General features: G+C 55.9%; 108 protein-coding genes and 6 tRNA genes (1 of these 114 only partly in view). 67 read left to right on the top strand and 47 right to left on the bottom strand.

The genetic code is table 11. The features are described 5' to 3' along the window. Both mngB and mngA read right to left on the bottom strand, forming a co-directional pair. Positions 1-539, bottom strand: the 5' end (the start) of a protein-coding gene (gene mngB / locus AC0TNG_RS21135; protein ID WP_473713065.1) for a mannosylglycerate hydrolase. It extends 2,092 nt beyond the left edge of the window; the window shows 539 of its 2,631 coding nt (coding positions 1-539); it begins with the start codon at positions 537-539; its stop codon lies beyond the left edge, outside the window. 23 nt (positions 540-562) lie between these two features. Then, positions 563-2,479, bottom strand: coding sequence for a PTS 2-O-a-mannosyl-D-glycerate transporter subunit IIABC (gene mngA, locus AC0TNG_RS21130; RefSeq protein WP_473713064.1), 1,917 nt, complete (start codon positions 2,477-2,479; stop codon positions 563-565). A gap of 170 nt (positions 2,480-2,649) precedes the next feature. Between mngA and AC0TNG_RS21125 the strand changes: the two genes are divergently transcribed. Further along, positions 2,650-3,366 (top strand): GntR family transcriptional regulator, encoded by a 717-nt coding sequence (locus tag AC0TNG_RS21125; protein WP_024908798.1) that lies wholly within the window; start codon positions 2,650-2,652, stop codon positions 3,364-3,366. A gap of 83 nt (positions 3,367-3,449) precedes the next feature. Here AC0TNG_RS21125 and sucD read toward each other — a convergent pair whose 3' ends face one another. The 8 genes from sucD to sdhC all read right to left on the bottom strand — a co-directional run bounded on the left by sucD (position 3,450) and on the right by sdhC (position 13,122). Then, positions 3,450-4,319 carry a succinate--CoA ligase subunit alpha gene (gene sucD, locus AC0TNG_RS21120; RefSeq protein ID WP_014169173.1) on the bottom strand — a complete coding sequence of 290 codons (870 nt, stop codon included), beginning with the start codon at positions 4,317-4,319 and terminating at the stop codon, positions 3,450-3,452. Beyond that, positions 4,319-5,485 (bottom strand): ADP-forming succinate--CoA ligase subunit beta, encoded by a 1,167-nt coding sequence (gene sucC, locus AC0TNG_RS21115; protein ID WP_006809579.1) that lies wholly within the window; start codon positions 5,483-5,485, stop codon positions 4,319-4,321. The genes sucD and sucC overlap by 1 nt, the downstream gene beginning before the upstream one ends. A 117-nt stretch (positions 5,486-5,602) precedes the next feature. Next, positions 5,603-6,823, bottom strand: coding sequence for a 2-oxoglutarate dehydrogenase complex dihydrolipoyllysine-residue succinyltransferase (odhB, locus tag AC0TNG_RS21110; protein ID WP_008501093.1), 1,221 nt, complete (start codon positions 6,821-6,823; stop codon positions 5,603-5,605). A 14-nt stretch (positions 6,824-6,837) separates the two neighbouring features. Next, complete coding sequence (gene sucA / locus AC0TNG_RS21105; RefSeq protein WP_032649515.1) at positions 6,838-9,645, bottom strand: 2-oxoglutarate dehydrogenase E1 component; 2,808 nt, start codon at positions 9,643-9,645, stop codon at positions 6,838-6,840. Between the two features lie 233 nt (positions 9,646-9,878). After that, the gene (gene sdhB, locus AC0TNG_RS21100; RefSeq protein WP_008501090.1) at positions 9,879-10,595 is read right to left on the bottom strand and encodes a succinate dehydrogenase iron-sulfur subunit SdhB; all 717 of its coding nucleotides are present in this window, start codon (positions 10,593-10,595) and stop codon (positions 9,879-9,881) included. Between the two features lie 15 nt (positions 10,596-10,610). After that, on the bottom strand, positions 10,611-12,377 hold the full coding sequence (sdhA, locus tag AC0TNG_RS21095; RefSeq protein WP_024908800.1) for a succinate dehydrogenase flavoprotein subunit: 1,767 nt from the start codon (positions 12,375-12,377) through the stop codon (positions 10,611-10,613). Next, positions 12,377-12,724: a succinate dehydrogenase membrane anchor subunit gene (gene sdhD, locus AC0TNG_RS21090; RefSeq protein WP_008501088.1), complete on the bottom strand. Its 348-nt coding sequence runs from the start codon at positions 12,722-12,724 to the stop codon at positions 12,377-12,379. Before sdhD ends, sdhA begins: the two co-directional genes overlap by 1 nt. Then, complete coding sequence (gene sdhC / locus AC0TNG_RS21085) at positions 12,718-13,122, bottom strand: succinate dehydrogenase cytochrome b556 subunit (protein ID WP_020684965.1); 405 nt, start codon at positions 13,120-13,122, stop codon at positions 12,718-12,720. The genes sdhD and sdhC overlap by 7 nt, the downstream gene beginning before the upstream one ends. A gap of 639 nt (positions 13,123-13,761) precedes the next feature. Between sdhC and AC0TNG_RS21080 the strand changes: the two genes are divergently transcribed. Further along, entirely contained in the window at positions 13,762-15,045 is a 1,284-nt protein-coding gene (locus tag AC0TNG_RS21080; RefSeq protein ID WP_023334930.1) for a citrate synthase, read from the top strand. Between the two features lie 97 nt (positions 15,046-15,142). Here the strand turns inward: AC0TNG_RS21080 and nei are convergent, their stop codons facing one another. The 7 genes from nei to AC0TNG_RS21045 all read right to left on the bottom strand — a co-directional run bounded on the left by nei (position 15,143) and on the right by AC0TNG_RS21045 (position 20,995). Continuing rightward, positions 15,143-15,934, bottom strand: a complete 792-nt coding sequence (nei, locus tag AC0TNG_RS21075; protein ID WP_473713063.1) for an endonuclease VIII — start codon at positions 15,932-15,934, stop codon at positions 15,143-15,145. Positions 15,935-15,952: 18 nt separating this feature from the next. Continuing rightward, positions 15,953-16,693 carry a 5-oxoprolinase subunit PxpA gene (pxpA, locus tag AC0TNG_RS21070; RefSeq protein WP_473713062.1) on the bottom strand — a complete coding sequence of 247 codons (741 nt, stop codon included), beginning with the start codon at positions 16,691-16,693 and terminating at the stop codon, positions 15,953-15,955. Further along, positions 16,680-17,612: a 5-oxoprolinase subunit PxpC gene (gene pxpC, locus AC0TNG_RS21065; protein WP_024908804.1), complete on the bottom strand. Its 933-nt coding sequence runs from the start codon at positions 17,610-17,612 to the stop codon at positions 16,680-16,682. Before pxpC ends, pxpA begins: the two co-directional genes overlap by 14 nt. Then, positions 17,606-18,262, bottom strand: coding sequence for a 5-oxoprolinase subunit PxpB (gene pxpB / locus AC0TNG_RS21060; RefSeq protein WP_473713061.1), 657 nt, complete (start codon positions 18,260-18,262; stop codon positions 17,606-17,608). Before pxpB ends, pxpC begins: the two co-directional genes overlap by 7 nt. A gap of 14 nt (positions 18,263-18,276) precedes the next feature. Continuing rightward, a complete protein-coding gene (locus AC0TNG_RS21055) occupies positions 18,277-19,020 on the bottom strand; it encodes a type 2 GTP cyclohydrolase I (protein WP_024908806.1) in 744 nt (247 codons plus the stop codon). A 10-nt stretch (positions 19,021-19,030) separates the two neighbouring features. Further along, a complete protein-coding gene (phrB, locus tag AC0TNG_RS21050; protein ID WP_473713060.1) occupies positions 19,031-20,443 on the bottom strand; it encodes a deoxyribodipyrimidine photo-lyase in 1,413 nt (470 codons plus the stop codon). A 345-nt stretch (positions 20,444-20,788) separates the two neighbouring features. Next, positions 20,789-20,995 carry a YbfA family protein gene (locus AC0TNG_RS21045; protein ID WP_013097552.1) on the bottom strand — a complete coding sequence of 69 codons (207 nt, stop codon included), beginning with the start codon at positions 20,993-20,995 and terminating at the stop codon, positions 20,789-20,791. 309 nt (positions 20,996-21,304) lie between these two features. Here AC0TNG_RS21045 and kdpF point away from each other — a divergent pair, with 309 nt between their 5' ends. The 9 genes from kdpF (at position 21,305) to potE (ending at position 33,236) form a co-directional block, all read left to right on the top strand. Next, positions 21,305-21,394, top strand: coding sequence for a K(+)-transporting ATPase subunit F (gene kdpF, locus AC0TNG_RS21040; RefSeq protein ID WP_014069365.1), 90 nt, complete (start codon positions 21,305-21,307; stop codon positions 21,392-21,394). Beyond that, positions 21,394-23,073, top strand: coding sequence for a potassium-transporting ATPase subunit KdpA (gene kdpA, locus AC0TNG_RS21035; RefSeq protein WP_090417779.1), 1,680 nt, complete (start codon positions 21,394-21,396; stop codon positions 23,071-23,073). Before kdpF ends, kdpA begins: the two co-directional genes overlap by 1 nt. Before the next feature lie 18 nt (positions 23,074-23,091). After that, a complete protein-coding gene (kdpB, locus tag AC0TNG_RS21030) occupies positions 23,092-25,140 on the top strand; it encodes a potassium-transporting ATPase subunit KdpB (protein WP_024908809.1) in 2,049 nt (682 codons plus the stop codon). Between the two features lie 12 nt (positions 25,141-25,152). Beyond that, positions 25,153-25,728 (top strand): potassium-transporting ATPase subunit KdpC, encoded by a 576-nt coding sequence (gene kdpC / locus AC0TNG_RS21025; protein WP_473713059.1) that lies wholly within the window; start codon positions 25,153-25,155, stop codon positions 25,726-25,728. Then, the gene (kdpD, locus tag AC0TNG_RS21020) at positions 25,729-28,416 is read left to right on the top strand and encodes a two-component system sensor histidine kinase KdpD (RefSeq protein ID WP_032649527.1); all 2,688 of its coding nucleotides are present in this window, start codon (positions 25,729-25,731) and stop codon (positions 28,414-28,416) included. It abuts the gene before it with no gap. Continuing rightward, positions 28,413-29,090: a two-component system response regulator KdpE gene (gene kdpE, locus AC0TNG_RS21015; protein WP_024908812.1), complete on the top strand. Its 678-nt coding sequence runs from the start codon at positions 28,413-28,415 to the stop codon at positions 29,088-29,090. Before kdpD ends, kdpE begins: the two co-directional genes overlap by 4 nt. A gap of 278 nt (positions 29,091-29,368) precedes the next feature. Beyond that, positions 29,369-29,473: a leader peptide SpeFL gene (gene speFL / locus AC0TNG_RS21010; protein ID WP_003858645.1), complete on the top strand. Its 105-nt coding sequence runs from the start codon at positions 29,369-29,371 to the stop codon at positions 29,471-29,473. 254 nt (positions 29,474-29,727) lie between these two features. Next, complete coding sequence (speF, locus tag AC0TNG_RS21005; RefSeq protein ID WP_417927094.1) at positions 29,728-31,926, top strand: ornithine decarboxylase SpeF; 2,199 nt, start codon at positions 29,728-29,730, stop codon at positions 31,924-31,926. Continuing rightward, positions 31,923-33,236, top strand: a complete 1,314-nt coding sequence (gene potE, locus AC0TNG_RS21000) for a putrescine-ornithine antiporter (protein WP_248163596.1) — start codon at positions 31,923-31,925, stop codon at positions 33,234-33,236. The genes speF and potE overlap by 4 nt, the downstream gene beginning before the upstream one ends. Before the next feature lie 105 nt (positions 33,237-33,341). On the opposite strand, the gene pgm is transcribed toward potE, so the two are convergent. Then, entirely contained in the window at positions 33,342-34,982 is a 1,641-nt protein-coding gene (gene pgm, locus AC0TNG_RS20995) for a phosphoglucomutase (alpha-D-glucose-1,6-bisphosphate-dependent) (RefSeq protein WP_032649535.1), read from the bottom strand. Between the two features lie 24 nt (positions 34,983-35,006). Then, positions 35,007-35,555, bottom strand: a complete 549-nt coding sequence (seqA, locus tag AC0TNG_RS20990) for a replication initiation negative regulator SeqA (protein ID WP_008501070.1) — start codon at positions 35,553-35,555, stop codon at positions 35,007-35,009. A gap of 183 nt (positions 35,556-35,738) precedes the next feature. Between seqA and ybfF the strand changes: the two genes are divergently transcribed. The 4 genes from ybfF to fur all read left to right on the top strand — a co-directional run bounded on the left by ybfF (position 35,739) and on the right by fur (position 38,350). Then, entirely contained in the window at positions 35,739-36,512 is a 774-nt protein-coding gene (ybfF, locus tag AC0TNG_RS20985) for an esterase (protein WP_024908815.1), read from the top strand. 128 nt (positions 36,513-36,640) lie between these two features. Next, complete coding sequence (ybfE, locus tag AC0TNG_RS20980; RefSeq protein WP_024908816.1) at positions 36,641-36,928, top strand: LexA regulated protein; 288 nt, start codon at positions 36,641-36,643, stop codon at positions 36,926-36,928. Between the two features lie 155 nt (positions 36,929-37,083). Beyond that, entirely contained in the window at positions 37,084-37,614 is a 531-nt protein-coding gene (gene fldA / locus AC0TNG_RS20975) for a flavodoxin FldA (RefSeq protein WP_008501067.1), read from the top strand. Between the two features lie 289 nt (positions 37,615-37,903). After that, positions 37,904-38,350 (top strand): ferric iron uptake transcriptional regulator, encoded by a 447-nt coding sequence (fur, locus tag AC0TNG_RS20970; RefSeq protein ID WP_023310771.1) that lies wholly within the window; start codon positions 37,904-37,906, stop codon positions 38,348-38,350. A 96-nt stretch (positions 38,351-38,446) separates the two neighbouring features. Here the strand turns inward: fur and chiQ are convergent, their stop codons facing one another. From chiQ to nagE, 4 genes are all read right to left on the bottom strand, one after another. Further along, positions 38,447-38,776 (bottom strand): ChiQ/YbfN family lipoprotein, encoded by a 330-nt coding sequence (gene chiQ, locus AC0TNG_RS20965; protein WP_024908817.1) that lies wholly within the window; start codon positions 38,774-38,776, stop codon positions 38,447-38,449. Positions 38,777-38,823: 47 nt separating this feature from the next. Next, positions 38,824-40,221: a chitoporin ChiP gene (gene chiP, locus AC0TNG_RS20960; protein WP_032649540.1), complete on the bottom strand. Its 1,398-nt coding sequence runs from the start codon at positions 40,219-40,221 to the stop codon at positions 38,824-38,826. A 446-nt stretch (positions 40,222-40,667) separates the two neighbouring features. After that, complete coding sequence (gene glnS, locus AC0TNG_RS20955) at positions 40,668-42,335, bottom strand: glutamine--tRNA ligase (protein ID WP_032649541.1); 1,668 nt, start codon at positions 42,333-42,335, stop codon at positions 40,668-40,670. Between the two features lie 169 nt (positions 42,336-42,504). Beyond that, on the bottom strand, positions 42,505-44,526 hold the full coding sequence (nagE, locus tag AC0TNG_RS20950) for an N-acetylglucosamine-specific PTS transporter subunit IIBC (protein ID WP_024907027.1): 2,022 nt from the start codon (positions 44,524-44,526) through the stop codon (positions 42,505-42,507). A gap of 329 nt (positions 44,527-44,855) precedes the next feature. Here nagE and nagB point away from each other — a divergent pair, with 329 nt between their 5' ends. The 11 genes from nagB (at position 44,856) to AC0TNG_RS20895 (ending at position 51,617) form a co-directional block, all read left to right on the top strand. Continuing rightward, a complete protein-coding gene (gene nagB / locus AC0TNG_RS20945) occupies positions 44,856-45,656 on the top strand; it encodes a glucosamine-6-phosphate deaminase (RefSeq protein ID WP_248272875.1) in 801 nt (266 codons plus the stop codon). Positions 45,657-45,711: 55 nt separating this feature from the next. Further along, the gene (gene nagA, locus AC0TNG_RS20940; RefSeq protein ID WP_048991079.1) at positions 45,712-46,860 is read left to right on the top strand and encodes an N-acetylglucosamine-6-phosphate deacetylase; all 1,149 of its coding nucleotides are present in this window, start codon (positions 45,712-45,714) and stop codon (positions 46,858-46,860) included. An 8-nt stretch (positions 46,861-46,868) separates the two neighbouring features. Beyond that, positions 46,869-48,089, top strand: coding sequence for a DNA-binding transcriptional regulator NagC (gene nagC, locus AC0TNG_RS20935; protein WP_024907025.1), 1,221 nt, complete (start codon positions 46,869-46,871; stop codon positions 48,087-48,089). 45 nt (positions 48,090-48,134) lie between these two features. After that, complete coding sequence (nagD, locus tag AC0TNG_RS20930; protein WP_023310763.1) at positions 48,135-48,887, top strand: ribonucleotide monophosphatase NagD; 753 nt, start codon at positions 48,135-48,137, stop codon at positions 48,885-48,887. Between the two features lie 249 nt (positions 48,888-49,136). Beyond that, positions 49,137-50,801 carry an asparagine synthase B gene (gene asnB / locus AC0TNG_RS20925; protein WP_014069343.1) on the top strand — a complete coding sequence of 555 codons (1,665 nt, stop codon included), beginning with the start codon at positions 49,137-49,139 and terminating at the stop codon, positions 50,799-50,801. Positions 50,802-51,027: 226 nt separating this feature from the next. Further along, positions 51,028-51,104: transfer RNA gene (locus AC0TNG_RS20920), tRNA-Met, on the top strand. 8 nt (positions 51,105-51,112) lie between these two features. Further along, a tRNA-Leu gene (locus AC0TNG_RS20915) sits at positions 51,113-51,197 on the top strand. A 23-nt stretch (positions 51,198-51,220) separates the two neighbouring features. Next, a tRNA-Gln gene (locus AC0TNG_RS20910) sits at positions 51,221-51,295 on the top strand. 17 nt (positions 51,296-51,312) lie between these two features. Further along, positions 51,313-51,389, top strand: a tRNA-Met gene (locus AC0TNG_RS20905). Between the two features lie 41 nt (positions 51,390-51,430). Then, positions 51,431-51,505: transfer RNA gene (locus AC0TNG_RS20900), tRNA-Gln, on the top strand. A gap of 37 nt (positions 51,506-51,542) precedes the next feature. Then, positions 51,543-51,617 (top strand) — tRNA-Gln (locus tag AC0TNG_RS20895). A 106-nt stretch (positions 51,618-51,723) separates the two neighbouring features. Here AC0TNG_RS20895 and ubiF read toward each other — a convergent pair. Then, the gene (gene ubiF, locus AC0TNG_RS20890) at positions 51,724-52,899 is read right to left on the bottom strand and encodes a 3-demethoxyubiquinol 3-hydroxylase (protein ID WP_473713058.1); all 1,176 of its coding nucleotides are present in this window, start codon (positions 52,897-52,899) and stop codon (positions 51,724-51,726) included. Between the two features lie 135 nt (positions 52,900-53,034). Between ubiF and miaB the strand changes: the two genes are divergently transcribed. The 10 genes from miaB to rihA all read left to right on the top strand — a co-directional run bounded on the left by miaB (position 53,035) and on the right by rihA (position 63,261). Further along, positions 53,035-54,459 carry a tRNA (N6-isopentenyl adenosine(37)-C2)-methylthiotransferase MiaB gene (gene miaB, locus AC0TNG_RS20885; protein ID WP_024907023.1) on the top strand — a complete coding sequence of 475 codons (1,425 nt, stop codon included), beginning with the start codon at positions 53,035-53,037 and terminating at the stop codon, positions 54,457-54,459. A gap of 163 nt (positions 54,460-54,622) precedes the next feature. Continuing rightward, entirely contained in the window at positions 54,623-55,669 is a 1,047-nt protein-coding gene (locus tag AC0TNG_RS20880) for a PhoH family protein (protein WP_023310759.1), read from the top strand. Beyond that, a complete protein-coding gene (ybeY, locus tag AC0TNG_RS20875) occupies positions 55,666-56,133 on the top strand; it encodes an rRNA maturation RNase YbeY (RefSeq protein WP_008501052.1) in 468 nt (155 codons plus the stop codon). Before AC0TNG_RS20880 ends, ybeY begins: the two co-directional genes overlap by 4 nt. Positions 56,134-56,222: 89 nt before the next feature. Continuing rightward, the gene (gene corC / locus AC0TNG_RS20870; protein WP_021242574.1) at positions 56,223-57,101 is read left to right on the top strand and encodes a CNNM family magnesium/cobalt transport protein CorC; all 879 of its coding nucleotides are present in this window, start codon (positions 56,223-56,225) and stop codon (positions 57,099-57,101) included. A gap of 5 nt (positions 57,102-57,106) precedes the next feature. Next, on the top strand, positions 57,107-58,645 hold the full coding sequence (lnt, locus tag AC0TNG_RS20865) for an apolipoprotein N-acyltransferase (protein WP_473713057.1): 1,539 nt from the start codon (positions 57,107-57,109) through the stop codon (positions 58,643-58,645). A gap of 353 nt (positions 58,646-58,998) precedes the next feature. Next, entirely contained in the window at positions 58,999-59,904 is a 906-nt protein-coding gene (locus AC0TNG_RS20860; protein ID WP_008501049.1) for an amino acid ABC transporter substrate-binding protein, read from the top strand. 155 nt (positions 59,905-60,059) lie between these two features. Beyond that, on the top strand, positions 60,060-60,800 hold the full coding sequence (gltJ, locus tag AC0TNG_RS20855) for a glutamate/aspartate ABC transporter permease GltJ (RefSeq protein WP_008501048.1): 741 nt from the start codon (positions 60,060-60,062) through the stop codon (positions 60,798-60,800). After that, positions 60,800-61,474: a glutamate/aspartate ABC transporter permease GltK gene (gltK, locus tag AC0TNG_RS20850; RefSeq protein ID WP_032649550.1), complete on the top strand. Its 675-nt coding sequence runs from the start codon at positions 60,800-60,802 to the stop codon at positions 61,472-61,474. Before gltJ ends, gltK begins: the two co-directional genes overlap by 1 nt. Next, positions 61,474-62,199: an amino acid ABC transporter ATP-binding protein gene (locus tag AC0TNG_RS20845; protein WP_014883001.1), complete on the top strand. Its 726-nt coding sequence runs from the start codon at positions 61,474-61,476 to the stop codon at positions 62,197-62,199. Before gltK ends, AC0TNG_RS20845 begins: the two co-directional genes overlap by 1 nt. A 120-nt stretch (positions 62,200-62,319) precedes the next feature. After that, positions 62,320-63,261, top strand: a complete 942-nt coding sequence (gene rihA / locus AC0TNG_RS20840) for a pyrimidine-specific ribonucleoside hydrolase RihA (RefSeq protein WP_473713056.1) — start codon at positions 62,320-62,322, stop codon at positions 63,259-63,261. A gap of 147 nt (positions 63,262-63,408) precedes the next feature. Here the strand turns inward: rihA and AC0TNG_RS20835 are convergent, their stop codons facing one another. Continuing rightward, complete coding sequence (locus AC0TNG_RS20835) at positions 63,409-63,891, bottom strand: zinc ribbon-containing protein (protein ID WP_023617134.1); 483 nt, start codon at positions 63,889-63,891, stop codon at positions 63,409-63,411. Between the two features lie 214 nt (positions 63,892-64,105). Between AC0TNG_RS20835 and leuS the strand changes: the two genes are divergently transcribed. The 14 genes from leuS to lipA all read left to right on the top strand — a co-directional run bounded on the left by leuS (position 64,106) and on the right by lipA (position 79,069). After that, complete coding sequence (gene leuS, locus AC0TNG_RS20830) at positions 64,106-66,688, top strand: leucine--tRNA ligase (RefSeq protein ID WP_208763618.1); 2,583 nt, start codon at positions 64,106-64,108, stop codon at positions 66,686-66,688. Positions 66,689-66,702: 14 nt separating this feature from the next. Beyond that, positions 66,703-67,272 carry an LPS assembly lipoprotein LptE gene (lptE, locus tag AC0TNG_RS20825; protein ID WP_407859583.1) on the top strand — a complete coding sequence of 190 codons (570 nt, stop codon included), beginning with the start codon at positions 66,703-66,705 and terminating at the stop codon, positions 67,270-67,272. Then, positions 67,272-68,303 carry a DNA polymerase III subunit delta gene (gene holA, locus AC0TNG_RS20820; protein WP_024907018.1) on the top strand — a complete coding sequence of 344 codons (1,032 nt, stop codon included), beginning with the start codon at positions 67,272-67,274 and terminating at the stop codon, positions 68,301-68,303. Before lptE ends, holA begins: the two co-directional genes overlap by 1 nt. Further along, positions 68,296-68,961: a nicotinate-nucleotide adenylyltransferase gene (gene nadD / locus AC0TNG_RS20815; protein ID WP_473713055.1), complete on the top strand. Its 666-nt coding sequence runs from the start codon at positions 68,296-68,298 to the stop codon at positions 68,959-68,961. Before holA ends, nadD begins: the two co-directional genes overlap by 8 nt. A 269-nt stretch (positions 68,962-69,230) precedes the next feature. Continuing rightward, complete coding sequence (rsfS, locus tag AC0TNG_RS20810) at positions 69,231-69,548, top strand: ribosome silencing factor (RefSeq protein ID WP_023334893.1); 318 nt, start codon at positions 69,231-69,233, stop codon at positions 69,546-69,548. Between the two features lie 3 nt (positions 69,549-69,551). After that, positions 69,552-70,019, top strand: a complete 468-nt coding sequence (gene rlmH / locus AC0TNG_RS20805; RefSeq protein WP_003858701.1) for a 23S rRNA (pseudouridine(1915)-N(3))-methyltransferase RlmH — start codon at positions 69,552-69,554, stop codon at positions 70,017-70,019. Between the two features lie 28 nt (positions 70,020-70,047). Further along, the gene (gene mrdA / locus AC0TNG_RS20800) at positions 70,048-71,949 is read left to right on the top strand and encodes a peptidoglycan DD-transpeptidase MrdA (RefSeq protein ID WP_032649564.1); all 1,902 of its coding nucleotides are present in this window, start codon (positions 70,048-70,050) and stop codon (positions 71,947-71,949) included. 2 nt (positions 71,950-71,951) lie between these two features. Then, the gene (gene mrdB, locus AC0TNG_RS20795; protein WP_008501037.1) at positions 71,952-73,064 is read left to right on the top strand and encodes a peptidoglycan glycosyltransferase MrdB; all 1,113 of its coding nucleotides are present in this window, start codon (positions 71,952-71,954) and stop codon (positions 73,062-73,064) included. Positions 73,065-73,080: 16 nt separating this feature from the next. Further along, positions 73,081-74,193, top strand: coding sequence for an endolytic peptidoglycan transglycosylase RlpA (gene rlpA, locus AC0TNG_RS20790; RefSeq protein ID WP_473713054.1), 1,113 nt, complete (start codon positions 73,081-73,083; stop codon positions 74,191-74,193). A 139-nt stretch (positions 74,194-74,332) separates the two neighbouring features. Further along, complete coding sequence (gene dacA, locus AC0TNG_RS20785) at positions 74,333-75,544, top strand: D-alanyl-D-alanine carboxypeptidase DacA (protein WP_014069323.1); 1,212 nt, start codon at positions 74,333-74,335, stop codon at positions 75,542-75,544. A gap of 106 nt (positions 75,545-75,650) precedes the next feature. Continuing rightward, a complete protein-coding gene (gene ybeD / locus AC0TNG_RS20780; RefSeq protein ID WP_003858718.1) occupies positions 75,651-75,914 on the top strand; it encodes a DUF493 family protein YbeD in 264 nt (87 codons plus the stop codon). 95 nt (positions 75,915-76,009) lie between these two features. Continuing rightward, positions 76,010-76,651 carry a lipoyl(octanoyl) transferase LipB gene (gene lipB, locus AC0TNG_RS20775; RefSeq protein ID WP_024907014.1) on the top strand — a complete coding sequence of 214 codons (642 nt, stop codon included), beginning with the start codon at positions 76,010-76,012 and terminating at the stop codon, positions 76,649-76,651. Positions 76,652-76,942: 291 nt separating this feature from the next. Further along, positions 76,943-77,896, top strand: coding sequence for a YbeF family transcriptional regulator (locus AC0TNG_RS20770; RefSeq protein ID WP_473713053.1), 954 nt, complete (start codon positions 76,943-76,945; stop codon positions 77,894-77,896). Positions 77,897-78,103: 207 nt separating this feature from the next. Then, positions 78,104-79,069: a lipoyl synthase gene (gene lipA, locus AC0TNG_RS20765; protein WP_024907012.1), complete on the top strand. Its 966-nt coding sequence runs from the start codon at positions 78,104-78,106 to the stop codon at positions 79,067-79,069. Positions 79,070-79,150: 81 nt separating this feature from the next. On the opposite strand, the gene tatE is transcribed toward lipA, so the two are convergent. Continuing rightward, positions 79,151-79,354, bottom strand: coding sequence for a twin-arginine translocase subunit TatE (gene tatE / locus AC0TNG_RS20760; protein ID WP_023310742.1), 204 nt, complete (start codon positions 79,352-79,354; stop codon positions 79,151-79,153). A gap of 125 nt (positions 79,355-79,479) precedes the next feature. Beyond that, the gene (locus AC0TNG_RS20755) at positions 79,480-80,268 is read right to left on the bottom strand and encodes a deaminated glutathione amidase (protein WP_473713052.1); all 789 of its coding nucleotides are present in this window, start codon (positions 80,266-80,268) and stop codon (positions 79,480-79,482) included. Positions 80,269-80,335: 67 nt separating this feature from the next. Here AC0TNG_RS20755 and crcB point away from each other — a divergent pair, with 67 nt between their 5' ends. Beyond that, positions 80,336-80,719 carry a fluoride efflux transporter CrcB gene (crcB, locus tag AC0TNG_RS20750; RefSeq protein ID WP_024907010.1) on the top strand — a complete coding sequence of 128 codons (384 nt, stop codon included), beginning with the start codon at positions 80,336-80,338 and terminating at the stop codon, positions 80,717-80,719. 219 nt (positions 80,720-80,938) lie between these two features. Here crcB and cspE read toward each other — a convergent pair whose 3' ends face one another. Both cspE and pagP read right to left on the bottom strand, forming a co-directional pair. Then, positions 80,939-81,148 (bottom strand): transcription antiterminator/RNA stability regulator CspE, encoded by a 210-nt coding sequence (cspE, locus tag AC0TNG_RS20745; protein WP_002439184.1) that lies wholly within the window; start codon positions 81,146-81,148, stop codon positions 80,939-80,941. A gap of 190 nt (positions 81,149-81,338) precedes the next feature. Next, positions 81,339-81,956, bottom strand: a complete 618-nt coding sequence (pagP, locus tag AC0TNG_RS20740; protein ID WP_080350496.1) for a lipid IV(A) palmitoyltransferase PagP — start codon at positions 81,954-81,956, stop codon at positions 81,339-81,341. A gap of 393 nt (positions 81,957-82,349) precedes the next feature. Between pagP and dcuC the strand changes: the two genes are divergently transcribed. Further along, complete coding sequence (gene dcuC, locus AC0TNG_RS20735; protein WP_032649567.1) at positions 82,350-83,717, top strand: anaerobic C4-dicarboxylate transporter DcuC; 1,368 nt, start codon at positions 82,350-82,352, stop codon at positions 83,715-83,717. A 94-nt stretch (positions 83,718-83,811) separates the two neighbouring features. Next, positions 83,812-84,621, top strand: coding sequence for a ribonuclease I (gene rna / locus AC0TNG_RS20730; protein WP_024907007.1), 810 nt, complete (start codon positions 83,812-83,814; stop codon positions 84,619-84,621). Here rna and AC0TNG_RS20725 read toward each other — a convergent pair. Continuing rightward, complete coding sequence (locus tag AC0TNG_RS20725; RefSeq protein ID WP_023310735.1) at positions 84,615-85,232, bottom strand: flavin reductase family protein; 618 nt, start codon at positions 85,230-85,232, stop codon at positions 84,615-84,617. The two genes, rna and AC0TNG_RS20725, sit on opposite strands and share 7 nt — an antisense overlap. Before the next feature lie 246 nt (positions 85,233-85,478). On the opposite strand from AC0TNG_RS20725, the gene rnk reads away from it, so the two are divergent. Both rnk and yldA read left to right on the top strand, forming a co-directional pair. After that, complete coding sequence (gene rnk, locus AC0TNG_RS20720) at positions 85,479-85,889, top strand: nucleoside diphosphate kinase regulator (RefSeq protein WP_024907006.1); 411 nt, start codon at positions 85,479-85,481, stop codon at positions 85,887-85,889. 139 nt (positions 85,890-86,028) lie between these two features. Then, a complete protein-coding gene (gene yldA, locus AC0TNG_RS20715; RefSeq protein WP_008501020.1) occupies positions 86,029-86,118 on the top strand; it encodes a small membrane protein YldA in 90 nt (29 codons plus the stop codon). Positions 86,119-86,128: 10 nt separating this feature from the next. Here the strand turns inward: yldA and AC0TNG_RS20710 are convergent, their stop codons facing one another. Further along, on the bottom strand, positions 86,129-87,367 hold the full coding sequence (locus tag AC0TNG_RS20710; protein WP_473713051.1) for a zinc-dependent alcohol dehydrogenase: 1,239 nt from the start codon (positions 87,365-87,367) through the stop codon (positions 86,129-86,131). A 180-nt stretch (positions 87,368-87,547) separates the two neighbouring features. Between AC0TNG_RS20710 and uspG the strand changes: the two genes are divergently transcribed. Then, positions 87,548-87,976, top strand: coding sequence for a universal stress protein UspG (gene uspG, locus AC0TNG_RS20705; protein WP_023310731.1), 429 nt, complete (start codon positions 87,548-87,550; stop codon positions 87,974-87,976). A 60-nt stretch (positions 87,977-88,036) separates the two neighbouring features. Here the strand turns inward: uspG and ahpF are convergent, their stop codons facing one another. Beyond that, a complete protein-coding gene (gene ahpF, locus AC0TNG_RS20700; RefSeq protein WP_148769596.1) occupies positions 88,037-89,602 on the bottom strand; it encodes an alkyl hydroperoxide reductase subunit F in 1,566 nt (521 codons plus the stop codon). A gap of 186 nt (positions 89,603-89,788) precedes the next feature. Further along, positions 89,789-90,352 (bottom strand): alkyl hydroperoxide reductase subunit C, encoded by a 564-nt coding sequence (gene ahpC, locus AC0TNG_RS20695; protein ID WP_008501015.1) that lies wholly within the window; start codon positions 90,350-90,352, stop codon positions 89,789-89,791. A gap of 622 nt (positions 90,353-90,974) precedes the next feature. Here ahpC and citR point away from each other — a divergent pair. The 3 genes from citR (at position 90,975) to AC0TNG_RS20680 (ending at position 93,883) form a co-directional block, all read left to right on the top strand. Next, on the top strand, positions 90,975-91,874 hold the full coding sequence (gene citR / locus AC0TNG_RS20690; protein ID WP_473713050.1) for a DNA-binding transcriptional repressor CitR: 900 nt from the start codon (positions 90,975-90,977) through the stop codon (positions 91,872-91,874). A 174-nt stretch (positions 91,875-92,048) separates the two neighbouring features. Further along, positions 92,049-93,272: a phosphoadenosine phosphosulfate reductase gene (locus tag AC0TNG_RS20685; RefSeq protein ID WP_473713049.1), complete on the top strand. Its 1,224-nt coding sequence runs from the start codon at positions 92,049-92,051 to the stop codon at positions 93,270-93,272. Further along, on the top strand, positions 93,257-93,883 hold the full coding sequence (locus AC0TNG_RS20680; protein ID WP_208763611.1) for an IbrB-like domain-containing protein: 627 nt from the start codon (positions 93,257-93,259) through the stop codon (positions 93,881-93,883). The genes AC0TNG_RS20685 and AC0TNG_RS20680 overlap by 16 nt, the downstream gene beginning before the upstream one ends. On the opposite strand, the gene AC0TNG_RS20675 is transcribed toward AC0TNG_RS20680, so the two are convergent. Then, positions 93,884-95,044: a pyridoxal phosphate-dependent aminotransferase gene (locus AC0TNG_RS20675; RefSeq protein ID WP_473713048.1), complete on the bottom strand. Its 1,161-nt coding sequence runs from the start codon at positions 95,042-95,044 to the stop codon at positions 93,884-93,886. It lies immediately after the preceding gene. Positions 95,045-95,167: 123 nt separating this feature from the next. On the opposite strand from AC0TNG_RS20675, the gene AC0TNG_RS20670 reads away from it, so the two are divergent. The 3 genes from AC0TNG_RS20670 to AC0TNG_RS20660 are packed head-to-tail and all read left to right on the top strand — an operon-like array spanning position 95,168 to position 97,007. After that, positions 95,168-95,782: a methylthioribulose 1-phosphate dehydratase gene (locus AC0TNG_RS20670; protein ID WP_473713047.1), complete on the top strand. Its 615-nt coding sequence runs from the start codon at positions 95,168-95,170 to the stop codon at positions 95,780-95,782. Beyond that, positions 95,779-96,468: an acireductone synthase gene (mtnC, locus tag AC0TNG_RS20665; RefSeq protein WP_024906997.1), complete on the top strand. Its 690-nt coding sequence runs from the start codon at positions 95,779-95,781 to the stop codon at positions 96,466-96,468. The genes AC0TNG_RS20670 and mtnC overlap by 4 nt, the downstream gene beginning before the upstream one ends. Then, positions 96,465-97,007 carry an acireductone dioxygenase gene (locus AC0TNG_RS20660; protein ID WP_248163585.1) on the top strand — a complete coding sequence of 181 codons (543 nt, stop codon included), beginning with the start codon at positions 96,465-96,467 and terminating at the stop codon, positions 97,005-97,007. The genes mtnC and AC0TNG_RS20660 overlap by 4 nt, the downstream gene beginning before the upstream one ends. Before the next feature lie 67 nt (positions 97,008-97,074). Here AC0TNG_RS20660 and AC0TNG_RS20655 read toward each other — a convergent pair whose 3' ends face one another. Together AC0TNG_RS20655 and mtnA are read right to left on the bottom strand one after the other, a co-directional pair. Beyond that, entirely contained in the window at positions 97,075-97,545 is a 471-nt protein-coding gene (locus AC0TNG_RS20655; RefSeq protein ID WP_473713046.1) for an SRPBCC family protein, read from the bottom strand. 42 nt (positions 97,546-97,587) lie between these two features. Then, positions 97,588-98,604 (bottom strand): S-methyl-5-thioribose-1-phosphate isomerase, encoded by a 1,017-nt coding sequence (gene mtnA, locus AC0TNG_RS20650; RefSeq protein ID WP_473713045.1) that lies wholly within the window; start codon positions 98,602-98,604, stop codon positions 97,588-97,590. 103 nt (positions 98,605-98,707) lie between these two features. Here mtnA and mtnK point away from each other — a divergent pair, with 103 nt between their 5' ends. Beyond that, positions 98,708-99,907 (top strand): S-methyl-5-thioribose kinase, encoded by a 1,200-nt coding sequence (mtnK, locus tag AC0TNG_RS20645; protein ID WP_473713044.1) that lies wholly within the window; start codon positions 98,708-98,710, stop codon positions 99,905-99,907. 87 nt (positions 99,908-99,994) lie between these two features. Here the strand turns inward: mtnK and AC0TNG_RS20640 are convergent, their stop codons facing one another. The 4 genes from AC0TNG_RS20640 to AC0TNG_RS20625 all read right to left on the bottom strand — a co-directional run bounded on the left by AC0TNG_RS20640 (position 99,995) and on the right by AC0TNG_RS20625 (position 104,904). After that, the gene (locus tag AC0TNG_RS20640; RefSeq protein WP_473713043.1) at positions 99,995-101,236 is read right to left on the bottom strand and encodes an LVIVD repeat-containing protein; all 1,242 of its coding nucleotides are present in this window, start codon (positions 101,234-101,236) and stop codon (positions 99,995-99,997) included. A gap of 89 nt (positions 101,237-101,325) precedes the next feature. Beyond that, a complete protein-coding gene (locus AC0TNG_RS20635) occupies positions 101,326-102,390 on the bottom strand; it encodes a sugar ABC transporter substrate-binding protein (protein ID WP_290094585.1) in 1,065 nt (354 codons plus the stop codon). A gap of 19 nt (positions 102,391-102,409) precedes the next feature. Beyond that, the gene (locus AC0TNG_RS20630) at positions 102,410-103,405 is read right to left on the bottom strand and encodes an ABC transporter permease (RefSeq protein ID WP_048993139.1); all 996 of its coding nucleotides are present in this window, start codon (positions 103,403-103,405) and stop codon (positions 102,410-102,412) included. After that, a complete protein-coding gene (locus tag AC0TNG_RS20625) occupies positions 103,402-104,904 on the bottom strand; it encodes a sugar ABC transporter ATP-binding protein (RefSeq protein WP_473713040.1) in 1,503 nt (500 codons plus the stop codon). The genes AC0TNG_RS20630 and AC0TNG_RS20625 overlap by 4 nt, the downstream gene beginning before the upstream one ends. 159 nt (positions 104,905-105,063) lie before the next feature. Here AC0TNG_RS20625 and AC0TNG_RS20620 point away from each other — a divergent pair, with 159 nt between their 5' ends. From AC0TNG_RS20620 to AC0TNG_RS20605, 4 genes are all read left to right on the top strand, one after another. Beyond that, entirely contained in the window at positions 105,064-106,152 is a 1,089-nt protein-coding gene (locus AC0TNG_RS20620; protein WP_473713039.1) for an oxidoreductase, read from the top strand. A 57-nt stretch (positions 106,153-106,209) separates the two neighbouring features. Then, a complete protein-coding gene (locus AC0TNG_RS20615; RefSeq protein WP_024906989.1) occupies positions 106,210-106,953 on the top strand; it encodes an SDR family NAD(P)-dependent oxidoreductase in 744 nt (247 codons plus the stop codon). A gap of 183 nt (positions 106,954-107,136) precedes the next feature. After that, the gene (locus AC0TNG_RS20610) at positions 107,137-107,439 is read left to right on the top strand and encodes a type II toxin-antitoxin system RelE family toxin (protein ID WP_267217083.1); all 303 of its coding nucleotides are present in this window, start codon (positions 107,137-107,139) and stop codon (positions 107,437-107,439) included. Then, positions 107,414-107,818, top strand: a complete 405-nt coding sequence (locus tag AC0TNG_RS20605) for a helix-turn-helix domain-containing protein (RefSeq protein ID WP_023305666.1) — start codon at positions 107,414-107,416, stop codon at positions 107,816-107,818. The genes AC0TNG_RS20610 and AC0TNG_RS20605 overlap by 26 nt, the downstream gene beginning before the upstream one ends. Here AC0TNG_RS20605 and AC0TNG_RS20600 read toward each other — a convergent pair. From AC0TNG_RS20600 to entC, 7 genes are all read right to left on the bottom strand, one after another. Next, complete coding sequence (locus AC0TNG_RS20600; RefSeq protein WP_006809671.1) at positions 107,815-108,012, bottom strand: YbdD/YjiX family protein; 198 nt, start codon at positions 108,010-108,012, stop codon at positions 107,815-107,817. The genes AC0TNG_RS20605 and AC0TNG_RS20600 overlap by 4 nt on opposite strands. 60 nt (positions 108,013-108,072) lie before the next feature. Beyond that, positions 108,073-110,178 (bottom strand): pyruvate/proton symporter CstA, encoded by a 2,106-nt coding sequence (cstA, locus tag AC0TNG_RS20595; RefSeq protein WP_032649600.1) that lies wholly within the window; start codon positions 110,176-110,178, stop codon positions 108,073-108,075. 149 nt (positions 110,179-110,327) lie between these two features. Then, the gene (entH, locus tag AC0TNG_RS20590) at positions 110,328-110,741 is read right to left on the bottom strand and encodes a proofreading thioesterase EntH (RefSeq protein ID WP_417927079.1); all 414 of its coding nucleotides are present in this window, start codon (positions 110,739-110,741) and stop codon (positions 110,328-110,330) included. Position 110,742: 1 nt separating this feature from the next. Beyond that, on the bottom strand, positions 110,743-111,489 hold the full coding sequence (gene entA / locus AC0TNG_RS20585) for a 2,3-dihydro-2,3-dihydroxybenzoate dehydrogenase EntA (protein WP_473713185.1): 747 nt from the start codon (positions 111,487-111,489) through the stop codon (positions 110,743-110,745). Positions 111,490-111,494: 5 nt separating this feature from the next. Further along, positions 111,495-112,349 carry an isochorismatase gene (locus AC0TNG_RS20580; RefSeq protein ID WP_473713036.1) on the bottom strand — a complete coding sequence of 285 codons (855 nt, stop codon included), beginning with the start codon at positions 112,347-112,349 and terminating at the stop codon, positions 111,495-111,497. Positions 112,350-112,359: 10 nt separating this feature from the next. Next, positions 112,360-113,970, bottom strand: coding sequence for a (2,3-dihydroxybenzoyl)adenylate synthase EntE (gene entE, locus AC0TNG_RS20575; RefSeq protein ID WP_290094584.1), 1,611 nt, complete (start codon positions 113,968-113,970; stop codon positions 112,360-112,362). Between the two features lie 9 nt (positions 113,971-113,979). Further along, the gene (gene entC, locus AC0TNG_RS20570) at positions 113,980-115,155 is read right to left on the bottom strand and encodes an isochorismate synthase EntC (RefSeq protein WP_473713034.1); all 1,176 of its coding nucleotides are present in this window, start codon (positions 115,153-115,155) and stop codon (positions 113,980-113,982) included. Positions 115,156-115,343 lie beyond the last annotated feature (188 nt).

The raw sequence follows: 115,343 nt of genomic DNA, 5'->3' as shown, positions 1-115,343 counted from the left end.
AGTGGCAGCACCTGTGCCGTCACTTCACTCCCGTCCTGGCTCTGCCAGAGAAATTCGGTTTTATCGGTCCCGTGGCGTTCAGAACAACCGCGCCAGAACATCGTGCGTGTAATGCCAAACCCGTTATAGATATGCGGAAGCTGGCCGGACATGCCAAACGAATCCGGCAGATAGCCGATCTTCATCGGCTCGCCGAAGGCCATACAATCCCGGATGCCGTACATCAGGTTGCGGACAATCGACTCGCCGCTCACGATCGTGGTATCGGTCTGGGTATACCAGGGGCCGATAATCAGCTTTCCACGCTCGACAAGCGCCTTCACGCGAGAGCGGTTTTCGGGCACAACGGCAAAATAATCCTCCAGAACAGCCGTCTGTCCATCGAGGACATAATATTTATACTCGTCATCCTGCTCCAGACGGGTCAGGATCTCTTCCATATTATTGACCAGAAGAATACGCGACTCTTCGGTGGTGAAATACCACTCACGGTCCCAGTGCATATGCGGCGTGATATGAACGCGAGATACAGCTTTCATCTTCGTTTCCTGTTTGTGCGTTTTTACGATAAGGCGTCTTCAGTGACGTAGTTGCCCTTTTTTACCGCCTGGCGTCGCCAGAGCAGCAGAACCAGAGTGGAGATAGCGGTACCCACCAGCGCCGCACCAAACCAGCCCGCCGCAGCAACCACACCACCCAACCCGGCATCGTGAAGTAAAAAAAGAGAGAAAATCCCGGCCCCCGGCGTAGACAACCCGATCCCCATCGCACCGACAGCCGCGCCTGTCACCATGGATCCGAGTACAAATGAGCCAATAACGCGAAGCGGATCTTCTATCGCCATCGGAATCGCCCCTTCGGTAATGCCCGCGAGGCCGAGCAACCAGGTCGATTTGCCGGTTTCAATTTCAAACGACTTAAACAGCTTCGGTGCCAGCATCGTTGACGCCGTGACGGTGAAGGCTGAGACCATTTTGACGGAGGCAAAGATCGCATAGGGACCGTATACCCCGTTCGCCATCGCCCCCAGGCAGAACGCGTAAGAGGCTTTGTTGACCGGGCCACCCAAATCGAATGAGCACATAAACCCGAGGATTGCCCCCAGAAGCAGCGCATTCGCGCCGGACAGACCGTTAAGCCAGACGGTGAGCGTGTTATTGAGCCAGGCCACCGGTTCGCCAATCACAAACAGCATCAGGCTGCCCGCGCCCAGCACGCCAATCACCGGATAGAGATAAAAAGTCAGAAAGCCGTTGTAGCGGCTACTGAGCCGGATGTGGTTTTTCACCCAGCGCATCAGATAGCCCGCGATCAGCCCGCCGACGATAGCGCCAAGAAAACCGGAGCCGATCATGTTGGCAGCCAGACCGGCCGCAAAGCCCGGCGTCAGCGCAGGTTTATCCGCCAGCGAGTAGGCGGTGTAGGCCGACAGGACAGGCACCATCAAAATGCCAAGCATGCCGCCGCCAAGCTTGCGGTACATCCACAACCACGAGTTTTCCTGGTCAAACAGGTGCTGCAGGCCAAGGATTTGCGCCAGCAGTACCGATACGGCCAGCACCGTACCGCCGGCGACAATCAGCGGCACCGCAAAGGAGATGCCGCTCAGAAGCGCCTGCTTGAGTTCAGTTTTAACGCTCTTTTTCGTTTCGGTATCGACCTGCGCATGACGCGCATCGGTGGAGGGCTTTAGCGCCAGCGCGCGCTCAATCAGCGCTTCAGCATGGCGCAGGGGTTCCGCGACGGGTACGGAAATGGCGGGGATCCCCTGAAAGCGCTCGCTCTCTTTGATCGCCACTTCTGCGGCAAAAATGCACGCTTTCGCCTCCTGCAACTGCTGGGCAGTAATGCGCCCTTCAATGCCGTTCGCCCCCTGCTTTTCGACCACCACGTTGACGCCGAGCTTACGTCCCGCTTTTTCCAGGTACTCAGCTGCCATATAGGTATGGGCAATCCCGGCCGGACAGGCGGTAACACAGATGACGGTTGGTGCATTCACCAGTGTGGCAACCTCGTCTTCCTGCGAGATACCGTTTAGCGCATCAAGCAGATCCTCCGCCGTCGCTGCAGCCATAACGCGTTCCCGGAGGGCATCATCAGCCAGGCGAGACGTCAGCGCCGTCAGCACCTGGATATGCGTGGATCCCGCTTCAGCAGGCGGAATGGCAAGCAGGACGATTAGCTCAACGTTTTCAGGGCCGTCCACCCCCTCCCACTCCAGCGGTTCGCTTAGCGTAGCAACTGCAAAAGCCGCTTCGTTCACCACGCTCGATTTACCATGGGGGACAGCGAGCCCTTCACCCAGTGCGGTTGGCCCCTGCGATTCGCGACGGTAGACCTCCGCCAGAAATGCATCGCCATCTGTGATTTTGCCCAGCGCCACCAGTCGCATCGCAAGCTGGCGAATGGCCTCATCACGGCTGGCATAGTGCGCCTGCACGCAGACAGCGCTGGTGTGGGTCAGAGTCGTCAGGTTCATAAGATCCTCACACGTAAATTGTTATTGTCTGACGGCAATTGTGACAGGCAACACAATACATTTATGTGATCACTTTCACTAACAACGCATATTTGTATTTAATTTGTATTATTTACAAATTTTAAGGTGAAGGCATAATTCCGTGAAAAGGTATTAGAAAGGCAGGTTCTATGGGTAACAAACCGATGTACCGGCAGATAGCCGATACGCTTCGCGAGAAAGTCAATGCGGGTGAGTTAAAACCCGGCGATGCGTTACCGACCGAATCCAGCCTGCAGGAGGCGTTCAACGTCAGTCGTGTAACGGTGAGACAGGCACTGAAGCTGCTTACGGAAGAGCAGATAGTCGAGAGCATTCAGGGCAGCGGTACTTACGTAAAAGAAGAGCGCGTTAACTACGACATTTACCAGCTCACTGGCTTTTACGAAAAACTGGCGGACCGGAACGTCGATACCCACAGCGAGGTGAGCATTTTCGAAGTGCTGAAAGCCGATGCAAAACTTGCCGAAAAGCTGAATCTCTCTCCTGACGATAAAGTCTGGCACGTCAAACGCGTCCGCTTTATCAAACAAAAACCGGTGAATCTGGAAGAAACGTGGATGCCGCTGGCGATGTTCCCCGACCTCACCTGGGAAGTGATGGAGAATTCGAAATACCACTACGTTGAGCAGATCAAAAAGCTGGTTATCGATCGCAGCGAGCAGGAGTTGGTGCCAGTCATGCCGTCAGAGGAAGCGATTGCCGCGCTGTCGCTCGATCCGGCAAAGCCGATCCTGGAAAAAGTCTCCCGCGGGTTTCTCAAGGACGGACGGGTATTTGAATACAGCCGCAACGTGTTCAATACCGACGATTACAAGTTCACGCTTGTCGCCAGACGCAGGCAATAAAAAAGGCCGCTTTACAGCGGCCAACCATGTCGAAACGGACATTTTTATACTTCAACGCCCCCCTTTCGGGGAGCAGAGAGGACTTACTTAATGATGGATTTCAGTGCTTCGCCGATATCCGCCAGGCTGCGAACGGTTTTCACGCCTGCGGCTTCCAGCGCTGCGAATTTCTCATCAGCCGTACCTTTACCACCGGCGATGATCGCGCCTGCGTGACCCATACGCTTGCCTTTCGGCGCAGTCACACCCGCGATGTAACCCACAACTGGCTTGGTCACGTGTTCTTTGATGTAAGCAGCCGCTTCTTCTTCCGCGCTACCACCGATCTCACCGATCATCACGATCGCTTCGGTCTGTGGATCTTCCTGGAACATCTTCAGGATGTCGATGAAGTTAGAGCCCGGGATCGGGTCACCGCCGATGCCCACACAGGTGGACTGGCCGAAACCGTAGTCGGTGGTCTGCTTAACCGCTTCATAGGTCAGGGTACCGGAACGGGACACGATGCCCACTTTACCCGGCTTGTGAATGTGGCCCGGCATGATGCCGATTTTGCATTCGCCCGGGGTGATAACGCCTGGGCAGTTCGGGCCGATCATACGCACGCCAGCTTCATCCAGCTTCACTTTCACGGTCAGCATATCCAGCGTCGGGATGCCTTCTGTGATGGTGATGATCAGTTTGATGCCTGCGTCGATCGCTTCCAGAATAGAGTCTTTGCAGAACGGAGCCGGAACGTAGATCACGGTCGCGGTTGCGCCCGTCGCTTCTACGGCTTCACGCACGGTGTTGAACACCGGCAGGCCCAGGTGGGTGGTGCCGCCTTTACCTGGCGTTACGCCGCCAACCATCTGCGTGCCGTAAGCAATCGCCTGTTCGGAGTGGAAAGTCCCCTGGCTACCGGTGAAGCCCTGGCAGATAACCTTGGTATCTTTATTAATTAAAACTGACATTATTTCCCCTCCACTGCGGCAACAACCTGCTGAGCTGCATCCGTCAGACTTTTCGCTGCAATAATATTCAGGCCGCTGTCAGCCAGTTTTTTCGCGCCGAGTTCAGCGTTGTTACCTTCCAGACGTACAACAACCGGAACGTTAACACCCACTTCTTCTACCGCACCGATGATACCGTCGGCGATCAGGTCGCAACGGACGATACCGCCGAAGATGTTAACCAGAACGGCCTTCACGTTGTCGTCGGAGAGAATGATCTTGAACGCTTCGGTAACGCGCTCTTTGGTTGCGCCACCGCCCACGTCGAGGAAGTTTGCTGGCTCACCGCCGTGCAGCTTAACGATGTCCATGGTGCCCATCGCCAGGCCCGCACCGTTAACCATGCAGCCGATGTTGCCGTCCAGCGCCACGTAGTTCAGCTCCCACTGTGCAGCCTGCGCTTCACGCGGATCTTCCTGAGACTGATCGCGCATTTCGCGCAGATCCGGCTGGCGGAACAGCGCGTTGCCGTCAGCGCCCAGCTTGCCGTCGAGGCAGATCAGGTCGCCCTGGGTGGTGATCACCAGCGGGTTAATCTCGATCAGCGCCAGATCGCGCTCCAGGAAGATGGTTGCCAGACCCATGAAGATCTTGGTGAACTGCTGAACCAGTTTACCTTCCAGACCCAGTTTGAACGCCAGCTCGCGACCCTGGTAAGGCATTGGGCCCGCCAGCGGATCGATAGCCACTTTGTGGATCAGGTGCGGGGTCTCTTCCGCCACTTTTTCGATTTCCACGCCGCCTTCGGTAGACGCCATGAACACCACGCGACGGGAGCTACGGTCAACAACCGCGCCCAGGTACAGTTCTTTCGCGATGTCGGTCGCCGCTTCAACCAGGATCTGGTTAACCGGCTGGCCGTTCGCGTCTGTCTGGTAGGTCACCAGACGCTTGCCGAGCCAATGTTCAGCAAACGCACGAATCTCTTCTTTACTCTTAACAACCTTCACACCGCCCGCTTTACCACGGCCACCAGCGTGAACCTGACACTTAACTACCCACGGGCCGGAACCGATTTTAGATGCAGCTTCTTCTGCTTCACGCGGGGTAGTACAGGCATAACCCACCGGAGCCGGTAAGCCATACCGGGCAAACAGCTGTTTGGCCTGATATTCATGTAAGTTCATGTGTTCTATCCATCCTTCAGGGTAATCGTTATCTTCAAACCTGTAGACCGGCGCAGTCTGTGTGCCGGATGGCGCTACGCTTATCCGGCCTACAGGGCAGGTGATGCTAAATAGTCACTAGACGTCCAGCAGCAGACGCGTTGGATCTTCCAGCAGCTCTTTAATCGCTACCAGGAAGCCCACGGACTCGCGGCCGTCGATCAGGCGGTGGTCGTAAGAGAGCGCCAGATACATCATCGGCAGGATCTCAACTTTACCGTCTACCGCCATCGGGCGATCTTTAATGGCATGCATACCCAGGATCGCGCTCTGCGGCGGGTTAATGATCGGGGTAGACATCAGCGAGCCGAATACGCCGCCGTTGGTAATGGTGAAGTTACCGCCGGTCAGATCGTCTACGGTCAGCTTGCCGTCGCGGCCTTTAACAGCCAGCTCTTTAATGTTTTTCTCGATATCAGCCATACCCAGGGTATCCACATCACGCAGAACCGGCGTTACCAGGCCACGTGGGGTAGAAACCGCCATGCTGACGTCGAAATAGTTGTGGTAAACCACGTCATCGCCATCGATAGACGCGTTCACTTCCGGGTAGCGTTTCAGCGCTTCAACTACCGCTTTCACGTAGAAGGACATAAAGCCCAGACGGATACCGTGACGTTTTTCAAACGCGTCACCGTACTGCTTACGCAGGTCCATGATTGGCTTCATGTTCACTTCGTTGAAGGTGGTCAGCATCGCGGTGGAGTTTTTCGCTTCCAGCAGACGCTCGGCCACGCGCTTACGCAGGCGAGTCATCGGCACGCGTTTTTCGCTGCGGGCGCCCAGAGCAGGCTGAGCTGCTGGTGCTGCCGCAGGGGCTTTCGCTTCTGCCTGAGCAGGCGCTTTCGCCAGGTGTTTGTCGATGTCTTCGCGGGTCAGACGACCACCCACACCGGTGCCTTTGATGGCTGCCGGGTCAAGGCTGTGTTCAGCCAGCAGGCGACGGATCGCCGGGCTGAGGGCGTCGTTAGACTGTTCTTCCAGCGAAGCCTGCTGGCGCTGAGCCGGCGTAGAGGCTTTCTCTTCAGACTTCGCGCTGGACTCTTTGCCCGCGCTATTACCTTCACGCAGGCGACCCAGGATCTGACGAGAGGTGACGGTGGTACCTTCATCTTCCAGCACCGCGTCCAGAACGCCATCCGCCGAAGCCGGTACTTCCAGTACCACTTTGTCAGTTTCGATTTCTACCAGCACTTCATCGCGCTTAACGGCATCGCCTGGTTTTTTGTGCCAGGTAGCGACGGTCGCATCTGCTACGGATTCAGGCAGGTCGGGAACAAGAATATCTACGCTACTCATTTTGTATCCTTTAATTAATCGACGTTCAGCGCGTCATTGACCAGATCTTGTTGCTGCTTCTGGTGAACGGACATATACCCTACCGCCGGAGAGGCGGAGGCCGGGCGACCTGCGTAACGCAGGGCTGACCCAAATGGAATCACTTCACGGAAATGATGCTGGCTGCAGTACCATGCGCCCTGGTTGAGCGGCTCTTCCTGGCACCAGACAAAATCATGTACGTGAGCATATTGTTTCAGCACTTCCTGCATCGCCTGATGCGGGAACGGATAAAGCTGTTCGATACGCACAATGGCGACATCTTTCTGATCGTTCTTGCGGCGCTGTTCCAGCAGGTCGTAATAAACCTTACCAGAACACATCACCACGCGCTTCACGCCCTGCGGATCCAGCTCGTCAATTTCGCCAATGGCCGGCTGGAAGGTACCGTTCGCCAGTTCTTCCAGGCTGGACACCGCCAGCGGATGACGCAGCAGGGATTTCGGCGACATCACCACCAGCGGACGACGCATACCGCGCAGCGCCTGACGACGCAGCATGTGGTACACCTGAGCCGGGGTGGACGGCACGCAGACCTGCATGTTCTGCTCGGCGCAGAGCTGCAGATAACGTTCCAGACGCGCGGAGGAGTGCTCCGGACCCTGTCCTTCATAACCGTGCGGCAGCAGCATTACCAGGCCACACATACGGCCCCACTTCTGCTCGCCGGAGGAGATGAACTGGTCGATAACCACCTGCGCGCCGTTGGCGAAGTCACCAAACTGCGCTTCCCAGATGGTCAGGGTGCGTGGTTCAGCGGTGGCGTAGCCATATTCGAAGGCCAGTACCGCTTCTTCAGACAGCACGGAGTCCCAGACCTTGAACTGGCCCTGACCGTTGTGCACGTGCTGCAGCGGGGTGTAGGTTGAACCGTTGGACTGGTTGTGAACAACCGCGTGACGGTGGAAGAAGGTCCCACGGCCCGCATCTTCACCGGACAGACGAACAGGAATGCCTTCGTCAACCAGCGTTGCGTAAGCCAGCGTTTCCGCGCCGCCCCAGTCGAACAGCTTCTCGCCTGCCGCCATGGACTGACGGTCAGCGTAGATTTTCTGCACGCGAGACTGCATCTCGATAGCGTCCGGTACGGTGCTGATGCGTTTAGCCAGCTCCTGCAGGCGCTTCATCTCAACCTTGTTCGGGTAGCTCTCATCCCACTCGTGGTTGAGGTACGGAGACCAGGTAAAGGAGTGCATGTTCATCGGACGCAGCTCTTTCACCACGCATTCGCCCGCATCCAGCGCGTCGCGGTAGAGGTTGACCATTTCGGTCGCATCTTCCAGCGTCGCCACTTTGTCGCTCTCCAGCTTGTCAGCATAGATTTTGCGCGGGGTCGGGTGTTTTTTGATTTTCTGGTACATCAGCGGCTGGGTTGCACTTGGCTCATCCGCTTCGTTGTGGCCGTGACGGCGGTAGCAGAAGAGGTCAATGAACACATCGCGTTTAAAGGTATTACGGAAGTCCAGCGCCAGACGGGTAACGAAAGCAACGGCTTCCGGGTCATCCGCGTTAACGTGGAAGATCGGCGCCTGTACCATCTTACCGATGTCGGTGCAGTACGGGGTAGAACGCGCATCCAGCGGGTTAGAGGTGGTGAAGCCCACCTGGTTGTTGATCACGATGCGAACGGTACCGCCCACTTCGTAACCACGCGCTTTCGACATGTTCAGGGTTTCCTGAACCACGCCCTGCCCTGTTACCGCCGCATCACCGTGGATGGTGATTGGCAGCACTTTATTGCTGCTTGGCTCGTCCAGACGATCCAGACGCGCACGTACGGAACCGATAACCACCGGGCTGACGATTTCCAGGTGTGACGGGTTAAACGCCAGCGCCAGGTGAACCAGACCGCCTTCGGTTTCGATATCAGACGAGAAGCCCATGTGGTACTTCACGTCGCCGGTGCCGAGGTGTTCTTTATGTTTGCCCGCGAATTCGTCGAACAGGTCCTGTGGTTTTTTACCCAGCACGTTGACCAGTACGTTCAGACGACCGCGGTGCGCCATACCCAGTACCACTTCACGGGTACCGCTCTTGCCTGCGTGACGAATCAGCTCTTTCAGCATCGGCACCAGCGCGTCGCCGCCTTCCAGCGAGAAGCGTTTTGCGCCCGGGAATTTCGCGCCCAGATAACGCTCAAGCCCTTCCGCTGCGGTCAGTTCGTTCAGGAAGCGTTTTTTCTCGTCAGCCGAGAAGGTCGCGTGGCCCGCTACGGATTCGATGCGCTGCTGGATCCAGCGTTTCTCTTCAGTAGAGGTAATGTGCATGTATTCCGCGCCGATGGAGCCGCAGTAGGTTTGCTTGAGCGCGTCAATCAGATCGCCCAGCTTCATCGTGTCTTTGCCGATGGCAAAGGAACCTACGTTAAAGCTTTCCTGGAAATCGGCCTCGGTCAGATCGTGATACGCCGGATCGAGATCGGCCACACGGTCTTGTTTCCACAGTCCCAGCGGATCGAGATTCGCATGCTGGTGACCGCGGAAGCGATAAGCGTTGATAAGCTGCAGGACTTTAACCTGCTTCGCATTGGTGTCAGGGTCGGAAATCGCAGAAGAGTAACGTGAGGCATCCTTCGCCAGACGACGGAAATAATCACGTGTTTTGGAATGGAATTGATCCGGTTTGACCCCTGTGCCAGGCAACTGCTGGAACATGGAACGCCAGTTTGCGTCCACTGAGTCAGGATCGGTTAAGAAGTCTTCATAGAGCTGTTCTATCCAGCTCTGGTTCGCACCAGAGAGGTAAGAAGAGTCCAGCCAGGCTTTCATTGCGCCGTTCTGCATCGTGATCCCTTAAGCATTTTTATGCTTACTTTCGCCGTAGAAACTACCACGCACACCGCGTGTACGTGCCGGGGTTCACCTGCGAGCTCTTTTCATTTGGCCCGCGAAGGAACCTTTAGAAACTGTCTGGACTTCAGGGTAGTACAGGGCAGTTTTTAAAGGTTTCTGCAATCTGTTCCCTCTCCCTTTGGGAGAGGGTCAGGGTGAGGGGAACAGCGCTCCCCTCTCACTACTTACGCACTGCGCTGCAGCAGCATCGACTTAATATGGCCGATGGCGCGCGTCGGGTTCAGCCCCTTCGGACACACACTGACGCAGTTCATGATGCTATGGCAGCGGAATACGCTGAAAGCGTCACTCAGTCCTTCCAGACGGCTGTCGGTTTCGGTGTCGCGGCTATCGATCAGGAAGCGATAGGCAGCCAGCAGACCGGCCGGGCCGATAAACTTGTCCGGGTTCCACCAGAACGACGGGCAGGACGTTGAACAGCATGCGCAGAGAATACACTCGTACAACCCATCGAGTTTTTCACGCTGCTCTGGAGACTGTAAGTGCTCGCGAGCGGGTGGATTTTGCCCATTATTCAATAAGTAAGGCTTAATCTTCTCATATTGTGCATAGAATTGCCCCATGTCTACCACCAAATCACGCACAACCGGCAGGCCTGGCAGAGGACGGATAACAATTTTCTGACCAGGACGCTGCAACGCTGAAATTGGCGTGATGCAGGCCAGGCCATTTTTGCCGTTCATGTTCACCCCGTCAGAACCACAAACCCCTTCACGGCAGGAGCGGCGGAACGACAGCGTTGGATCTTTTTCTTTCAGCTGGATTAACGCATCCAGCAGCATCATGTCGCGACCTTCTTCCGCTTCCAGGGTGTAGTCCTGCATGCGCGGAGCGTCATCAACATCCGGGTTATAACGATAAACTGAGAATTCGAGTTTCATTATCCTGTCTCCGCATTAGTAAGTACGAATCTTCGGCGGGAACGCCGGACGCAGTTTCGGTTCCATATTGACGCTACGACGCGTCATGGTTTCCGACTCTGGCAGATACAGGGAATGGCACAGCCAGTTTTCGTCATCACGCTCCGGGAAGTCGAAGCGGCTATGCGCGCCACGGCTTTCGGTACGGAAGTTTGCCGACATCGCCGTCGCGAACGCGGTTTCCATCAGGTTATCCAGCTCCAGGCACTCAACGCGCTGGGTGTTGAACTCGCTGGAGGTGTCGTCCAGACGGGCATTTTTGAGACGCTCGCGGATAGCTTTCAGCTGCTCAAGGCCTTTGGCCATCGCATCGCCTTCACGGAATACCGAGAAGTTGTGCTGCATGCATTCCTGCAACGCTTTACGGATTTCCACCGGATCTTCGCCGTTACGGTTACCGTTCCAGCGGTTGAGGCGCTCAAGAGAGGCATCAATTTCGTCATCGGTCGCGTCACGAAGCGCGCCCTGCTCGGCAATAGATTCCTGCAGATGCAGACCCACCGCGCGACCAAACACTACCAGGTCCAGCAGGGAGTTACCGCCCAGACGGTTTGCGCCGTGTACGGATACGCAGGCAATTTCGCCTACCGCGAACAGGCCAGGAATAACCACGTCTTCGCCCTGCTCGTTCACGGTCAGCGCCTGACCGGTCACTTTGGTTGGAATACCGCCCATCATGTAGTGGCAGGTTGGGATAACCGGAATCGGCTCTTTCACCGGGTCGACGTGTGCAAAGGTGCGGGAGAGTTCCAGGATGCCCGGCAGACGGGATTCCAGCACTTCTTTACCCAGATGGTCGAGTTTCAGCTTCGCGTGTGGACCCCATGGGCCATCACAGCCGCGGCCTTCACGAATTTCGATCATGATGGAACGCGCCACCACGTCACGACCCGCCAGGTCTTTCGCATTCGGGGCATAACGCTCCATAAAGCGCTCGCCGTGTTTGTTCAGCAGGTAACCACCTTCACCGCGGCAACCTTCTGTTACCAGAACGCCCGCACCGGCGATACCGGTTGGGTGGAACTGCCACATCTCCATATCCTGCACCGGCACGCCCGCGCGGATAGCCATACCGACACCGTCACCGGTGTTGATGTGGGCGTTAGTGGTGGACTGATAGATACGGCCTGCGCCGCCGGTCGCCAGCACGGTAGCGCGGGCTTTGAAGTAAACCACTTCGCCGGTTTCGATGCACAGCGCGGTACAACCAACAATTGCGCCATCGGCGTTTTTCACCAGATCCAGCGCATACCACTCGGAGAAGATGGTGGTGTGGTTTTTCAGGTTCTGCTGATACAGGGTGTGCAGCAGCGCATGACCGGTACGGTCAGCCGCCGCCGCGGTACGTGCCGCCTGCTCGCCGCCGAAGTTTTTCGACTGGCCGCCAAACGGACGCTGATAGATAGTGCCATTTTCCAGACGGGAGAACGGCAGCCCCATATGGTCCAGCTCCAGAATCGCTTCCGGGCCGGTTTTACACATATATTCGATGGCATCCTGGTCGCCGATGTAGTCGGAACCTTTTACCGTGTCATACATGTGCCATTCCCAGTTGTCTTCATGGGAGTTACCCAGCGCAACGGTGATACCGCCCTGCGCAGACACGGTGTGGGAACGGGTCGGGAATACTTTAGAGAGCAGCGCACAGGTCTGGCCGCTCTGGGAAATTTGCAGTGCGGCACGCATACCTGCGCCACCGGCACCAATCACAACAGCATCAAATTCTCTGACTGGCAGTTTCATTACACACCCCACACCACAACGAATCCATAAATAACGTAAACCACCAGTGCAACCACAATGGCCAGTTGCAGCGGGAGGCGAATCGCCAGCGGTTTAACGTAATCGGTCAACACCTGCCACATACCAATCCAGGCATGAATAAGGATGGAGAACAGAGCCAGCAGGGTGAACACTTTGGTGAAGGCGGATCCGAAGAACCCACTCCAGATTTCCCACGTCAGCGTGCCGCTGGTCGCGAAGAAACCGATCATATAGATGATGTAAAGGGTGAGAACGATGGCGGTAGCACGGACCAGGATGAAGTCATGTACGCCGTTGCGTCCTAATGCGGAGGCGTTGCTTACCATACGAGAACTCCTGCGAGAAGTGAAAGCACGACTGTAATCACAAATGAAATGTTAGCGGAGCGTTTCCCGGCTTCGAAAGTCTCTTCCAGATAGCCAAAGTCCATCAGCATATGGCGAACACCCACGACGACGTGGTACGCCAGCGCGGTCAGAATGCCCCACATGATGAATTTCACGAAGAAGCTGTTCATGATGGCAGAGGCCTGGAGGAATCCTTCAGGGGAAGAGAGGCTGGTGCCCAGTAACCACAGCAAAATACCGACCGCCACAAACGTAATCACACCAGAAACACGGTGCAGAATGGACGCTATTGCTGTTACAGGGAACCGGATCGTTTTGAGATCCAGATTGACAGGTCTTTGTTTTTTCACATTTCTTATCATGAATAACGCCCACATGCTGTTCTTATTGTTTCCTTCCTCCGGACTGCGATGCGGGTCAAGCAGCGTTCCTTTTCTATAACTGCGCGTCATGCAAAACATTGCTTCCAGATGCTAAAACGACACGTTACAACGCTGGGTGGCTCGGGATTGCAGGGTGTTCCGGAGACCTGGCGGCAGTATAGGCTGTTCACAAAATCATTACAATTAACCTACATACAGTTTGTCGGGTTTTCTCTGGAACAGTGATCAGGGTCACGATAACAACATCTTTTTAATTTTTAATCATCTGATTTGACAAATGTTAAACAATATTGTTACAAACGTCATCAGAAAAGGCATATAATGCGCAAAAGTTATGAGGTCTCACTTTCACCTGACAAATAGTTATGTAACAGTGTGATGGTATTGACCGAAGTTATCAGGACAGTTATTAGTGATATACAGGTTTGAATAATTCGGACTGCAAAAACGCTGATTTGCTGTTGTTTCACTGATATTTCATTCGTTTACCTGCAAGGCGCCATAGCTCTGTACCCTGGTTTGTCCTCGTGAGCTGAGCGGTAAGCCAAATAACAATCTGGTAACGGTGATTTACAGCTGAAAGCAAATCCGGTGAAGCGCAGTCTTAAGCATAAGGCGCTAAGGAGACCGTAAATGGCTGATACAAAGGCAACGCTCACCCTAAATGGTGACACTGCTATTGAACTGGATGTGCTAAAAGGCACGCTCGGTCAGGATGTTATTGATATCCGTACGCTGGGTTCTAAAGGTGTGTTCACCTTTGACCCTGGATTTACCTCTACCGCATCTTGCGAATCCAAAATCACCTACATTGACGGTGACGAAGGTATCCTGCTCCATCGCGGCTTCCCCATCGATCAGTTAGCCACCGAATCCAACTATCTGGAAGTGTGCTACATCCTGCTGAACGGCGAAAAACCGACGCAGGCCCAGTACGATGAATTCAAAACCACCGTGACCCGTCACACCATGATCCATGAGCAGATTACCCGTCTGTTCCATGCGTTCCGTCGTGACTCTCACCCAATGGCGGTGATGTGCGGGATTACCGGTGCGCTGGCGGCGTTCTACCACGACTCCCTTGACGTGAATAACCCGCGTCACCGTGATATCGCGGCGTTCCGCCTGCTGTCCAAAATGCCTACCATGGCGGCGATGTGCTACAAATATTCCATCGGCCAGCCGTTTGTGTATCCGCGCAACGACCTCTCCTACGCGGGTAACTTCCTGCGCATGATGTTCTCCACGCCGTGCGAAGAGTACGAAGTGAACCCGGTACTGGAACGTGCGATGGACCGTATTCTGATCCTGCACGCTGACCACGAACAGAACGCCTCTACCTCTACCGTCCGTACCGCGGGCTCTTCAGGCGCGAACCCGTTCGCCTGTATCGCTGCGGGTATCGCCTCCCTGTGGGGACCGGCGCACGGCGGCGCGAACGAAGCGGCACTGAAGATGCTGGAAGAGATCAGCACCGTTGAGCACATTCCTGAGTTCGTGCGTCGTGCGAAAGACAAGAATGACTCCTTCCGCCTGATGGGCTTCGGTCACCGTGTTTACAAAAACTACGACCCGCGCGCCACCGTCATGCGTGAGACCTGCCACGAAGTGCTGAAAGAGCTGGGCACCAAAGATGACCTGCTGGAAGTGGCGATGGAGCTGGAACACATCGCGCTGAACGACCCGTACTTCATCGAGAAGAAACTGTACCCGAACGTCGATTTCTACTCTGGCATTATTCTGAAAGCGATGGGCATTCCGTCTTCCATGTTCACCGTCATCTTCGCCATGGCCCGTACCGTAGGCTGGATTGCGCACTGGAACGAAATGCACAGCGAAGGCATGAAAATCGCCCGTCCTCGTCAGCTGTATACCGGCTACGAGCAGCGTGATTTTAAGTCTGATATTAAGCGCTAACAGACGTTGGGTGCGGCCTGATGCCCTCACCCCGGCCCTCTCCCACAGGGAGAGGGAGAAAACATTAAAAACGGCAACTTTCGTTGCCGTTTTGCTTTTATTTCTGGCAGTGCGGGCACCAGTAAAAGGGTCTCGAAGAGAGCATAATCTTGTCGATAATCCCGCCGCATCGCTCGCACATTTTCCCCTCCCGATGAAACACCTTGAACCGGAACAGCGCCCCGTGATGCTTGTTCTCATCCACCACGCCGCGCGTGTTGTACGACAGCCGCGGAATATCCAGCAGCGCGTGGGATAACGCCTCCAGCTGTTCATCATTCAGCTGAGACGCTTTATGCTGCGGTGCCATCCCCACTTCCCACAGAATTTCCACACGCAGATAGTTACCTAGCCCTGCCAGGAACGCCTGATCGAGCAATAACCCGGAAAATTGCCGGTTGCGGAATTTGGGGGATAACAAGCGGGTTTTAACATCGCTCGCCGTCAGGCGCATGTCCAGCACGTCCGGCCCGACCCGCTGCAGAAACGGGTGCGTCAGCAGCTGCTCCGGCGTTAACATTTCGATATCCGACGCGCTGTAAAGCAGGATCGCTTTATCCGCCGTTTGCAGCCTGACGCGCAGCACGCGGGTGGTTTGCGGCTGCTCGTCCGCCTCCACCACGCGCCAGACGCCGTAAAGCTGGTTATGGCTATATAACGTCAGGTTATGGGAAAAATGCGTGAGCAACGCTTTGCCGCGCGTTTCAATATGGGTCACCGTCTGCCCCACCAGCTGTGATTCAAACGGTTTTAGCTGAGGAAAAGCAAACCAGACATGCGTCAACGGTTTGCCCTTTATCGCCGCCTCCAGGCTATCCGCCGCGCGGCGGATCTCCGGACCTTCTGGCATGTTATTGTCCTTTCATGATTATTCTGCGCTGACCAGAATGCCCTCTTCAGAGAACGCCGCCCGCAAGCGGCGCGCGAACTGGAGCGCATGCTCGCCGTCGCCGTGTAAACATACCGTATCAGCCTGAACGTTTGCCTGTGTGCCATCCACGGCGGTCACCCGCCCGGCGCGCACCATCTCCAGCGTCTGCGCCAGCGCTTTAGCTTCGTCGGTAATCAGCGCCCCGGCCTGTGTACGTGGAACCAGGCTGCCGTCCGGCAGGTATCCCCGGTCGGCAAACACTTCCTGACGGGTGGTCAGGCCCAGCCGCTGTCCGGCACGAATAAGCTCGCTACCCGCAAGGCCTACCAGAATCAGCTGCGGATTACAGTCCCGCACCGCGCGGGCAATCGCCTCCGCCAGCGCCGGAGCTTTTGCCGCCTGGTTGTAGAGCATACCGTGCGGCTTCACGTGGCGCAGCACGCCGTTCTCAGCGCGCACCAGCGCCTCCAGCGCGCCGATCTGGTAGAGCACCTGAGCGTAGACCGTCTCCGGCGGCAGATCCATCGCCGTGCGGCCAAAGTTTTCCCGGTCAGGGAAGCTCGGATGAGCGCCAATCGCGACGCCGTTTTTGATGGCATTACGCACGCTCTCCAGCATGGTTTGCGCATCGCCCGCGTGAAAGCCACAGGCGATGTTGACCGAGGTGACCAGCGTCATCAGCGCCGCATCGGCGCTGCTGCCCTCGCCCAGATCGGCATTCAAATCAATCTTTACCATCAAGCCTCCACGCCAGCTGTTCGAGATAACGCTGCTGATCCTGCCGCGCCTTCAGCGCCTCTTCCAGTGAACACTGCACGAAGTGAATCGGCTGCCCGAGAGGAATTTGTGCCAGATGGTAGCGATCGGCTTCAATGATGCAGGCAATTCGCGGGTAACCGCCGGTCGTCTGCGCGTCGTTCATTAACACGATCGGTTGCCCGTTGCCTGGAACCTGAATAACCCCAGGCAGTAAACCGTGGGAGAGCAGTTCCCGGTCAGTCGTGCGGGTCAGCGGCTGCCCCTGCAGGCGGTAGCCCATGCGGTTACTCTGCGGGCTAAGCTTCCACGGCGAGCGCCAGAAGGACTCTTTGGAAGCCTCGTCAAACTCATGATATTCCGGCCCCGGTAAGGCGCGGATCTGGTTTCCCCACAGCAGCTGTTTTACGCCCTGCGCGGTCGAGAAATGGCGTGCCGAGGGCTTGATTGCCAGCCGGTCGCCGTCGCGCAGCAAACGTCCTTCATGACCGCCGATCCCGGCTTTCTGATCGGTGCTGGATGAGCCCAGCACCTCAGGCACGTCGATGCCGCCCGCCACCGCGAGATAGCTACGCACACCGTGCAAAGGACGCTTTAAGGTCAGACGCTGTCCGGCTTTCGCCCGCAGCCGCCAGCCGGTCCAGACCGCTTTGCCATCCAGCGTCGCATCACACCCCGCGCCGGTTAAGGCAAACCAGGTCTCCTGACTAAACTCAATGACGCACTGGCCGAGCGTAATTTCGAGCGCGGCCGTATTGCCGGGGTTGCCCACCAGCACGTTAGCAATCTCCAGCGCAGGCCTGTCCAGCGCGCCACAATAGCTCACGCCAGACTGGCGCATACCAAAGCGGCCCGCATCCTGTACGGAGGTATAAAGCCCGGCGCGAATAAGCGTTAACATACCCCCTCCTTCTGCGGGATAAAGCGAAGGGTATCGCCGGGACGCAGGAGTATTGGCGTCTCCAGCCCCGGGTCAAATAACGGTGTGGCGGTATGCCCAATAAGCTGCCAGCCGCCGGGCGATGTCAGCGGATAAACGCCGGTCTGCTCGCCGCCGATAGCCACCGTCCCCGCCGGTACGCTCAGGCGCGGTTCGGCACGACGTGGCGTATGCAGCTGAGGGGCTAATCCCCCCAGATACGGGAATCCGGGCTGAAACCCCAGGAACCAGACCACGTAGTCAACCGAGCTGTGCAGCTCAACAACCTGCTTTGCTGTTAAACCACAGTGGTCCGCCACCACGTCGAGATCCGGTCCCCCCGTGCCGCCATACACGACCGGGATCTTGATGGCACGCGATTCCGGCTCCAGCGCCTCACTCTCTTCCCACCAGCGCTGCAAACGTTCGATGGCATCCAGCGCCAGCGTATGCGGGCTACGCAGCACCACCGTGATGTTATTCATCCCCGGAATGGCTTCAACCACTTCCGGCAGATCGACCAGACGCTGGGTTAGCCGCCAGATACGTTTTTGCGTGGCAAGGGTCACCGGCGGCTCGAGCTCCAGAACCACTGCCGTTTCTCCCAGAAGATAACAACGCGCTCGCTGCACTCAGGCACCTCTCATCAGGCCGGGTTAGGGATATCAATAAAGGTCACATCCAGATCTGTGTTTTCCGTCAGCCACTCGCTGAGGGCGCGAATGCCGCCGCGCTCGGTGGCATGATGGCCTGCCGCGTAAAAATGCAGCCCCTGCTCACGCGCCGAATGAATAGTCTGCTCGGACACCTCGCCGGTGATAAAAGCATCGACGCCAAAACGCGCGGCGCTGTCGATAAAGCCCTGCCCGCCACCGGTACACCAGGCCACACGCTTCACCGTATCCGGGCCGGTATCACCGCTCCATAGCGGACGACGCCCCAGGCGCGCTTCAATCCACGAGGCCAGCTCCAGCCCCGGAACCGGCATCGCCAGTTCGCCCCACGGCACCAGCGGCTCAATCTCGCCCATCACGGTAATGCCCAGTAGCTGCGCCAGCTGGACGTTGTTGCCGAGCTCCGGGTGCGCATCCAGCGGCAGGTGGTAACCGTACAGGTTAATGTCATTTGCCAGCAGCGTTTTCAGGCGGTTGCGCTTCATGCCGCGAATAATCGGCGATTCGTTTTTCCAGAAGTAACCGTGATGGACAATCACCGCATCAGCGTTCTGACGGACCGCCTCGTCCAGCAGCGCCTGGCTTGCCGTGACGCCGGTGATAATTTTTTGCACCGTTTCACGTCCTTCGACCTGGAGCCCGTTCGGGCCGTAATCGCTGAAGGAGGCACTATTCAGTTTTTCGTTAATCAGGCGTTCCAGTTCGCTGTTTTTCATCATCACTCTCTTATGCTTTGCGGGCCGCTTCGTACGCAGCCAGCGTGGCGACACGCGCCTGTTTATGATCGACAATCGGACGGGGATAATTCAGTTTTACACGCTGTTTATCCGCCCATGCCCACGGTTCGTGGATCGCTTTAGCCGGTATCTCTTTAAGTTCAGGGACCCAGCGGCGGATAAACTCGCCGTCCTCATCAAATTTTTGTCCCTGAGTGGTTGGATTAAAAATCCGGAAATAGGGAGCCGCATCGGTGCCCGTTGAGGCTGCCCACTGCCAGCCGCCGTTATTCGCGGCAAGATCGCCATCGATCAGCTGAGAGATAAAATAGCGCTCTCCGATGCGCCAGTCGATAAGCAGATCCTTCACCAGAAAGCTGGCGGTGATCATTCGCAGGCGGTTGTGCATCCACCCCGTCTCATTGAGCTGACGCATCGCGGCATCGACTATCGGATAGCCCGTCAGCCCTTTTTGCCAGGCCTGTAAAAGTGCCTCGTCGTGCTGCCATTTTACGTTGTCGGTCCAGGGAATGAACGGACGATGCTTACAGAGATCGGGATGATACGTCATCAGATGGCGATAAAACTCACGCCAGATCAGTTCATTCAGCCAGACGGACCCAGCGCCGCCCTCCAGCGCCTGCGGCTGCTCCGCCAGCAGACGATGTAAACACTGGCGAGGAGAGATCGCGCCCAGCGCCAGACAGGCCGACAGGCGGCTGGTGCCCTCGATGGCGGGAAAATCCCGACGCGCGTCGTAGTTGGCCGCATCCTGTTTGCAGAACTGGCGCAGTTGGGCGATGGCCGCTTTCTCATCGGCGGGGAACAGCGCTTTATCAAACGGCTGCTGAGGATAATCGAACGTCAGTTCAGGCAGGTCCTTTATGGCTTCGCCCCTCGCGGCAGGCGCAGCAACGCACTCCGGCAACGCCTCTTTCAGACGTTTGATAAAGGCATTTTTAAACGGTGTGAAAACTTTATACATCTCACTGTTGCCGGTCATCACGCTGCCCGGCGCCAGCATCACGCTGTCATCAAATCCTTCACAGACCACATCCTGCAGCTCCTTCTCCAGCTGACGGTCGCGCTGCTGCTCGTTGAATTCGTACTGATAGTTGTAAAAAAGATGCGTAACGTTGTGCTGCTTACAGGTCTCCTGCACCGTCCGCAGCTGTGCGGCAAAATCACTCACCTCTTTATAGAGAAGCGGTATGCCTTTTCCAGCAAGCGAATGCTGCAGTTCGGCCAGATACGCACGCAGCAAGGCCGCCTGGCGTGGCGCCATATCATGCTGCCGCCACTGCCCGGGCGTAGCCACAAACAGAGCCAGTACGTTAGCGTCTTTGGCGCGGCAGGCCGCCGCGAGGGCGATATTGTCATGTACGCGCAGATCCGCGCGAAACCAAACCAGATGGGTGGGCATAAAACTCCAGGCTATTGTCCATTATGTCCGTAAGGGCATGCTGTAAAAGGAAAAAGCATGCATTGAACTACTTTGCCATGAAGTGTAGACGGGATGAAATAAAAAAGGCCGTGCGAGATGGCGGAAAGGGACGCTGCATAGTAGTTGGCCCTGGCGTAAAACGTAATCCACCGAAAAGGTTTTTAAGAATATATTTAGGGAGTTGCAGTTTGATTACTTAAGGACCCGAGATATTCTTTTAAGCCTCTGACGAGGGCTTGAAAACCACCCAACGGACCGCGAATCCCGAGGGACAAAAAAACCGCCACATTACTGTTGGCGGTTTTTTTATTGCTGTGTGTAGTCTTAGTAGAAGTCGCAGGTCGCTTTCTCGGCCTGATCCATCCATACCGGCTTCTCGCTGGTTTTTGCCCAGACGCGGTGCAGATAGCTATAAAAACGTGCACGATCTTTCCAGAACAGCATCACCGGCAGAGCCAGCACGCCAGCCACTACGGCGAAAGCGCGGCGCATGAACACGATATGAGCCGGATACTCTTTATAAAGATCCATATTTTTCTCCCCTATAGTTGGCCGGAAACGTCATCCGGAAAATTCAAAATCTGTGACCTGGCTAAAATAATATCGCTTTGTTTGTAATTTTACTACTCATCCGACCACTTATTTTCGTCCGTTTAGCAAAAATTTACACTCACACCGTAATTTAGTTACAAAAAAGTTAACGATTTACTTACCAATAGTTAAATTGTGGGCTTTGCCATTTTTATACTTTTTTTACACCCGCCCTTCTCATTTTTGCGAAATCTTTGCGCCATAAATCCTACCGTTAGCACAACAACAAAAGTCACCCGGAGGTGGATTGTGAGTGCAGGTCTTATTGCCGGCATCGTGCTGGTGTTCCTGTTATTGGGTTATCTGGTTTATGCCCTGATTAATGCGGAGGCATTCTGATGGCTGCTCAGGCGTTTTTGCTTATTGCCAGTTTCTTAGTGGTGTTGTTCGTCCTGGCAAGGCCGCTGGGCTCGGGGCTGGCACGGCTAATCAATAACGTTCCCCTGCCCGGCACGGGAAGCGTTGAAAAAGGGATCTGGCGCGTACTGGGAATAGACGATCGGGAAATGAACTGGCGTGACTATCTGATCGCCATTCTGCTGCTGAATATCGTTGGTCTCATTGCGCTTTTTGCCATGCTGATGTTGCAGGGCATTCTGCCGCTGAATCCGCAACAGTTACCGGGCCTGTCCTGGCATCTTGCGCTGAACACGGCTGTCAGTTTTGTCACCAACACCAACTGGCAGTCCTATTCCGGTGAAACCACGCTCAGCTACTTCAGCCAGATGGTCGGGTTAACCGTGCAGAACTTCCTCTCTGCCGCGAGCGGTATTGCGGTGATCTTCGCGCTGACGCGTGCGTTTGCGCGCCAGAAAGTGAGCACGCTGGGTAACGCGTGGGTGGATCTGACGCGCATTACGCTGTGGATCCTGCTGCCGATTGCGCTGCTGATCGCGCTGTTCTTTATTCAGCAGGGCACCCTGCAAAACCTGATGCCTTACACGCCTTATACCTCGCTGGAAGGCGCAAAACAGCTCCTGCCGATGGGGCCGGTGGCGTCGCAGGAAGCCATCAAAATGCTCGGGACGAACGGCGGGGGCTTCTTCAACGCCAACTCCTCGCATCCGTTTGAAAACCCTACCGCTCTGACCAATTTTGTGCAGATGCTGGCGATTTTCCTGATCCCCGCCGCGCTCTGCTTTGCCTTTGGAGACGTAGTCAACGATCGCCGTCAGGGGCGCACCCTGCTCTGGACCATGTCGCTTATCTTCGTGGTCTGTGTTGCGCTGGTGATGTGGGCCGAATGGCAGGGTAATCCGCACTTCCTGACACTGGGTGCCGACAGCGCAATCAACATGGAAGGTAAAGAGAGCCGCTTTGGCATTCTTGCCAGCAGCCTGTATGCGGTGGTCACCACGGCTGCCTCGTGCGGGGCGGTCAACGCCATGCACGATTCCTTTACGGCGCTGGGTGGCATGATCCCGATGTGGCTGATGCAGATTGGCGAGGTGGTGTTTGGCGGCGTAGGCTCTGGTCTGTACGGCATGCTGCTGTTCGTGCTGCTGGCGGTGTTTATTGCCGGTCTGATGATTGGCCGCACCCCGGAATATCTGGGTAAAAAAATCGACGTCCGCGAGATGAAATTAACCGCGCTGGCGATTCTGGTCACCCCGGCGCTTGTGCTGCTCGGCACCGCGCTGGCCCTGATGACCGAGGCCGGACGCAGCGGCATCTTTAACCCTGGCATTCACGGTTTTAGTGAAGTGCTGTATGCCGTCTCCTCTGCCGCCAACAACAACGGCAGCGCCTTTGCAGGCTTAAGCGCCAACTCACCGTTCTGGAACTGCCTGCTGGCGTTCTGCATGTTCGTGGGTCGCTTCGGGATCATCGTGCCGGTTATGGCGATAGCCGGATCGCTGGTGAACAAAAAAATCCAACCGACCACCACCGGGACGTTACCGACCCACGGCGCGCTGTTTATCGGCCTGCTGACGGGCACCGTGTTACTGGTCGGCGCCCTGACCTTTATCCCCGCCCTCGCGTTAGGCCCGGTCGCGGAATACCTCTCTTTACGCTGATTTTGCGGAGAAATTGTCATGAGTCGTAAACAACTGGCCCTGTTCGAACCGTCATTAGTTCGTCAGGCGCTCATGGATGCGGTGAAAAAGCTGAGCCCGCGCGTGCAGTGGCACAACCCGGTGATGTTTATTGTCTGGGCGGGAAGCGTCCTGACCACCGGCCTGGCGATTGCCATGGGAACGGGCCACATGCCGGGGAATGCGATGTTTACCGGTGCCATCAGCCTGTGGCTGTGGTTTACCGTGCTGTTCGCCAATTTTGCGGAAGCGCTGGCGGAAGGCCGGAGTAAAGCCCAGGCCAACAGCCTGAAAGGGGTGAAAAAAACCGCCTTCGCGCGCAAGCTACGTGAACCGAAATACGGCGCGCAGATGGACCACGTTCCGGCGGATGAACTGCGTAAAGGCGATGTGGTGCTGGTGGAAGCCGGTGACATCATCCCTTGCGACGGCGAAGTCATTGAAGGGGGAGCATCGGTGGATGAAAGCGCCATCACCGGCGAATCCGCGCCGGTGATCCGTGAGTCCGGCGGCGATTTCGCCTCCGTGACGGGCGGGACGCGCATTCTTTCCGACTGGCTGGTGATACAGTGCAGCGTTAACCCGGGTGAAACCTTCCTCGACCGGATGATCGCCATGGTGGAAGGCGCCCAGCGCCGTAAAACGCCGAACGAGATTGCCCTGACCATCCTGCTGGTGGCCCTGACCATCGTCTTCCTGCTGGCAACCGCGACGCTGTGGCCATTCTCTGCCTATGGCGGTACCGCGGTCACCGTCACGGTACTGGTGGCGCTGCTGGTTTGTCTGATCCCAACCACCATTGGCGGCCTGCTGTCGGCCATCGGCGTGGCCGGCATGAGCCGTATGCTCGGTGCCAACGTTATCGCCACCAGCGGGCGTGCGGTGGAAGCCGCCGGTGACGTGGACGTCTTGCTGCTGGATAAAACCGGGACCATCACCCTCGGCAACCGTCAGGCGTCAGATTTCTTACCCGCCCCGGGCGTGGATGAAAAAACGCTGGCAGATGCCGCGCAGCTCTCATCCCTTGCCGATGAAACCCCGGAAGGCCGCAGTATCGTGATCCTCGCCAAGCAGCGCTTTAACCTGCGCCAGCGCGACGTTCAGAGCCTGCACGCCACGTTCGTGCCCTTCACGGCGCAAACCCGCATGAGCGGCATTAACATTCAGGATCGCATGATCCGTAAAGGCTCGGTTGACGCCATCCGCCGCCACATCGAGGCTAACAACGGTCACTTCCCGCCGGAAGTGGACAGCCTGGTCGAAAGCGTGGCCCGTCAGGGGGCGACGCCGCTGGTGGTGGCCGAAGGGGCCCATGTGCTGGGGGTAATTGCGCTGAAGGATATCGTCAAAGGCGGCATCAAGGAGCGCTTTGCCCAGCTGCGTAAGATGGGGATCAAAACGGTAATGATCACCGGGGATAACCGTCTTACCGCCGCGGCGATTGCCGCCGAAGCGGGCGTGGATGATTTCCTTTCCGAAGCCACACCGGAAGCCAAGCTGGCACTGATTCGTCAGTATCAGGCGGAAGGCCGTCTGGTGGCGATGACGGGTGACGGGACCAACGATGCCCCTGCCCTGGCGCAGGCCGACGTGGCGGTGGCAATGAACTCCGGTACCCAGGCGGCAAAAGAGGCGGGCAATATGGTCGACCTCGACTCTAACCCGACCAAGCTGATCGAAGTGGTACACATCGGCAAGCAGATGCTGATGACGCGCGGGTCGCTGACCACGTTCAGTATCGCCAACGACGTGGCGAAGTATTTCGCCATCATTCCGGCCGCGTTTGCCGCGACCTATCCGCAGTTAAACGCCCTGAACGTGATGCACCTGCACTCTCCGGCCTCGGCCATTCTGAGCGCAGTCATCTTTAACGCCCTGATTATTGTCTTCCTGATCCCGCTGGCGCTGAAGGGCGTGAGCTACAAGCCGCTCACGGCGGCCGCCATGCTGCGCCGTAACCTGTGGATTTACGGCCTGGGCGGGCTGGTGGTGCCCTTCGTCGGTATCAAGGTTATCGACCTGCTGTTGACGCTGTTCGGCCTGGTTTAAAAGGTGAATCAAATGACCATGTTACGCCCCGCTATACTTCTGTTTATTCTGCTGTCTCTCATTACCGGCGGGCTGTACCCGCTGGTGACCACCGCGCTGGGCCAGTGGTGGTTTAAGGATCAGGCTAACGGCTCGCTGATACTGCAAAACGGTGAAAACCGCGGTTCTCACCTGATTGGTCAGAACTTTACGGATGCCCGCTACTTCCAGGGACGCCCTTCCGCCACTGCCGAAAGCCCGTATAATCCGATGGCATCCGGCGGCAGCAACCTGGCGGGCAGCAACCCGGAGCTGGACAAAGCCGTCGCTGAGCGCGTGGCAGCCCTGCGCGCCGCGAATCCACAGGCCAGCCGTGACGTTCCCGTGGAGCTGGTGACCGCCTCGGCCAGCGGGCTGGACTACAGCCTGACGCCGGCAGCCGTGGCATGGCAGATCCCGCGCGTCGCCGCCGCCCGCCAGCTGACCGTCGAACAGGTGAGCCAGCTGGTTGCAGAGCACACGCAAAAGCCGCTGGTCAGCTTCATCGGCATGCCCGTGGTAAATATTGTTGAGCTGAATCTGGCGCTGGACGCGCTAAGGAAAAACTAAATGACCGACGAGCCCATGCGCCCGGATCCGGACAGGCTGCTTGAACAGACGGCTGAAGCCCATCGTGGCAAACTGAAAATTTTCTTCGGCGCCTGCGCGGGCGTCGGGAAAACCTTCGCCATGCTGACGGAAGCCCAGCGGCTTCGGGCGCAGGGGCTCGATATTTTGATCGGCGTGGTTGAAACCCACGGACGTAAAGAGACGGCATCGCTGCTGAAGGGGCTGGCTACCCAGCCGCCCCGCCGCATCAGCCATCGCGGTCGGTTAGTCACCGAATTCGATCTCGATGCCGCCCTAGCCCGCCGTCCCGCCCTTATCCTGATGGACGAACTGGCGCACAGCAATGCGCCTGGCTCACGCCACCCAAAACGCTGGCAGGATGTTGAAGAGCTACTTGAAGCCGGCATCGATGTGTTCACCACGGTTAACGTTCAGCATCTTGAAAGTCTGAACGACGTGGTCAGCGGCGTGACCGGCATTCAGGTGCGCGAGACGGTGCCCGACCCCTTCTTTGATTCCGCGGACGAGGTGGTGCTGGTCGACCTGCCCCCCGATGATTTGCGCCAGCGCCTGCACGAAGGCAAAGTGTATATCGCCGGCCAGGCCGAGCGCGCCATCGAACATTTCTTCCGTAAAGGCAACCTGATAGCCCTGCGCGAGCTGGCCCTGCGCCGAACCGCCGACCGGGTGGACGATCAGATGCGCGCCTGGCGCGACCTGCAGGGTCAGGAACGCGTCTGGCACACGCGGGATGCTATCCTGCTGTGCGTCGGCCACGGCAGCGGCAACGAAAAACTTGTCCGCACCGCCGCGCGCCTGGCGGCCAAATTTGGCAGCGTCTGGCATGCAGTGTATGTCGAAACGCCGCAGCTGCACGCGCTGCCCGAAAACCAGCGTCGCGCGATCCTGAGTTCGCTGCGCCTGGCACAGGAGCTGGGTGCCGAAACCGCGACGCTTTCCGATCCGCAGGAAGATAAAGCCATTCTGCGCTACGCGCGCGAGCACAACCTGGGGAAAATCGTCATTGGCCGTCGCCAGCATCGCCGCTGGTTTAGCCGCGAATCCTTTGCCGACAAGCTGGCTCGTCGTGCGCCGGATCTGGATCTGGTGATCGTGGCGCTGGATGACAAACCTACCCCCTTACCGAATCGCGCGCCGGACAGCCGCACCTTCAGCGATAAATGGCGCATTCAGCTTCGCGGCTGTCTTGTCGCCGTCGTGCTCTGCGCCCTGATTACCGTCATTGCCAGCCAGTGGCTGATTGCGTTTGATGCCGCCAACCTGGTGATGATCTACCTTCTTGGCGTGGTGGTGGTGGCGCTCTTTTACGGGCGCTGGCCGTCGGTACTGGCGACGGTTGTCAACGTCATCAGCTTCGATCTGTTCTTTATTGCTCCCCGCGGGACGCTCGCCGTCTCGGACGTGCAGTACATCCTTACCTTCGCCGTGATGCTCACCGTCGGGCTGGTGATCGGGAATCTGACGGCGGGCGTACGCTACCAGGCGCGCATCGCCCGCTATCGCGAACAGCGTACCCGCCATCTCTATGAGATGTCGAAATCGCTGGCGGTGGGCCGTACGCCGCTGGATATCGTGCAGACCAGCGAGCAGTTTATTCGCTCGACGTTTCATGCCAGCAACCTGATTTTACTCCCGGACGAACACGGTAAGCTGCGCCCGCTGACCTCGGCCACCGGCATGACGCCCTGGGACGAAGCCATCGCGCGCTGGAGCTTTGACAAAGGCTTACCGGCAGGCGCAGGCACCGACACCCTCCCCGGCGTGCCCTATCAAATTCTGCCGCTGCGCAGTGCCGATAAAAATCAGGGGCTGGTCATCGTAGAGCCTTCCAACCTGCGCCAGCTGATGATCCCCGAACAGCAGCGACTGCTGGAGACGTTCACGCTGCTGGTTGCCAGCGCGCTGGAACGACTGGCTCTCACCGCCAGCGAGGAACAGGCCCGTCTGGCGAGCGAGCGGGAAAGCATTCGTAACTCGCTGCTGGCGGCGCTCTCGCACGATCTGCGTACCCCGCTCACCGTCCTGTTTGGTCAGTCAGAAATCCTGACGCTGGACCTGGCGGCGGAAGGCTCTAAACACGCCCTTCAGGCCAGCGAGATCCGCCAGCATGTGCTGAATACCACGCGCCTGGTGAATAACCTGCTCGATATGGCGCGTATCCAGTCAGGCGGTTTTAACCTCAAAAAAGAGTGGCTCACGCTGGAAGAGGTGGTGGGCAGCGCCCTGAAAATGCTCGAACCCGGCCTGGGTGGGCGACATATCGCGCTGAACATGCCCGAGCCTCTGACGTTAATTCACGTCGACGGTCCGCTGTTTGAGCGGGTGCTGATCAACCTGCTGGAGAACGCCGGCAAATATGCGGGCTCCAGCGCCCGGATTGGGGTGGATGCGACGGTGGACGATGGTACGCTTCGTCTTGACGTCTGGGATACTGGCCCCGGCATCCCAGCCGGGCAGGAGCTGGCTATTTTCGAAAAATTCGCACGCGGCAATAAGGAGTCGGCCATTCCAGGCGTCGGGCTGGGGCTGGCGATTTGCCAGGCGATCATTGACGTCCATGGCGGGACCATTTCCGCAGAGAATCGTCCGGAAGGCGGCGCGCGGTTTTGTGTTACACTTCCTCTGGAAACCCCGCCAGAACTTAATGAATTACCAGAGGATTTGTGATCAACGTTCTGATTGTTGAAGATGAGATCGCCATTAGCCGTTTTCTGCGCGCTGCGCTGGAAGGAGACGGTCTGCGCGTTCATGATGCGGGTACGCTTCAGCGGGGTTTAATTGAAGCCGCTACCCGCAAGCCGGACCTGGTGATCCTCGATCTTGGCCTACCGGACGGTGACGGCATCGATTTTATCCGGGAAGTCCGTCAGTGGAGCCAGATGCCGATCCTCGTGCTCTCCGCCCGTACTGAAGAGACGGATAAAATCGCGGCGCTGGATGCCGGGGCGGATGACTATCTGATTAAACCTTTTGGGATCGGCGAACTACAGGCCCGCCTTCGCGTGGCCCTGCGTCGCCACAGCGCAACCACGCCTGCTGACCCAACCTACACGTTTGGGGATATCCGGGTTGACCTGGCCGCGCGGCGCATTGTGCGCGGCGATGAGGAGATTCACCTCACGCCGATAGAATTTCGCCTGCTCGCCGTACTGCTCAACAACCACGGTAAGGTTCTCACCCAACGCCAGCTGTTAAGTCAGGTGTGGGGACCCAACGCTGTGGAACATAGTCATTATTTACGCATATATATGGGACATCTTCGTCAGAAACTCGAAGTCGACCCCGCTCGCCCTCGCCATCTATTAACTGAAACCGGTATCGGTTATCGGTTTATGCTTTGAATAACTATTCATTTTATTTCTAAATAAAACTAAATCCCTCAGAAAATATTTCACAAATAACCCATACGTTATTTTTACGGGTTATTTTTGCTCATTTAAAACATTGATAACACAACCCATTAACGCAGCATCAACAAATCAGAATTTTGATCTGCGATATTCATCTAAAACGAATATTTATTTCTGATTTGATCGATTATCGGTGATCTACCTCACGGTTAATCGCCTTTTCCTGGATAAAATGACCATGCTTTCAATTACTGAAAGGAAAATGAATCATGGAAAACAACAATCGCTTAATGCCCCATATAAGGCGGACAACACATATCATGATGTTTGCCCACCGAAACTGCTTTGACTTTCATCTCTTTAATGCCCGGTAGTCCTTCGACTTCTGGCGCACTCGCTTACAGGTCATCCTGAAACATCTTATTTTACAGGCTTTTGCCTGTGAACCCGTGCGCTCATTCATCTTGATTCAGACTCATCCGCACCGGGCGGACTGAATTTCAATCATCAAAAAAGCAATTCACTGATTTAAATCAGCGGCCACCCTTTGCTTTTTTTCCGGAAAATTATCGATTTCTTTCTTGCAAGAAATCGAGGGACGCTTATTACCTAAAATAAAGAGAGAAAGATGAAAAGTTTAAAAATCGCAGCCAGCCGTGCCTGTCCGGATTGCTTTACCACCCAGCGTGAACTGGTGGATGTCCGCGCTTCTGATTATATTGATGTTGCCGCCATTGTTCTGGCGGTAACGGATATTGCCAGCGGTATCCTGGACGAAATAGAAGCCACCGGTTTTGGCATTCCTGTTTTTGTCGCGACGCATAAAGAAGAGATCATTCCGGCAGACTATTTATCGCGCATTCATGGCGTATTTGAGTATTCAGACACCAGCAACGACTTTTATGGACGCCAGCTGGAAGCAGCGGCCCTGAAGTACGAAACCCAGCTGCGTCCGCCGTTTTTCCGCGCCCTGGTCGACTATGTGAAGCAGGGTAACAGCGCGTTTGACTGTCCTGGGCATCAGGGCGGTCAGTTCTTCCGCCGTCATCCTGCCGGTAATCAGTTTGTCGATTTCTTTGGTGAGACGCTTTTCCGCTCCGATCTGTGTAACGCCGACGTCGCAATGGGCGATCTGCTGATTCACGAGGGCGCGCCGTGCATTGCGCAGCAACATGCGGCGAAGGTCTTTAATGCCGATAAGACCTACTTCGTGCTGAACGGCACCTCGTCATCCAACAAAGTGGTGCTTAACGCCCTGCTTACCCCGGGCGACCTGGTGCTGTTCGACCGTAACAACCACAAATCTAACCATCACGGTGCCCTCCTCCAGGCTGGCGCAACGCCGGTCTATCTCGAAACCGCGCGTAACCCGTACGGCTTCATTGGTGGCATTGACGCCCACTGCTTTGAAGAAAGCTATCTGCGCGAGCTGGTAGCAGAGGTGGCGCCGGGCCGTGCACGCGATGCGCGTCCGTTCCGTCTGGCGGTGATCCAACTGGGTACCTACGATGGCACCATCTATAACGCCCGTCAGGTGGTGGATAAGATTGGGCACCTGTGTGATTACATCCTGTTTGACTCGGCCTGGGTGGGTTACGAGCAGTTTATTCCGATGATGGCCGACTGCTCGCCGCTGCTGCTGGAGCTGAACGAAAACGATCCGGGGATCCTGGTCACCCAGTCCGTGCATAAACAGCAGGCAGGCTTCTCCCAGACCTCGCAAATTCACAAGAAAGACAGCCACATCAAAGGCCAGCAGCGCTATGTCCCGCATAAGCGGCTGAATAATGCCTTTATGATGCACGCCTCCACCAGCCCGTTCTATCCGCTGTTCGCTGCGCTGGACATTAACGCCCGTATGCATGAAGGCCAGAGCGGCCGCAACATGTGGATGGACTGCGTGGTGAACGGTATCGAAGCGCGCAAGCTGATCCTGGAGAACTGCCAGTATCTGCGTCCCTTCGTGCCGGAGACGGTGGATGGTCGTCCGTGGGAAAGCTGGGACACGGCGGAGATTGCAACCGATCTGCGCTTCTTCCACTTCGTACCGGGTGAAAACTGGCACGCTTTTGAAGGCTACGCAGAGCATCAGTATTTTATCGACCCATGCAAGCTCCTGCTGACCACGCCGGGCATTAACGCCCGCACCGGGGAGTATGACGACTTCGGCGTGCCCGCCACTATCCTCGCCAACTTCCTGCGTGAAAACGGCATCGTGCCGGAAAAATGCGATCTCAACTCGATCCTGTTCCTGCTCACGCCTGCGGAAGATATGGGCAAACTGCAGCAGCTGGTGGCGCAGCTGGTGCGCTTCGAAAAACTGCTCGAGAGCGATGCTCCGCTGAAAGAGGTCCTGCCTTCTCTCTACAAACAGCATCCGGAACGTTACGCGGATTACACCCTGCGCCAGATCTGCCAGGAGATGCATGACCTGTACGCCCGCCACAACGTGAAACAGCTGCAGAAAGAGATGTTCCGCAAGTCTCACTTCCCACGCGTGATGATGAACCCGCAGGACGCGAACTACGCCTATCTGCGCGGTGAAGTTGAGCTGGTCTCCCTGCGCGACGCGGAAGGCCGCATCGCCGCCGAAGGCGCCCTTCCTTATCCGCCGGGGGTACTGTGTGTTGTCCCAGGGGAAGTCTGGGGCGGTTCCGTGCTGCGCTACTTTGCCGCCCTGGAAGAAGGCATCAACCTTCTTCCGGGCTTCGCGCCGGAGCTGCAGGGTGTGTACGTCGAGGAGTGTGAGGGCCGCAAACAGGTTCGCTGCAATGTCATCAAACAACCCACCGCTCAGCCCACGCTGCTGAAAGGAGAGAAATTATGAGTAAGTCCAATAAGATGGGCGTGGTGCAGCTGACCATCCTCACCATGGTGAACATGATGGGCTCCGGGATTATCATGCTGCCCACCAAGCTTGCAGAGGTGGGTACCATCTCTATCATCTCCTGGCTGGTGACGGCAGTCGGTTCAATGGCGCTGGCGTGGGCGTTCGCCAAGTGCGGGATGTTCAGCCGTAAGTCAGGCGGGATGGGGGGCTATGCCGAATACGCCTTTGGCAAGTCGGGCAACTTTATGGCCAACTACACCTACGGCGTGTCGCTGCTGATCGCCAACGTGGCGATTGCCATCTCCGCCGTAGGTTACGGTACGGAGCTGTTTGGCGCGACGCTCAGCCCGGTACAAATTGGGCTGGCGACCATCGGGGTTCTGTGGATCTGCACCGTAGCTAACTTTGGCGGCGCGCGTATCACCGGACAGCTCTCCAGCATCACCGTCTGGGGTGTGATTATCCCGGTTGTCGGCCTGTGCATCATCGGCTGGTTCTGGTTCAGCCCGACGCTGTACGCCAACTCCTGGAACCCGCACCATGTGCCGTTCTTTACCGCTGTGGGCTCTTCTATCGCTATGACGCTCTGGGCTTTCCTGGGGCTGGAATCCGCCTGCGCGAACGCGGAAGTGGTGGACAATCCTGAAAAGAACGTGCCGATTGCGGTCCTTGGCGGAACGCTGGGCGCGGCGGTGATCTATATCGTCTCGACTAACGTCATTGCGGGCATCGTACCGAATATGGATCTGGCTAACTCCACGGCGCCGTTCGGGCTGGCCTTCGCGCAGATGTTCACTCCGGAAGTCGGGAAAGTGATCATGGGTCTGATGGTGATGTCCTGCTGCGGTTCACTCCTTGGGTGGCAGTTCACCATCGCACAGGTGTTTAAATCCTCCGCTGATGAAGGTTACTTCCCAAAAATCTTCTCCCGCGTGACCAAAGCGGATGCGCCGGTGCAGGGCATGCTGGCGATTGTTATCTTCCAGAGCGGATTGTCGCTGATGACCATTAGCCCGTCGCTGAACAGCCAGTTCAACGTGCTGGTCAACCTGGCGGTCGTGACAAATATCATTCCGTATATTCTGTCGATGGCGGCGCTGGTGATTATTCAGAAAGTCGCGAAGGTGGATCCACGCAAGGCGCGTGCGGCGAATATCGTGGCGCTGATTGGCGCGATTTACAGCTTCTACGCGCTCTACTCATCCGGTGAGGAAGCGATGCTGTATGGCGCGATGGTGACCTTTATGGGCTGGACGCTGTACGGTCTGGTGTCACCACGGTTTGAATTGAAGAATAAGCACAGTTAGGTAAAAGCAAAACGGCAACCCAAGGGTTGCCGTTTTTATTGTTTTCTCCCTCTCCCTGTGGGAGAGGGCCGGGGTGAGGGCATCAGCCCGGCACACAAACCGCACTTACGCGTTTTTCAGCACTTCGCTGACAATCTCTACCGCTTCTTTCTCAATCTGCTGACGGTGCTCAGCGCCGAGGAAGCTTTCGCAATAGATTTTATACGCATCTTCCGTACCGGATGGACGCGCGGCGAACCAGCCGTTTTCGGTCATCACTTTCAGCCCACCAATGGAGGCACCGTTGCCCGGTGCCGCCGTCAGACGCGCGGTGATCGGGTCACCTGCCAGGGTGCTTGCGCTGACCATCTCCGGAGAGAGTTTGGACAGGGCCGCTTTCTGAGCTGACGTCGCGCTAGCCTGAATACGGTTATAGCTTGGTGCACCAAAGCGTGCCGCCAGATCATTGTAATGTTCCTGCGGGTTTTTACCGGTGACCGCGGTGATCTCCGCCGCCAGCAGGCACATGATGATGCCGTCTTTATCGGTTGACCATGGCGTGCCGTCGAAACGCAGGAAAGAGGCCCCCGCGCTCTCTTCTCCACCGAAACCAAAGCTGCCGTCGTGCAGACCGTCAACGAACCATTTGAAGCCCACCGGCACTTCCACCAGCTTGCGGCCCAGCGCCTCGACCACCCGGTCGATCATCGCCGAGGAAACCAGCGTTTTACCGACGGCCACCTCTTTGCCCCACTGCGGACGGTGCTGGAACAGGTAGTTAATCGCAACCGCCAGATAGTGGTTCGGGTTCATCAGCCCGGCAGGGGTGACGATACCGTGACGGTCATAATCCGGGTCGTTAGCAAACGCCAGATCGAATTTATCACGCAGCGCCAGCAGGCCCGCCATTGCGCACTCGGAAGAGCAGTCCATACGGATCGCGCCGTCTTTATCCAGGTGCATAAAACGGAAGGTCTGATCGACGTGATCGTTCACGATGGTCAGATCCAGCTTGTAGTGCTCGGCGATACGCTTCCAGTATTCGATACCAGAGCCGCCCAACGGATCCACGCCCAGCTTCAGGCCGGCTTTCTGAATGGCCGCCATATCGACGATATCCGCCAGCCCTTCCACGAACGGCTGAACCAGATCCTGCTCTTTTACGTGGCCGGACGCCATGGCCGCATCCAGAGAAATGCGCTTCACGCCTTTCAGGCCGTCAGCCAGCAAGGCGTTCGCACGATCTTCGACCACTTTGGTGACGTTGGTGTCCGCCGGGCCACCGTTAGGCGGGTTGTATTTGATGCCACCGTCTTCCGGCGGGTTGTGGGATGGCGTGATAACGATACCGTCAGCCAGCGCGCCACCTTTTTTGTTGTGTACCAGGATGGCGTTAGAGACCGCAGGCGTTGGGGTGAAGCCATTGTTCTCCTGAACAATGACATCGACGCCGTTTGCAGCCAGCACTTCCACAACAGAGATGAACGCCGGTTCAGACAGGGCATGGGTATCTTTCCCCACGTAGCACGGACCGGTAACGCCGTTTTTAGCGCGCTCTTCCGCAATGGCCTGAGCAATGGCCAGAATGTGCGGTTCGTTAAAGCTGTGGCGCGCCGCGCTGCCGCGGTGACCAGATGTACCAAACTTCACTGCGTGTTCTGCGTTGCCCACGACCGGCTTCAGCACGTAATACTGCGCGGTCAGCTGAGCGACGTTAATCAAATCGCTTTGTTGTGCAGGTTGGCCTGCACGGCTGTGATTTGCCATTACCGGGTCCTTCTGATGCAAGGGTTAAATTGTACCGCAAACCTTTTCAATCAATTCCGCCGGGAACTGCATGGACTGCATGATGTGTTCAATCATGCTGCACTTGCGGCCCGTATTGGTATTGGTTATCACCCAGTATGGGGTGCCAGGAACATGTTTGGGTTTGGTTTGATTGCCATTTTGCAGCAGCGTCTGCTCGTCGCCCGCGAAATAGACGCGAGTACGACCGTGCAGCGACTCGGTCGCTTCAGCAAACGCTTTGTTATCCAGTGAATAAAGTGTAGACAGCACCAGCATAAAGCGGTTAACCGCCTTTTTCTGTTCCGCGTATTCATCGGAGAGCAGCAGCTCGCGCATCGCGCGCACTTTATCTTTTGCCGGCGTCACGGCAGGTTTTGCTTGTGCAACAACGCTCGGCTGAGACACGACATCTTTGGTGACTGGGGTAGCAGGCTGTGAAGCGGCGGAAATTTTAAGCATGCGCCGTAAAATGTCGGACGCGCTCTCCCCGATATGCCGCGTCTGGCTGGCAATATACTGATAGAGTTCGTCATCAACTTCGATTGTTTTCATCTTAATCCAGTGCGATATCTTATCTGAATACAAGTCATTGGGATTATAAGGTCAAATCCCAACAGCGGATAGCGTCAAACCAGGTTGGCGGCAAAAGTCAGATTAAACTGGAACCTTGCAGCCGGGCGGCAGAATGGTCAACATGATACCCTAACCTGACATACGTAAAAAAAGAACTTTGCCATGAAATTGAATACCCGAGCGCAAACTGCACAATCGCCGAACAATAATTCTCCCATCGTACTGGTTCACGGGCTTTTTGGCAGCCTGGATAACCTGGGCGTGCTGGCACGCGATCTGGTTACCGACCACGATATTTTACAGGTCGATATGCGCAATCACGGTCTTTCCGGGCGTTCCGACGAGATGACCTACGCGGCGATGGCGCAGGATCTGCTGGATACGCTGGACGCACATAGCCTGCAGAAGGTAACGCTGATCGGGCATTCAATGGGTGGTAAAGCGGTGATGGCCCTGACGGCACTGGCCCCGGACCGTATTAGCGGCCTGGTGGTAATTGACGTCGCGCCCGTGGATTATGACGTCCGTCGTCACGACGAGATTTTTGCCGCCATTAATGCGGTCACAGAAGCGGGTGTCGCGACACGCCAACAGGCGGCTGCCGTCATGCGTGAGCATCTTGATGAAGAAGGCGTCGTGCAGTTCCTGCTGAAGTCGTTTGTTGACGGGCAATGGCGTTTTAACGTGCCGGTGCTCTGGGACCAGTACAACAACATCGTGGGCTGGAAAACCGTCCCCGCCTGGCCGCACCCTACCCTCTTTATTCGCGGCGGAAACTCACCTTACGTAACCGACGCGTACCGCGACACGCTGCTGGCCCAATTCCCGCAGGCTCGCGCCCACGTTATTGCCGGTGCCGGGCACTGGGTGCATGCGGAAAAACCTGACGCCGTGCTGCGCGCCATTCGCCGCTATCTTGCTGATACTGCAAATTGATTAAAAAGAGAGCGACTGGAAGGCTGCAGGCGTCCAGTCGTTGGCGTGCCGTTTTTGGTGATGTATGATGGCGCGCTTATCGCCCGGGCATTAGCAGGGCGGCGTGTTTCCCCCGAAGTCTCAGAATCATGGCCAAAGAACAAACGGACCGTACGACACTAGATCTGTTCGCGAATGAGCGTCGCCCGGGACGACCCAAGACGAATCCGCTTTCGCGCGATGAACAGCTGCGTATCAATAAACGCAACCAGCTTAAACGCGATAAAAATCGTGGGCTTAAGCGTGTCGAACTGAAGCTTAACGCCGACGCCGTCGATGCGCTGAACGAGCTGGCCGACGCGCGAAATATCAGCCGCAGTGAACTCATTGAAGAGATGTTGATCGCGCAGCTTGAAACGTTACGCGGCCAGGCATAAGTCTGAAAATCCCCTTTATCGCCCTTTTCATGTAGCACAGAGTGCAGTCCTGCGCGATAGCTGTTTCCGCAGGGTTGCCAGTTCTGCTATTATTGCCCTTATCCGTGGCCGAATTGCGCCACCATACTATTAAGTTTCAAGAGGTTATTTTACTCATGGCAATCATCGGCATTTTCTTTGGCAGTGATACCGGCAATACCGAAAATATCGCAAAAAACATTCAAAAACAGCTCGGTAAAGACGTTGCTGATGTGCATGACATCGCCAAGAGCAGCAAAGAAGATCTGGAAGGCTATGACATTTTGCTGCTGGGTATCCCAACCTGGTACTACGGTGAAGCCCAGTGCGACTGGGATGATTTCTTCCCGACGCTGGAAGAAGTCGACTTCAACGGTAAGCTGGTCGCCCTGTTTGGCTGTGGCGATCAGGAAGACTACGCCGAATACTTCTGTGACGCGCTGGGCACCATCCGCGACATCATTGAGCCGAATGGCGCGGTTATTGTAGGCCACTGGCCGACCGCCGGTTACCACTTCGAAGCGTCTAAAGGCCTGGCCGATGACGATCACTTCGTGGGTCTGGCCATCGACGAAGACCGTCAGCCAGAACTGACCGCCGAGCGTGTTGAGAAGTGGGTGAAGCAGATCCGTGAAGAACTGCACCTGGACGATATTCTGAACGCCTGATTATTTCGCGGCGCAACTGCGGTTGCGCCCATGCCCCAGGTCAAACCGATTAAATTAATCGCTACAATCTTTTAACTTTTTCGCCCAGACCTGTACAATGTCTCCCTGATAAATGTGGTTTTCCATTGAGCAAGTTTGTTGGTGATACCCCATTTTTATAAGCATATTTTGCCTGAGACTTGCAGTTTTCATTTAGCCATGGCAGTTCTATAATGAGACGCATTATCCCAGGTGCATTTTCTGTCACTTCCTACAGAAGTGAATCGTTTAGCAACAGGACAGATTCCGCATGACTGACAACAATACCGCATTAAAGAAGGCTGGCCTGAAAGTTACGCTTCCTCGGTTAAAAATCCTTGAAGTGCTTCAGGGTCCAGACAATCACCATGTCAGTGCGGAAGACCTTTATAAACGTCTTATCGACATGGGTGAAGAGATTGGGCTGGCTACCGTCTATCGCGTGCTGAACCAGTTTGATGACGCGGGCATTGTTACCCGTCATAATTTCGAAGGCGGTAAATCTGTTTTCGAACTGACCCAGCAGCAGCACCACGATCACCTGATCTGCCTCGATTGCGGCAAGGTCATTGAATTCAGCGATGATTCCATCGAATCACGCCAGCGTGAAATCGCCGCGCGTCATGGCATCCGCCTGACCAACCACAGCCTGTACCTTTACGGTCATTGCGCTGAAGGCGATTGCCGCGAAGACGACCACGCGCACGACGCGAAATAAACAAGTGTTCATACTCTGAGCCAGCCGTAAGGTTGGCTTTTTTTTGCCTAAAAAAATGCCCGGTAGCGCAGCGCCACCGGGCATGATAACAGCGAGTTACTTACTGTTATTGCTTCGAATTTCTTTCCAAATCTGGTCGCAACGCTTCGCCACTTCCTGATCGTTACCGGTTTTACGCGCCTGGATACAGGCCTGGTAATCCATTACGCGGACATTTTCCTGCGTCGCGAACTGCTCATGCGCTTTCTCTTTCTTCAGCACGTTTAGCACGCTCTGGCAGGCTTCAATTTTCTCCGGCGATCCTTCCGCAGTATTAATGCAGGCGCTATACGCCTCCTTCAGGCGGGAGTCCTCTTTTGGTGCCTGAGTCTGAGCACACGCCACCAGCCCTGATGCCAGCAACGCGACGACTACGATTTTTTTCATCATATACGGTCTCCATACCGGCGGGACTCAGCCCGCCGGTGCGTTTATCAGAAGATGGTGAATGGGGCGATAACCATGAATTTCACGTCACGTTCATCCTGGAAAATGTTGCCGTAACCGCCCGCATAGCTCGGGATATCGGAGTGATTGTCATACTGGGTGAAGTGCAGTTTGAACATCGTGCCTTTCGCGCGGCCATCCTGCAGGGTATAGATTGCATCCAGGCTGTAGGAAGACTCTTTCAGGCGATAGTTGGGATCGTAGTATGCGTCCGGTGTTGCCATATCGGCAGGTTTTGCGTCCCAGGCGTAAGCGTAAGAAGCGCCCACCGCCCAGCCAGGCAGGTTCCAGTTTTTCAGGTCGTACATTGCACCGAAGAAGACCGCTTTCTCGCCGTCGGCGTTGAAGTCTGAGCGGTTATCCCACCAGATATCAAGACGGCCGTTGGAGGAGGCGTAGGTCGGAGTCATACGCTGCAGGAAGTAGCCCTGCTGCCCTTCCGCCTTCACCCATGTGCCTTCCAGACGCAAATCAACCTGACCAACCTTGTAGCCGAAGGTGAGTGCCTGCAGCCACGCGGTGCCGTCATAAATGTCATTGACCCCACCGTTACTGACTTTATCGCGCGTACCGTAGAACTGGTAGCTAGTACTCAGCGGGCTACCCGCGACATCAAACTTATAGCTGGCCTTAGCAAAGTACTGATCGATATAGCCTTGTGCCTGACCAAATGCCGCTTCAAGCACCAGATCGTTTTTGAAGTCGTATTTCGCGCCCAGCGAGTGCAGGTAATCGACTTTGGTTTTTTTATCGTTCTGGTAGAACTTGTCCATCTCGATGTGCCAAGGCGCTTTGTACTCGTTGGTCCACATATAGGAGAAGCTCAACGCACCCGCATCACCGTAGTCAAAGTTAGCTCCCGCTTCCGCACCCTGATAGGTACCCGGCATAAAGCTCCAGTGCGGCGCTAACAGAGTCTGGCCAGTTGGCTGAATATAACCGCCGCGCGCCCATACCGGACCGTATTTAAATTTCGCCGCGGCTTTGTAAAGGCTTATACCGCTCTTATCCCCGGACCAGTCTTCATCATAGGCTTTGTTGCTGGAGGAGAAGGCGATTTCGTTCGGGTGGCCGCTGTCGCCGTTTTCCGCCATTTCAATCGCGGTAAACGCAGCAATATCCAGACCGAACATATCCGCGGCATAGCCTGACTGGAAGTCCAGGTTGGCGTTCCAGGTGGAGTGAGAAAGGTTGGTTTTGTATTTATCTTCAGTGACGTCTTTACGGTCACGCTCACGCTGCCAGTAATAAATACCGCCCGTGAGGGTAGAATCTTCGATGAAACCCGCTGCTTTTGCCTCTGGCGCAATCACAAGTCCCGACATTGCTGTCACACCGGCAATAGCCAGCGCCAGCGCACTACGTTTGCCACTGAACGTACGCATAGATTATTCCTCTTTGACGAATTAAAACGCCTGAAACGGCGTAAATAAAAAAGACCAAATGGTCAGGGGTAGTTTTAAATACCCTCGAATTAACTACCGTCTTTAGGTTATTTTTCGCGACGCGAATTATCAATGCTTTTTAGCGGACAAAAGTCAGGATTATGACGAAGTGCACATAATTGGTAGTGCTTTGTAACATTTACGGGAAGGCGAGGAATGACGGGGAATTATCAGGTATTTCAGTGGGTAGACGTGGTATCTCTTTCCTTTTATGTAACATTTTTGATTTTCGCAATGGCACAAACTTTTTTTTAAAAAATAAGTAGCACCTCATTGACCTGATATTTTCATGACGCCTCTTTAGGCCCTGGCTTAATACCCTGATCGTTATATAAAAAAACGCCGCACAGTGCGGCGTTTGTCTCTCATTGACCAGAGCAGCAATATTATTCGCCGATCTTCGTCCAGGTATCACGCAGACCTACAGTACGGTTAAATACTGGTTTTTCCGCGGTGCTGTAACGGCTGTCCAGGCAGAAGTAACCTTCACGTTCGAACTGGAACGCTTTGCCCGCTTCAGCAGCTTTCAGAGAAGGTTCCGCATAACCCTGCTTGATCACCAGCGATTCCGGGTTGATGGTCGCCAGGAAGTCTTCCGCCGCACCCGGGTTAGGCACGCTGAACAGACGATCGTACAGACGAATTTCTACCGGCAGCGCGTGGGATGCGCTCACCCAGTGGATAACGCCCTTCACTTTACGGCCGTCAGCAGGATCTTTGCTCAGCGTTTCAGCGTCATAAGAACAGAAGATGGTGGTGATATTCCCTTCCGCATCTTTTTCAACGCGCTCGGCTTTGATGACGTAAGCATTACGCAGACGCACTTCTTTACCCAGCACCAGACGCTTGTACTGCTTGTTGGCTTCTTCGCGGAAGTCAGCGCGGTCAATCCAGATCTCGCCGCTGAACGGCACGTCACGGCTTCCCATTTCCGGTTTGTTCGGATGGTTAGGCATGGAGACCAGCTCGCTTTCACCCTGCGGATAGTTTTCGATGACCAGTTTCACCGGGTCGATAACCGCCATCGCGCGCGGGGCGTTTTCGTTGAGATCTTCACGAATGCAGGATTCCAGGGAAGCCATCTCAATGGTGTTATCCTGCTTGGTCACGCCGATACGTTTGCAGAACTCACGAATAGACGCGGCAGTGTAACCACGACGACGCAAACCAGAAATGGTAGGCATACGCGGGTCATCCCAGCCCTCAACGTGCTTGTCGGTCACCAGCAGGTTCAGCTTACGCTTGGACATCACGGTGTATTCCAGATTCAGACGAGAGAACTCGTACTGGCGCGGGTGCACAGGAATGGTGATGTTATCCAGCACCCAGTCGTACAGACGACGGTTATCCTGGAACTCCAGCGTACACAGCGAGTGAGTGATGCCTTCCAGCGCATCGCTGATGCAGTGGGTAAAGTCGTACATCGGGTAGATGCACCACTTGTTACCGGTCTGGTGGTGTTCTGCGAACTTGATGCGGTACAGCACCGGATCGCGCATCACGATGAACGGAGACGCCATGTCAATTTTGGCACGCAGGCACGCTTTGCCTTCTTCGAAGCCACCGGCACGCATTTTTTCAAACAGCGCCAGGTTCTCTTCCACGCTGCGATCGCGGAACGGGCTGTTTTTGCCCGGCGCGGTCAGCGTACCGCGGTATTCGCGGATTTCGTCAGCAGACAGCTCGTCGACATACGCCAGACCTTTGTTGATAAGCTCTACCGCATAGGCGTACAGCTGATCGAAATAGTCAGAGGAGTAGCAGATATCGCCAGACCAGTTGAAGCCCAGCCATTGGACATCGTTCTTAATGGACTCAACGTATTCGATGTCTTCTTTTACTGGGTTGGTGTCATCGAAACGCAGGTTGCACTGGCCCTGGTAGTCCTGGGCAATGCCAAAGTTCAGGCAGATAGATTTTGCATGCCCGATGTGCAGGTAGCCGTTCGGCTCCGGCGGGAAACGGGTATGGATTGTGGTGTGCTTACCACTGGCCAGATCTTCATCGATGATCTGACGAATAAAGTTACTCGGGCGGGCTTCTGCCTCACTCATCGTGGATTCCTCAAAGCGTAAACAACGTATAACGGCGTATGATCTTATAAGCCGGACGTAGTGACAACCCTTAAAACGTCTCTGAAGAAAATAATGGGGGCATTTGCTGCAAAAAAAAGCGGCGGAGGATATCCCCCGCCGCTTAAGGCATGACTCTACTCAGGAGCGATTACTTGCCTTTAATCTCATATAGCGGTGTTTGACCCGCAACAACCTGACCTTTCGCCTGGATGACCAGACCGCTGAAGTCGTCAATGTTGCTGCAAACCACCGGGCTTATCATGGAGCGCGCGTTGGCGTTCAGGAAGTCCAGATCCATTTCCAGAATCGGCTGCCCTGCCACCACTTCAGCGCCCTCTTCCACCAGGCGAGTAAAGCCCTGACCGTTCAGCGCAACGGTATCGATACCCATATGGACAACGATCTCCGCACCATTTTCGGTTTCGAGGCAGAACGCGTGGTTGGTGTTGAAGATTTTCACGATGGTACCGGCCGCCGGAGACACAACGGTTTTTTCCGTTGGTTTCACCGCCACACCGTCACCGACCGCTTTGCTGGCGAAGGCTTCGTCAGGCACTTGCTCAATCGCAACGACTTCACCGGTTACCGGTGAAACCAGCGCGGCTACCGTTTTGGCGTTGGGTACCGCCTGCGGTTTTGCAGCCGCTGGCGCGGCGGCAGGTGCGGCAGAAGCTTCTGCTGCGGCTACCGGACCGGTGGTTTTCATGGCGTTAGCAATTTTCTCTGCCACGAAGCCAACGATAATCTGCACGCTGGTTTTGTTCAGGCGGATAACACCGGAAGCACCCAGACGTTTGGCCAGCGCTTCGTTCACCAGGGAAGAATCTTTCACGTTCAGACGCAGACGGGTGATACAGGCGTCGATACCGGTCAGGTTGTCAGAACCGCCGACAGCGGCGATGTACTGACGTGCCAGACCTGAAACGTCCTGGTCCTGAGCACCGCTCACGTTCACATCCTGACCATCCGCTTCGCTACCGGCCACGGCCAGCTCACGACCCGGGGTCATCAGGTTGAATTTGGTGATAGTGAAACGGAACACCATGTAGTAGATAGCGAAGAACACCAGACCTTGTGGAATCAGCATCCACCAGTGGGTCGCCAGCGGGTTACGGGAAGAAAGCACCATATCCACCAGACCCGCACTGAAGCCGAAACCGGCAATCCAGTGCATGCTGGCAGCGATAAACACGGAGATACCGGTCAGCACAGCGTGGATCACATACAGAACTGGCGCCACGAACATGAAGGAGAACTCCAGCGGCTCGGTGATACCGGTGAAGAAGGCCGCGAACGCCCCCGCCATCATGATACCCAGCACTTTCGCTTTGTTCTCTGGACGCGCGCAGTGGTAGATAGCCAGCGCAGCTCCCGGCAGACCAAACATCATGATCGGGAAGAAGCCAGCCTGGTAACGACCGGTGATACCGACAACCGCTTTACCTGCTTCGATGGACTGTGCGCCACCCAGGAAGTTAGGAATATCGTTAATACCGGCAACATCGAACCAGAATACAGAGTTCAGCGCGTGGTGCAGACCGACCGGGATCAGCAGACGGTTAAAGAACGCGTACACGCCCGCACCGACAGAACCCAGTTTCTGGATGTGCTCACCGAAGTTCACCAGACCGTCGAAGATCATCGGCCAGACGTACATCATGATGAACGCAACAACGATCATCACAAACGAGGTCAGGATGGGGACCAGACGGCGGCCGCTAAAGAAGGAGAGCGCTTTTGGCAGCTCTACGCTGCTGAAGCGGTTATACAGTTCAGCGGAGATGATACCCACAAGGATACCGACAAACTGGTTACTGATCTTACCAAATGCCGCCGGAACCTGGTCCGCCGGGATTTTTTGGATCATGGCCACCGCTGCCGGTGAGCAGAGAGTGGTTAACACAAGGAAACCGACAAAACCGGTCAGCGCAGCGGCGCCGTCTTTGTCTTTGGACATACCATAAGCCACACCAATAGCAAACAACACGGACATGTTGTCGATAATGGCAGAGCCCGACTTGATAAAGAACGCCGCCAGCGCGCTGGTATTACCCCAGCCGTTGGGGTCGATCCAGTAGCCGACACCCATCAGGATGGCTGCGGCAGGCAGCGTGGCGACCGGCACCATCAGTGCGCGACCAACCTTTTGTAAATAACCTAGAATACTCACTTTCTTCCCCCTATGAGACCCCGTTTAAGGCATGTTCTCAGCTCTGTTTTTTTATTGTGTCACGAACTATAGATACAGTTGATGATTCACTGGCATTGTGAGTGTGTGAAAAATTAATTCGTATCGCAAATTAAACGCGTACTTTTTGTGATTTTTGTCACCAAATATCGTTATTCACCCTCCCTTATACTGGCTAACAGCGAAAACTTATTTTATCATTCAAAAAATCAAGACGGATTGATCCGGCCTGAAAGTTTCCAGGTTACGCTTAAGTATCAGGTTCCGATAGCCATCCGCCCACTCTTCTACTTTAACTCTCGAGGTGAACAATGAGACTGATTCCCCTGGCAACTGCTGAACAAGTTGGTAAATGGGCCGCTCGCCATATCGTAAACCGCATTAACGCATTCAAGCCGACTGCCGATCGTCCTTTCGTTCTTGGACTTCCAACAGGCGGCACGCCGCTGACAGCCTATAAGGCGCTGGTTGAGATGCATAAAGCAGGCCAGGTTAGCTTCAAACATGTTGTCACCTTCAATATGGATGAATACGTTGGCTTACCGAAAGACCACCCGGAAAGCTACCATAGCTTTATGCACCGCAATTTCTTTGATCACGTTGATATTCCATCTGAAAATATTAACCTGCTGAATGGAAACGCGCCGGATATTGACGCAGAATGCCGTCAGTATGAAGAAAAAATCCGTTCTTACGGTAAGATCCACCTGTTCATGGGTGGTGTAGGTAATGATGGTCATATCGCGTTTAACGAACCGGCGTCATCTCTGGCTTCCCGCACCCGTATTAAAACGCTGACCCATGACACGCGCGTGGCAAACTCCCGCTTCTTTGACGGCGATGTTAACCAGGTTCCAAAATACGCCCTGACCGTAGGCGTAGGCACCCTGCTGGATGCCGAAGAAGTGATGATTCTGGTGCTGGGCGGCGTGAAAGCGCAGGCGCTCCAGGCTGCCGTTGAAGGCAACGTTAACCATATGTGGACCATCAGCTGCCTGCAGCTGCATCCGAAATCCGTCATCGTCTGTGACGAACCGTCCACGATGGAGCTGAAGGTAAAAACGCTGAAATACTTCAACGAGTTAGAAGCCGAGAATATCAAAGATCTGTAATTGAATAACCGCCTCTTCATCAGGAGGCGGCCGCTTTTTTTAACCGGGGGTCGTTATGTACGCTTTAACCCACGGTCGGATTTATACCGGCCATGAAATTCTGGATGACCATGCGATTGTTATCGCTGATGGCCTGATTGAACGTGTTTGCCCGCTGGCAGAACTGCCGCCGGAGATTGAACAGCGCTCACTCAATGGAGCAGTAATCTCCCCCGGTTTCATCGACGTTCAGCTCAACGGCTGCGGCGGTGTGCAATTCAATGATACCGCCGAGGCGGTAACGGTCGAAACGCTGGAGATCATGCAAAAAGCCAATGAGAAATCGGGCTGCACCAGCTATCTGCCAACGCTCATCACCAGCAGTGATGAGCTGATGAAGCAGGGTATCCGTGTGATGCGTGAATATCTGGCCAAACATCCTAATCAGGCGCTGGGTCTGCACCTTGAAGGGCCATGGCTGAACATGGTCAAGAAAGGAACGCATAACCCGAATTACGTGCGTAAGCCTGATGCGGAGCTGGTTGACTACATGTGTGCCAACGCCGATGTGATCACCAAAGTGACGCTGGCACCTGAAATGACGGGTACGGATGTCATCAGCAAACTTGCTGCCGCCGGGATTATCGTTTCAGCCGGTCACTCAAACGCGACGCTGAAAGAAGCGAAAGCCGGTTTCCGCGCGGGCATTACCTTCGCGACGCACCTTTACAACGCCATGCCGTATATCACAGGCCGTGAACCGGGTCTGGTCGGGGCGATTCTGGATGAGCCAGACGTCTACTGCGGTATTATTGCTGACGGCTTACACGTTGATTACACCAACATTCGCAATGCTAAGCGGCTGAAAGGTGACAAGCTTTGTCTGGTGACGGATGCCACTGCACCGGCAGGTGCAAATATTGAGCAGTTCATTTTTGCCGGTAAAACAATATACTACCGCAATGGACTGTGTGTGGATGAAAACGGTACGCTGAGTGGTTCCTCTTTGACCATGATTGAAGGGGTGCGTAACCTGGTTGAGCATTGCGGGATTGCGCTTGATGAAGTCCTGCGTATGGCAACCCTTTATCCGGCTCGCGCAATGGGCGTGGATAAACAGCTCGGCGGAATTGCACCAGGTATGGTTGCAAACCTGACGGCATTCACACACGATTATAAAATTATTAAGACCATCGTTAATGGTAACGAGGTCGTCACTGAGTAAGTAAAAGTATGACACCTGGCGGACAAGCTCAAATCGGTAATGTCGATCTCGTTAAACAACTTAACAGTGCGGCGGTATATCGCCTGATTGACCAACACGGACCCATCTCGCGAATTCAGATAGCCGAACAAAGCCAGCTTGCACCCGCCAGCGTGACAAAAATTACCCGCCAGCTTATTGAGCGCGGTCTGATCAAAGAAGTCGATCAGCAGGCCTCCACCGGCGGCCGTCGCGCCATCTCCATTATTACTGAAACCCGTAATTTTCAGGCAATTGGCGTCCGTCTGGGCCGTCATGACACCACGCTCACGCTATACGATCTGAGCAGTAAAGCCATCGCGGAAGAGCACTACCCTCTTCCGGAGCGCACCCAGGAGACGCTGGAGCATGCGCTGCTGAATACCATCGCGCAGTTTATTGAAAGCTGTCAGCGCAAGATCCGCGAACTCATCGCTATCTCCGTAATTCTGCCCGGCCTGGTCGACCCGGAAAGCGGCGTGATCCGCTATATGCCGCACATTCCGGTTGAAAACTGGGGGCTGGTCGATGCGCTGGAAAAGCGTTTTAAAGTGACCTGCTTTGTGGGCCACGATATTCGCTCGCTGGCGCTGGCGGAGCACTACTTTGGTGCGAGTCAGGACTGTGAAGACTCTATTCTGGTGCGCGTTCACCGCGGAACGGGCGCGGGCATAATCTCTAACGGCCGTATTTTTATTGGTCGCAACGGTAACGTCGGTGAGATTGGCCACATTCAGGTTGAGCCCCTTGGGGAGCGCTGCCACTGCGGCAATTTCGGCTGTCTTGAAACCATCGCCGCCAACACGGCCATCGAGCAGCGCGTCCGCCATCTGCTTGAACAGGGTTACCAAAGCCGCGTCACGCTGGACGACTGCAAAATAGGCACCATCTGCAAAGCCGCTAATAAAGGCGACGCGCTGGCCTGTGAAGTAATCGAGCAGGTGGGGCGCCATCTGGGGAAAACTATCGCCATCGCCATTAACCTGTTTAACCCACAAAAAGTGGTGATCGCCGGTGAAATTGTGGAAGCGGAAAAGGTGCTGCTCCCCGCGATTGAAGGCTGTATTAACACCCAGGCGCTGAAAGCATTCCGCCAGAATCTTCCGGTGGTTCGTTCAAAGCTTGACCATCGCTCGGCGATTGGCGCGTTCGCGCTGGTCAAACGCGCCATGCTCAACGGAATTCTGCTGCAGCATTTGCTGGAAAGTTGATCGGACCTTATAGTAACGCCTTCTTTTTTTAATGTCGGACTGTCCATGACCATTAAGAATGTAATTTGTGATATCGACGGCGTGCTGATGCACGACAACGTTGCCGTGCCGGGTGCTGCGGAGTTTCTTCACCGCATCATCGACAAAGGAATGCCTCTGGTTCTTCTCACGAACTACCCTTCTCAGACCGGTCAGGATCTGGCAAACCGTTTTGCCACGGCAGGTGTCGACGTCCCGGACAGCGTGTTTTATACCTCGGCGATGGCCACGGCGGATTTTCTGAAGCGTCAGGAAGGGAAAAAAGCCTACGTGGTGGGTGAAGGTGCGCTGATCCATGAGCTATACAAAGCGGGCTTTACCATCACCGACGTCAACCCGGACTTTGTAATTGTTGGCGAAACGCGATCCTTTAACTGGGAGATGATGCATAAAGCTGCATACTTTGTCGCCAGCGGTGCGCGCTTTATCGCTACCAATCCGGATACCCACGGCCGCGGTTTTTATCCGGCCTGCGGCGCGCTGTGTGCCGGTATCGAAAAAATCTCTGGTCGTCAGCCGTTCGTTGTCGGGAAACCGAGCCCGTGGATCATTCGTGCCGCACTGAACAAAATGCAGGCCCACTCTGAAGAAACCGTTATTGTCGGCGACAACCTGCGCACCGATATTCTGGCCGGTTTCCAGGCGGGTCTGGAGACGATTCTGGTCCTCTCTGGCGTCTCTCAGCTTGATGACATTGATTCGATGCCGTTCCGGCCAAGCTGGATTTACCCCTCCGTCGACGAAATCGACATTATCTGATTCCGAACCACGCCTCAGGGCGTGGTTTTTTATTTTCTCGCCTGTAAAACACAATCGCATCTAACGGAAAAGCACTTTCATTGCATAATCATCAATAAAAGTGCTCACGACATACGCATTTTTCACAGATCGGCAACCGCCATTGCACTATTTCCGTTTTCACCCGTAAAACGCTTGCGCGCCCTGCCCCTTTGCGGCATTTTCATAAGCAAGCAACATTACAAAGCAACAGGGTTAACGGAGAAGGTTATGTGTTCAATTTTTGGCGTACTGGATATTAAAACTGACGCAGGCGAACTGCGTAAAAAGGCACTCGAACTGTCCCGCCTGATGCGCCATCGCGGACCGGACTGGTCAGGCGTTTACGCCAGTGACAAAGCGATTCTGGCTCACGAACGTCTGTCTATTGTTGACGTCAACGCCGGTGCACAGCCGCTGTATAACGAGAAAAAAACGCACGCGCTGGCTGTCAACGGTGAGATCTACAACCACCAGGCGCTGCGCGCCGAATACGGCGACCGCTACGCGTTCCAGACCGGTTCTGACTGTGAAGTGATCCTGGCGCTGTATCAGGAGAAAGGGCCTGAGTTCCTGGACGACCTGCAGGGTATGTTCGCCTTCGCGCTGTACGACAGCGAAAAAGACGCTTACCTGATTGGCCGCGACCATATCGGCATTATCCCGCTGTACATGGGCCACGATGAGCATGGCAACTTCTACGTTGCTTCTGAAATGAAAGCCCTGGTACCGGTCTGCCGCACCATCAAAGAGTTCCCGGCAGGCAGCTACCTGTGGAGCAAAGACGGCGAGATCCGTCAATATTATCAGCGTGACTGGTTCGATTTCGACGCGGTAAAAGACAACGTCACGGACAAAGCCGAGCTGCGTCAGGCGCTGGAAGATTCCGTGAAAAGCCACCTGATGTCCGACGTGCCGTACGGCGTGCTGCTCTCTGGCGGTCTGGACTCCTCCGTGATCTCCGCGATCACCAAGAAATTCGCGGCCCGTCGCGTGGAAGATCAGGAGCGCTCAGAAGCCTGGTGGCCACAGCTGCACTCCTTTGCCGTGGGCCTGGAAGGCGCACCTGACCTGAAAGCCGCGCAGGAAGTGGCAAACCACCTGGGGACCGTGCACCATGAAATTCATTTCACCGTGCAGGAAGGTCTGGATGCGATCCGCGATGTGATCTATCACATTGAAACCTATGACGTGACCACCATCCGCGCCTCGACCCCGATGTACCTGATGTCACGTAAGATCAAAGCGATGGGCATCAAGATGGTGCTCTCCGGTGAAGGTTCTGACGAAGTGTTTGGCGGCTACCTGTACTTCCACAAAGCGCCGAATGCCAAAGAGCTGCACGAAGAGACCGTGCGCAAACTGCAGGCGTTGCACATGTTCGACTGTGCGCGTGCCAACAAAGCGATGTCCGCCTGGGGCGTGGAAGCGCGCGTGCCGTTCCTGGATAAGAAATTCCTCGACGTGGCGATGCGCATCAACCCGCAGGACAAGATGTGCGGCAACGGCAAAATGGAAAAACATATCCTGCGTGAATGTTTTGAATCCTACCTGCCGGCGAGCGTGGCGTGGCGTCAGAAAGAGCAGTTCTCTGATGGCGTAGGTTATAGCTGGATCGACACCCTGAAAGAGGTCGCGGCGAAACAGGTTTCTGACCAGCAGCTGGAAACCGCAAGCTTCCGCTTCCCGTACAACACGCCGGGTTCGAAAGAAGCGTATCTCTACCGTGAAATTTTTGAAGAATTGTTCCCGGTACCGAGCGCTGCGGAGTGTGTGCCGGGTGGCCCGTCCGTCGCCTGCTCGTCTGCCAAAGCGATTGAATGGGATGAATCGTTCAAATCCATGAACGATCCGTCAGGACGTGCGGTAGGCGTTCACCAGTCAGCCTACAAATAATCGCGTATTTCATCATCAGGCCCTGCGGGGCCTGATTTTTTTTGCCCCGCTTTTGCACAGCTAAAAACGATTAATAACCAATAATTGCCGAATATTCGGTCACGCTGTTCGCAACCTAACCAAACAGTCACATTCCGGCTATTTTCGTTGAAAAAGGTGTTGACGCTGCAAGGGTCTATACGCATAATGCGCCCCGCAACGCCGATAAGGTAACGCGAAAAAAGATGGCTACGTAGCTCAGTTGGTTAGAGCACATCACTCATAATGATGGGGTCACAGGTTCGAATCCCGTCGTAGCCACCATCTTTTTTGCGGGAGTGGCGAAATTGGTAGACGCACCAGATTTAGGTTCTGGCGCCGCAAGGTGTGCGAGTTCAAGTCTCGCCTCCCGCACCATTCCCGGGTAAGCGTTGCACGGATGGGGTATCGCCAAGCGGTAAGGCACCGGTTTTTGATACCGGCATTCCCTGGTTCGAATCCAGGTACCCCAGCCATCGAAGATTGCAGTACTGGCTACGTAGCTCAGTTGGTTAGAGCACATCACTCATAATGATGGGGTCACAGGTTCGAATCCCGTCGTAGCCACCAAATTTAGATTATCGATGTTGTTCGGTAATGAAAAAAATTGTTGGGGTATCGCCAAGCGGTAAGGCACCGGATTCTGATTCCGGCATTCCGAGGTTCGAATCCTCGTACCCCAGCCAATTTAAAAAAGTCGTTAAGCAGTTTGTTTAACGCAATTGGGGTGTCGCCAAGCGGTAAGGCTCTGGTTTCTGATACCAGCATTCCGGGGTTCGAATCCCTGCACCCCAGCCACTTAGTAACAAAAAAGCCCGCTCTGCGGGCTTTTTTGTTTTTGTACAGAATTGTGCGGCCTGATGCCCTCACCCTGGCCCTCTCCCACGGGGAGAGGGAAAAAAGTTTAGAGTCCGAGGGCGTACTTCAGGGCCTGACGCTTCAGACCACCGGCGCGTTCCGCTGCCATCAGGCCAATATTACGCAGAATGCGCACCGGGGCTACGTCATTGCTAAACCCGGCATAGAACAGATCCATCCCCGACTGCATGATGAAATTGTCCGCCATGCGCCGCGTCTGGTAACGCTTTAGCACCTGATGGCTGGCCCAGTTTTCCGCGTGTCCGCGGGCGCTGCCCAGCACATCCAGTAACGCATCGACATCTCGATACCCCAGGTTCACGCCCTGCCCGGCCAGCGGATGAATGGTATGTGCCGCATCGCCCACCAGCGCCAGCCCTTCACGGGCATACTGCAAAGCGTGACGGCGCGTGAGCGGGAACGCCCCTGCTGCGACCGGCGTAACGTTGCCCAGACGGCTCGGGAAGTGCAGGCGGATTTCCCGCTGCAATTGTTCCATTGAAAGCCCCTGCAGCTGGCGAATACGCGCCGGTTTGTCGTACCACACCAGTGACGCCCAGTTATCAAACAGCGGTAAAAAGGCGTGCGGGCCGTTCGGCGTAAAGTGCTGCCAGGTGCTCTCTCCCGGCGCATTCTCGCACTCGACGGTAATCAGCATGCAGGACTGCTCATACTGCCAGGCATGAACCCCGATACCCGCCATCTGTCTGACCTGCGAGTTAGCGCCGTCCGCCCCAACGACCAGCTTCACGGCCAGTTCATCGCCGCTGTCGAGCGTCAGTAGATAGCCGCTCTCGTGAGGATGCAGTGCCTTAATCGAGGCCGGAAAACGCAGCGTCACCTTCGGATGTGTCTCCAGCGCCTGCCAGAGCGCCAGCTGGAGCACGTTGTTTTCCACCATATAACCCAGGCGCGGCAGCTTCAGCTCAGCGGCATCAAACGCAACGTGGGCATTTTCCCACTCCCAGGTTTCAAGACGGCTGTAAGGATGGGCGCGCATTGCCAGCACCGCCTCCCAGACGCCCAGCCCGCGCAGCAGATCGACGGAAGCCGCGCTGATCGCGGAAATGCGCACATCCGGTTTACTGGCGGGATCGAAGGCCGGCGGTGCAGCCTGTTCAATTACCGTTACCTCAAATCCCTGCTGCGCCAGCCCCAGCGCCAGCGCGCCGCCGACCATACCGCCGCCGACAACGGCAACTTCGGTGTGTAGGAGTGTCATGGTCAATTTTCCTTATTGGAGAATCCCTTAAGTTTACCGGATTTTTGCGGTCCTGAGACACATAACCTTCATACTGGTCACAACCCCACCAAAGCATTACAATACGCGGCTTGCAATCCTGAGCTGAGCAAGTCGATGACTAAAAAACTCCATATAAAAACCTGGGGCTGTCAGATGAACGAATACGATTCATCCAAGATGGCCGATCTGCTGGATTCAACCCACGGATACCAGCTGACAGAAAATGTGAAAGAAGCGGACGTGCTGCTGCTGAACACCTGTTCGATTCGTGAAAAAGCGCAGGAAAAAGTCTTTCACGTGTTAGGCCGCTGGAAGCTTCTCAAGCGAAAAAATCCGGACCTGATCATCGGCGTGGGTGGCTGCGTTGCGTCGCAGGAAGGCAAGCTGATCCGCCAGAGAGCCCCGTATGTGGACATTGTCTTTGGCCCTCAGACCCTGCACCGTCTGCCCGAGATGATCAATCAGGTCCGCGGTAACCGTAGCCCGGTCGTTGACGTCAGCTTCCCGGAAATCGAAAAGTTTGACCGTCTGCCTGAGCCGCGCGCCGATGGCCCGACCGCCTTCGTCTCGATCATGGAAGGCTGCAACAAATACTGTACTTACTGCGTGGTACCGTACACCCGTGGTGAAGAGGTCAGCCGCCCGGCAGATGACATTCTGTTTGAAATCGCGCAGCTTGCCGCGCAGGGCGTTCGCGAAGTGAATCTGCTGGGCCAGAACGTTAACGCCTGGCGCGGGGAAAACTACGACGGCACCACCGGCAGCTTTGCCGAACTGCTGCGTCTGGTGGCCGCGATTGACGGTATCGACCGCATTCGCTTTACCACCAGCCATCCGATGGAATTTACCGACGACATTATTGACGTCTATCGCGATACGCCAGAGCTGGTGAGCTTCCTGCACCTGCCGATTCAGTGCGGCTCTGACCGCGTGCTGAACCTGATGGGCCGCCCGCATACGGTGCTGGAGTACAAGTCCACCATCCGCAAGCTGCGTGAAGCGCGTCCGGATATCCAGATTAGCTCCGACTTTATCGTCGGCTTCCCTGGCGAAACCGCTGATGACTTCGAGCGCACCATGAAGCTCATCGGTGAAGTGAATTTTGACGTCAGCTACAGCTTCATCTTCTCTGCACGTCCTGGAACACCTGCGGCAGATATGGTTGACGATGTTCCGGAAGAAGAGAAGAAACAGCGTCTGTATATTCTGCAGGAGCGTATCCTTCAGCAGGCCAACGCCTGGAGCCGCCGCATGCTCGGCACCGTTCAGCGCATTCTGGTGGAAGGCACCTCACGCAAGAGCATTATGGAACTGTCCGGTCGTACCGAGAACAACCGCGTGGTGAACTTTGAAGGCACCCCGGATATGATCGGTAAATTCGTAGACGTCGAGATTGTTGAAGTGCTGACCAACTCGCTGCGCGCGAAGGTAGTCCGCACCGAGGACGAAATGGGCCTGCGCATTGCCGAGTCACCGGAATCCGTAATCTCGCGCACCCGAAAAGAAAACGATTCTGGCGTTGGGATTTACCAGCCTTAATCCTCATGGCCTGCCCTTCCGGCAGGCCTTGTATTTCCTCTCATCGTCCCCAATATCTTCCGCAACGCTTGCGCCTTTATTCTGTGGCGTGAATAATTTCGGTAATGACCGTTTTATTACGTCCTGTCGCAACGGACCGGTTAACCAATTAAAGAGGAACAGTTTGAACATAGATACGCGTGAAATTAGCCTTGAGCCAGCAGACAACGCTCGCCTGCTGAGCCTGTGCGGGCCGTTTGATGACAATATCAAACAACTGGAGCGACGTCTGGGTATCGAAATCAATCGTCGCGATAATCATTTCAAACTTACCGGACGCCCTATCTGCGTCAACGCCGCTGCGGATATTCTGCGTAGCCTGTATGTTGATACCGCCCCAATGCGCGGCGAAACGCAGGATATCGAACCGGAACAGATCCACCTCGCGATTAAAGAGGCGCGCGTGCTTGAGCAGAGCGCGGAGAGCGTCCCGGACTACGGCAAGGCCATTAACATCAAGACCAAACGTGGCGTCATTAAGCCGCGTACGCCAAACCAGGCGCAGTACATCGCCAATATCCTCGACCACGACATCACCTTCGGGGTGGGTCCGGCGGGGACGGGTAAAACCTATCTCGCCGTTGCCGCGGCGGTCGATGCGCTGGAACGCCAGGAAATCCGCCGTATCCTGCTGACCCGTCCGGCCGTTGAGGCGGGTGAAAAACTGGGCTTCCTGCCAGGCGATCTGAGCCAGAAGGTCGACCCGTATCTGCGTCCTTTATACGATGCGCTGTTCGAAATGCTGGGCTTTGAGAAGGTCGAGAAGCTCATTGAACGTAACGTTATCGAAGTTGCCCCGCTCGCCTACATGCGCGGCCGTACGCTGAATGATGCGTTCATCATTCTCGATGAGAGCCAGAACACCACCATTGAACAGATGAAGATGTTCCTGACGCGTATTGGCTTTAACTCGAAAGCGGTGATTACCGGCGACGTCACTCAAATTGACCTGCCGCGCAGCACCAAATCCGGTCTGCGCCACGCCATTGAGGTGCTGGCCGAGGTCGACGAAATCAGCTTCAACTTCTTCCACAGTGAAGACGTGGTACGCCACCCGGTGGTCGCGCGTATCGTTAATGCCTATGAAGCCTGGGAAGAGGCGGATCAGAAGCGTAAGGCCGAACTGGCCGCAGAACGTAAGCGCGAAGCGCAGGAGCAAGAACAGAAATGAGTCAGGTGATCCTCGATTTACAGCTGGCCTGTGAAGACAATTCCGGCATGCCAGATGAGGCACAGTTTCAGAAATGGCTGGATGCCGTTATTCCTCAGTTTCAGGAAGAATCAGAAGTTACGATTCGCCTGGTGGATGAAGCGGAAAGCCATGAGCTTAACCTGACCTATCGCGGGAAAGATAAGCCGACCAACGTGCTCTCTTTCCCGTTCGAAGCGCCGCCGGGCATCGAGATGCCGCTGCTGGGCGATCTGATCATCTGCCGTCAGGTGGTTGAGCAGGAAGCCAAAGAGCAGCAAAAGCCGCTTGAGGCCCACTGGGCGCATATGGTGGTACACGGCAGCCTGCATCTGCTCGGCTACGATCATATTGAAGACGACGAAGCGGAAGAGATGGAGTCCCTCGAGACAGAGATAATGCTTGCTCTGGGCTATGAGGATCCGTACATTGCCGAGAAAGAATAGTCCGTCACCTGACGGACTCCCCTGCCGCCACGAAAGGACATCGCGTGGCGGTAAACGTTGAACTAACAAGAGAACCCTTAACAAACGCCATGAGCGACGACAATTCACACAGTAGCGACACGACAACCAGTAAAAAGGGATTTTTCTCCCTCATTCTGAACCAGCTTTTCCACGGCGAACCGAAAAACCGTGATGAACTGCTGGAGCTGATTCGTGATTCCGGGCAGAACGACCTTATCGACGAAGATACGCGCGAAATGCTCGAAGGGGTTATGGACATCGCCGACCAGCGCGTTCGCGATATCATGATCCCCCGCTCGCAGATGATCACCCTGAAACGTAACCAGACGCTGGACGAGTGCCTCGATGTGATCATCGAATCCGCCCACTCGCGTTTCCCGGTCATCAGCGAAGACAAAGATCACATCGAAGGGATTTTGATGGCGAAAGATCTGCTGCCGTTTATGCGCAGCGATGCCGAAGCCTTCAGCATGGAAAAAGTGTTACGCCAGGCCGTGGTTGTGCCGGAAAGTAAACGTGTGGATCGGATGCTGAAAGAGTTTCGCTCTCAGCGTTACCACATGGCGATTGTTATTGATGAATTTGGTGGCGTTTCCGGTCTGGTCACAATCGAGGATATCCTTGAGCTGATCGTGGGCGAAATCGAAGACGAGTACGACGAAGAAGAGGATATCGACTTCCGTCAGCTTAGCCGCCACACCTGGACCGTGCGCGCGCTGGCCTCCATCGAAGACTTCAACGACGCCTTCGGAACCCACTTCAGCGATGAAGAGGTCGATACCATTGGCGGGCTGGTGATGCAGGCCTTTGGCCACCTCCCGGCGCGTGGAGAGACCGTTGACATCGACGGTTACCAGTTCAAAGTAGCCATGGCCGACAGCCGACGTATTATACAGGTTCACGTCAGAACGCCGGACGACTCACCGGTGCCAAAACTGGAAGATTAATGTAAATGGCATTTGCCCCATTGCTTGAACGCCAGCGCGTCCGTTTGCTGCTGGCGCTGTTACTCGGAGCCAGCGGTACGCTGGCTTTTTCTCCTTACGATATCTGGCCCGCGGCCATTCTCTCCCTGATGGGGCTTCAGGGTCTGACCCTGAACCGTCGTCCGGTACAGGCTGCCGCTATCGGCTACTTCTGGGGGCTGGGGCTGTTTGGCTCAGGCATCAACTGGGTTTATGTCAGCATCGCCCAGTTTGGCGGTATGCCTGGCCCGGTAAACGTCTTCCTGGTGGTACTGCTCGCCGCCTATCTCTCGCTCTATACCGGTCTGTTCGCCGGCATCCTTTCTCGCCTGTGGCCCAAAACCAACTGGCTGCGCGTCGCCATTGCCGCGCCGGTGGTCTGGCAGGTAACCGAGTTCCTGCGCGGTTGGGTGCTGACCGGCTTCCCGTGGCTGCAGTTCGGCTACAGCCAGATTGACGGCCCGCTGAAAGGCCTGGCACCGGTAATGGGTGTTGAAGCTATCAACTTCCTGCTGATGGTCGTGAGCGGCCTGCTGGTATTAGCGCTGGTCACGCGCGGCTGGAAACCGCTGGCTGTGGCGCTGGTGCTGTTCGCCCTGCCCTTCCCGCTGCGCTATATCCAGTGGTTCACGCCTGAGCCCGATCGCGCCATGCGGGTTTCCATGGTGCAGGGGAATATCCCGCAGTCCATGAAGTGGGACGAAAAAGAGCTGCTGAATACGCTGAAGATCTACGCCAACGCCACCGAAGAGGTGATGGGTAAATCGCAGCTGATTATCTGGCCGGAGTCTGCGATCCCCGATCTGGAAATTAACCAGCAGCCGTTCCTCAATATGATGAACGATCTGCTGCTGGCCCGCGGCAGCACGCTGATCACCGGGATTGTCGATGCGCGTCTGAATCAGCAGAACCGCTACGACACCTACAACACCATCATTACGCTCGGCAAAGACAGCGAATACAGCTACCACTCCACTGACCGGTACAACAAGAACCACCTGGTGCCATTTGGTGAATTTGTGCCGCTGGAATCGATTCTGCGCCCGCTGGCCCCGTTCTTTGATTTGCCGATGTCCTCCTTCAGCCGCGGACCGTACGTTCAGCCTCAGCTGCACGCGCACGGCGCTACCCTGACGCCGGCCATCTGCTACGAAATCATTCTCGGCGAGCAGGTGCGCGATAACTTCCGCCCGGATACTGACTATCTGCTGACCATCTCCAACGATGCCTGGTTTGGTAAGTCAATCGGCCCGTGGCAGCACTTCCAGATGGCACGTATGCGCTCCCTGGAGCTGGCGCGTCCGTTACTGCGCAGCACCAACAACGGCATCACCGCCGTGATTGGTCCTCAGGGTGAAATTCAGGCGATGATCCCGCAGTTTACCCGTGAGGTACTGACCGCTAACGTCACGCCAACCACGGGACTGACGCCATACGCCCGTACCGGCAACTGGTCGCTGTGGATACTGACCGTGCTGTTCGGCTTTGGCGCAGTGCTGATGAGCCTGCGTCAGCGTCGTAAATAACCTTCCCTTCTGTTGCCGGGTGGCGCTGACGCTTACCCGGCAAATCCTCCCAAACTCCCATTCTGGCACGCCTATTGCTTTGTTTATTCAGATAAACGCAGTTTGGCTTAACGTGCAACTTTGTCGCACCAGCGTAGATCATCGGTAGCACCGAAACGGTGCAACGGGAGATATTTGCCTCTGAATGGTGCGGCGCGCTTCGCAAAAATAAACAATAACGCAGCAAAATCTTTACATTAAGCCAGACTAAATGTTAACAAGCTTGCATAACACTGCACTCGCATTGCGCGAGATATAACAACATCACAATGGGTATCAATGCGTCTCTGGCGCTGATAAAAAAGGAGTTGGGTATGCAATTACGTAAACTGGCCACAGCAATGCTGGTTATGGGAATGTCTGCTGGCGTGGTTCACGCTGAAGATGCGCCTGCAGCAGGCAGCACTCTCGACAAGATTGCCAAAAACGGCGTCATCGTGGTCGGCCACCGTGAATCATCTGTCCCGTTCTCTTACTACGACAACACGCAAAAAGTCGTGGGCTATTCACAGGATTACTCCAACGCTATCGTTGAAGCCGTGAAGAAAAAGCTGAACAAACCTGACCTGCAGGTGAAGCTGATCCCTATCACTTCACAAAACCGTATTCCACTGTTGCAAAACGGCACCTTTGACTTCGAGTGTGGCTCCACCACCAACAACCTCGAGCGTCAAAAACAGGCTGCCTTCTCTGACACCATCTTTGTTGTAGGCACCCGCCTGCTGACGAAGAAAGGCGGTGAGATTAAAGACTTCGCTGACCTGAAAGGCAAAGCGGTTGTTGTCACCTCCGGTACCACGTCAGAAGTGCTGCTGCACAAGCTGAACGACGAGAAAAAAATGGATATGCGCATCATCAGCGCGAAAGACCATGGCGACTCCTTCCGTACCCTGGAAAGCGGTCGTGCCGTCGCGTTTATGATGGATGATGCCCTGCTGGCGGGCGAGCGTGCGAAAGCGAAGAAACCTGACAACTGGGATATCGTCGGCACCGCGCAGTCAAAAGAAGCCTACGGCTGTATGCTGCGTAAAGACGATCCGCAGTTCAAAAAGCTGATCGATGACACCATCGCTCAGGTGCAGACCTCTGGCGAAGCGGAAAAATGGTTCGACAAATGGTTCAAGAACCCGATTCCACCTAAAAACCTGAACATGAATTTTGAACTGTCTGACGACATGAAAGCGCTGTTCAAATCTCCAAATGACAAGGCTCTTAACTAATTAGAACAACAGGGGCGGGATCTCCTGCCCTCTCGATTGTCGGGAAGCATGGACAGACTATACGTTGAGTGGTCGTTCCCCACTCAGCGCGAAAAATGAGCTTCTCACCAATCTTCGAGGGTAGCGCTGCTACCCTTTTTTTTCTGGAGTTTATTATGTCAATCGACTGGAACTGGGGCATATTTCTGCAACAAGCCCCGTTCGGCAACACCACCTATCTTGGCTGGCTGTGGAGCGGCTTTCAGGTCACCGTGGCATTATCGATAACGGCGTGGATCATCGCGTTTCTTGTCGGTTCTTTGTTCGGTATTCTGCGCACCGTCCCTAACCGTTTTCTTTCAACACTCGGCACCCTGTATGTGGAACTGTTCCGTAACGTTCCGCTGATCGTGCAATTCTTTACCTGGTATCTGGTTATCCCGGAACTGCTTCCGGAAAATATTGGCATGTGGTTCAAGTCGGAACTGGATCCGAACGTACAGTTCTTTGTCTCCTCCATGATGTGTCTGGGGCTGTTTACCGCTGCGCGCGTTTGCGAGCAGGTGCGTGCCGCCATTCAGTCATTGCCCCGTGGACAAAAAAATGCGGGTCTGGCGATGGGGTTAACCCTGCCACAGACCTACCGCTACGTGCTGCTGCCTAACGCCTACCGCGTCATCGTTCCGCCGATGACCTCCGAGATGATGAACCTGGTGAAAAACTCGGCCATCGCCTCGACCATTGGCCTGGTCGATATGGCTGCACAGGCGGGCAAGCTGCTGGATTACTCCGCTCACGCGTGGGAATCCTTCACCGCGATCACGCTCGCCTATGTTCTGATAAACGCTTTCATCATGCTGGTGATGAACCTGGTTGAACGCAAAATTCGCCTGCCGGGCAACATGGGGGGCAAATAATGTACGAATTTGACTGGAGTTCTATCGTTCCATCCATGCCTTACCTGCTTGATGGCCTGATGATTACCTTAAAAATCACCGTCATTGCCATCATCGTCGGTATCGTCTGGGGCACCCTGCTGGCCGTTATGCGTCTGTCGAGCTTTAAGCCGCTCGCCTGGTTCGCGACCGCTTACGTTAACGTATTCCGCTCCATCCCGCTGGTGATGGTGCTGCTGTGGTTTTACCTGATCGTGCCCGGCTTCCTGCAGAACGTGCTGGGGCTGTCGCCGAAAACCGATATCCGTCTGATCTCGGCGATGGTAGCGTTCTCGATGTTTGAAGCCGCTTACTATTCAGAGATTATCCGAGCGGGCATTCAGAGTATCTCCCGCGGACAGTCCAGCGCCGCGCTGGCGCTGGGGATGACGCACTGGCAGTCCATGCAGCTCATTATTCTGCCGCAGGCGTTTCGCGCCATGGTTCCGCTCCTGCTGACCCAGGGTATCGTGCTGTTCCAGGATACCTCGCTGGTCTACGTTCTGAGCCTGGCAGACTTCTTCCGTACCGCGTCAACCATCGGTGAGCGTGATGGTACGCAGGTTGAGATGGTGCTCTTCGCGGGTGCGGTCTATTTTGTGATTAGTTTAAGCGCGTCGCTGTTGGTCAGCTGGCTGAAGAAAAGGACGGTATAATGATTTCCCTGAAAAATGTTTCTAAATGGTATGGGCACTTTCAGGTGCTGACCGACTGCTCCACCGAAGTGAAAAAAGGCGACGTGGTGGTAGTGTGCGGGCCGTCAGGTTCCGGTAAATCGACGCTGATCAAAACCGTCAACGGACTGGAGCCAGTGCAGCAGGGTGAGATCGTCGTCAACGGTACTAAAGTCAACGACAAGAAAACCAACCTCGCCCAGCTTCGCTCTCACGTTGGCATGGTATTCCAGCATTTTGAGCTGTTCCCTCACCTCTCTATTATTGAGAACCTGACGCTGGCGCAGGTAAAAGTGCTTAAGCGTGATAAAAAAGCGTCGCGCGAGAAAGGTCTGAAGCTCCTGGAACGCGTTGGGCTTTCTGCGCATGCCGATAAGTTCCCGGCGCAGCTTTCTGGCGGCCAACAGCAGCGTGTGGCGATCGCCCGCGCGCTGTGCATGGATCCGGTGGCGATGCTGTTTGATGAGCCCACGTCGGCGCTCGATCCGGAGATGATCAACGAAGTGCTGGACGTGATGGTCGAACTGGCGCACGAAGGGATGACCATGATGGTGGTGACCCACGAAATGGGCTTCGCCCGTAAGGTGGCCAACCGCGTGATCTTTATGGACGAAGGGAAAATTGTCGAAGACTCACCGAAAGAAGAGTTCTTCGCTAACCCGAAATCCGAGCGCGCCAAAGACTTCCTCGCCAAAATCCTGCACTAATCTTCCCGGTGCGCAATCTGCGGATTGCGCACTGCTTCACGCTTTCACTCACTTCCTCTCGTCGGCGTCACATTGCAGCGTTAACCTTGTCACAAAATAACGCTACGTATGGAGAACGCTATGGCACAGCCTATTATTCTCGATTGCGATCCGGGTCATGATGACGCGATCGCGCTCGTCCTTGCACTTGCCTCCCCTGAACTCGACGTCAAAGCCGTCACCTCTTCTGCCGGAAACCAGACGCCGGATAAAACGCTGCGTAACGTTTTGCGTATGCTGACGTTGCTCAAGCGTACCGATATTCCCGTCGCTGGTGGAGCCCTCAAGCCCCTGATGCGTGAATTAATTATCGCGGATAACGTGCATGGTGAAAGCGGGCTGGACGGTCCGGCGCTGCCGGAGCCGGGCTTCGCGCCGCAAAACTGCACCGCCGTGGAGCTGATGGCGAAGGTGCTGCGCGAGAGCATGGAACCCGTGACGCTGGTGGCTACCGGGCCGCAAACCAACGTCGCGCTGCTGCTGAACAGCCACCCTGAACTGCACAGCAAAATAGCCCGTATCGTCATCATGGGCGGGGCCATGGGGCTGGGTAACTGGACGCCTGCGGCGGAGTTCAACATCTTTGTCGACCCGGAAGCCGCTGAGATTGTCTTCCAGTCCGGCTTACCGATTGTGATGGCGGGACTGGACGTTACCCATCGCGCGCAGATTATGGCGGACGATATTGAGCGCTTCCGTTCCGTTGGTAATCCGGTCGCGACAACCGTGGCCGAGCTGCTCGACTTCTTTATGGAGTATCACAAAGCCGAGAAGTGGGGCTTCCACGGCGCGCCCCTGCACGACCCGTGCACGATTGCCTGGCTGTTAAAGCCTGAGATATTCACCACGGTTGACCGCTGGGTTGGCGTGGAAACGCAGGGAAAATACACCCAGGGAATGACGGTGGTGGATTATTACTCGCTGACGGGGAATAAGCCGAATACTACCGTGATGGTGGACATCGACAGGGAGGCGTTTGTGGATTTGCTGGCGGAAAGACTGGCTTATTATAGTGCGGCCTGATGCCCTCACCCCGGCCCTCTCCCACGGGGAGAGGGAGCACACACTAAAAACGGCAACATGGTTGCCGTTTTACTTTTACCTTGTGCGGCCTGATGACCTCACCCCGACCCTCTCCCATGGGGAGAGGGAGCAAACCTGCGCTTTTACCTAGGGCTCAAACGGACGACGCTGGAACTGATCGTGGCCGCATTTTGGGCACAGCGACAGAACCTCCGGCGTATACACCGCAATATGGTGGTGGCAATTCTCGCACACCAGATTTCCCAGCCCGACTACCTCACCACTGTGATAGACACCATGGTGGTTCAAATCCTGAAAGACCTCACGCCACTCCAGCTGCGTTTTATCCGTAATATCGGCCAGCTCCTGCCACAGGCTCTCTTTGATCACCCGCATGAAAACGCTGTCCGTGACCTCCTCCTGGCTCTCCTGGTAGCTGCGCGCGAACTCTTCCAGATCGCGACGCACGGCGCGCGTCACCTCTTCCACTTCGGTTCGCGTTAACTCACCCGTTTGCGACACGCGGGCACGCGCCTGCTCCACCAGCGCATCGATATCGCGCTCGCCGTTACGCAGTCGTTCCGTCAGTGTCGCCACCAGTTCGCGGTAAAATTGAGCAACCTTGTTCATCATTTTGCCTCCCGGGTAAGTAACTATTTCTAATAATAGACCTTATTTCATCGCCGCTTTGTCAGGTGAAGCACAGACCCGGTAAATTCCTGCAAAGCGCATTTGTGCGAAAGGCTGTTTTGACGCGGGCGTTTGGGCTATGCTATGCGGATCTGAATGACCACATCCATTGGCTACATTTGTAGCTGTATTGAAAACAGGACCACTGGCTGCCATGCAAGAGCAATACCGCCCGGAAGAGATAGAATCAAAAGTCCAGCAACACTGGGACGAGAAGCGCACCTTTGAAGTAACCGAAGACGAGAGCAAAGAGAAGTATTACTGCCTGTCGATGCTTCCCTATCCTTCTGGTCGACTACACATGGGCCATGTGCGTAACTACACCATTGGCGATGTGATTGCACGTTACCAGCGCATGCTGGGCAAAAACGTTCTGCAGCCTATCGGCTGGGATGCGTTCGGTCTGCCTGCGGAAGGCGCGGCGGTCAAAAACAACACCGCACCGGCCCCGTGGACATACGACAACATCGCGTACATGAAAAACCAGCTCAAAATGCTGGGCTTTGGCTATGACTGGAGCCGCGAGCTGGCAACCTGTACCCCGGAATACTACCGCTGGGAGCAGAAGTTCTTCACCGAGCTGTACAAAAAAGGCCTGGTGTATAAGAAGACCTCTGCCGTTAACTGGTGTCCGAATGACCAGACCGTTCTCGCGAACGAACAGGTTATCGATGGCTGCTGCTGGCGCTGTGACACCAAAGTTGAGCGTAAAGAGATCCCACAGTGGTTTATCAAAATCACCGCTTACGCTGATGAGCTGCTGAACGATCTGGATAACCTCGACCACTGGCCAGATACCGTTAAGACCATGCAGCGCAACTGGATCGGCCGTTCTGAAGGCGTGGAGATTACCTTCAACGTTGAGAACTACGACCAGACTCTGACTGTCTACACTACCCGTCCGGACACCTTCATGGGCGCGACCTACCTGGCCGTGGCCGCAGGTCACCCGCTGGCGCAGAAAGCGGCAGAAAACAATCCGGAACTGGCTACCTTCATCGATGAGTGCCGCAACACCAAAGTGGCCGAAGCCGACATGGCAACGATGGAGAAAAAAGGCGTTGCGACAGGCTTCTATGCTAAGCATCCGCTGACTGGCGAAGCGATCCCGGTCTGGGCAGCGAACTTCGTGCTGATGGAGTACGGTACAGGTGCGGTAATGGCTGTTCCGGGCCACGATCAGCGCGACTACGAGTTTGCCACCAAATACAACCTGCCGATTAAAGCCGTTATTCTGGCCGCCGATGGTTCTGAACCAGACCTGTCCGAAAACGCGCTGACTGAAAAAGGCACCCTGTTCAACTCCGGTGAATTCAGCGGTCTGAGCTTCGAAGAGGGCTTTAACGCCATCGCCGACAAGCTGGCCTCCCTTGGCGTGGGCGAGCGTAAAGTTAACTTCCGTCTGCGCGACTGGGGCGTTTCCCGTCAGCGTTACTGGGGTGCGCCAATCCCGATGGTGACGCTGGAAGATGGCACCGTGATGCCAACGCCAGAAGATCAGCTGCCGGTGATCCTGCCGGAAGACGTCGTCATGGACGGCATCACCAGCCCGATCAAAGCCGATCCTGAGTGGGCAAAAACCACCGTCAACGGTCAGCCTGCGCTGCGTGAAACCGATACCTTTGACACCTTTATGGAGTCATCCTGGTACTATGCGCGCTACACATGCCCGCAGTATCAGGACGGTATGCTGGATTCCAAAGCGGCAAACTACTGGCTTCCGGTAGACATCTACATCGGTGGTATCGAACACGCCATCATGCACCTGCTCTACTTCCGCTTCTTCCACAAGCTGATGCGCGATGCGGGCATGGTGAACTCTGACGAACCTGCAAAACAGCTGCTGTGCCAGGGCATGGTGCTGGCGGATGCCTTCTATTACGTCGGTGCCAACGGCGAGCGTAACTGGGTTTCTCCGGTTGATGCGATCGTCGAGCGCGACGAGAAGGGCCGTATCGTGAAGGCAAAAGACGCCGAAGGTCATGAGCTGGTCTACACCGGCATGAGCAAGATGTCCAAGTCTAAAAACAACGGTATCGATCCGCAGGTGATGGTTGAGCGTTACGGTGCGGATACCGTGCGTCTGTTCATGATGTTTGCCTCTCCGGCGGACATGACCCTGGAATGGCAGGAGTCGGGGGTTGAAGGCGCGAACCGCTTCCTGAAACGCGTCTGGAAACTGGTTTATGAACACACCGCCCTGGGCGATGCCCCGGCGCTGAATGCCGCCGCACTGACTGAAGATCAGCAGGCGCTGCGTCGCGATGTTCATAAAACGATTGCAAAAGTGACCGATGATATTGGTCGTCGTCAGACCTTCAATACCGCAATTGCGGCTATTATGGAACTGATGAACAAGCTGGCGAAGGCTTCGCAGGACGGCGAGCAGGATCGTGCTTTAATGCGTGAAGCGCTGCTGGCCGTTGTTCGCATGCTGAACCCGTTCACGCCGCACGTTAGCTTTACCCTGTGGCAGGAGCTGAAAGGCGAAGGCGATATCGACAACGCGCCGTGGCCGCAGGCTGACGAATCAGCGATGGTGGAAAACACGACGCTGGTCGTGGTCCAGGTGAACGGCAAAGTCCGCGGTAAAATTACCGTGGCGGTCGATGCAACCGAAGAACAGGTTCGCGAGCGCGCGGGCCAGGAACCTCTGGTCGCAAAATATCTTGAGGGCGTTACCGTACGTAAAGTGATCTACGTACCGGGTAAACTGCTCAATCTGGTCGTTGGCTAAGCGCGGGAGGAAACGTGCGACAACTGGCAACAATACTCTTATCACTGGCGGTGCTTGTCACCGCTGGCTGTGGCTGGCACCTGCGCAATACCACGGCGGTGCCCGCTGAGATGAAAACGATGATTTTCGACTCACCAGATCCGAATGGCCCACTCAGCCGGGCCATTCGTAATCAGCTGCGTCTCAACGGCGTAGAGATTGTCGAAAAACAAACCCTGCGCCAGGATGTACCGTCTCTGCGTGTTATAGGTGGCGGCCTGTCGAGAGATACAGCCTCTATCTTCCAGGATGGCCGTACAGCTGAGTATCAGATGGTGTTGACGGTCGACGCGGCAGTCCTGATCCCCGGTAAAGACATCTACCCGATCAGCACGAAAGTATACCGTTCGTTCTTCGATAACCCGCAGACAGCGCTGGCAAAAGATGCCGAACAGCAGATTATCATCAACGAAATGTACGACAAGGCAGCGGAACAGCTGATCCGTAAACTGCCAAGTATTGCAGCGTCAACTAAACAAGGATCTGACATCGTTGAAAAACCGATTGCTGGCACGCTTCCTGCTGCTAACTCTCTGGGTAAATGATGATCAGGCTGTATCCTGAACAACTCCGCGCGCAGCTCAATGAAGGGCTGCGCGCGGCGTATCTGCTTCTTGGAAACGATCCGTTATTACTTCAGGAAAGCCAGGATGCCGTGCGGCATGCTGCCGCAGCGCAGGGCTTCGATGAACACCACACCGTCCAACTGGACAACAACACCGACTGGAACGCCCTCTTCTCGCTTTGTCAGGCGATGAGCCTTTTCGCCTCGCGCCAGACTATTCAGATCCTGCTGCCGGAAAATGGTCCTAACGCGGCCATGAACGAGCAGCTCGCTACGCTGGTCAGCCTGTTACACAGCGATCTGCTCTTTATTGTGCGTGGCAACAAGCTTACCAAAGCCCAGGAAAACGCGGCGTGGTTTACCCAGATCGCAGCCCACGCGGTGCAGGTCACCTGTCAGACGCCTGAGCAGGCGCATCTGCCCAAATGGGTGTCAGCGAGAGCGAAGCAGAACAACCTCCAACTGGATGATGCGGCGAATCAACTGCTGTGCTACTGCTATGAAGGTAACCTGCTGGCCCTGGCGCAGGCGCTGGACAGACTCTCCCTGCTCTGGCCGGATGGCAAGCTGACCTTGCCGCGCGTCGAGCAGGCCGTTAACGACGCGGCGCACTTCACGCCGTTCCACTGGGTGGACGCGCTACTGTCGGCAAAAAGCAAACGCGCCCTGCATATTCTGCAACAGCTGCGTCTTGAAGGGAGCGAACCCGTTATTCTGCTGCGTACGCTGCAGCGCGAATTACTGCTGCTGATTACGCTCAAGCGCCAGTCTGCCCATACGCCGCTGCGTTCGCTGTTTGATAAACACCGCGTGTGGCAAAATCGCAGGGCTTTGACCACCGAGGCCGTCAACCGCCTGAGTCATGAGCAGCTTCGTCAGGCTGTACAGCTTCTGATGCGCGCTGAGCTCACGTTAAAACAAGATTACGGCCAGTCGGTCTGGGCGGAGCTGGAAAGCCTTTCTCTGCTGCTCTGCCACAAGGCGCTGGCAGACGTTTTTATTGATGGATAGTATGCATTCTTTACAGGCCCTGTATGGCGGCACCTTCGACCCGGTACATTACGGGCACCTGAAGCCGGTTGAAATTCTGGCGAATTTGATCGGCCTTCAGCGCGTCACTATCATGCCCAATAATGTTCCGCCCCATCGTCCACAGCCGGAGGCGACCAGCGAGCAGCGAAAAGCGATGCTCGCCCTTGCCATCGAAGATAAACCGCTCTTCCAACTTGATGAGCGTGAGCTGCGTCGCGACACGCCCTCCTGGACGTCACAGACGCTTCAGGAGTGGCGCGCAGAACAGGGTCCAGACCAGCCGCTGGCGTTTATCATCGGCCAGGATTCCCTGCTGAATTTACCCACATGGCATCAGTATGAAACCATTCTGGAGAACAGCCATCTGCTCGTCTGCCGCCGCCCTGGCTATCCTCTGACCATGCGTGAAGCGCAGTACCAGCAGTGGCTGGAAGATCATCTCACCGATAATGTTGAAGATCTTCACAATCGGCCTGCCGGGAAGATCTATCTGGCGGAAACGCCGTGGTTCGATATCTCTGCAACCCTCATACGTGAGCGTTTACAGCAGGGTTTAGCCTGTGACGATCTACTGCCAGCCCCGGTGCTGGCGTATATCCATACGCACGGGTTGTATCAGAAAAGCGCAGATGAATAGCCGGAGGGCATAAAAAGCGGCTTATTGTTTATCCTGCCTTGACAGGTTAAGCCATACTGTTATTCTCCGCTGCCAGACTTTCCCGCCGATCATTGCTTTACAGAAATTGTTTTACAAAAATGGCGATGCAATCTCAGGCAGAGGGTGGGATGATACCCGCCTTCAAAAGCCCGGCCGGAGACATTTGTCCCGACACAGGCGTGAGTTCAGGTATACTGTCTGGCTACGAATTCAACGTTTTACAATCTCATTCACCCCAGGGGGAAAACTTGCAGGGTAAAGCACTCCAGGATTTTGTTATTGACAAAATTGATGACCTGAAAGGTCAGGACATCATCGCTATCGACGTTAAGGGTAAATCCAGTATTACCGACTGCATGATCATCTGCACCGGTACATCTACGCGTCATGTTGTTTCGATTGCCGATCACGTGGTTCAGGAATCGCGTGCAGCAGGACTGTTGCCACTGGGTGTTGAAGGTGAAGCAACGGCTGACTGGGTGGTTGTCGACCTCGGCGATGTAATTGTCCACGTCATGCAGGACGAGAGCCGTCGCCTGTATGAGCTGGAAAAACTCTGGGGTTAATGCGTGAAGTTGCAGCTGGTCGCCGTCGGCACCAAAATGCCGGACTGGGTACAAACCGGTTTTACTGAATATCTGCGTCGTTTTCCAAAAGACATGCCGTTCGAACTGGTGGAAATTCCCGCCGGTAAGCGCGGCAAGAACGCGGATATCAAACGTATTCTCGATAAAGAGGGCGAACTGATGCTGGCTGCCGCAGGCAAAAACCGCATCGTCACCCTCGATATTCCAGGAAAACCCTGGGATACGCCGCAACTGGCGCACGAACTGGAGCGCTGGAAGCAGGATGGCCGTGACGTCAGTCTGTTGATTGGCGGTCCAGAAGGGTTATCCCCCGCCTGCAAAGCGGCGGCTGAACAAAGTTGGTCCCTCTCCGCGCTGACGCTTCCCCACCCGCTCGTTCGGGTACTGGTGGCAGAGAGCCTGTATCGCGCGTGGAGCATTACTACCAACCACCCCTATCACCGCGAGTAATGACTGACCAGGGTAGATTAAGCAGCGGATGAAACTACAGAATTCTTTTCGCGACTATACGGCTGAGTCCGCGCTGTTTGTGCGCCGGGCGCTGGTCGCCTTTACCGGGATTTTGCTGCTTACCGGCGTGCTGATCGCCAACCTTTATAATCTGCAAATTGTCCGCTTTACCGACTACCAGACGCGCTCAAACGAAAACCGTATCAAGCTGGTGCCTATCGCCCCCAGCCGCGGCATTATTTACGATCGTAACGGCACACCGCTGGCGTTAAACCGCACCATCTATCAAATCGAGATGATGCCGGAAAAAGTCGATAATGTTCAGGATACGCTGGAAGCGCTGAAAAGCGTTGTCGACCTTAACGATGACGATATCGCGGCCTTCAAAAAAGAGCGCTCCCGCTCTCACCGTTTCACCTCCATTCCGGTTAAAACCAACCTGACGGAAGTCCAGGTGGCCCGCTTTGCGGTAAACCAGTACCGCTTCCCCGGCGTGGAAGTGAAGGGTTATAAGCGTCGCTACTACCCCTACGGCTCCGCGCTGACGCATGTGATTGGCTACGTCTCCAAGATTAACGACAAAGACGTCGACCGCCTTGATAAAGACGGTAAGCTGGCAAACTACGCGGCAACGCACGATATCGGTAAGCTGGGGATCGAACGTTACTACGAAGACGTTTTGCACGGGCAAACCGGCTATGAAGAAGTTGAGGTTAACAACCGCGGCCGAGTGATCCGCCAGCTGAAAGAAGTGCCGCCTCAGGCGGGGCATGACGTCTATCTGACCCTCGACCTTAAGCTGCAGCAGTATATCGAAACCCTGCTGGCGGGCAGCCGTGCAGCCGTTGTGGTCACCGATCCTCGTACCGGCGGCATCCTGGCAATGGTTTCCATGCCTAGCTATGACCCGAACCTGTTCGTTGACGGCATTTCCAGTAAAGACTATTCCGGTCTGCTGAATGACCCGAACACGCCGCTGGTGAACCGCGCAACGCAAGGGGTTTATCCGCCGGCATCAACGGTTAAGCCGTACGTGGCGGTCTCAGCACTGAGTGCTGGCGTCATCAACCGCAATACCAGCCTGTTTGACCCGGGCTGGTGGCAGCTGCCTGGTTCAGATAAACGCTATCGTGACTGGAAAAAATGGGGCCACGGTCATCTGAACGTCACCAAATCGCTGGAAGAATCTGCGGATACCTTCTTCTATCAGGTGGCGTATGACATGGGGATCGACCGCCTGTCAGAGTGGATGAGCAAATTCGGTTACGGGCATTACACCGGCGTTGACCTTTCCGAAGAACGTTCTGGCAACATGCCGACGCGCGAATGGAAGCTGAAGCGCTTTAAAAAACCGTGGTATCAGGGTGACACCATTCCGGTGGGTATCGGCCAGGGCTACTGGACGGCAACACCGCTTCAGATGAACAAGGCCATGATGATCCTCATCAATGACGGCGTGGTAAAAGTGCCTCATCTGCTACAGAGCACGGTTGAAGACGGCAAAAAAGTGCCGTGGAACCAGCCGCACGAAGCCCCGGTGGGTGACATTCATTCCGGCTTCTGGGAAATTGCGAAAGACGGTATGTACGGCGTGGCAAACCGCCCGAACGGTACCGCGCATAAGTACTTCACCGGTACGCCGTACAAAGTGGCCGCGAAATCCGGTACTGCGCAGGTGTTCGGTCTGAAAGCCAACGAAACCTATAACGCGCACCGCATTGCTGAACGTCTGCGTGACCATAAGCTGATGACGGCGTTTGCCCCTTATGATAACCCGCAGGTCGCGGTGGCGATGATTCTGGAGAACGGCGGTGCCGGTCCAGCTGTAGGGACCATCATGCGCCAGATCCTTGACCACATTATGCTGGGTGATAACAACACCGAACTGCCGGCTGAAAACCCGGCCGCCGCTGCGGCGGAGGACCAATAATCATGACGGATAATCCAAATAAAAAATCGCTGTGGGACAAAATCCACATCGACCCAGCCATGCTGCTGATCCTGCTGGCCCTGCTGGTTTACAGCGCCCTGGTTATCTGGAGCGCGAGCGGCCAGGACATCGGCATGATGGAGCGCAAAATCGGCCAGATCGCCATGGGTCTGATCATTATGGTGGTAATGGCGCAGATCCCGCCGCGCGTCTACGAAGGCTGGGCGCCCTACCTCTACATCTTCTGTATTATTTTGCTGGTTGCGGTAGATGCGTTTGGCGCCATTTCAAAAGGGGCGCAGCGCTGGCTGGATTTGGGGATTGTCCGCTTCCAGCCCTCGGAGATTGCCAAAATCGCCGTGCCATTAATGGTGGCACGCTTTATCAACCGCGACGTCTGTCCGCCATCTCTGAAAAATACCGCTATCGCGCTGGTGCTGATTTTCCTGCCAACGCTGCTGGTTGCGGCCCAGCCTGACCTGGGGACCTCAATCCTTATCGCGCTCTCCGGCCTGTTTGTCCTCTTCCTGTCGGGCCTGAGCTGGCGCCTGATTGGCATCGCGGTGGTGCTGATAGCGGCGTTCATCCCTATTCTCTGGTTCTTCCTGATGCACGATTACCAGCGCCAGCGCGTCATGATGCTACTCGATCCGGAAACCGATCCGCTGGGCGCGGGCTATCATATTATTCAGTCGAAGATTGCAATTGGCTCCGGGGGCCTGCGCGGTAAAGGCTGGCTGCACGGTACGCAGTCGCAGCTGGAATTTTTACCGGAACGCCATACCGATTTTATCTTTGCCGTACTGGCGGAAGAACTGGGGCTGGTTGGCATTCTGATACTTCTTGCGCTGTATGTCCTGCTGATCATGCGGGGATTGTGGATTGCAGCGCGTGCACAAACCACGTTTGGTCGCGTCATGGCTGGCGGGTTGATGCTGATTTTATTCGTTTATGTCTTCGTAAATATTGGTATGGTGAGTGGTATTCTGCCGGTGGTAGGCGTACCGCTGCCGCTGGTGAGTTACGGAGGCTCGGCACTGATCGTGTTGATGGCCGGGTTTGGTATCGTGATGTCGATCCATACCCACAGAAAAATGTTGTCAAAAAGCGTATAAAAATAAGGGGATCGGAATGCGTAAGCAGTGGCTGGAGATCTGCATCGCGGCAAGTTTACTTGCGGCCTGCACAAGTGATGATGGTCAGCAACAGGCAACCGTCGCGCCGCCGCAGCCTGCGGTGTGTAATGGCCCGATCGTTGAAATCAGCGGTGCCGATCCCGTTTATGAACCGCTGAATGCCAGTGCCAATCAGGATTACGAGCGCGACGGCAAAAGCTATAAAATTGTTCAGGATCCTTCCCGTTTCAGTCAGGCAGGCTTTGCCGCCATTTATGATGCCGAGCCAGGCAGTAACCTGACGGCTTCCGGGGAGGCGTTCGACCCAATGCAACTGACGGCGGCACACCCAACGCTGCCGATTCCGAGCTACGCCCGTATCACCAACCTGGCGAATGGCCGCATGATCGTCGTGCGTATCAACGATCGCGGCCCGTACGGGAATGACCGGGTGATCTCCCTCTCGCGCGCGTCTGCCGATCGCCTGAACACCTCGAACAACACCAAAGTTCGTATTGACCCGATTATCGTCGCGCAGGATGGTTCGCTCTCCGGACCGGGTACCGCGTGTACAACGGTGGCGAAACAGACCTATGCCCTTCCTGACCGCCCAAATCTTGACGGCGGAATGGGAAGCGTCTCGTCTCCGGCAGAGCCTGCTCAGCCGGGAGGAGAAATACGCCCGATCAGCAATGACACGCTGCAAAGCGAGGATGCTACCGGCGCACCGGTAAAGAGTAGCGGCTTTCTTGGCGCACCGACGACCTTAGCCGCGGGCGTGCTGGAAGGCAGTGAACCCACTCCAGCCCCTGCTCCCGTCGCTGCGCCAGCGACCCAGCCGGCTCCCGTAACGGCACCAGCGGCCACGCAAAGTGCGGCGGTGACAGCTCCAGCAGCGGCCAGCGGAAACTATGTGGTTCAGGTAGGCGCAGTGAGCGATCAGGCCCGGGCCAAACAGTATCAACAGCGTTTGAGCCAGCAGTTTGGCGTACCAGGACGCGTTGAGCAGAACGGCGCGGTCTGGCGCATTCAGATGGGGCCGTTTGCCAGCAAATCGCAGGCAGCCTCCCTGCAGCAGCGTCTGCAGAATGAAGCTCAACTTCAGTCATTTATCGCTGTTGCGAAATAATTAACCGGCGGTATCCGAATTGTCAGTTAGTGTAAAACACATTCACAAACTCATGCTTAAAGTCGGATGCCTGCCTGAATAGCATTTGCTATAGTAAGGCACTTTTTTTAATTCCATCACGGATGTCGTAGTTCTGACCATGAAGACCACTTTTTCTGCTCGTTTTGTGCAGCGCATGGCGCTGACCACGGCCCTTTGCGCGGCTGCTCTTTCTGCAGCTCACGCCGATGACCTGAATATCAAGACCATGATCCCTGGCGTTCCGCAAATCGATGCGGAATCCTACATCCTGATCGATTACAACTCTGGCAAAGTGCTGGCAGAACAGAATGCCGATGCCCGCCGTGATCCGGCCAGCCTGACCAAAATGATGACCAGCTACGTTATCGGCCAGGCGATGAAGGCAGGTAAATTCAAAGAATCGGATCTGGTCACCATCGGTAATGATGCGTGGGCAACCGGGAACCCTGTCTTCAAAGGTTCCTCTCTGATGTTCCTGAAGCCGGGTATGCAGGTTCCTGTTTCCCAGCTGATTCGTGGTATCAACCTGCAGTCGGGTAACGATGCCTGCGTGGCGATGGCCGATTTCGCCGCCGGTAGCCAGGATGCCTTCGTGGGTCTGATGAACAGCTACGTTACCGCGCTGGGTCTGAAAAACAGCCACTTCCAGACCGTACACGGCCTGGACGCAGACGGTCAGTACAGCTCCGCACGTGATATGGCCCTGATTGGTCAGGCGCTGATCCGCGATGTCCCTAACGAATACTCTATCTACAAAGAAAAAGAGTTCACCTTCAACGGGATTCGTCAGACCAACCGTAACGGTCTGCTGTGGGATAACAGCCTGAACGTTGACGGCATTAAAACTGGCCACACCGACAAAGCGGGCTACAACCTGGTGGCCTCTGCTACTGAAGGTCAGATGCGTTTGATCTCTGCCGTGATGGGCGGCCGCACCTTTAAAGGTCGTGAAACAGAAAGCAAGAAGCTGCTGACCTGGGGCTTCCGTTTCTTCGAAACCGTGAATCCACTGAAAGCAGGCAAAGAGTTTGCGTCTGAACCCGTCTGGTTCGGCGACAACGACCGTGCTTCTCTCGGCGTTGATAAAGACCTCTACCTGACCATTCCGCGCGGTCGTATGAAGGATCTGAAAGCCAGCTACGTGCTGAACAGCACCGAGCTGCACGCTCCACTGCAGAAAAACCAGGTTGTAGGCACGATCAACTTCCAGCTGGATGGAAAAACGATCGATCAGCGTCCGCTGGTTGTCCTGCAAGAAATTCCTGAAGGCAATTTCTTCGGCAAAATCATTGATTACATTAAATTGATGTTCCACCACTGGTTTGGTTAAAAATTGAACACTTGAAAGTGTGATTTTGATCCCCATATACTAAGTATCCTGATAACTCCCACCTGACGTGGGAGTTATTATTTTTTGACGTTACGCCGGAGCTGACATGAAAACCAAACTTAACGAACTGCTTGAATTCCCTACCCCATTTACCTACAAAGTAATGGGTCTGGCGAAACCTGAGCTGGTTGATCAGGTGGTTGAAGTGGTACAGCGCCATGCGCCGGGTGACTACTCTCCGTCAGTAAAACCAAGCAGCAAGGGCAACTACCACTCGGTTTCTATCACCATCACTGCGACACACATTGAGCAGGTTGAGACGCTGTACGAAGAGCTCGGCAATATCGAAATCGTTCGTATGGTACTGTAGTCCCTTTGCGGTTACCCGGTTTGCCGGGTAACCCTTCTCCCCGCTGTGATATACTCCCCCCACACCTTTTGTCCCTCGTCTTCGGAGACGCAGTTTTGTATCAGGATAAAATTCTGGTCCGTCACCTCGGGCTGCAACCTTATGAGCCTGTCTCCCAGGCCATGCATGACTTCACCGATTCACGCGATGACAGCACCCCAGATGAAATCTGGCTGGTCGAACACCTGCCGGTATTTACGCAGGGTCAGGCGGGTAAAGCAGAACATCTATTAATGACGGGAGATATCCCGGTTATTCAGAGCGATCGCGGCGGTCAGGTCACGTACCATGGGCCCGGGCAGCAGGTGATGTACGTCCTGCTCAATCTGAAACGCAGAAAGCTGGGCGTGCGTGAACTGGTCACTTTACTGGAACAAACCGTCGTCAACACGCTGGCGGAATATGGTATTGACGCGCATCCGCGTGCCGATGCGCCGGGCGTTTACGTTGGGGAAATGAAGATCTGCTCCCTGGGGCTGCGTATTCGAAAAGGCTGTTCATTCCATGGCCTGGCATTGAATATCAATATGGATCTCGCGCCGTTCCAGCGCATAAACCCCTGCGGCTACGCCGGCATGGAAATGACGCAAATGCGCCAGTGGGTAGAAGCCGCTACGCCCGAACATATTCGTCCCGTGCTTTTGAAGAACGTGTTAGCGCTACTTAACAATCCCCCACACGAATATATCCCTGCTTAATATATCGTACAACAGGGCTCGATAATTTGACGGGCCACTGTTTATTTACCGCTTTTGCACTTTACAATAATCCACAGATTCTATATTTTCGAAGCGCCCGAATATTACCGCTACATATTATTTAGCCTCCAGCAAGCTCGGCAAACACGGCATAAGTAACGTGAGCAATTATCACACAACTGTTTGCTTTTGATAAACAAGTGAAACAAAACCAACACTTTACGAATCTCTACAAGCATAATAAATAAATTCAACTATCATTCATATTGTGAATGTATACGGGGTGAAAGCGTGGAGTATAATAATTTACCAGCCAAACGACTGAATGAACCTGGTGGCGAAGACAAGCCGCAAATTTTTCGGACTTTACGTAATATTGATCTCAATTTACTGACTATTTTTGAGGCAGTATATGTCCATAAAGGTATCGTTAACGCTGCGAAAATTCTTAATCTCACGCCATCAGCAATAAGTCAGTCAATCCAAAAGCTACGCGCTATATTTCCTGACCCGTTATTTATCCGTAAGGGCCAGGGGGTAACGCCGACGGCTTACGCCACGCATCTCCACGAGTACATCAGCCAGGGGCTGGAGTCGATTCTGGGCGCACTGGATTTAACCGGGAGCTATGATAAGCAGAGAACCATCACCATCGGCTGTTCCCCTTCTGTGGGTGTGCTGGTGATGCCGGCGATCTTCCAGGCCGTGAAAGAGCATGCTCCGCAGCTCCTGCTTCGTAATGTGCCGCTCAATGAACCTGACATTCAGCTTGCCCAGTTCCAGACGGACCTGATTATTGAAAGCGGCAGCTTCAGTGCCAGAGCGCTGGGTCAATATGTGCTCTATTCGGATAACCTGGTGCTGGTTTGCCGGCAGCAGCATCCGGTTCTCAGCGAACCGCTGACCATCGAAAACCTGCGCAACTACGACCACTCGTCTTTCATGACCGAAGGGCAGTCTAACCACGCCCTTCGTCAGCGTATTGATGAAATTTTCCCGGAACGTCAGATCAGCTTCAGCAGTTACAATATGTTTACCACCGCATCGCTGATCGGCAGCAGCGATATGCTGTGCGTTATGCCATCGCGCCTGTACAGCCTGCTACAAAAATGCTGGCCGCTCGAGAGCATTCCACTCAGTCAGCTTAATGCGGAATCAATCGAAATTTCACTGCATTACAACAAGCTGAGTTTACGCGACCCGGTTCTGGAAAACGTCATCCGCATTATCCGTCAGGCCTTCTGACAGGTTTAGCCAGCACAAGACCCTGCACCAGGCAGGGCGAAAGGCACAAAACAACAACTATTTTACAAATTGGCGATCTGGCAGGCTGCTTTAACGACCGTTTCAATGATATACTGCCTGTCGTTCGTTCAAAAATAGTTGATAAATACAACATTCCCTTGAATTGAAACGCTTTCCTTCGATATTCGCAACTGGAACACGCACGCTATGAGTAAACCCATTGTGATGGAACGCGGTGTTAAATACCGCGATGCCGATAAAATGGCCCTTATCCCGGTTAAAAACGTGGCTACAGAGCGCGAGGCGCTGTTAAGAAAACCGGAATGGATGAAAATCAAACTTCCGGCCGACTCTTCGCGTATCCAGGGGATCAAAGCGGCGATGCGCAAGAATGGCCTTCACTCCGTATGTGAAGAAGCCTCTTGTCCGAACCTTGCTGAATGTTTCAATCACGGTACCGCGACGTTTATGATTCTGGGTGCTATCTGTACCCGCCGCTGCCCGTTCTGCGATGTTGCTCATGGCCGTCCGGTTGCACCTGATGCTAACGAACCCCAGAAACTGGCGCAGACCATTGCTGACATGGCGCTGCGCTATGTGGTTATCACCTCCGTTGACCGTGACGATCTGCGTGACGGTGGTGCTCAGCACTTCGCCGACTGTATTACGGCCATTCGCGAGAAAAGCCCTAACATCAAAATCGAGACGCTGGTGCCTGACTTCCGTGGCCGTATGGACCGCGCGCTGGATATCCTGACCGCAACGCCGCCAGATGTGTTTAACCACAACCTGGAGAACGTGCCGCGTCTCTACCGTCAGGTCCGCCCGGGTGCTGACTATAACTGGTCTCTGAAACTGCTGGAGCGTTTCAAAGAAGCGCATCCGCATATTCCGACCAAGTCTGGTCTGATGGTGGGGCTGGGTGAAACCAATGAGGAAATCATTGAGGTGATGCGCGATCTTCGCCGCCACGGTGTGACCATGTTGACCCTGGGGCAGTATCTGCAGCCAAGCCGTCACCACCTGCCGGTACAGCGCTACGTGAGCCCGGATGAGTTCGATGAAATGAAAGCCGAAGCGATGGCGATGGGCTTCACCCACGCAGCCTGCGGCCCGTTCGTTCGCTCCTCATACCACGCCGATATGCAGGCAAAAGGCGAAGAAGTTAAATAATGCTGTAATATTCTTTTACAGTAATACAAAAAAACCGGCCTCATGAGCCGGTTTTTTTTCGCAAGCCCTCAGGCGTTGCTGTCACTCTTTGTGAGAAAGCTTGTCTGCCGGGACGTCATCCTCGGCGCTTTTCTTCGCCGCTGCATCATCGTCGTTCATTGCTTTCTTAAAGCCTTTGATGGCAGCCCCCAGGTCACCACCCAGCGTGCGTAACTTCTTGGTACCAAACAGCAGGACGACCAGTGCGGCAACCACCAGCAGTTTGGTAATACTAATCTCACCCATAGATACCTTCTTTACTTAAAACAGGCTGCATTCAGCGCCAAAACCTGATTGTATTAACGGTCATTTAGCGCGTGCACACAATAGCAATCTGTAACAAGGTGAATCAAGCATTGTTGAAAAAAACATCACAATAATTGCGGTGGCGCAAACCGACGATTGCGAAGAACAGGTAGTTGCTGACGTGCAAGCGTAATTCTCTCTAAGTTTATCTCCGCCACCAGCAAATGCGGGGCTTCAGCGGCGGCGGCGATCGTCACCCCCAGCGGATCGACCACCCTGCTTTGCCCGATGTTTTTCGTGCCACATTCCCCTGCGGCAACCACATAGCAGGTTGTATCCAGCGCACGCGCCGCAAGCAGCGTTGCCCAGTGGTGCTCTTTTAACTGCCCGCGAACCCACGCGGCAGGGAGTACCAGTACGTCCGCACCCTGCAGCGCCAGATGGAGCGCCAGCTCGGGAAAACGCAGATCATAGCAGGTCATCAACCCAACCTTAAGTCCGTCAATCTCCAGAAGCGGTGGGATACTGTCTCCGGGGTCGACGCGCCGCGACTCCTGAATGCTGAACGCATCATAGAGATGCAGCTTGGTGTAGCGGGCGACAATGGCCCCGCTACGAATCGCCACCAGCGTATTGACTGCGCGACCCGGCGTTGAGGGAACATGGATCGTTAAGATCGTCGTCATCGTATTGCCCACGCTCTGGGCGAGCAGTTGCTGCAAGAACTCGCCGTCCAGCGGCTGCGCGGACTTCACCGATAAATCCGGGTCATTATCATCCCTGGCCAGCAGCGCTTCGGGGAGAACCAGCAGCGACGCGCCTTTCTGCCAGGCCTGCTTCATCAGGTTGACGCACGTGAGCGCATTTTCATGCCAGTCAGGCGTGACCGCAAATTGCCCTACCGCAACATACATATTTGTCCCCTCATCATAAACGGAGTTAAACTCGCTTCTCTTACACATCAAATAGCAGGTATTTAGCGTGTTACAACTACTTTTAGCCGTTTTTATTGGTGGGGGAACGGGTAGCGTTGCGCGATGGTTTCTGAGTATGCGGTTTAATCCTCTGCATCAGGCGATTCCTATGGGGACACTGGCCGCTAACCTGATTGGTGCCTTTATCATTGGCATGGGTCTGGCCTGGTTTAACCGAATGACGCACATCGACCCGATGTGGAAGGTCCTGATTACGACGGGTTTCTGCGGCGGGTTAACCACCTTCTCGACGTTCTCCGCAGAAGTCGTGTTTCTCTTTCAGGAAGGCCGTATCGGCTGGGCACTGGCGAACATCGCGATTAACATGCTCGGCTCGTTTGCGATGACGGGGATCGCATTTTGGCTCTTTTCCTCCGCAAGCACGCATTAACCGTCGAACCGTTAATGTTGGCTTAATTTTTCTCTGTCACTCTGAATGCAGAACTGAACGAGGGTGACAGAATGAAACAGAGTCTGATGAGCGCAGGCATGGTGTTGTTAAGCGTGCTGATCGTTGCCAGCTTCCTGAAAATGTATCTGCTTGGCTGATTCAAAACGAAAAAAACCCGCTCAGGGAGCGGGTTTTGAAATTCTTGCTGACGCGTCTGAATTACAGAGCGATTACGTTAGCAGCAGAAGGGCCTTTGGCACCGTTAGTGATTTCGAACTCTACACGCTGACCTTCAGCCAGAGTTTTGAAACCATTAGACTGGATTGCAGAGAAGTGTACGAACACGTCTTTGCTGCCATCTTCAGGAGTAATGAAACCGAATCCTTTGGACTCATTAAACCACTTAACGTTACCTTTAATCTTAGACATCAAAATTACCTTTACATTAAAAAACGACACAAATGCTGTGTCGGTTACCAGTACATCAATTGTGGGACCTTTTGTCCAGCGGATCTTTGATAAAAAGTGACTAAAGTCGCGTTAATTTTCACTGGCAGATTTTTATCGTTTATGAATCAACGCCTGCGCGTTTTTTCACCGCAATGTAACGTTTTGTCAGTTAAAACTGAAAACGCATCCAGGCAAAGTAAACGTTTCCGTTGTTGTACGTACCCGGGATGTAGGTCATCTGGAACGTTGCGGGGCCATAGCCAATAGAGGCCAAAGGCAGCAGCACCGGGATCGGGATGTAGTTCCAGTTGTCACGTGCAGTGACCCCGGCGGTATAGCCCAAACCGACGTGGAAGTTCTCGTCCGCTAGCGGACGCCAGGTTTTCTCCCAACCATACCCCCCAATCGGCTCCCATTTATTAAACGAGTCTTTGAAGGCCATCAGATAGATGCCATGCCAGTTTCCCTTTTCGTCCCAGCGAGACTGACCAAAACCCGCGCCCCACGGACGCTCGTTGTATTTATCGGTTTTCTCTTTGTCATAAGCAAAACGCGCATGCCACGTTATTGCCGGAACATAGAGATCATAATGTTCAGGAGCCGTCCAGGTCTGGGAAACATTATCCGTAAAGGTGGAGAACCAGCCTTTGTCCGTCGCGTTGCCTTCTGCCTGTGCAACAGAAGAAAACGTTAACTGCCCAAAAATAAACAACAAAACAGAGAAAAATGTATTACGTACGATCACAATGCAATTACCATTCTTAGTATTCGAGGCAAAGTTTACCATAAAATAGTTGAATCAAGGCTTAACGGCATCGGCGTTATTCCTAATTATTCGGCCATTTTCCGGGAATATTCTTAAAGAAATCGGGGGATATGCTCAAATAAGCCTACAAGAGGTGTGACTTTTTCCATTTAGCGTTCGTAATCAGTGACATGCAAAACCGCACAAAACATTAACAATTTGTTATCATTATTGGGACACATTGCGCCATTTCTGATGGTCAAGACCCTCATGGTATAAATGTATGGGCCATGGCAAAAACACGCTTGTTCTGTTCTCTAGTCGTCTGTTTATTGATTTTAATCAGCAAGAACAGGCCAATTATTCGGCACATTTCCATCCTTCTTTTTTTATTGATTTTTTGTGCTCCACTGCAGCAGAGATACAGGGGAAATCATGCTTACGTTATTCGAGCTCCTTATTGGAGTCGTCGTCATTGTCGGCGTCGCGCGCTACATCATTAAAGGCTACTCGGCCACGGGCGTATTATTTGTTGGCGGTTTAACGCTGTTGATTATCAGCGCACTGATGGGGCACCAGGTGTTACCTGCCAGCGCCACGAGCACCGGTTACACCGCTACAGATATTGTTGAATACATTAAAATATTGCTCATGAGCCGCGGCGGCGATCTGGGCATGATGATCATGATGCTGTGTGGTTTTGCGGCCTACATGACCCACATCGGCGCCAACGACATGGTCGTTAAACTTGCCTCCAAACCCCTGCAGTACATTAACTCGCCGTATCTGCTGATGGTCGCCGCCTATTTCCTCGCCTGCCTGATGTCGCTGGCCGTTTCGTCGGCTACCGGACTTGGCGTACTGCTGATGGCCACACTGTTCCCGGTCATGGTGAACGTCGGTATCAGCCGCGGCGCGGCAGCAGCCATTTGCGCGTCTCCGGCAGCGATTATTCTTTCCCCTACCTCCGGCGACGTCGTGCTGGCGGCAAAGGCAGCGGAGATGTCGCTCATCGACTTCGCCTTTAAAACCACGCTGCCGATCTCCATTGTTGCCATTGTCGGCATGGGTATCGCGCATTTCTTCTGGCAGCGCTATCTCGATAAGAAAGAAAACATCAGCCATGAAATGATGGACGTGAGTGAAATCACCACTACCGCTCCCGCGTTTTATGCCATTCTGCCCTTCACGCCGATTATCGGGGTGCTGATTTTTGACGGCAAATGGGGTCCGCAGCTGCACATCATCACCATTCTGGTTATCTGCATGCTGCTGGCTGCCGTGCTGGAATTTGTGCGTGGTTTTAACACGCAAAAGGTGTTCTCGGGTCTGGAAGTTGCCTATCGCGGTATGGCGGATGCCTTCGCTGGCGTGGTGATGCTGCTGGTGGCAGCGGGCGTTTTTGCCCAGGGTCTGAGCACCATCGGCTTTATCCAGAGCCTGATCTCTATCGCCACCTCGTTCGGATCGGCCAGTATTATCCTGATGCTGGTTCTGGTGGTGCTCACCATGCTGGCGGCGATGACCACGGGTTCCGGTAATGCGCCTTTCTACGCTTTCGTTGAGATGATCCCGAAACTGGCTCACTCCTCTGGTATTAACCCGGCCTATCTCTCCATACCCATGCTGCAAGCGTCAAACCTGGGCCGTACCATCTCCCCGGTATCAGGCGTGGTTGTCGCCGTTGCCGGGATGGCGAAAATCTCACCATTCGAAGTGGTAAAACGTACCTCAGTGCCCGTTATGGTTGGCCTGATTATCGTGATTATCGCCACGGAAGTGCTGGTTCCCGGCGCGGCCTAAGCTAAATTAGGGATATCCAAAAAGCGCCTGCGGGCGCTTTTTATGCTTTAATAACCCTCAGAAATTAATCACGCTCATTCGATCAGGAAATCATATGTTCAGGAAGGATATCGTCATCCCGTCTGGCGCAATGGCGCTTGCACTCTGTATCTTCTCCGCACAGGCGGAACCGCTGAAGGCAACCCAATATGGCGATTTCGATCGCTATGTGCTGGCTTTGTCCTGGCAAACCGGGTTTTGTCAGAGCATGGTTGAGCGCAACCGTAATGAACCTGACGAATGTCGCCTGCAAAAAGAGCGCGAGAATAAAGCCGATTTTCTGACCGTGCACGGGTTATGGCCCGGCCTGCCGAAATCTATTGCCGCACGCGGCGTGGATGACCGTCGATGGATGCGTTTTGGCTGCGCCACACGCCCCATTCCGAACATGCCGGAAGTGAAGGCCAGCCGCAAATGCGATGCCGCCGAAACCGGACTGTCGCTTTCCGCTGCCGCAAAGCTCAATGACGTGATGCCGGGCGCGGGCGGGAATTCCTGCCTGGAACGCTACGAATATGCCAAACATGGCGTCTGCTTTGGTTTTGACCCGGATGCCTATTTCGGCACGATGGTACGGATGAATCAGGAGGTTAAAAACAGTGCGGTCGGAAAATTCCTCGCCGATAACTACGGGAAATCCGTCAACCGTAGTGATTTTGATAGTGCCGTGGCCAAAAGCTGGGGCAACGAGAACGTCAAAGCGTTCAAGCTGACCTGCAACGGCAATCCGGCGTATCTCACCGAGATGCAGATTTCGCTGAAGGCAAACGCCATTAACAACCCGCTTTCTGCGACCTCATTTGCCCCGCAGCCACATCCGGGTAACTGCGGAAACCAATTCGTGATTGATAAAGCCGGCTACTGATCCGCGCCCGGGCGCACCATATCAAACCGGTTTTCATCGCTGATACCATAGTACGCCGTCGGCCCACCCGCACGCAGGATGGGCTGCGCTTTCGCCGTCTGGTATATCCCCTCTTCCAGCAGCGTTTCGGCAATATGGATACCGACCACCTCCCCCAACACCAGCCACGTGTCCACCGGCGTACCGTCGGCACCGGTAAGCTGAATGCACTGCGACAGTCGACACTCAAAATTCACCGGGCTTTCTGCAACGCGTGGGGCGTTAACCAGCTGGCTGGCCGCTGGCGTAAGTCCGGCAAAGCTAAATTCATCCCGGTCGTGGGGAAGCATCGCGGAGGTTTGGTTCATCGCTTGCGCGAGATCGCGCGTCGCCAGATTCCAGACAAACTCTTTTGTCTCAGTAATATTACGCACGCTGTCCTTCCAGCCGTTGCTGGAAAAGCCGATGATCGGTGGGCGATAGTTAAAGCAGTTAAAGAAACTATACGGCGCAAGGTTCAGCTGACCGGCCTTATCGCATGAGGAGATCCAGCCTATCGGACGTGGACCAATAATGGCGTTCAGCGGGTCATGCGGCAGGCCGTGTCCCTGAGACGGTTGATAGAAGTACATAGTGCTCTCTCGTTGGCGGGCAACGCCCGGATTCAGGACACTCAGCGTAACGTATTCCGCCAGGAATGAAGACTGAATAAATTTCAGCGAAAATTCATATGGACCATGAATGTGACTTTCATCACTTCAAACTTGCGCGCTCAGCCAGTATCATCGGGAGAGTTAAACCCTCGCTGCCAGACGGCGAGGGTTTTCTTTTGGATCAGTTTCTGCGTTAGACGCAGCATTAACGACATGGAGTAAAAAATGTCCAGACCTACCATTATCATCAATGAGCTCGACGCAGAACGTATCGACAGGCTGCTGGAAAAAGCGGAATTTGCCTCGCTCCCCGTGGCCGACGCCCTGAATGAGGAGCTCGACCGGGCACAGATGTGCACGCCTGAGACGATGCCGCATGACGTAGTCACTATGAATAGCCAGGTGAAATTCCGCAATCTGACCACCGGTGAAGAGCTGACCCGCACGCTGGTTTACCCGGCGCAGATGACCGACAGCAGCGCACAGCTTTCTGTGCTTGCGCCTGTGGGTGCCGCACTGCTGGGACTGCGTACGGGGGATACGATCCACTGGGAATTGCCGGGCGGCGCTTCGACCCATCTGGAAGTGCTGGAGCTGCTCTACCAGCCAGAAGCCGCAGGCGATTACCTGCGTTAATCTCTTCTGAATAAGCGCCTATCCGCTTTGCACAGAGGATGCCACCGCATCCTCTTTCCGCAAATTCACACGATTTTCCTATACCGCGCAAAATGGCCTTAATCCACGCTTAATCTGTTTTAGTGCCGCGGGGACGGTCATGAGTGAGATAGGCGTTATCACACTTATCTTTCTGATTTTTGTGGCGATTATCGTCACGGCCGTGCTCTATCTTGAACGCCACTGGTAAGCGAACATTCTCAGGCCACCCCACCCGGGAAGGCATTCACCAGGCCCTTAACGGTCTGCTCTGCGGCTTCGGGCGTGTCTGCCCCCGGGACCAGAATCACCTTCCGGCACTCCTCCTCCCGTTTTTCGAAAATCTTATAGGCGCGTTCCGCATCCGCAAGGGGGAGATAATGGGTCACGATCTCTTCCGGCGTAAGCAGCCCTTTTTCGATCAGCGGTAACAGTTCACCCAGCCAGGCATGGACGTGCGTCTGACCCATCTTAAACGTCAGCCCCTTATCAAAGGCATCGCCAAACAGGAAGCCATGGATAAACCCGGCGTACACGCCGGGTACGCTAACTACCCCACCGCGCCGCACGGCAGCAATGCATTGACGCAACGCTTTGCCGCTGCTGCCTTCAATTTTTAGATTGCTGAGGATCGTTTCCGTGGTGCTGCCTTTCGCTTCAAACCCGACCGCATCAATCACGGCGTCAACGCCGCGCTGGCCCGCGGTCTGCTCGATGATTTTTTCCGCGGCGTCGTTGTCATCATCAAAGTTGATGGGAATTGCGCCGTATCGTGCCTCGGCAAATCGCAACCGGTACGGGTGGTGATCGATAACAAAGATCTGCTCAGCCCCCAGCAGCCGTGCGCAGGCAATGGTCAGTAGCCCCACCGGCCCGGCGCCGAAAACGGCTACGCTTGAACCTTTTGCAATCTGCGCATTTTTTGCCGCCTGCCAGGCCGTGGGCAAAATGTCGGAAAGGAAAAGTGCTTTATCATCAGAAAGAAGCTGCGGGACTTTAAACGGCCCGACGTTCCCCTTCGGCACGCGAACGTATTCCGCCTGTCCCCCCGGCACATCGCCGTAGAGGTGGCTATAGCCAAACAGCGCGGCCGGCGCGGGGATTTGCTTTTTGTTCAGCGCGGCGCCCTGCCCGGCATTGGTATTCTCACAGGCCGCGTATTGCTGCAGACGACAGAAGAAACAGTCCCCGCATGCGATGACAAAGGGGGTCACCACGCGATCGCCTTTTTGCAAATTCTTTACCTCTGCACCGCACTCGACGATTTCCCCCATAAACTCATGGCCAAAAATATCGCCGTGCTGCACCTTCGGGATCTTTCCGCGATAGAGATGCAAATCGGAGCCGCAGATCGCCGTGGCCGTGACGCGCAGAATGATATCGTCGGGCTGTTCGATGATGGGGTCAGGGACATTCTCGACGCGAACATGGTGTGGACCGTGATACGTAAGTGCTTTCATGCGACCTCCGAAAGGTTCCAGGTAAGTCTATAAGGGTAGCTACCCCTGAAGGTCTGCCCCGTAATACGGTTCTTTTGAGATTTATCCTGGCGAGATAAGAAAACTGACGGGGCGCTTACAGAAACCATTAATATTTTGTGGTTGAATGAGTACAGCGTTTATAAACAAGGAGAAACGGGTATGTATCAGAGAATCATTATGCCGGTTGATGTTTTTGAGATGGAGTTGAGCGACAAGGCCGTTCGCCACGCGGAGTTCCTGGCGCAGCAGGACGGTGTCATCCATCTGTTGCACGTGCTCCCGGGCTCAGCCAGCCTGAGCCTGCACCGCTTCGCTGCCGATGTGCGCCGCTTCGAGGAGCATTTGCAGCATGAAGCGGAAACGCGTCTGCAAACCATGGTCAGCCACTTCAGTATTGACCCTTCACGGATCAAAACGCACGTCAGATTCGGCAGCGTACGTGATGCGGTAAATGAACTGGCGAACGAGCTGAAGGCAGACGTGGTGGTCATCGGTTCGCGCAACCCTTCAATTACCACACATCTGCTGGGCTCTAACGCCTCCAGCGTGATCCGCCACACACACATACCGGTGATGGTCGTCAGATAAAAAAAGAGGCCACCTTTCGGTGGCCTCTCGCTATTGCACGTATCGCCTTACTTTCTTCTATTATGCGGTTTTGGTGCGAATCAGATAGTCAAACGAACTCAGCGACGCCTTCGCCCCTTCGCCCGTGGCGATGATGATCTGTTTGTACGGTACGGTAGTACAGTCACCCGCCGCAAACACGCCCTTCACGCTGGTTTCACACTTCGCATCGATGATGATTTCGCCCATGCGGTTGCGCTCAATCGCGCCTTCCAGCCAGGTGGTGTTTGGCAGCAGACCAATCTGCACGAAGATCCCTGAAAGCTGAACGCTGTGCACGTCGCCGCTCACGCGGTCGCGGTATTCCAGGCCGGTCACCTTGCTGCCGTCTCCCTTCACTTCCGTGGTCTGCGCGTTCAGTATGATGTCGACGTTTTTCAGGCTGCGAACTTTGTCCTGCAGAACCTGGTCGGCCTTCATCTCTGGTGCGAACTCCAGAAGGGTGACGTGTTCAACAATCCCCGCCAGGTCGATAGCCGCTTCCACGCCGGAGTTCCCGCCGCCGATCACCGCCACGCGCTTACCTTTAAACAGCGGGCCGTCGCAGTGCGGGCAGTAGGTCACGCCTTTGGTGCGATACTGATCTTCACCCGGGACGTTCATGTTGCGCCATTTCGCACCGGTGGCAATGATGATGCTGCGTGCTTTCAACACCGCGCCGGAGGCGGTTTCAATGTGGTGTAAACCACCCTCAACCGCAGCAGGTACCAGCCTGCTGGCGCTCTGGCTGTCGATCACGTCCACGTCGTAGTCGCTGACGTGCGCCTTCAGCGCCCCCGCCAGCTTCTGGCCTTCGGTTTTCGGCACGGAGATATAGTTTTCAATGTCCACGGTATCCAGTACCTGGCCGCCGAAACGCTCGCCCATCAGGCCAGTGCGGATCCCTTTACGAGCGGAGTACACCGCCGCCGCCGCGCCCGCCGGACCGGAACCGACGATCAGCACGTCGTAGGCATCGCGTTTGTTCAGTGCTTCCGCCGCACGTTTTTCGGCACCGGTATCCACTTTGGCGACGATTTCCGTCAGCGTCATACGACCCTGACCGAATTCCTGACCGTTCAGATACACCGCCGGAACGCCCATCACGTTGCGATCGGTGATTTCATTCTGGAAGGTACCGCCGTCAATTGCCGTGTGCTTGATGCGCGGGTTGAGGACCGACATCAGGTTCAGCGCCTGCACCACGTCCGGACAGTTGTGGCAGGAGAGCGAATAATAGGTTTCAAACTCAAAATCGCCGTCGATATCGCGGATCTGCTCCAGCAGCGCCTGCGCCTCTTTCGATGGATGACCACCGGTCCACAGCAGCGCCAGCACCAGCGAGGTAAATTCGTGCCCCAGCGGCGAGCCGGCAAAACGCGGCCCCAGCTCAGAGCCTGGGTTCGTAATCAGGAAAGAAGGCTTACGGACGTTAAGCGAGTTATCTTCTTTGAAGGTCACTTTTGGCGACAGTTCGGCGATCTCAGCCAGCAGTTCCTTGATCTCTGCCGATTTCGCGCTGTCGTCCAGCGTGGCAATCAGCTCAACGGGTTTGGTCAGTTTCTCAAGATAGGCCTTGAGCTGGGTTTTCATATTAGTGTCGAGCATTATTCTTCCCTCTCTTAAAACGTCATCATGCAAGCTGCCTTTAACGGGCGGCCTGAATGCAACTTGCATCATGGAGTTAGATGAAATGGGCGCGGGGGCGCCCATTGATTGCCGGGTGGCACTTCGTTTACCCGGCCTACGATACTGTAGGCCTGTGCAAGCGCAGCCCCGCCAGGCTTTACAGACTTAGATCTTGCCGACCAGGTCTAAGGATGGAGCGAGAGTCGCTTCGCCTTCTTTCCATTTCGCCGGGCACACTTCGCCTGGGTGAGAAGCCACGTACTGCGCTGCTTTCACTTTACGCAGCAGGTCAGACGCATCACGGCCGATACCTTCAGCGGTAACTTCGATAGCCTGGATAATACCCTGCGGGTCAACAACGAAGGTGGCGCGGTCAGCCAGGCCTTCATCTTCACGCATGTTGTCGAAGTTACGGGTCAGGGCGCCAGTCGGGTCGCCGATCATCGCGTATTTGATTTTTGCGATGGTTTCAGAGCTGCTGTGCCATGCTTTGTGGGTGAAGTGGGTATCGGTAGACACAGAGTAAACGTCTACGCCCAGCTTCTGCAGTTCGTCATAATGGTCAGCCACGTCGCCCAGTTCGGTCGGGCAAACGAAGGTGAAGTCAGCCGGATAGAAGAAGAAGACGCTCCAGCGACCTTCGGTATCTTTCTCGGTTACTTCGATGAACTCACCGTTTTTGAACGCCTGGTTTTTGAAAGGTTTAATTTTAGTGTTAATCAAAGACATCTGTACTTCCTCCGTGTTTTCGTTGAGATGTAAGGTAACCAACTTTATCCATCGGGGCTAATGCGTATGCTTTATCAAATCAATCAGCCAAACCTTACAACGTCGACAAGACAACAAGGTGAACCTTTTACAGGAAAGCCTGAAAGTAAAAAGGCCGCCTCAACGGGCGGCCCTGATACCTGAATTCCCCGCAGGTACATTCAGTGCCAGCCGAAGCTGGCGTTGCGTTGCGCTCTACAACCCTTTATATCAAGGGGTAACAGCCCTTTGATTACACCACCCGTTCAGGAATTGGGCAATCCATAAGAGAGGTATTCCTGCCTATGGCTGCGATAGGTTTTGCCAAACATCATTTCGGGACGTTATAAATTTATTTTCATTATAAAAATACCTCAATATATAAATGACAATTGTTATTTAAAATGCTCACTCCAACATCTGAGATAAAATTATCTTAATGTTCCTTGAAGCACTATTTCAATAATCTGGCGTCATGATATATTAAGGTGAATTTAATTTAAATTTAAGAGGGTTAATCGAAAGGATTGTAAATGGTTAACTTCAAACTATAGTTATCAGTGATGTGATAACCACAGCAAACACAGCATCCTCAGGACGAAACATGGCAAACCTCTACGACCTTAAAAAATTCGATCTTAATCTGTTAGTCATTTTCGAGTGCATTTATCAACATCTTAGTATCAGTAAAGCCGCCGAGACGCTGTATATCACACCCTCTGCCGTGAGTCAGTCACTGCAACGCCTGCGAGGACAACTCAACGATCCTCTGTTTATCCGTTCCGGTAAAGGGATCACGCCCACGACCGTCGGCGTCAATTTGCATCATCATCTGGAACAGAACCTGAACCAGCTTGAGCAGACTATCAATATCATGCACAGCAGCGGGTTGAAGAAGAATTTTGTCATTTACTGCCCGCAGTTTATGAGCACCAAAACGATGCTTGAGCCAATGAAACTGCTCATGAACAAGTATAACTATTCGGTTGAATTACATGATGTTTTTCTTGCCCCTGATTCAGCAGAAGATCTCCTGGCTTACCGAAAAGCCGACCTGATATTTTCTTTTTCCTCCTCAAGCAGCCGCTCAATTGCCTCCAGCCTTTTCCATAAGCTGCCTTTTGTGCTCGTTTGCCGGAATGATCATCCCCGCTTGAGCGGAAATCCCACGCGTGAAGAGATTCTGAATGAACAGTTCACCGCCTACCTGAGCGATGAGAACAGCGTCAAAGACTACCAGGAAAAAGCCGAGAGCCTGTTAACCGAAAGAAATATCGTTTATCGAAGCGACTCTTTTATATCCCTTCTGTCGGTGATCAGTTCATCCGACCTCATAGGGTTAGCGCCCACGCCGGCCTTTGAACAATATGGTCCAGCGCTTAACCTGCGCAAAGTAGAGACAGACATTCAATTTCCCAGCATTGATATTTACATGATGTATAATCGCTCCGCACTGAATAGCTCAGCATTCGCGAGTTTTATTGAAGAAATAACTTTATCGTGAGATGTTAGCGTGGTTTTCCCACAGGATGGGAACCACCTTTTCCAGAAACATACACCATCGTTATATAAACATTCAGCATTAACTTTATACACATCATAAATTATTGACTGATATCATTCTCACTCTAGTATTGACACTAACGTCTGGTATTTATTCCTCAGGATGAGAATAAGCATGTCAATTTATAAGTACCCTCTTAATCAGGATGTTCTTTCTGCGGCTCGGGAACGAATAAAATGGACTCTCGAAAATTTACCGAGGATCTGTGTCTCTTTTTCAGGAGGTAAAGACTCCACCACTATGCTGCACCTGGTTGCCCGGCAGGCGCGACAGATGAATATTAAAATAGACGTTCTCTTTATCGACTGGGAAGCGCAGTTTAGCCATACCATCACCCATGTTGAACGTATGCGCGAGTTATACAGCGATATCATCGGCCATTTCTGGTGGGTCGCGCTTCCCCTGACAACGCAAAATTCCCTGTCGCAATTTCAGCCGGAATGGCAATGCTGGGAACCCGGCACCCGATGGGTCCGCCAGCCCCCTGACGGTGCGATAACCGATCCCGCTTTTTTTCCCTTCTACCAGCCCGGCATGACGTTTGAAACTTTTGTTCGCAGCTTCTCCGACTGGTTCTCTCACAATCGCCCGGCGGCGGTGATGATTGGCATCCGCGCCGATGAATCTTACAACCGTTTTCTGGCTATCGCGTCAGCACGTAAACAACGGTTTGCCGATGATAAACCCTGGACAACCGTCGCCCCGGGGGGACATGCCTGGTATATTTACCCTCTCTATGACTGGAAAACCGCCGATATCTGGACCTGGTTCGCCAAATCGGGATGTTGCTATAACCCACTCTATGACCTGATGTTCCAGGCTGGCGTGCCGCCCCGCTATATGCGTATTTGTGAGCCCTTTGGTCCGGAGCAGCGTCAGGGATTATGGCTCTACCATGTTGTTGAGCCCGATCGCTGGGCGGCCATGTGCGAGCGCGTGAGCGGCGTGCGCAGCGGAGGAATTTACGCCGGGCACGATAACCACTTTTATGGTCACCGGAAAATCCTGAAACCCGATCACCTCTGCTGGCGCGAATATGCCCTGCTGCTGCTCGACAGCATGCCGCAAAATACGGCTGAGCATTACCGCAATAAAATCGCCATTTATCTGCGCTGGTATCAGAAGAAAGGCATAGAGGATATTCCCGACACCCAGGACGGTGATATTGGCGCCAAAGACATCCCCTCATGGCGCCGTATTTGTAAGGTTTTACTTAATAATGACTACTGGTGCAGGGCGCTGTCGTTCAGCCCAAATAAACCCAAACATTATCAGCGCTACAGTGAAAGAGTGAAGGCGAAACGCAAGGAGTGGGGCATATTATGCGACAACGATTAATCACCGAGATCGAAACGTACCTTCAGTCTCTTCCCGAAGAGGATCGGATTAACGCCATCAATGCTTTTCGTGAAGCGATCCATCGAAACAGTCCTTTTCGTGAGCAACCGATAGACTGCGTGCTTTGGATCAAACAGGACGCGATTACCGCTAACGACTACAACCCCAATAACGTTGCTCCTCCAGAAAAACGGCTGCTCAGCAAGTCGCTGGAACTCGATGGATTCACCCAACCTATTGTCGTGACGGAAAGTGAACCGCAACATTACGAAATTGTGGATGGTTTCCACCGCCATGAAATCGGCAAAACTCGGGCGACGTTGAAGCGTCAGCTCAGGGGATATCTCCCCGTCACCTGCCTGCGCCAGGATCGACAGGAAAAGCATGACCGTATGGCCGCCACGATCCGTCACAACCGGGCGCGGGGTCGGCACCAGATTAACGCCATGTCGGATATCGTGCGCGAACTGGCACAGCTCGGCTGGAACGATGAGCGAATTGGCAAAGAGCTGGGGATGGACAGCGACGAGGTTCTGCGTCTCAAGCAAATCAACGGTCTGCTGATGCTGTTTGCAGACCGTCGCTATTCCGAAGCCTGGACGGTGAAATAATCAGAGCGTGTTCAAACGCTCTGCCGCCGCCAGCAGCGTCGATTCCTGCTTCGCAAAGCAAAGGCGGATCAGCTTATGCGGGAAGGGATCGGCGCAGAACACCGACAGCGGAATGGCGGCCACACCCACCTCTTTTGTCAACCACTGGCAAAAGCTGACGTCATCCTGATCGGAAATTGCACTGTAGTCCGCGAGCAGGAAATAGGTTCCTTCAGACGGCAAAATTTCCAGGCGGCTTTTACTCAGCGCCGTCACGAACAGATCCCGACGTTCACGGTAGAAACGCGGCAGCGCGCGATAATGCTCGGGCTCCGCGCGCAGCATATCCGCCAGCGCCAGCTGAGCCGGCGTGTTCACGGCAAAGGTCAGGTACTGATGCACCTTGCGCAGCTCAGCGCTAATGGCGGCCGGTGCGACGCAGTAGCCCACTTTCCAGCCGGTCATATGGTAGGTCTTACCGAACGACGAGACGGCGATAGCCCGCTCGCGAAGCTGCGGATGGGCCAGCACGCTGGCGTGTCCCTCTTCTGCAAAGCAGATGTGCTCGTAAACTTCATCGCTCAGCACGTAGATTTCACGTTCGGCAATCGCCTGCCACAGCGCGGCGAAGTCCGTTTTCTGCCACACCGTCGCGGACGGGTTGTGCGGGGTATTCAGGATCACCAGACGGGTTTTGTCGCTCAGCAGCGCAGCAAACGCCTGCCAGTCAGGGCGGAAATGCGGTGGCTGTAACGCCACGCGTTTCACCACGCCGCCGGAGAGTTCAACCGCAGGCGCATAGCTGTCGTAGCTCGGGTCAAAGCAGATGACTTCATCGCCCGCCCGCACCAGGGCGGTGATGGCCGCATACAGCGCTTCGGTCGCCCCTGCCGTCACCGTGATGTCGCTGTTGGCATCGGGCTTATGGCCGTACAGCTCAGCCGTTTTGTCCGCAATGGCTTCCCGCAGCGCCTGCACGCCCGTCATCGGCGCATACTGATTCGCCCCCTGCGCCACGTGGTACGCCAGACGCTCCTGCAGATAGGTCGGCCCGTCGAAATCCGGAAATCCCTGAGAAAGGTTAATGGCGTTGTGCTGCTGCGCCAGGGCGCTCATCTGCGTAAAGATAGTGGTACCGAGATTGGGAAGTTTACTTTGCGGAATCAATGCGTTAATGCTCATTGTGCTGTGCCTGCTTGTAATACTTATGTTGCTGCCACTATAACACGATGTTAGTCTTTGGCAATCAAGACGCTTAGACGTCTAAACAATATGAATATTCCTGTCCGAGAGGGTAAAAGGAAAATGACAGACAACCTGCAACTCACGCATCTGGTCGACGCCTGCCGCTGGATTGGCGCCAAAGGCTGGGCACCCGCCACCGGAGGCAACATGTCGGTGCGTCAGGATGAACGCCTCTGCTGGCTCAGCGAATCCGGCAAAGACAAAGGCAGCCTGACGACGGAGGATTTTCTCCAGGTGGAGATCGCCACCAACCGCGCACCGTCTGGTCGTAAGCCATCAGCCGAAACGGGGCTACACACCCTTATCTATCGTCTGTTCCCGGAGGCCAACGCCGTCCTGCACGTTCATACGGTCAACGCCACGGTGCTCTCGCGTTTGGTCAAAGAAGCCGAGCTCAGCATCAGCGGCTATGAGATGCAAAAATCCCTCACCGGACAGACCACGCATCTGGATACGGTGGCTATCCCGGTCTTCGATAACGATCAGGATATTGACGCCCTCGCCTCGCGAATCGCCCATTACGCGCAGGAACGCCCGCTTAATTATGGTTTTCTTCTGCGCGGCCATGGCTTAACCTGCTGGGGACGCGATGTGGCCGAAGCCCGCCGTCATCTGGAAGGACTGGAATTCCTGTTTGAATGTGAAATGCGTTTACGACAACTGGAGAGAGTATGATTCGCGCAATTGTGACGGATATTGAAGGCACCACCAGCGATATTCGTTTTGTCCATGATGTTTTGTTCCCCTACGCGCGTGAGCGGCTGGCGGCCTTCGTCACCGCGCAGCAGTACGCCGAGCCGGTCACATCCATTCTGGACAACCTGCGTGATGAAATCGGTAATCCGCACGCCAGCGTCAGCGAGCTTATCGACGCCCTGTTTGCCTTTATGGATGAAGACCGCAAATCTACCGCGCTAAAAGCGCTGCAGGGGATCATCTGGCACGACGGCTACGTCAACGGCGACTTTACCGGACATCTTTACCCGGACGTGCTGCCCGCGCTGGAAAAATGGAAAGCGCAAGGGATTGATCTCTATGTTTATTCCTCTGGCTCCGTTGCTGCGCAGAAACTGTTATTTGGCTACAGCGACGAAGGTGATATTACTCATCTGTTCAGCGGCTATTTCGACACCCACATCGGCGCCAAGCGCGAGGTGCAGTCGTATCAGAACATCGCGGCGCAAACGGGCATCGCCCCGTCGCAGATCCTGTTCCTCTCCGATATTCATCAGGAGCTGGACGCGGCTGAACAGGCAGGTTTTCGCACCCTGCAGCTGATTCGCGGTGATGATGACGGCGCAAGCCACCACCATCAGGTCCACCAGTTTGACGAGATTAACCCGGAGCAGATCCCTTCATGAGCGCATTGACCATTTATTCCGATAAAGACGCCAGTCACCACCAGTGGCACAGTACCGACGCCGCCGAGATTGCCCAACAGCTCAACGCGAAAGGCGTGCGGTTTGAACGCTGGGCGGCGGATCGCGATTTAGGACACGATCCCGCGCCTGAAGCCGTGATCGCGGCGTATCAACATGCGATCGACAAACTGGTCGCAGAGAAGGGTTACCAGAGCTGGGACGTGATCAGCCTGCGTGCCGACAATCCGCAGAAAGAGGCGCTGCGCGCGAAGTTCCTGAACGAGCACACCCACGGCGAAGACGAAGTGCGCTTTTTCGTGGAAGGCGCAGGCTTGTTCTGCCTGCATATTGGCGATGAGGTGTATCAGGTACTGTGCGAGAAAAACGACCTGATCTCCGTTCCTGCGGGCACGCCGCACTGGTTTGATATGGGTTCAGAGCCGAACTTTACGGCGATTCGTATTTTCGACAATCCGGAAGGCTGGGTGGCCCAGTTTACGGGTAACGCCATTGCGGATGCGTATCCGCGCCTCGCTTGATCTTTTCTCCCTCTCCCTGTGGGAGAGGGTCGGGGTGAGGGCAGCAGGCCGCTCGAGCTTCAACGCTTCAACGCTTCAATCCCTTCACATACTCCACCAGCTGATCCAGCACAATCCCCCACCCTTCGTGGAAGCCCATCTGCTCGTGCTGCTCGCGGATTTCCTTCGTGGGGTGACGCGCAATCGCCGTATAGCGCGTTTTGCCCTCCCCGACATCTTCCAGCAATAAAATCGCCGTCATAAACGGCTTCTCGACCGGTTTCCAGCCTTCGGTATAGCCGTCGGTAAAGACCAGCTTTTTCCCCGGGTCGATTTCAAGGAACACACCCCGGTTATCCATCCGCTGACCGTCCACCTCAAACACGGTGTTGAACCGTCCGCCCACGCGCAGATCGAGGTCGCATTCGGTCACCTTATGGGGAGCAGGAATGAAGAAGTTTTTGATGTGTTCGGGCGTAGTCCAGCAGAGCCACAGCAGGTCGCGCGGGGCATCCACCACGCGCTCCAGTTTTAAGTCTGTTTCAGGATCGAGCGTCACGATATTGTCCTCTCAGGGAAACCCCTTAAAGAATAGCCGGACTCAGGCGAATTTCCCGTTTGCCACCGCTTCCGGCGTGACCACACCCGTATCCAGCACCCAGCCGCTAATCAGCGAGGCTGGCGTAACGTCAAACGCCGGGTTGTAGACCTGCGCGTTTTCCGGCGCCCACTGCACCGCGCCAAAGCTTCCGGCGACGCCCGTCACCTCGCTGGCGGCGCGCTGCTCAATCGGGATCGCGTCACCGTTCGGGCAGTCCGGATCGAGGGTCGTTTGCGGCGCGGCCACATAGAACGGAATGCCGTGGAATTTCGCCAGCACCGCCAGAGAATAGGTGCCGATCTTATTCGCCACGTCGCCGTTAGCCGCAATGCGGTCTGCGCCCACCCACACGGCATCCACCAGCCCTTTCGCCATCAGGCTGGCGGCCATGGAATCGGTAATCAGCTGATACGGCACGCCCAGTTCGCCAAGCTCCCACGCGGTCAGTCTGCCCCCCTGCAGCAGCGGACGGGTTTCATCCACCCAGACGTTGCTGACCTTGCCCTCCTGATGCGCGCGAGCAATCACGCCCAGCGCCGTACCGACGCCCGCCGTTGCCAGCCCGCCGGTGTTGCAGTGGGTGAGCAGGCGGCTGCCGGGCTTCACCAGCGCGCTGCCCGCTTGCGCAATCGCGTCACAGAGCCGTTTGTCTTCGTCGATCAGGCGCAGCGCCTCCGCGACCAGCGCCGGAACATACTCTTCCTGCCACAGCGCAATCTTCATGCGGTCAAGGTTGTTCATCAGGTTTACCGCCGTCGGGCGGGATGCGCGCAGGGTTTCCAGCGCCACCGCCAGCTCGTCGCGGCTTTTGCCGTTTTCCGCCAGCAGCGCCAGCAGCAGACTTGCAGAGAGACCAATCAGCGGCGCGCCGCGCACCCGCAGGGCGTGAATATGCCCGACCAGTGCCTCTACCGTTGAGGCATCAAGCCAGCGTTTCTCCTGCGGAAGGGCCTGCTGGTCGAGAATAAAGAGCTGATTATCCGCTACCCACAGGCTGGTCGTCTGTAATGTTTGCATGTCGTTAATTCCCTGTTGCGTTGTTGTAGCACATTGTGTCAGGATGAAATCCAGATGTATAGACGTCTACATGTCTTTATTAGCAAACCGTGAGGAGCAGGCCATGTCGCAATACCGTACCTTTACCGCTCAGGACGCCGTGGAGTATGCCAGGCAGTTTGGCGGCCTTGACGATCCTTCATCGCTGGTGGAGGCGCAGGAGGTAGGCGACGGCAACCTCAATCTGGTGTTCAAAATCTTCGACAGCGCGGGCGTGAGCCGCATCATCGTTAAGCAGGCGCTGCCCTACGTGCGCTGCGTCGGCGAGTCCTGGCCGCTGACGCTGGACCGCGCCCGTCTGGAGGCGCAAACCCTGGTCGAGCACTACCGGCACAGCCCGCAGCACACGGTGAAAATCCATCACTTCGACCCGGAGCTGGCGGTGATGGTGATGGAAGATCTCTCCAGCCATCGCATCTGGCGCGGCGAGCTGATCGGCAACATCTACTACCCTCAGGCGGCGCGTCAGCTGGGTGAATACCTCGCGCACGCGCTGTTCCACACCAGCGATTTCTACCTGCACCCGCACGAGAAAAAAGCGCAGGTGGCGAAATTTATCAACCCGGAGATGTGCGAGATCACCGAAGATCTGTTCTTCAACGATCCGTACCAGATCCACGAACGCAACAGCTACCCGGCCGAGCTGGAAAATGACGTCGCCGCGCTGCGCGACGATGCCCAGCTGAAAATTGCCGTGGCCTCCCTCAAGCACCGTTTCTTTTCTCAGGCGGAAGCCCTGCTGCACGGAGACATTCACAGCGGCTCGATTTTTGTGGCCGACGGCAGCCTGAAGGCCATCGACGCCGAGTTCGGCTATTTCGGCCCGATTGGCTTTGACGTCGGCACCGCTATCGGCAACCTGCTGTTGAACTTCTGCGGCCTGCCAGGGCATCTGGGCATTCGCGATGCCGCCGCCGCCCGCGAGCAGCGCCTGACCGATATTCAGGAACTGTGGAACACCTTCGCGGAGCGATTCCAGGCGCTGGCACACGAGAAAACACGCGACGCCGCGCTCGGCGCGCCGGGCTATGCCTCCGCCTTCCTGAAAAAGGTCTGGCATGATGCCATCGGCTTCTGCGGCACCGAACTCATTCGCCGCAGCGTCGGGCTTTCCCACGTCGCGGATATCGACACCATTCAGGACGAGGCGATGCGCCACGAATGCCTGCGCCACGCGATAACGCTCGGTAAAGCGCTGATTGTCATTGCCGACCGCATCGACAGCGCGGAAGAGCTGGTGGCACGGGTGCGACAGTACAGCTGAGTGCATTTGCCCGGTGGCGCTGCGCTTACCGGGCCTACGGGTGCAAAATGTAGGCCGGGTAAGGCGAAGTCGCCACCCGGCAAAAACTCACCCCAAATACTCAATCACCGACAGCCCACCGTTATAATCCGTGCTGTAGATAATCCCCTGCGCATCCACAAACACGTCACACGACTGGATCACCTGCGGGCGATTCGGGCGGGTATCCATCATTTTCTCCGGTGCAGCAGGCACCAGCGCGCCGGTTTCCACCGGACGATACGGATTGGAGATGTCATACGCGCGCACGCCCGCGTTCTGATACGTGGCAAAAATCAACGTGGAGCTGACAAAGCTCCCCGGCCGGTTCTCGTGCAGGTTATGCGGCCCGAAATGCGCCCCTTTCGCCACGTAGTCAGTTTCGTCCGGCTGCGGGAAGGTCGAGATGCTTACCGGGTTCGACGGCTCGCGAATATCAAACAGCCAGATCAGCTTCTCGCCGTCTTCCTGGTTATCCAGCACCGCTTCGTCCAGCACCACCAGCAGATCGCGGTCCGGCAGCGGCAGCGCGGTGTGCGTCCCGCCGCCAAACGGCGGGCTCCAGTTACGGTGGCTAATCAGCTTCGGCTGGGTACGATCCTTCACGTCCAGCAGCGTCAGGCCGCCGTCGCGCCAGCTGCCGTACGCGGTATCGCCGGCAATAATCGCATGGTGGAGCGCGTAGCGTTTCCCTTCCGGCCAGTTCGGCTGTTCCCCTTCGGCCTGGTTCATCCCCGGCAGCCACCATCGCCCGGCCACTTCTGGCTTACGCGGGTCCGCCAGATCGATGGTCAGAAAGATGTAGTCGGTAAAGCCGTCGATCAGCGCCGACACGTACGCCCAGCGGCCGCCGACGTACCAGATGCGGTGAATGCCAATCCCGCTCAGCGACAGAAAGCCGATTTCGCGCGGCCTGTCCGGCGTGGAGATATCAAACACGCGCAGCCCGGCGCTCCAGCCTTTGTCCTGCACGTCGCGGACGGTCTCCCCCACCTGGCGGGTGTAGTAGACCTTCTCGTCGGCAAAGCGGGCATCGGCAAACAGATCCCGGGCGTTAATCACCAGCAGCAGGTCGTCATGCGCCTGCAGGTGCACGTTCCAGGTGCCGGGCGGCGCGGGCACGTAGCCCGCCCCTTTCGGGTTCTTCGGGTCGCGCACGTCGACAATCGAAAAGCCCTGCGACACCATATGGCCGATCCAGGCGAAACCGCGGTGCACCATCAGCTGCACGCCGTCCGGGCGACCGCCCTGGTCGCTATGGCCAATCAGCCGCATATTGCGGCTGTATTCGGGAGGGGGTAAATGACTCACCGTTAGCTCCTGTTGGTTTTCCCCCTCTCCCCGTGGGAGAGGGCCGGGGTGAGGGCATCAGGCCGCACCTGACGCCACCCGGCTTGGTTTTATTTATTCTTCGCTTCCAGCGTCGCAAACCACGGGGCGATAAAATCTTCCGTCTGGCCCCAGCCCGGAATGATTTTCCCCAGCGACGCCACGTTCACCGCGCCCGGCTGGGCGGCCAGCAGCGCCTGCGGAATAGCCGCGGCTGTGAAATCGTAGGTCGCAGGCGTCGCTTCCCCGGCAATCTTGTTCGCCACCAGACGCACGTTGGTCGCGCCAATCAGCTTCGGATCCACCGCCACGCTCACCTTCCACGGGCTGCCCGGCTCGCGCATCAGCTGCAGATCCTGGTTGGAGATGTCGATGCTGTAGAGTTTGATCTCGGTGCGGCCGTTCTCTTTCAGCGCTTTGTACGCGCCCTGGCTGAAGGCGTCCCAGGTGCCCCAGATGGCGTCGATCTTGCCTTTCGGGTATTTCGCCAGGATCGCACCCACTTTGTTAGCGGTGTCGCCCTGCACGTCAGAGGAGACCGCGCCGATGGACTCCAGCTCTTTGATGTCCGGATACTGCTTTTGCAGCTCTTTATAGGCCGCCTGACGACGCTCCATCGGCGGGAAGCCCGCTACCCACAGCTTGACGATATTGGCCTTGCCGTTGAAATCTTTCGCTAGCTGGCCGAAGGAGAGATTCGTCAGGGAGGCGTCGTCCTGCTGGGTGACGGTCACGCCCGGGATCTCGCCGTTAACGGCGGTATCAAATACCGCGACCTTAATCCCGGCGTCCACCGCCTTCTTCACCAGCGCGGTGGAGTACGGATCGCGGCCCTGAGACAGGATAATCCCGTCGTACTTCTGGCTGATAGCCTGGTTCACGAAGTCCTGGAATTTGGCATCGTCCCCGTTGCTTAAAAAGGTGCTGACCTTAAAGCCAAGCTTCTTCCCTTCCTGAATTGCCCCGGCAATAAACTGCGTGGTGTTGTCGTCTGAGCCAAGGTTACGGATCACCGCGATGCGGATCGGGCCGTCATGGTTGGCAATGGCCGCCGGAAGCGGCGCGGGCGTAGCCGCGAAGCCAGGCAGAGCGGTGAATAACCCTAATGCCACCAAAGAGAGTGCAATTTTTTTCATTTTTTATCCCGTTGTGTTGTCAGCGTTTTTGTATGTACGTAATCGCCAGCGCTACCGCGAGCACCAGACCTTTTATAATGTCCATGGCGTAATACGGCACGGAGAGCATCACCAGCCCGTTCGACAGCACGCCGAGAATAACCGCCCCGACCAGGGTTCCCAGCGCATTCGGCTTGCCGGACCCGGCCAGCGAGAAGCCAATCCACGCCGCCGCCACCGCATCCATCAGGTAACCGCCGCCCGCGTTCACCTGCGACGAGCCAATGCGCGAGGCCAGCAAAATCCCGCCCAGGCCCGCCAGCAGGGAGGCAATCACGTAGGCCGCCACCTTGTAGCGGGTGGTGCGAATCCCCGAGAGACGCGCGGCTTCCGGGTTACCGCCGATGGCGTACATCCGACGACCGTGAGTGGTGAGCGACAGCCCCAGCTGCGCCAGAACCGTCACCACCAGCATGATGATCACAATCGTCGGCACCTGCCCCAGCAGGCTGAACGCCGCCGGAATGGTGCCTTCCGCCATGTCACCGCTCGGCAGCACCATGTTCTCGGTAATCGACCCGCCGTAGCTGTAGGTCATCGCCACGCCCTGAATGACAAACAGGCTGGCCAGCGTCGCGAGCATGTCCGGAATGCGCAGGATGACGATAAGAAAGGCGTTAAACAGCCCCACCAGCGTGCAGAGCGCGAGGGTGATCAGAATCGACTCGGTGGTACCAAAGCCGTGCCAGACAAACAGGGAAATCACCAGCGCATTCGCCAGTGAGGCGGTCGATCCCACAGAGAGATCGAACCCGCCAATGGTCAATGATATCGACACGCCAACGGCAATCACCGTCACGATGGCGATTGAGCGCAGAATATTGATGATGTTGTTCGGATCGAGGAAGCTGTCCGACGCCAGGCCAAAGACGGCCACCAGCGCGACGACGGTTAACAGCATGCCCCACTTGTAGAGAAAATCGAAAATCTGCTGACGGCCAGACGCCGCCGCGTTCACTGAAAGGGCCTTGCTCACGACGCCGTTCCTCCGGTTGAAAAATAAAGTAGTGTCTCTTCGCGGGCCTCGGCTCCGGCGATTTCCGCCACGATGCGCCCGTCCCACAGCACGCAGATGCGGTCGCACAGCCCGACCAGCTCGGCAAACTCGCCCGAGGCGTAAATCACCCCTTTGCCCTCGCGCGCCAGACCGTCGATCAGCTGGAACAGATCGGTTTTGGCCTTCACGTCCACGCCTTTGGTTGGCTCGTCGAAGATCAGCACGCTCGCATCATTGCGCAGCCACTTGCCGATGGCGACCTTCTGCTGGTTGCCGCCGGAGAGACGTCGCAAAACCTGCCCGGGACCGCGGGCGCGCACGCCGACGCGGGCAATCACCTCCTCCGCCCAGCGCCACGCCTGACGATGGCCAAACAGGCTCCAGCGCGAGAAGCTGTTATCGGCGCACACGGCAAGGTTCATGCTCACCGGCTCGTCGATAAAAATGCCCTCTTTGCGCCGCTCTTCCGGCACCAGCGCCAGGCCGCGCAGCACCGAGTCGGCCGGGTCGCGCGGTTGCCAGGATTGATGATTCAGCTCACCGCGCGCCACGCGGCTTTTGCTGGCGCCAAACAGCGCCTTACAGAGTTCGGTTTTCCCCGCCCCCGCCAGCCCGGCAATACCGAGAATTTCGCCTTTGCGCAGGTGCAGGGAGATATCTTTCAGCAGCGCGTCGTCATGCAGACCTTCCACCCGCAGCAGCGTTTCGTCGCCGTGCGGCGGCCGCGCGGGCGGGTAGATATCGCTCAGCACGTGGCCGAGCATCTTCTCGACGATCGCTTCGCCGCTAAGATCGGCCATCGGGCCGGACTCGATCAGCTTGCCGTCGCGCAGCACCGTCAGGGTGTCGCAGATGGCCTTCAGCTCGTGAATGCGGTGGGAGATAAACACCACGCCGATGCCCTGCTGCTTTAACCGTCTTACCACGGCAAACAGACGCTCGCTCTCGTGCGCGTCCAGCGGCGCGGTGGGCTCATCAAGAATCAAAAAACGACAGTGATGAGACAGGGCGCGCGCCAGCAAAATCTGCTGCTTTTCGGCAAGCGTGCAGCTGTCGATGGAACGGCGTACGTCCATAGAAACGTCCAGCTGCGCCAGCGCCTGTCTCGCCTGCTGGCGGATCGCGCGCCAGTTAAAGCGATGCCCCGGCTGCGCCAGCTGGTCGAGCATAATGTTCTCGGCGATGCTTAACCCCGGGATCAGCGCCACGTCCACTTCCTGCTGCACGAGGTGGATCCCCAGCCGTTTGGCATCGAGCGGCTCGCGGATGCTTACCGGCTGGTTATTAATGGAGATTTCGCCCTCATAGTGGTCGTGCGTCCCGCACAGCACCGCCATCAGCGTCGATTTCCCCGCGCCGTTGGCGCCGGTCAGCGCATGTACCGATCCGCCGGTTAAGGTGAAGTTCACGCGCGACAGCGCCTGAAAGCCGGAAAAGGCCAGGCTGATACCGCGCATCTCAAGGCGACTGGAAACCATCCGCGTAAATCCTTCATAACTCTTCTGATTTATCGAATTTTTCACAGCTCCGGTTGACTGACAACGACGGAAAAGGCATAAGTTAAAGCGAAATATTATTAGCCATCCGGATGTCCAGACATAACATCGGGTTAGCGCTTGCTAAAAAAGGACAACACCATGAGCAACACCGATATCCGCGTCGTGCCTGGCCCGGCGAACTACTTCTCCCACCCCGGAAGCCTTGCGCATCTGAATGACTTCTTTACCCCGGAACAGCTTTCCCGCGCGGTGTGGATCTACGGCGAGCGCGCTATCGACGGCGCGCGCCCGTTCCTGCCGGAGAGCTTTCACGCGCCGGGGGCGAAACACCTGCTGTTTAAAGGCCACTGCAGCGAGCGCGACGTCATCCATCTGGTGAACGAATCCGGCAGTGACGCCAGCGTGGTGATTGGCGTGGGCGGCGGTGCGGTACTGGATACCGTCAAGGCCGTGGCGCGTCGTCTGGGCGTGCCGTTCGTGGGCATCCCCACCGTTGCCGCCACCTGCGCGGCGTGGACCCCGCTCTCCGTCTGGTACAACGATGCAGGTCAGGCGCTGCATTTTGAGATCTTCGACGACGCCAACTACCTGGTGCTGGTGGAGCCGCAGATCGTCCTTAACGCCCCGGCGGAATACCTGCTGGCGGGTATCGGCGATACGCTGGCAAAGTGGTACGAAGCGGTTGTGTTGGCACCTGAGCCGGAGAACCTGCCGCTGACCGTGCGGCTGGGCATCAACGGCGCGCTGGCGATCCGCGACGTGCTGCTGGAGCACAGTGAGGAAGCGCTGGCCGACCAGCAGCGCGGCGAACAGACGCAGGCGTTCCGGGACGTGGTAGATGCGATTATCGCTGGCGGCGGGATGGTCGGCGGTCTGGGCGAACGCTATACCCGCGTGGCGGCGGCGCATGCGGTGCACAATGGTTTAACCGTGCTGCCGCAGACGGAAAAATACCTCCACGGTACCAAGGTGGCCTACGGCATTCTGGTGCAGAGCGCCCTGCTCGGCCAGGACGACGTGCTGGCGCAGCTGGTAACGGCGTACCAGCGCTTTAACCTGCCGACCACGCTTCGCGAGCTGGACGTCGACATCAATAACCGGGAAGCGCTGGATAAGGTCATTGCCCACACCCTGCGCCCGGTGGAGTCGATTCACTATCTACCGGTTGCGTTAACGCCTGACGTTCTGCGCGCCGCGTTTGAGAAAGTGGAATCCTTCAGCCGTTAATCGCGCCGACAGGCTATACCTAATGATGATTCTTTCTACTCTTGCAACGAGGTCATCATGCAGATCGATTTAACAGGTAAAAAGGCGCTGGTTACCGGTGCCAGCCGCGGGTTGGGTCGGGCTATTGCACTCTCGCTGGCGCGCGCCGGTGCGGATGTGATTATTACGTATGAAAAATCTGCCGATAAAGCCCAGGCGGTCGCCGATGAGATTAAGGCGCTGGGACGACACAGCGAAGCCGTGCAGGCGGACAGCGCCAGCGCGCAGGCGATTCAGGATGCCGTCACCCATGCTGCACGTTCCCTTGGCGGGCTGGATATTCTGGTCAACAACGCCGGGATCGCGCGCGGCGGCCCGCTGGAGTCCATGACGCTGGCAGATATTGACGCCCTTATCAACGTCAACATCCGCGGCGTGGTGATCGCCATTCAGGAAGCGCTGGTGCACATGTCCGACGGCGGGCGCATTATCAACATCGGCAGTTGTCTGGCAAACCGCGTGGCGATGCCGGGCATTGCCGTTTACTCGATGACGAAGTCCGCTCTTAACTCCCTCACCCGCGGTCTGGCCCGTGATTTAGGACCGCGCGGCATTACCGTAAACCTGGTGCACCCCGGCCCCACCAACAGCGATATGAACCCGGAAGACGGCGAACAGGCGGAAGCCCAGCGCCAGATGATTGCGGTCGGTCACTACGGCCAGCCGGAAGACATCGCGGCGGCGGTCACCTTCCTCGCCAGCCCGGCTGCCGGGCAGATCTCCGGTACCGGTCTCGATGTGGACGGTGGTTTGAACGCCTGATCGCACATTTCCTGCAAGCCTCTGTCGTCCGGCAGAGGCCTTCCCGAGCACCCTCGACGGTTCCCGTTTTGCCGCTTTCTTCCGGTTTTTCTCCGCTCTACAGTACCCCATTAGAAATTCGGAATTTATCTAATAGTCTTATTATTTCCTTATATTCTGTGTGGGCGTACAGTGGAGGTACGGATGAAGATTGTCTGGTCAAAAACAGCAGAGAAGCAATTTTCTAAAATCGATACGCGATATCAGAACCGCATTAAATTCAGGCTGGAGAAGATGGATGATAAAACATCACCTGCCGCGGATATCAAGAAATTATCTTCTCCCGAAAACCACTACAGGTTGCGATTAGGTGATTACAGGGTCATTTACACCTTCGGAGACCCGCCAGGTGATACCTGTTACGTAGTGGCGGTAAAACGCCGGACAACCACCACCTACCTTCATGAGGAGCATACGGAATATGACTATTCAGTTCATCAAGGATGAAGAAGGAAAAAAACAGTATGTTGTCATTCCCTACGGTGAATATTTTCGCATGCGTTTAGCCATGCTTGAGTATGATGACGATGATGAAAACGACTGGGAAGACATCCCTTACGAATCAGATATCTACGATAACGTAGGTTTACCGGGTGAAGTGTGCGACATCATGCATAGCGAGAACGTCAGCCTGCAGGCCGCGTGGCGTATTCTGCGTGGGTTATCCCAGCAGGAGGTGGCGGAGAAACTCGGCATCAGCCAGTCCGCCGTGTCACAGCTGGAAGCGCTGGACTCCCGTCCGCAAAAGCGCACCCGTGAAAAGCTGGCGGCGATCTACGGCTGTAAGCAGGAGCAGATCAGCCTCTATCTCCCGAAAGAGGGTTAACAGCACTTCGCCCCGCCCTTGCCGCCGTAGCGGGCGTCCTGGCGGTCACGGAAAAATTCTTCATAGGTCATTGGCGTCTGGTCCGGATGGTTGACGCGCATATGCTCGACGTAGTTGTCGTAGTCCGGCACGCCAATCATCATTTTAGCGGCCTGGCCCAGGTACTTACCGGCTTTGGAAAGGGTGTCGAACATGATTCTGATCTCACAGGGAATGTAGGCCGGGTAAGGCGAAGCCGCCACCCGGCACAAAGGTTAGTGCGCCCCTTTCGCCTGGGTCACAATCTCTTCCAGGTTTTCAGGCATTGGCTCGTACGGCGTCTCTTTCGCCGTTGGCTTATCGTTTTTCAACGCCGCCAGCGCGGTCTTGAGAGAATACAACGCCAGCACCACGACCACCACCATAAAGAAGATGGTCAGCCCGGCGTCCAGACGGTTGTTAAACACCAGCTGCGACAGCTGCGACTCGGTGTACTGCGCCGGGATCTTACCGCTGTCGATCATCGCCTGGAACTTGTTGGCGATCGCCAGGAAGCCCACTTTGTTGTCCGGGCTGAAGGCTTTCTGCCAGCCCGCCGTCAGGGTACAAATCAGCAGCCACGCGGTTGGCACTAATGCCACCCAGGCGTAACGCTGGCGCTTCATCTTGAACAGCACCACCGCGCAGAGCATCAGCGCCATGCCTGCCAGCATCTGGTTGGCGATACCAAACAGCGGCCACAGGGTGTTAATCCCGCCCAGCGGATCGACCACGCCCTGATGCAGGAAGTAGCCCCATGCCAGCACGCACAGCGCCGTCGCCAGCAGGTTAGCCGGGAGCGAATCGGTACGCTTCAGGTTCGGGGAGATCACCCCCAGCAGGTCCTGCAGCATAAAGCGCGCCGCACGGGTTCCCGCATCCACCGCAGTCAGGATAAACAGCGCCTCGAACAGGATGGCGAAGTGATACCAGAACGACACGTCCATCAGCCCGCCCAGCGCGCCGTGCAGGATGTAGGCCATGCCGACCGCCAGCGTCGGCGCCCCGCCCGCACGGGAGATAATCGACTGCTCGCCCACTTCACTGGCGATGCTCGTCAACGTATCAGGGGTAATCGCAAAGCCCCAGCCGCTCACCACCTGCGCGGCGGATGCCACCACGTCAACGGTTCCGGCAGGCGCCAGCACCGCCATCGGGCTGTTCATCGCGAAGTACACGCCCGGATCGATAATGCAGGCCGAGACCAGCGCCATGATGGCGACGAAGGACTCCATCAGCATACCGCCGTAGCCAATCAGGCAGGCCTGATTTTCATTCGCCAGCATCTTCGGCGTCGTCCCGGAGGCGATCAGCGCGTGGAAGCCGGACACCGCGCCGCAGGCAATGGTAATAAACAGGAACGGGAACAGGTTACCGGTCCAGACCGGGCCGGTGCCGTCGATAAATTTGGTTAATGCCGGCATGGTCAGGGTCGGGCGCATAATCAGAATGCCGATCGCCAGCCCGACGATGGTGCCGATTTTCAGGAAGGTAGAGAGGTAGTCACGCGGGGCCAGCAGCAGCCACACCGGCAGCACCGCCGCCACAAAGCCGTAGCCCACCAGCATCCAGGTCAGCTGTACGCCGGTAAAGTCGAAGAACGGCGCCCAGGTCGGGCTTTCCGCCACCCAGCCGCCGGAGATAATGGCGAACACCAGGAATACCAGACCAATCACCGACACTTCACCAATGCGCCCCGGGCGCAGATAGCGAATGTAGATCCCCATGAACAGCGCCAGCGGAATGGTGAAGGCAACGGTATAGGTTCCCCACGGGCTGTGGGTCAGCGCTTTCACCACGATCATCGCCAGCACCGCGAGGATGATTACCATGATCATAAAGGTCGCCACCAGCGCAATCACCCCGGCGGTGGCCCCCATCTCCTCTTTCACCAGCTCACCCAGCGAACGTCCGTCGCGGCGGGTGGAGACAAACAGCACCATAAAGTCCTGTACCGCCCCCGCCAATACCACCCCGGCGAGGATCCAGATCATCCCCGGCAGGTAACCCATTTGCGCCGCCAGCACCGGACCCACCAGCGGGCCTGCCCCGGCAATCGCCGCAAAATGGTGACCGAACAGCACTTTCTTGTCGGTCGGCACGTAGTCCAGCCCGTCGTTGTGGCGGACGGCTGGCGTCATGCGCGTCGCATCAACGCCTAACACGTTCTTTGCGATATAGCGGCCATAAAAACGGTACGCGATCAGATAAATGCAGACGGAGGCGACAACGATCCAGAGCGCGTTGATCTGCTCCCCCCGGTTGAGGGCGATATAGCCCAGGGCAAAGGCTCCCACAACGGAGAGCCCTGCCCATGTAAGGTATTTCCCTGAGTTGTTCATAGTTGTTGTCCGTTGTTGTGAAACAGTGAGATGTTACATTTTGTTTCTAGAACAACAGGAAAAATTTAACAACTTTGAAACGCAATAATGCGTGGTCAAACCAGAGATTTACACCACAGTGTTAAGCCGATCACTTTGATCTGCCTGGGCTAGCCCAGCACCATTGTACTCAACCGGCACGTACAGCACCGCCGCCCCTGCTCGTCGAAGACCACGATCTCCCAGCTTTGGCTCGAACGCCCAAGATGCAGCGGCTGGCACACCCCGCGCACCTTTCCATGCGACACCGCGCGGTGATGCGTGGCGTTAAGCTCCGTTCCCACCACGCTCTGCCCGTCGCGGGTCATAAGATACCCGGCCATCGAGCCGAGCGTTTCCGCCAGCGCCGCCGAGGCCCCGCCATGCAGCAGGCCAAACGGCTGGTGGGTGCGCGCATCCACCGGCATCTCCGCTTCCAGCGTGTCGTCACCGATACGGGTATAGACAATGTCGAGATGCGCCACCAGGGTGTTCAGGCTGGTCGCGTTCAGCTCCTCGAGCGGTATGTGACGTTTCCAGATCATCTTACGCCCCCAGCGTGGAACCGCCGTCCACCACAATATCCTGGAGGGTGATATGGCTGGCGGCATCGGATGCCAGGAACAGCACCGTGCTGGCAATCTCCTGCGGACGGGCGATTTTGCCCAGCGGAATGCCGAGCTTAAACTGCTCGCCGAAGCCGCGGATGCGCTGCTGCTCCGCATCGTCGCTTTTCCACAGGGTGCGCTGCATATCGGTATCCGTTGAGCCCGGCGACACCAGATTACAGCGAACGCCGCTGCCTGCCAGCTCCAGCCCGACGGTCAGAGCCAGGCTTTTCAGCGCCGCTTTCGATGCGCCATAGGCGCTCATGCCGATGCGCGGCGTGTGTGCCGCGTCGGACGCCACGGTAACTATCGCCCCGCCCTGCTGACGGCGGAACTGGCCCATGGTCAGCTGGAACAGATTGAACGCGCCGCCGACGTTGACCGCGAAGGTCTGCTGCCAGTCCTCCTGCGAGAGCTGGTCAGTTGCCCCCATGCGCAGAATGCCCGCCGCGTTGACCAGCACGTCCAGATGCTCAAGCGTTGTCAGCACGCGCCCGCACACCTCATGCACCTGCGCGGCGTTCGCCACGTCCAGCGTTTCGGTGGCGAACGGGTAATCATCCTGCGGAAACGCCAGATCGAACCCGGTCACCTGCGCGCCGGCTTCGGCGAACGCCAGAGCCGTCGCGTAGCCAATCCCCTTCCCCGCGCCCGTCACCCAGACGGTTTTACCGGTGAAATCCAGTCCCATCACTTCACCTCGCGGGAAAGCAGCGCCCACCAGGCGTCGATTGTTGGATTTTTTGCCAGCATCACGAAGTCGATATCGCCGTGTACTTTGCGCCAGCGGGCGGCCAGCGCCATCATGCGTACCGAGTCCAGGCCGTAGTCGATCAGGTTTTCGTCATCCATCGGCTCGTCGGACTCGTCCAGCAGCGGCAGAATCAGCTCGCGCAGCGCGGCCTTCGATGCCGGAATGGACGGCAGCAGCTCGTCGGTCATCACCACGCGGCCCGAGCGTCCGGCCACATAGTTCAGCGACATCAGATGTTCGTCACGGGTAAAGTCCGCCAGCGCGTCGGCAATGAAGAACGGCTTAATGTCGCGCATAAAGGCGTCGGTGGCGGTGGTCATGCAACCGATGTGGGCGTACACGCCGGTAATCAGCAGCTGGTTGCGGCCCGTCTCTTTCAGCATCTGCTCCAGCGGCGAGCGGTGAAACGCGCTGTAGCGCCACTTCACCAGCACCGTGTCCGCTTCGTCCGGCGCCAGCTCGGCGACGATGCGCTGCTGCTCCGGCGAGCGGGTCAGGCCCGGCCCCCACATGTCGTTCAGCAGGGCGCGGTCTTCGTCGCTCTGCTCTTTCGGCTGAGCGGTGTAGTACACCGGGATATTGTGCGCTTTACAGTAAGCGCGCAGTCTGGCGATATTCGCTACCACCTGCTGCATCATCGCGCTGTTTTCGCCCCAGAAGTTCAGGAAATACTCCTGCATATCGTGGATCAGCAGCACCGCGCGCTCGGGCTCAAACGCCCAGTTCACCTTGCTGGTCGGCAGCTCTGCGGCGGTCGGCAGCGCGTAAGCGGTTAATTTTGGAATGGCCATACTCTGTTCCTCAGCCCCGGGCGCGTTCAGCAAGCCACAGGCGCAACTGTTTCTTATCGACTTTGCCGACCGGCGTCAGCGGGAGCGCATCCACGCTCTCTACGCGATCCGGCAGCTTGAATTCGGCGACGCCCTGCTCGCGCAGGAAGCGGCGCACCTCAACCGCGCGCAGGGGCTGTTTCACCACCAGATACGCGCAGCTTTTTTCGCCCAGCAGGCTGTCCTCCATGCTCACCAGCGCGGCGTGGATCACCGCCTCATGGCGCAGCAGCAGGTTCTCGATCTCTTCGGCAGCGATCTTCTCGCCGCCGCGGTTGATCTGATCCTTCTCGCGTCCCTGCACGGTGATGTAGCCCTGCTCGTCAATGGCGATAAGATCCCCGGAGCAGTAAAAGCCGTCGGCGTCGAAGGCGCTGGCGTTGTGTTCCGGGCTGTTGAAATAGCCGCGGAAGGTATACGGACCGCGCGTCATCAGGCGTCCGACTTCCCCGCGCGGCAGCGGGTTGCCGTGCTCGTCCGCCACCCACACTTCGTCGTCCGGACACATCGGGCGGCCCTGGGTGTTGATGATGCGCTCCGGCGCGTCGTCGAGCGCGGTGTAGTTCACCAGCCCTTCCGCCATGCCGAACACCTGCTGAAGCTGGCAGCCGATTTCCGCCGGAATGCGCGCCGCGAGCGTGGCGGAGAGGCGTGCGCCGCCCACCTGCAGCAGCTTCAGGGAGTTAAGCTGCGCGTTGCCCGCGCCGTCGGCAATCGCCTGCAGCCAGAGGCTCACCGCCGGAGGGACCAGCGAGGTGACGTTAATCTGATAGCGTTCAATCAGCGGGAAGCAGAGCGTCGCGCTCGGATCGTTCGCGAGCACCACGCAGCCGCCCGCCGTGAAGACACCCAGAGAGCCCGGCGAACTCATGGCGTAGTTATGCGCCGCGGGGAGCGCGTTCAGATAGCGGGTGTGCGCAGTAATGCCGCAGATCTCGTTGCTGCGGCGAATGCTGTAGTCGTAATCGTTGTGCGTGCGCGGGATCAGCTTCGGCGTGCCGGTGCTGCCGCCGGAGAGCTGGAAGAAAGCCACTTCGTCGGCGGGCGTCGGGTTAGGGATGAAGTTGTCAGCTGGACGCGCAATCGCCGCTTCCAGGGCGTAGTCACCCTTATCGCCGCGCAGGAGTACGACCCGTGCCGAGCGGTGCGCATCCACAAAGGCGTTGAGGAACTCATCGTCCGCGAACAGCGCGTGGTCGCGATCGGCAATCAGCACGGCGGGTTTGATCTGCTCCGCGTAGGCGTTCAGCTCGCTGCGCTGATGGCTAAAGAGCGCGTTGACCGGCGCGACGCCGATTTGCAGCAGCGCGAAGAAGGTGATGTAGAACTCGGCCACGTTGCCAAGCTGCACCAGCGCCGTCTCGCCGCGGTGCAGCCCCTGAGCCTGAAGGGCGGACGCCAGGTTGTTCACCGCCTTATTAAACGTGCGATAGGTGATGTGCCGCTCGCCGTCGATTATCGCCACGGCATCGCTATCCGCACGATCCGTCAGGATGTGGGTCAGCGGCAGATCCTGCCAGTAGCCTTTTTCGCGGTAGCGGCGGGCGAATTCCTCAGGCCAGCGGGTAAAAGGGATGGTCATGAGTCTTCCTTAGTGCAAGCCAAACACGTTGAGCATGGTGGAAAGCTTCACGCCGGTTTCGCGCCACTCGCCCACCGGCGAGGAGGCAGGCACAATGCCCGCACCGGCAAACAGGCGAACGGTATTTTCGCGAAGACGCGCGCAGCGGATGGTCACCACCCACTCGCCGTTGCCTTCGCTGTCGCACCAGCCGACGATGCCGCCGAACAGCTCGCGGTCGAACGGCTCCAGCTCGGCGATCAGGTCTTTCGCCACCTGATGCGGGAAACCGCTCAGCGCCGGCGTCGGGTGCAGAAGGCAGGCCAGGGTCAGGGCGTTTTCGTTTTCACGCACGTCACCTTCAACCGGCGTCGCCAGATGCCACAGCGTCGGCGTGGTAATCAACTGAGGCGAATCCGGCATGCTGAGATGGTGGCTGCGCGGTGCCAGAATGGCTTTCATCGCCTGGGTCACCAGGTCGTGCTCGTGACGGTCCTTTTCGGAGGCCAGCAGCTTGTTGCCTGCTTCACGATCAAGCACGTCGTCCGGCTGACGACGCGCGGAGCCTGCCAGCGGCAGCGAGCTAAAGTGCCCACCCTCTTTGCGCAGCAGCAGCTCCGGGCTGGCGCCGAGCAGTACGCCGCCGTCTTCCAGCGGCACGTGGAAGTTAAAGCTCGCCGGGTTCTGGGCGATCAGGCGCTCCATCAGCGCGCCGCTGTCCATGCGTTTGTCGGTCGCGATATCAATCAGACGAGACAGCACCACCTTGTTCACCTGCGGCGTGGCGGTCAGCGACGCGGCGCGAGCGACCATCTCTTCGAAGACGGGCTGCGGCGGGATCTCGGTGCGTTGTGCCACCTTCAGCGCCTGCGCGCCGGAAAAATAACGTGCGGACTGCTGACGTGCGGGACGAGAAAAGGTTTCCCAGCGTTGCGGAATAAATAGCGACGAGGGCTTGCGGGTGTCGAACGGGATCGCCCCCACCATCACCGGGTGAGCAATACCTCTGGCTTTTGCCGTGCGGAAGGCCTGGGCTAATTTTTGCTGGAAGCGACCCGCCGGATCGTCACCGCCGACGGCGGGTTCACTGAAGCGGGCAAAGCAGCCGGACGTGGTAAAGCTGCGGTAAGGCGACATAAAGAAAAAACGGTCTGATTCCAGCGTGGTTGCGGCGTGCTGAACTTCCTCAGCCAGGGACGTATCCATATCATCCTCCTCAAAATGATAAAAGAAGCAATAATGATTATCATTTATATTTTCGTCGGCTAACCTAATCCCACATCGCTTCGCTGTCAACCGTCGGACAAATAACTTGTGCGACAAAAGCTTGCATCCCGGTGCGGCAACCATGAAAATGAGAAGCATTATCTTCAACAAAAACAGGATGTCGCGCT

The sequence above is a fragment of the Enterobacter sp. PL_is514 genome (assembly GCF_055816715.1).
Note: the sequence above shows the minus strand (reverse complement) of the source record. Positions and strands in the feature narration are given on the sequence as shown.

Bases quoted from the DNA above. Each gene is read 5' to 3' on its own strand.
- kdpD (WP_032649527.1), top strand. From the start codon at position 25,729: ATGACCGACGAGCCCATGCGCCCGGATCCGGACAGGCTGCTTGAACAG.
- chiQ (WP_024908817.1), bottom strand. From the start codon at position 38,776: ATGAAAAAAATCGTAGTCGTCGCGTTGCTGGCATCAGGGCTGGTGGCG.
- AC0TNG_RS21125 (WP_024908798.1), top strand. From the start codon at position 2,650: ATGGGTAACAAACCGATGTACCGGCAGATAGCCGATACGCTTCGCGAG.
- speFL (WP_003858645.1), top strand. From the start codon at position 29,369: ATGGAAAACAACAATCGCTTAATGCCCCATATAAGGCGGACAACACAT.
- ybeY (WP_008501052.1), top strand. From the start codon at position 55,666: ATGAGTCAGGTGATCCTCGATTTACAGCTGGCCTGTGAAGACAATTCC.
- chiP (WP_032649540.1), bottom strand. From the start codon at position 40,221: ATGCGTACGTTCAGTGGCAAACGTAGTGCGCTGGCGCTGGCTATTGCC.
- ahpF (WP_148769596.1), bottom strand. From the start codon at position 89,602: ATGCTCGACACTAATATGAAAACCCAGCTCAAGGCCTATCTTGAGAAA.
- kdpA (WP_090417779.1), top strand. From the start codon at position 21,394: ATGGCTGCTCAGGCGTTTTTGCTTATTGCCAGTTTCTTAGTGGTGTTG.
- ybfE (WP_024908816.1), top strand. From the start codon at position 36,641: ATGGCCAAAGAACAAACGGACCGTACGACACTAGATCTGTTCGCGAAT.
- pxpC (WP_024908804.1), bottom strand. From the start codon at position 17,612: ATGTTAACGCTTATTCGCGCCGGGCTTTATACCTCCGTACAGGATGCG.
- uspG (WP_023310731.1), top strand. From the start codon at position 87,548: ATGTATCAGAGAATCATTATGCCGGTTGATGTTTTTGAGATGGAGTTG.
- AC0TNG_RS21055 (WP_024908806.1), bottom strand. From the start codon at position 19,020: ATGAAAAACAGCGAACTGGAACGCCTGATTAACGAAAAACTGAATAGT.
- AC0TNG_RS20755 (WP_473713052.1), bottom strand. From the start codon at position 80,268: ATGTATGTTGCGGTAGGGCAATTTGCGGTCACGCCTGACTGGCATGAA.
- AC0TNG_RS20725 (WP_023310735.1), bottom strand. From the start codon at position 85,232: ATGTACTTCTATCAACCGTCTCAGGGACACGGCCTGCCGCATGACCCG.
- rihA (WP_473713056.1), top strand. From the start codon at position 62,320: ATGGCACAGCCTATTATTCTCGATTGCGATCCGGGTCATGATGACGCG.
- leuS (WP_208763618.1), top strand. From the start codon at position 64,106: ATGCAAGAGCAATACCGCCCGGAAGAGATAGAATCAAAAGTCCAGCAA.
- mrdB (WP_008501037.1), top strand. From the start codon at position 71,952: ATGACGGATAATCCAAATAAAAAATCGCTGTGGGACAAAATCCACATC.
- mtnK (WP_473713044.1), top strand. From the start codon at position 98,708: ATGTCGCAATACCGTACCTTTACCGCTCAGGACGCCGTGGAGTATGCC.
- AC0TNG_RS20615 (WP_024906989.1), top strand. From the start codon at position 106,210: ATGCAGATCGATTTAACAGGTAAAAAGGCGCTGGTTACCGGTGCCAGC.
- nei (WP_473713063.1), bottom strand. From the start codon at position 15,934: ATGCCAGAAGGTCCGGAGATCCGCCGCGCGGCGGATAGCCTGGAGGCG.
- dacA (WP_014069323.1), top strand. From the start codon at position 74,333: ATGAAGACCACTTTTTCTGCTCGTTTTGTGCAGCGCATGGCGCTGACC.
- entE (WP_290094584.1), bottom strand. From the start codon at position 113,970: ATGACCATCCCTTTTACCCGCTGGCCTGAGGAATTCGCCCGCCGCTAC.
- nadD (WP_473713055.1), top strand. From the start codon at position 68,296: ATGGATAGTATGCATTCTTTACAGGCCCTGTATGGCGGCACCTTCGAC.
- cstA (WP_032649600.1), bottom strand. From the start codon at position 110,178: ATGAACAACTCAGGGAAATACCTTACATGGGCAGGGCTCTCCGTTGTG.
- fldA (WP_008501067.1), top strand. From the start codon at position 37,084: ATGGCAATCATCGGCATTTTCTTTGGCAGTGATACCGGCAATACCGAA.
- sdhC (WP_020684965.1), bottom strand. From the start codon at position 13,122: ATGTGGGCGTTATTCATGATAAGAAATGTGAAAAAACAAAGACCTGTC.
- rnk (WP_024907006.1), top strand. From the start codon at position 85,479: ATGTCCAGACCTACCATTATCATCAATGAGCTCGACGCAGAACGTATC.
- sucA (WP_032649515.1), bottom strand. From the start codon at position 9,645: ATGCAGAACGGCGCAATGAAAGCCTGGCTGGACTCTTCTTACCTCTCT.
- pxpA (WP_473713062.1), bottom strand. From the start codon at position 16,693: ATGGTAAAGATTGATTTGAATGCCGATCTGGGCGAGGGCAGCAGCGCC.
- kdpB (WP_024908809.1), top strand. From the start codon at position 23,092: ATGAGTCGTAAACAACTGGCCCTGTTCGAACCGTCATTAGTTCGTCAG.
- speF (WP_417927094.1), top strand. From the start codon at position 29,728: ATGAAAAGTTTAAAAATCGCAGCCAGCCGTGCCTGTCCGGATTGCTTT.
- nagD (WP_023310763.1), top strand. From the start codon at position 48,135: ATGACCATTAAGAATGTAATTTGTGATATCGACGGCGTGCTGATGCAC.
- AC0TNG_RS20710 (WP_473713051.1), bottom strand. From the start codon at position 87,367: ATGAAAGCACTTACGTATCACGGTCCACACCATGTTCGCGTCGAGAAT.
- AC0TNG_RS20635 (WP_290094585.1), bottom strand. From the start codon at position 102,390: ATGAAAAAAATTGCACTCTCTTTGGTGGCATTAGGGTTATTCACCGCT.
- holA (WP_024907018.1), top strand. From the start codon at position 67,272: ATGATCAGGCTGTATCCTGAACAACTCCGCGCGCAGCTCAATGAAGGG.
- ubiF (WP_473713058.1), bottom strand. From the start codon at position 52,899: ATGACACTCCTACACACCGAAGTTGCCGTTGTCGGCGGCGGTATGGTC.
- sucC (WP_006809579.1), bottom strand. From the start codon at position 5,485: ATGAACTTACATGAATATCAGGCCAAACAGCTGTTTGCCCGGTATGGC.
- gltK (WP_032649550.1), top strand. From the start codon at position 60,800: ATGTACGAATTTGACTGGAGTTCTATCGTTCCATCCATGCCTTACCTG.
- AC0TNG_RS20610 (WP_267217083.1), top strand. From the start codon at position 107,137: ATGAAGATTGTCTGGTCAAAAACAGCAGAGAAGCAATTTTCTAAAATC.
- cspE (WP_002439184.1), bottom strand. From the start codon at position 81,148: ATGTCTAAGATTAAAGGTAACGTTAAGTGGTTTAATGAGTCCAAAGGA.
- nagA (WP_048991079.1), top strand. From the start codon at position 45,712: ATGTACGCTTTAACCCACGGTCGGATTTATACCGGCCATGAAATTCTG.
- asnB (WP_014069343.1), top strand. From the start codon at position 49,137: ATGTGTTCAATTTTTGGCGTACTGGATATTAAAACTGACGCAGGCGAA.
- AC0TNG_RS20860 (WP_008501049.1), top strand. From the start codon at position 58,999: ATGCAATTACGTAAACTGGCCACAGCAATGCTGGTTATGGGAATGTCT.
- glnS (WP_032649541.1), bottom strand. From the start codon at position 42,335: ATGAGTGAGGCAGAAGCCCGCCCGAGTAACTTTATTCGTCAGATCATC.
- rna (WP_024907007.1), top strand. From the start codon at position 83,812: ATGTTCAGGAAGGATATCGTCATCCCGTCTGGCGCAATGGCGCTTGCA.
- nagC (WP_024907025.1), top strand. From the start codon at position 46,869: ATGACACCTGGCGGACAAGCTCAAATCGGTAATGTCGATCTCGTTAAA.
- AC0TNG_RS20670 (WP_473713047.1), top strand. From the start codon at position 95,168: ATGACAGACAACCTGCAACTCACGCATCTGGTCGACGCCTGCCGCTGG.
- AC0TNG_RS20845 (WP_014883001.1), top strand. From the start codon at position 61,474: ATGATTTCCCTGAAAAATGTTTCTAAATGGTATGGGCACTTTCAGGTG.
- AC0TNG_RS20680 (WP_208763611.1), top strand. From the start codon at position 93,257: ATGCGACAACGATTAATCACCGAGATCGAAACGTACCTTCAGTCTCTT.
- AC0TNG_RS20685 (WP_473713049.1), top strand. From the start codon at position 92,049: ATGTCAATTTATAAGTACCCTCTTAATCAGGATGTTCTTTCTGCGGCT.
- entH (WP_417927079.1), bottom strand. From the start codon at position 110,741: ATGATCTGGAAACGTCACATACCGCTCGAGGAGCTGAACGCGACCAGC.
- tatE (WP_023310742.1), bottom strand. From the start codon at position 79,354: ATGGGTGAGATTAGTATTACCAAACTGCTGGTGGTTGCCGCACTGGTC.
- yldA (WP_008501020.1), top strand. From the start codon at position 86,029: ATGAGTGAGATAGGCGTTATCACACTTATCTTTCTGATTTTTGTGGCG.
- AC0TNG_RS21045 (WP_013097552.1), bottom strand. From the start codon at position 20,995: ATGGATCTTTATAAAGAGTATCCGGCTCATATCGTGTTCATGCGCCGC.
- fur (WP_023310771.1), top strand. From the start codon at position 37,904: ATGACTGACAACAATACCGCATTAAAGAAGGCTGGCCTGAAAGTTACG.
- ybfF (WP_024908815.1), top strand. From the start codon at position 35,739: ATGAAATTGAATACCCGAGCGCAAACTGCACAATCGCCGAACAATAAT.
- seqA (WP_008501070.1), bottom strand. From the start codon at position 35,555: ATGAAAACAATCGAAGTTGATGACGAACTCTATCAGTATATTGCCAGC.
- sdhD (WP_008501088.1), bottom strand. From the start codon at position 12,724: ATGGTAAGCAACGCCTCCGCATTAGGACGCAACGGCGTACATGACTTC.
- phrB (WP_473713060.1), bottom strand. From the start codon at position 20,443: ATGCCCACCCATCTGGTTTGGTTTCGCGCGGATCTGCGCGTACATGAC.
- pgm (WP_032649535.1), bottom strand. From the start codon at position 34,982: ATGGCAAATCACAGCCGTGCAGGCCAACCTGCACAACAAAGCGATTTG.
- gltJ (WP_008501048.1), top strand. From the start codon at position 60,060: ATGTCAATCGACTGGAACTGGGGCATATTTCTGCAACAAGCCCCGTTC.
- AC0TNG_RS20625 (WP_473713040.1), bottom strand. From the start codon at position 104,904: ATGGTTTCCAGTCGCCTTGAGATGCGCGGTATCAGCCTGGCCTTTTCC.
- nagB (WP_248272875.1), top strand. From the start codon at position 44,856: ATGAGACTGATTCCCCTGGCAACTGCTGAACAAGTTGGTAAATGGGCC.
- citR (WP_473713050.1), top strand. From the start codon at position 90,975: ATGGCAAACCTCTACGACCTTAAAAAATTCGATCTTAATCTGTTAGTC.
- dcuC (WP_032649567.1), top strand. From the start codon at position 82,350: ATGCTTACGTTATTCGAGCTCCTTATTGGAGTCGTCGTCATTGTCGGC.
- AC0TNG_RS20580 (WP_473713036.1), bottom strand. From the start codon at position 112,349: ATGGCCATTCCAAAATTAACCGCTTACGCGCTGCCGACCGCCGCAGAG.
- corC (WP_021242574.1), top strand. From the start codon at position 56,223: ATGAGCGACGACAATTCACACAGTAGCGACACGACAACCAGTAAAAAG.
- AC0TNG_RS20675 (WP_473713048.1), bottom strand. From the start codon at position 95,044: ATGAGCATTAACGCATTGATTCCGCAAAGTAAACTTCCCAATCTCGGT.
- mtnC (WP_024906997.1), top strand. From the start codon at position 95,779: ATGATTCGCGCAATTGTGACGGATATTGAAGGCACCACCAGCGATATT.
- potE (WP_248163596.1), top strand. From the start codon at position 31,923: ATGAGTAAGTCCAATAAGATGGGCGTGGTGCAGCTGACCATCCTCACC.
- mtnA (WP_473713045.1), bottom strand. From the start codon at position 98,604: ATGCAAACATTACAGACGACCAGCCTGTGGGTAGCGGATAATCAGCTC.
- sdhA (WP_024908800.1), bottom strand. From the start codon at position 12,377: ATGAAACTGCCAGTCAGAGAATTTGATGCTGTTGTGATTGGTGCCGGT.
- ahpC (WP_008501015.1), bottom strand. From the start codon at position 90,352: ATGTCTTTGATTAACACTAAAATTAAACCTTTCAAAAACCAGGCGTTC.
- ybeD (WP_003858718.1), top strand. From the start codon at position 75,651: ATGAAAACCAAACTTAACGAACTGCTTGAATTCCCTACCCCATTTACC.
- odhB (WP_008501093.1), bottom strand. From the start codon at position 6,823: ATGAGTAGCGTAGATATTCTTGTTCCCGACCTGCCTGAATCCGTAGCA.
- pagP (WP_080350496.1), bottom strand. From the start codon at position 81,956: ATGGTAAACTTTGCCTCGAATACTAAGAATGGTAATTGCATTGTGATC.
- kdpC (WP_473713059.1), top strand. From the start codon at position 25,153: ATGACCATGTTACGCCCCGCTATACTTCTGTTTATTCTGCTGTCTCTC.
- rlpA (WP_473713054.1), top strand. From the start codon at position 73,081: ATGCGTAAGCAGTGGCTGGAGATCTGCATCGCGGCAAGTTTACTTGCG.
- AC0TNG_RS20660 (WP_248163585.1), top strand. From the start codon at position 96,465: ATGAGCGCATTGACCATTTATTCCGATAAAGACGCCAGTCACCACCAG.
- AC0TNG_RS20605 (WP_023305666.1), top strand. From the start codon at position 107,414: ATGACTATTCAGTTCATCAAGGATGAAGAAGGAAAAAAACAGTATGTT.
- sucD (WP_014169173.1), bottom strand. From the start codon at position 4,319: ATGTCAGTTTTAATTAATAAAGATACCAAGGTTATCTGCCAGGGCTTC.
- AC0TNG_RS20835 (WP_023617134.1), bottom strand. From the start codon at position 63,891: ATGAACAAGGTTGCTCAATTTTACCGCGAACTGGTGGCGACACTGACG.
- entC (WP_473713034.1), bottom strand. From the start codon at position 115,155: ATGGATACGTCCCTGGCTGAGGAAGTTCAGCACGCCGCAACCACGCTG.
- AC0TNG_RS20600 (WP_006809671.1), bottom strand. From the start codon at position 108,012: ATGTTCGACACCCTTTCCAAAGCCGGTAAGTACCTGGGCCAGGCCGCT.
- miaB (WP_024907023.1), top strand. From the start codon at position 53,035: ATGACTAAAAAACTCCATATAAAAACCTGGGGCTGTCAGATGAACGAA.
- AC0TNG_RS21080 (WP_023334930.1), top strand. From the start codon at position 13,762: ATGGCTGATACAAAGGCAACGCTCACCCTAAATGGTGACACTGCTATT.
- lnt (WP_473713057.1), top strand. From the start codon at position 57,107: ATGGCATTTGCCCCATTGCTTGAACGCCAGCGCGTCCGTTTGCTGCTG.
- mngA (WP_473713064.1), bottom strand. From the start codon at position 2,479: ATGAACCTGACGACTCTGACCCACACCAGCGCTGTCTGCGTGCAGGCG.
- mrdA (WP_032649564.1), top strand. From the start codon at position 70,048: ATGAAACTACAGAATTCTTTTCGCGACTATACGGCTGAGTCCGCGCTG.
- sdhB (WP_008501090.1), bottom strand. From the start codon at position 10,595: ATGAAACTCGAATTCTCAGTTTATCGTTATAACCCGGATGTTGATGAC.
- AC0TNG_RS20620 (WP_473713039.1), top strand. From the start codon at position 105,064: ATGAGCAACACCGATATCCGCGTCGTGCCTGGCCCGGCGAACTACTTC.
- lipA (WP_024907012.1), top strand. From the start codon at position 78,104: ATGAGTAAACCCATTGTGATGGAACGCGGTGTTAAATACCGCGATGCC.